Source organism: Maribacter flavus, from assembly GCF_008386635.1.
Classification (GTDB): Bacteria; Bacteroidota; Bacteroidia; order Flavobacteriales; family Flavobacteriaceae; genus Maribacter; species Maribacter flavus.
On sequence record NZ_VUOE01000001.1, the window covers coordinates 1151203 to 1266545 of the forward strand.

The 115343-nt window shown below is 42.3% G+C and carries 112 protein-coding genes and 1 tRNA gene (2 of these 113 only partly in view); 60 read left to right on the forward strand and 53 right to left on the reverse strand.

Going from position 1 to position 115343, the window contains the following annotated elements; all coding sequences use genetic code 11:
• The 4 genes in view from F0361_RS05050 to F0361_RS05065 are tightly spaced (at most 17 nt apart) and all read right to left on the reverse strand, a layout consistent with a single transcriptional unit that may run on beyond the window.
• Positions 1–493, reverse strand: the 5' portion of a protein-coding gene (locus F0361_RS05050; protein ID WP_154917487.1) for an SDR family NAD(P)-dependent oxidoreductase. It extends 272 nt beyond the left edge of the window; only the first 493 of its 765 coding nucleotides appear in the window; its start codon is at positions 491–493; its stop codon lies beyond the left edge, outside the window.
• Positions 494–510: 17 nt separating this feature from the next.
• Positions 511–1356: a fumarylacetoacetate hydrolase family protein gene (locus F0361_RS05055; RefSeq protein WP_154917488.1), complete on the reverse strand. Its 846-nt coding sequence runs from the start codon at positions 1354–1356 to the stop codon at positions 511–513.
• Positions 1357–1366: 10 nt separating this feature from the next.
• The gene (locus F0361_RS05060) at positions 1367–2257 is read right to left on the reverse strand and encodes an SMP-30/gluconolactonase/LRE family protein (protein WP_154917489.1); all 891 of its coding nucleotides are present in this window, start codon (positions 2255–2257) and stop codon (positions 1367–1369) included.
• A gap of 9 nt (positions 2258–2266) precedes the next feature.
• Complete coding sequence (locus F0361_RS05065) at positions 2267–2833, reverse strand: RidA family protein (RefSeq protein WP_154917490.1); 567 nt, start codon at positions 2831–2833, stop codon at positions 2267–2269.
• A 229-nt stretch (positions 2834–3062) separates the two neighbouring features.
• Between F0361_RS05065 and F0361_RS05070 the strand changes: the two genes are divergently transcribed.
• Positions 3063–4304 (forward strand): MFS transporter, encoded by a 1242-nt coding sequence (locus F0361_RS05070; RefSeq protein ID WP_154917491.1) that lies wholly within the window; start codon positions 3063–3065, stop codon positions 4302–4304.
• A gap of 68 nt (positions 4305–4372) precedes the next feature.
• Here F0361_RS05070 and scpA read toward each other — a convergent pair whose 3' ends face one another.
• The 18 genes from scpA to F0361_RS05160 all read right to left on the reverse strand — a co-directional run bounded on the left by scpA (position 4373) and on the right by F0361_RS05160 (position 25818).
• Entirely contained in the window at positions 4373–6520 is a 2148-nt protein-coding gene (gene scpA, locus F0361_RS05075; protein WP_154917492.1) for a methylmalonyl-CoA mutase, read from the reverse strand.
• Positions 6513–7898, reverse strand: a complete 1386-nt coding sequence (locus F0361_RS05080) for a methylmalonyl-CoA mutase subunit beta (protein ID WP_154917493.1) — start codon at positions 7896–7898, stop codon at positions 6513–6515. Before F0361_RS05080 ends, scpA begins: the two co-directional genes overlap by 8 nt.
• 91 nt (positions 7899–7989) lie before the next feature.
• Complete coding sequence (locus tag F0361_RS05085) at positions 7990–8751, reverse strand: LytR/AlgR family response regulator transcription factor (RefSeq protein WP_154917494.1); 762 nt, start codon at positions 8749–8751, stop codon at positions 7990–7992.
• Positions 8752–8844: 93 nt separating this feature from the next.
• Positions 8845–9867 (reverse strand): sensor histidine kinase, encoded by a 1023-nt coding sequence (locus tag F0361_RS05090; protein WP_161598204.1) that lies wholly within the window; start codon positions 9865–9867, stop codon positions 8845–8847.
• 132 nt (positions 9868–9999) lie between these two features.
• Positions 10000–10368: a hypothetical protein gene (locus F0361_RS05095; protein ID WP_154917495.1), complete on the reverse strand. Its 369-nt coding sequence runs from the start codon at positions 10366–10368 to the stop codon at positions 10000–10002.
• 260 nt (positions 10369–10628) lie between these two features.
• Positions 10629–12176, reverse strand: coding sequence for an aldehyde dehydrogenase (NADP(+)) (locus F0361_RS05100; RefSeq protein WP_154917496.1), 1548 nt, complete (start codon positions 12174–12176; stop codon positions 10629–10631).
• 93 nt (positions 12177–12269) lie between these two features.
• The gene (locus tag F0361_RS05105; RefSeq protein WP_154917497.1) at positions 12270–13883 is read right to left on the reverse strand and encodes a UxaA family hydrolase; all 1614 of its coding nucleotides are present in this window, start codon (positions 13881–13883) and stop codon (positions 12270–12272) included.
• Between the two features lie 5 nt (positions 13884–13888).
• Complete coding sequence (locus F0361_RS05110) at positions 13889–15334, reverse strand: tagaturonate reductase (RefSeq protein WP_154917498.1); 1446 nt, start codon at positions 15332–15334, stop codon at positions 13889–13891.
• A gap of 6 nt (positions 15335–15340) precedes the next feature.
• Positions 15341–16636: a TRAP transporter large permease gene (locus F0361_RS05115; RefSeq protein WP_154918498.1), complete on the reverse strand. Its 1296-nt coding sequence runs from the start codon at positions 16634–16636 to the stop codon at positions 15341–15343.
• Entirely contained in the window at positions 16636–17094 is a 459-nt protein-coding gene (locus F0361_RS05120; RefSeq protein ID WP_154917499.1) for a TRAP transporter small permease, read from the reverse strand. Before F0361_RS05120 ends, F0361_RS05115 begins: the two co-directional genes overlap by 1 nt.
• A 3-nt stretch (positions 17095–17097) precedes the next feature.
• The gene (locus tag F0361_RS05125; protein WP_154917500.1) at positions 17098–18075 is read right to left on the reverse strand and encodes a TRAP transporter substrate-binding protein; all 978 of its coding nucleotides are present in this window, start codon (positions 18073–18075) and stop codon (positions 17098–17100) included.
• A gap of 4 nt (positions 18076–18079) precedes the next feature.
• A complete protein-coding gene (locus F0361_RS05130; protein WP_154917501.1) occupies positions 18080–18748 on the reverse strand; it encodes a bifunctional 4-hydroxy-2-oxoglutarate aldolase/2-dehydro-3-deoxy-phosphogluconate aldolase in 669 nt (222 codons plus the stop codon).
• Positions 18749–18861: 113 nt separating this feature from the next.
• Positions 18862–19902 (reverse strand): sugar kinase, encoded by a 1041-nt coding sequence (locus F0361_RS05135; protein WP_154917502.1) that lies wholly within the window; start codon positions 19900–19902, stop codon positions 18862–18864.
• 16 nt (positions 19903–19918) lie between these two features.
• Complete coding sequence (uxaC, locus tag F0361_RS05140) at positions 19919–21322, reverse strand: glucuronate isomerase (RefSeq protein WP_154917503.1); 1404 nt, start codon at positions 21320–21322, stop codon at positions 19919–19921.
• Between the two features lie 426 nt (positions 21323–21748).
• Positions 21749–22753, reverse strand: coding sequence for a hypothetical protein (locus tag F0361_RS05145; RefSeq protein ID WP_154917504.1), 1005 nt, complete (start codon positions 22751–22753; stop codon positions 21749–21751).
• A gap of 100 nt (positions 22754–22853) precedes the next feature.
• On the reverse strand, positions 22854–23504 hold the full coding sequence (locus F0361_RS05150) for a response regulator transcription factor (protein WP_154917505.1): 651 nt from the start codon (positions 23502–23504) through the stop codon (positions 22854–22856).
• Positions 23501–25282 (reverse strand): tetratricopeptide repeat-containing sensor histidine kinase, encoded by a 1782-nt coding sequence (locus F0361_RS05155; protein ID WP_154917506.1) that lies wholly within the window; start codon positions 25280–25282, stop codon positions 23501–23503. The genes F0361_RS05150 and F0361_RS05155 overlap by 4 nt, the downstream gene beginning before the upstream one ends.
• Before the next feature lie 356 nt (positions 25283–25638).
• Positions 25639–25818 (reverse strand): hypothetical protein, encoded by a 180-nt coding sequence (locus tag F0361_RS05160; RefSeq protein ID WP_154917507.1) that lies wholly within the window; start codon positions 25816–25818, stop codon positions 25639–25641.
• A gap of 171 nt (positions 25819–25989) precedes the next feature.
• Between F0361_RS05160 and F0361_RS05165 the strand changes: the two genes are divergently transcribed.
• The 14 genes from F0361_RS05165 to F0361_RS05230 all read left to right on the forward strand — a co-directional run bounded on the left by F0361_RS05165 (position 25990) and on the right by F0361_RS05230 (position 39119).
• A complete protein-coding gene (locus F0361_RS05165; protein WP_154917508.1) occupies positions 25990–27201 on the forward strand; it encodes a site-specific integrase in 1212 nt (403 codons plus the stop codon).
• Positions 27202–27807: 606 nt separating this feature from the next.
• Positions 27808–28896, forward strand: a complete 1089-nt coding sequence (locus F0361_RS05170; RefSeq protein WP_154917509.1) for a sensor histidine kinase — start codon at positions 27808–27810, stop codon at positions 28894–28896.
• 3 nt (positions 28897–28899) lie between these two features.
• A complete protein-coding gene (locus tag F0361_RS05175; RefSeq protein ID WP_154917510.1) occupies positions 28900–30225 on the forward strand; it encodes a sigma-54-dependent transcriptional regulator in 1326 nt (441 codons plus the stop codon).
• A 279-nt stretch (positions 30226–30504) separates the two neighbouring features.
• Positions 30505–30981, forward strand: coding sequence for a GreA/GreB family elongation factor (locus tag F0361_RS05180; RefSeq protein ID WP_161598205.1), 477 nt, complete (start codon positions 30505–30507; stop codon positions 30979–30981).
• Positions 30982–31052: 71 nt separating this feature from the next.
• Positions 31053–31331 carry a hypothetical protein gene (locus tag F0361_RS05185; protein WP_246160810.1) on the forward strand — a complete coding sequence of 93 codons (279 nt, stop codon included), beginning with the start codon at positions 31053–31055 and terminating at the stop codon, positions 31329–31331.
• Between the two features lie 167 nt (positions 31332–31498).
• A complete protein-coding gene (locus F0361_RS05190; protein ID WP_154917512.1) occupies positions 31499–32131 on the forward strand; it encodes an MCP four helix bundle domain-containing protein in 633 nt (210 codons plus the stop codon).
• A 27-nt stretch (positions 32132–32158) separates the two neighbouring features.
• Entirely contained in the window at positions 32159–32362 is a 204-nt protein-coding gene (locus F0361_RS05195) for a hypothetical protein (RefSeq protein WP_154917513.1), read from the forward strand.
• Positions 32363–32368: 6 nt separating this feature from the next.
• Positions 32369–33661, forward strand: coding sequence for a Glu/Leu/Phe/Val family dehydrogenase (locus F0361_RS05200; RefSeq protein ID WP_154917514.1), 1293 nt, complete (start codon positions 32369–32371; stop codon positions 33659–33661).
• On the forward strand, positions 33636–34151 hold the full coding sequence (locus F0361_RS05205; RefSeq protein ID WP_317131724.1) for a GreA/GreB family elongation factor: 516 nt from the start codon (positions 33636–33638) through the stop codon (positions 34149–34151). Before F0361_RS05200 ends, F0361_RS05205 begins: the two co-directional genes overlap by 26 nt.
• The gene (locus F0361_RS05210; RefSeq protein ID WP_154917515.1) at positions 34148–34540 is read left to right on the forward strand and encodes a hypothetical protein; all 393 of its coding nucleotides are present in this window, start codon (positions 34148–34150) and stop codon (positions 34538–34540) included. The genes F0361_RS05205 and F0361_RS05210 overlap by 4 nt, the downstream gene beginning before the upstream one ends.
• A 217-nt stretch (positions 34541–34757) precedes the next feature.
• Positions 34758–34997, forward strand: coding sequence for a hypothetical protein (locus F0361_RS05215; protein ID WP_154917516.1), 240 nt, complete (start codon positions 34758–34760; stop codon positions 34995–34997).
• A gap of 688 nt (positions 34998–35685) precedes the next feature.
• Complete coding sequence (locus F0361_RS05220) at positions 35686–36063, forward strand: hypothetical protein (protein WP_154917517.1); 378 nt, start codon at positions 35686–35688, stop codon at positions 36061–36063.
• A 94-nt stretch (positions 36064–36157) separates the two neighbouring features.
• Complete coding sequence (locus tag F0361_RS05225) at positions 36158–38221, forward strand: TonB-dependent receptor plug domain-containing protein (RefSeq protein ID WP_246160811.1); 2064 nt, start codon at positions 36158–36160, stop codon at positions 38219–38221.
• A gap of 46 nt (positions 38222–38267) precedes the next feature.
• Entirely contained in the window at positions 38268–39119 is an 852-nt protein-coding gene (locus F0361_RS05230; RefSeq protein ID WP_138256397.1) for a hypothetical protein, read from the forward strand.
• Between the two features lie 172 nt (positions 39120–39291).
• On the opposite strand, the gene F0361_RS05235 is transcribed toward F0361_RS05230, so the two are convergent.
• A complete protein-coding gene (locus F0361_RS05235; protein ID WP_138256398.1) occupies positions 39292–39723 on the reverse strand; it encodes an RrF2 family transcriptional regulator in 432 nt (143 codons plus the stop codon).
• Positions 39724–39915: 192 nt separating this feature from the next.
• Between F0361_RS05235 and F0361_RS05240 the strand changes: the two genes are divergently transcribed.
• The 11 genes from F0361_RS05240 (at position 39916) to F0361_RS05290 (ending at position 49114) form a co-directional block, all read left to right on the forward strand.
• Positions 39916–40422, forward strand: a complete 507-nt coding sequence (locus F0361_RS05240) for a c-type cytochrome (protein WP_138256399.1) — start codon at positions 39916–39918, stop codon at positions 40420–40422.
• Between the two features lie 68 nt (positions 40423–40490).
• Positions 40491–41066 (forward strand): fasciclin domain-containing protein, encoded by a 576-nt coding sequence (locus tag F0361_RS05245; protein ID WP_138256400.1) that lies wholly within the window; start codon positions 40491–40493, stop codon positions 41064–41066.
• Positions 41067–41098: 32 nt separating this feature from the next.
• Positions 41099–43054, forward strand: a complete 1956-nt coding sequence (gene nosZ / locus F0361_RS05250; RefSeq protein WP_138256401.1) for a Sec-dependent nitrous-oxide reductase — start codon at positions 41099–41101, stop codon at positions 43052–43054.
• Positions 43055–43165: 111 nt separating this feature from the next.
• Positions 43166–43810 (forward strand): hypothetical protein, encoded by a 645-nt coding sequence (locus tag F0361_RS05255; RefSeq protein WP_138256402.1) that lies wholly within the window; start codon positions 43166–43168, stop codon positions 43808–43810.
• On the forward strand, positions 43807–44241 hold the full coding sequence (locus F0361_RS05260; protein ID WP_154917518.1) for a nitrous oxide reductase accessory protein NosL: 435 nt from the start codon (positions 43807–43809) through the stop codon (positions 44239–44241). Before F0361_RS05255 ends, F0361_RS05260 begins: the two co-directional genes overlap by 4 nt.
• Before the next feature lie 2 nt (positions 44242–44243).
• Positions 44244–44711, forward strand: a complete 468-nt coding sequence (locus F0361_RS05265) for a pyridoxamine 5'-phosphate oxidase family protein (protein ID WP_138256404.1) — start codon at positions 44244–44246, stop codon at positions 44709–44711.
• Positions 44712–44725: 14 nt separating this feature from the next.
• Entirely contained in the window at positions 44726–45034 is a 309-nt protein-coding gene (locus tag F0361_RS05270; RefSeq protein WP_138256405.1) for a cupin domain-containing protein, read from the forward strand.
• Between the two features lie 99 nt (positions 45035–45133).
• Positions 45134–46387 (forward strand): nitrous oxide reductase family maturation protein NosD, encoded by a 1254-nt coding sequence (locus tag F0361_RS05275; RefSeq protein ID WP_154917519.1) that lies wholly within the window; start codon positions 45134–45136, stop codon positions 46385–46387.
• Positions 46374–47084 carry an ABC transporter ATP-binding protein gene (locus F0361_RS05280; RefSeq protein WP_154917520.1) on the forward strand — a complete coding sequence of 237 codons (711 nt, stop codon included), beginning with the start codon at positions 46374–46376 and terminating at the stop codon, positions 47082–47084. Before F0361_RS05275 ends, F0361_RS05280 begins: the two co-directional genes overlap by 14 nt.
• Positions 47077–47859 carry an ABC transporter permease gene (locus F0361_RS05285; RefSeq protein ID WP_138256408.1) on the forward strand — a complete coding sequence of 261 codons (783 nt, stop codon included), beginning with the start codon at positions 47077–47079 and terminating at the stop codon, positions 47857–47859. Before F0361_RS05280 ends, F0361_RS05285 begins: the two co-directional genes overlap by 8 nt.
• Before the next feature lie 25 nt (positions 47860–47884).
• Positions 47885–49114 carry a hypothetical protein gene (locus F0361_RS05290; RefSeq protein WP_138256409.1) on the forward strand — a complete coding sequence of 410 codons (1230 nt, stop codon included), beginning with the start codon at positions 47885–47887 and terminating at the stop codon, positions 49112–49114.
• Between the two features lie 198 nt (positions 49115–49312).
• Here F0361_RS05290 and F0361_RS05295 read toward each other — a convergent pair whose 3' ends face one another.
• The 13 genes from F0361_RS05295 to rseP all read right to left on the reverse strand — a co-directional run bounded on the left by F0361_RS05295 (position 49313) and on the right by rseP (position 58911).
• On the reverse strand, positions 49313–49666 hold the full coding sequence (locus F0361_RS05295; protein WP_138256410.1) for a hypothetical protein: 354 nt from the start codon (positions 49664–49666) through the stop codon (positions 49313–49315).
• The gene (locus tag F0361_RS05300) at positions 49623–50084 is read right to left on the reverse strand and encodes a hemerythrin domain-containing protein (protein ID WP_138256411.1); all 462 of its coding nucleotides are present in this window, start codon (positions 50082–50084) and stop codon (positions 49623–49625) included. The genes F0361_RS05295 and F0361_RS05300 overlap by 44 nt, the downstream gene beginning before the upstream one ends.
• Before the next feature lie 6 nt (positions 50085–50090).
• On the reverse strand, positions 50091–50828 hold the full coding sequence (gene ric, locus F0361_RS05305) for an iron-sulfur cluster repair di-iron protein (protein WP_211361144.1): 738 nt from the start codon (positions 50826–50828) through the stop codon (positions 50091–50093).
• A gap of 8 nt (positions 50829–50836) precedes the next feature.
• Complete coding sequence (locus F0361_RS05310) at positions 50837–51130, reverse strand: cupin (protein ID WP_154917521.1); 294 nt, start codon at positions 51128–51130, stop codon at positions 50837–50839.
• Positions 51131–51239: 109 nt separating this feature from the next.
• A complete protein-coding gene (locus F0361_RS05315; protein WP_154917522.1) occupies positions 51240–51674 on the reverse strand; it encodes an RrF2 family transcriptional regulator in 435 nt (144 codons plus the stop codon).
• 260 nt (positions 51675–51934) lie between these two features.
• A complete protein-coding gene (locus F0361_RS05320; RefSeq protein WP_138256414.1) occupies positions 51935–53074 on the reverse strand; it encodes a Fic family protein in 1140 nt (379 codons plus the stop codon).
• 372 nt (positions 53075–53446) lie between these two features.
• The gene (locus F0361_RS05325; protein ID WP_138256415.1) at positions 53447–53914 is read right to left on the reverse strand and encodes a DUF6730 family protein; all 468 of its coding nucleotides are present in this window, start codon (positions 53912–53914) and stop codon (positions 53447–53449) included.
• Positions 53915–53918: 4 nt separating this feature from the next.
• Entirely contained in the window at positions 53919–54782 is an 864-nt protein-coding gene (locus F0361_RS05330) for a relaxase/mobilization nuclease domain-containing protein (protein ID WP_138256416.1), read from the reverse strand.
• Positions 54779–55075, reverse strand: coding sequence for a mobilization protein MbpA (mbpA, locus tag F0361_RS05335; protein ID WP_138256417.1), 297 nt, complete (start codon positions 55073–55075; stop codon positions 54779–54781). The genes F0361_RS05330 and mbpA overlap by 4 nt, the downstream gene beginning before the upstream one ends.
• 266 nt (positions 55076–55341) lie before the next feature.
• Positions 55342–55632 (reverse strand): helix-turn-helix transcriptional regulator, encoded by a 291-nt coding sequence (locus F0361_RS05340; RefSeq protein ID WP_138256418.1) that lies wholly within the window; start codon positions 55630–55632, stop codon positions 55342–55344.
• A 113-nt stretch (positions 55633–55745) separates the two neighbouring features.
• A complete protein-coding gene (locus F0361_RS05345; protein WP_138256419.1) occupies positions 55746–56417 on the reverse strand; it encodes a DUF6617 family protein in 672 nt (223 codons plus the stop codon).
• A 987-nt stretch (positions 56418–57404) separates the two neighbouring features.
• Positions 57405–57478: transfer RNA gene (locus F0361_RS05350), tRNA-Asn, on the reverse strand.
• 80 nt (positions 57479–57558) lie between these two features.
• On the reverse strand, positions 57559–58911 hold the full coding sequence (gene rseP, locus F0361_RS05355) for an RIP metalloprotease RseP (protein WP_154917523.1): 1353 nt from the start codon (positions 58909–58911) through the stop codon (positions 57559–57561).
• A gap of 159 nt (positions 58912–59070) precedes the next feature.
• Here rseP and F0361_RS05360 point away from each other — a divergent pair, with 159 nt between their 5' ends.
• The 5 genes from F0361_RS05360 to F0361_RS05375 all read left to right on the forward strand — a co-directional run bounded on the left by F0361_RS05360 (position 59071) and on the right by F0361_RS05375 (position 64259).
• Entirely contained in the window at positions 59071–59739 is a 669-nt protein-coding gene (locus F0361_RS05360; protein WP_138256421.1) for an SCO family protein, read from the forward strand.
• Between the two features lie 271 nt (positions 59740–60010).
• Entirely contained in the window at positions 60011–60256 is a 246-nt protein-coding gene (locus tag F0361_RS05365; RefSeq protein WP_138256422.1) for a FeoA family protein, read from the forward strand.
• Positions 60253–62472, forward strand: a complete 2220-nt coding sequence (gene feoB / locus F0361_RS05370) for a ferrous iron transport protein B (RefSeq protein ID WP_154917524.1) — start codon at positions 60253–60255, stop codon at positions 62470–62472. The genes F0361_RS05365 and feoB overlap by 4 nt, the downstream gene beginning before the upstream one ends.
• The gene (locus tag F0361_RS18775) at positions 62472–62621 is read left to right on the forward strand and encodes a hypothetical protein (RefSeq protein WP_162850203.1); all 150 of its coding nucleotides are present in this window, start codon (positions 62472–62474) and stop codon (positions 62619–62621) included. Before feoB ends, F0361_RS18775 begins: the two co-directional genes overlap by 1 nt.
• Before the next feature lie 120 nt (positions 62622–62741).
• Complete coding sequence (locus tag F0361_RS05375) at positions 62742–64259, forward strand: carboxypeptidase-like regulatory domain-containing protein (RefSeq protein ID WP_154917525.1); 1518 nt, start codon at positions 62742–62744, stop codon at positions 64257–64259.
• A 109-nt stretch (positions 64260–64368) separates the two neighbouring features.
• On the opposite strand, the gene F0361_RS05380 is transcribed toward F0361_RS05375, so the two are convergent.
• Complete coding sequence (locus tag F0361_RS05380; protein ID WP_154917526.1) at positions 64369–64755, reverse strand: DUF423 domain-containing protein; 387 nt, start codon at positions 64753–64755, stop codon at positions 64369–64371.
• Between the two features lie 93 nt (positions 64756–64848).
• Between F0361_RS05380 and F0361_RS05385 the strand changes: the two genes are divergently transcribed.
• Complete coding sequence (locus tag F0361_RS05385; protein ID WP_154917527.1) at positions 64849–65247, forward strand: SusC/RagA family TonB-linked outer membrane protein; 399 nt, start codon at positions 64849–64851, stop codon at positions 65245–65247.
• A gap of 4 nt (positions 65248–65251) precedes the next feature.
• Here the strand turns inward: F0361_RS05385 and F0361_RS05390 are convergent, their stop codons facing one another.
• The 3 genes from F0361_RS05390 to F0361_RS05400 all read right to left on the reverse strand — a co-directional run bounded on the left by F0361_RS05390 (position 65252) and on the right by F0361_RS05400 (position 67293).
• The gene (locus F0361_RS05390; RefSeq protein WP_154917528.1) at positions 65252–65689 is read right to left on the reverse strand and encodes a hypothetical protein; all 438 of its coding nucleotides are present in this window, start codon (positions 65687–65689) and stop codon (positions 65252–65254) included.
• Between the two features lie 109 nt (positions 65690–65798).
• Positions 65799–66620, reverse strand: coding sequence for a ZIP family metal transporter (locus F0361_RS05395; RefSeq protein WP_138256428.1), 822 nt, complete (start codon positions 66618–66620; stop codon positions 65799–65801).
• A gap of 10 nt (positions 66621–66630) precedes the next feature.
• Positions 66631–67293 (reverse strand): metal-dependent transcriptional regulator, encoded by a 663-nt coding sequence (locus tag F0361_RS05400; protein ID WP_138256429.1) that lies wholly within the window; start codon positions 67291–67293, stop codon positions 66631–66633.
• A gap of 102 nt (positions 67294–67395) precedes the next feature.
• On the opposite strand from F0361_RS05400, the gene F0361_RS05405 reads away from it, so the two are divergent.
• On the forward strand, positions 67396–69660 hold the full coding sequence (locus F0361_RS05405; RefSeq protein WP_154917529.1) for a TonB-dependent receptor: 2265 nt from the start codon (positions 67396–67398) through the stop codon (positions 69658–69660).
• A gap of 49 nt (positions 69661–69709) precedes the next feature.
• The gene (locus F0361_RS05410; RefSeq protein ID WP_154917530.1) at positions 69710–70858 is read left to right on the forward strand and encodes a lycopene cyclase family protein; all 1149 of its coding nucleotides are present in this window, start codon (positions 69710–69712) and stop codon (positions 70856–70858) included.
• Between the two features lie 29 nt (positions 70859–70887).
• Here the strand turns inward: F0361_RS05410 and F0361_RS05415 are convergent, their stop codons facing one another.
• A complete protein-coding gene (locus tag F0361_RS05415) occupies positions 70888–71862 on the reverse strand; it encodes a polyprenyl synthetase family protein (protein ID WP_154917531.1) in 975 nt (324 codons plus the stop codon).
• A gap of 294 nt (positions 71863–72156) precedes the next feature.
• Between F0361_RS05415 and F0361_RS05420 the strand changes: the two genes are divergently transcribed.
• The 5 genes from F0361_RS05420 to F0361_RS05440 all read left to right on the forward strand — a co-directional run bounded on the left by F0361_RS05420 (position 72157) and on the right by F0361_RS05440 (position 83648).
• Positions 72157–75309: a SusC/RagA family TonB-linked outer membrane protein gene (locus F0361_RS05420; RefSeq protein ID WP_154918502.1), complete on the forward strand. Its 3153-nt coding sequence runs from the start codon at positions 72157–72159 to the stop codon at positions 75307–75309.
• An 8-nt stretch (positions 75310–75317) separates the two neighbouring features.
• Positions 75318–77195 carry a RagB/SusD family nutrient uptake outer membrane protein gene (locus F0361_RS05425; protein WP_154917532.1) on the forward strand — a complete coding sequence of 626 codons (1878 nt, stop codon included), beginning with the start codon at positions 75318–75320 and terminating at the stop codon, positions 77193–77195.
• Positions 77196–77257: 62 nt separating this feature from the next.
• Positions 77258–80599: a VCBS repeat-containing protein gene (locus F0361_RS05430; protein ID WP_154917533.1), complete on the forward strand. Its 3342-nt coding sequence runs from the start codon at positions 77258–77260 to the stop codon at positions 80597–80599.
• Between the two features lie 2 nt (positions 80600–80601).
• Entirely contained in the window at positions 80602–81957 is a 1356-nt protein-coding gene (locus F0361_RS05435; RefSeq protein ID WP_154917534.1) for a vanadium-dependent haloperoxidase, read from the forward strand.
• Positions 81945–83648 carry a CRTAC1 family protein gene (locus F0361_RS05440; protein ID WP_154917535.1) on the forward strand — a complete coding sequence of 568 codons (1704 nt, stop codon included), beginning with the start codon at positions 81945–81947 and terminating at the stop codon, positions 83646–83648. The genes F0361_RS05435 and F0361_RS05440 overlap by 13 nt, the downstream gene beginning before the upstream one ends.
• Here F0361_RS05440 and F0361_RS05445 read toward each other — a convergent pair.
• Positions 83645–83899 (reverse strand): hypothetical protein, encoded by a 255-nt coding sequence (locus tag F0361_RS05445; RefSeq protein WP_154917536.1) that lies wholly within the window; start codon positions 83897–83899, stop codon positions 83645–83647. The two genes, F0361_RS05440 and F0361_RS05445, sit on opposite strands and share 4 nt — an antisense overlap.
• A 501-nt stretch (positions 83900–84400) precedes the next feature.
• Between F0361_RS05445 and F0361_RS05450 the strand changes: the two genes are divergently transcribed.
• The 7 genes from F0361_RS05450 (at position 84401) to F0361_RS05475 (ending at position 92219) form a co-directional block, all read left to right on the forward strand.
• A complete protein-coding gene (locus tag F0361_RS05450) occupies positions 84401–84940 on the forward strand; it encodes an RNA polymerase sigma factor (RefSeq protein ID WP_154917537.1) in 540 nt (179 codons plus the stop codon).
• Positions 84941–84943: 3 nt separating this feature from the next.
• Positions 84944–85378: a hypothetical protein gene (locus F0361_RS05455; protein ID WP_154917538.1), complete on the forward strand. Its 435-nt coding sequence runs from the start codon at positions 84944–84946 to the stop codon at positions 85376–85378.
• Positions 85356–85499: a hypothetical protein gene (locus F0361_RS18670; protein WP_161598206.1), complete on the forward strand. Its 144-nt coding sequence runs from the start codon at positions 85356–85358 to the stop codon at positions 85497–85499. Before F0361_RS05455 ends, F0361_RS18670 begins: the two co-directional genes overlap by 23 nt.
• A gap of 82 nt (positions 85500–85581) precedes the next feature.
• Positions 85582–86187 (forward strand): TetR/AcrR family transcriptional regulator, encoded by a 606-nt coding sequence (locus F0361_RS05460; protein WP_154917539.1) that lies wholly within the window; start codon positions 85582–85584, stop codon positions 86185–86187.
• Positions 86188–87528 (forward strand): TolC family protein, encoded by a 1341-nt coding sequence (locus tag F0361_RS05465; protein WP_154917540.1) that lies wholly within the window; start codon positions 86188–86190, stop codon positions 87526–87528.
• A gap of 26 nt (positions 87529–87554) precedes the next feature.
• A complete protein-coding gene (locus F0361_RS05470) occupies positions 87555–88718 on the forward strand; it encodes an efflux RND transporter periplasmic adaptor subunit (RefSeq protein ID WP_154917541.1) in 1164 nt (387 codons plus the stop codon).
• A gap of 6 nt (positions 88719–88724) precedes the next feature.
• The gene (locus tag F0361_RS05475) at positions 88725–92219 is read left to right on the forward strand and encodes an efflux RND transporter permease subunit (protein WP_154917542.1); all 3495 of its coding nucleotides are present in this window, start codon (positions 88725–88727) and stop codon (positions 92217–92219) included.
• 70 nt (positions 92220–92289) lie between these two features.
• Here the strand turns inward: F0361_RS05475 and F0361_RS05480 are convergent, their stop codons facing one another.
• The gene (locus tag F0361_RS05480; protein WP_154917543.1) at positions 92290–92637 is read right to left on the reverse strand and encodes a toxin-antitoxin system YwqK family antitoxin; all 348 of its coding nucleotides are present in this window, start codon (positions 92635–92637) and stop codon (positions 92290–92292) included.
• Positions 92638–92989: 352 nt separating this feature from the next.
• Between F0361_RS05480 and aspS the strand changes: the two genes are divergently transcribed.
• Positions 92990–94738 carry an aspartate--tRNA ligase gene (gene aspS, locus F0361_RS05485; RefSeq protein ID WP_154917544.1) on the forward strand — a complete coding sequence of 583 codons (1749 nt, stop codon included), beginning with the start codon at positions 92990–92992 and terminating at the stop codon, positions 94736–94738.
• 202 nt (positions 94739–94940) lie between these two features.
• Here the strand turns inward: aspS and F0361_RS05490 are convergent, their stop codons facing one another.
• A complete protein-coding gene (locus F0361_RS05490; protein WP_317131725.1) occupies positions 94941–95294 on the reverse strand; it encodes a GIY-YIG nuclease family protein in 354 nt (117 codons plus the stop codon).
• A gap of 217 nt (positions 95295–95511) precedes the next feature.
• Positions 95512–95823: a GIY-YIG nuclease family protein gene (locus tag F0361_RS05495; RefSeq protein WP_154917545.1), complete on the reverse strand. Its 312-nt coding sequence runs from the start codon at positions 95821–95823 to the stop codon at positions 95512–95514.
• 305 nt (positions 95824–96128) lie between these two features.
• Between F0361_RS05495 and F0361_RS05500 the strand changes: the two genes are divergently transcribed.
• The 7 genes from F0361_RS05500 to F0361_RS05530 all read left to right on the forward strand — a co-directional run bounded on the left by F0361_RS05500 (position 96129) and on the right by F0361_RS05530 (position 101649).
• Positions 96129–97916 carry a chloride channel protein gene (locus tag F0361_RS05500; RefSeq protein ID WP_154917546.1) on the forward strand — a complete coding sequence of 596 codons (1788 nt, stop codon included), beginning with the start codon at positions 96129–96131 and terminating at the stop codon, positions 97914–97916.
• Positions 97917–97972: 56 nt separating this feature from the next.
• Positions 97973–98359: a DUF2019 domain-containing protein gene (locus F0361_RS05505; RefSeq protein ID WP_154917547.1), complete on the forward strand. Its 387-nt coding sequence runs from the start codon at positions 97973–97975 to the stop codon at positions 98357–98359.
• Between the two features lie 67 nt (positions 98360–98426).
• The gene (locus F0361_RS05510; RefSeq protein WP_154917548.1) at positions 98427–98822 is read left to right on the forward strand and encodes a DUF1398 domain-containing protein; all 396 of its coding nucleotides are present in this window, start codon (positions 98427–98429) and stop codon (positions 98820–98822) included.
• A 196-nt stretch (positions 98823–99018) separates the two neighbouring features.
• Positions 99019–99396, forward strand: coding sequence for a nuclear transport factor 2 family protein (locus tag F0361_RS05515; RefSeq protein ID WP_154917549.1), 378 nt, complete (start codon positions 99019–99021; stop codon positions 99394–99396).
• A gap of 166 nt (positions 99397–99562) precedes the next feature.
• Positions 99563–100987: a M20 family peptidase gene (locus F0361_RS05520; RefSeq protein ID WP_154917550.1), complete on the forward strand. Its 1425-nt coding sequence runs from the start codon at positions 99563–99565 to the stop codon at positions 100985–100987.
• Positions 100988–101118: 131 nt separating this feature from the next.
• Complete coding sequence (locus F0361_RS05525; RefSeq protein ID WP_154917551.1) at positions 101119–101394, forward strand: hypothetical protein; 276 nt, start codon at positions 101119–101121, stop codon at positions 101392–101394.
• 63 nt (positions 101395–101457) lie between these two features.
• Positions 101458–101649: a cold-shock protein gene (locus F0361_RS05530; RefSeq protein WP_138256449.1), complete on the forward strand. Its 192-nt coding sequence runs from the start codon at positions 101458–101460 to the stop codon at positions 101647–101649.
• A gap of 68 nt (positions 101650–101717) precedes the next feature.
• Here F0361_RS05530 and F0361_RS05535 read toward each other — a convergent pair whose 3' ends face one another.
• Positions 101718–102161 (reverse strand): nucleoside deaminase, encoded by a 444-nt coding sequence (locus tag F0361_RS05535; protein WP_154917552.1) that lies wholly within the window; start codon positions 102159–102161, stop codon positions 101718–101720.
• Between the two features lie 76 nt (positions 102162–102237).
• Here F0361_RS05535 and F0361_RS05540 point away from each other — a divergent pair, with 76 nt between their 5' ends.
• Positions 102238–104025, forward strand: coding sequence for a 1-deoxy-D-xylulose-5-phosphate synthase (locus F0361_RS05540; protein ID WP_246160812.1), 1788 nt, complete (start codon positions 102238–102240; stop codon positions 104023–104025).
• The gene (locus F0361_RS05545; protein ID WP_154917553.1) at positions 104022–105149 is read left to right on the forward strand and encodes a DUF3078 domain-containing protein; all 1128 of its coding nucleotides are present in this window, start codon (positions 104022–104024) and stop codon (positions 105147–105149) included. Before F0361_RS05540 ends, F0361_RS05545 begins: the two co-directional genes overlap by 4 nt.
• On the opposite strand, the gene dgt is transcribed toward F0361_RS05545, so the two are convergent.
• On the reverse strand, positions 105146–106489 hold the full coding sequence (dgt, locus tag F0361_RS05550; protein WP_154917554.1) for a dGTP triphosphohydrolase: 1344 nt from the start codon (positions 106487–106489) through the stop codon (positions 105146–105148). The two genes, F0361_RS05545 and dgt, sit on opposite strands and share 4 nt — an antisense overlap.
• Positions 106490–106665: 176 nt before the next feature.
• Here dgt and F0361_RS05555 point away from each other — a divergent pair, with 176 nt between their 5' ends.
• From F0361_RS05555 to F0361_RS05565, 3 genes are all read left to right on the forward strand, one after another.
• The gene (locus tag F0361_RS05555; protein ID WP_154917555.1) at positions 106666–107049 is read left to right on the forward strand and encodes a carboxypeptidase-like regulatory domain-containing protein; all 384 of its coding nucleotides are present in this window, start codon (positions 106666–106668) and stop codon (positions 107047–107049) included.
• A gap of 180 nt (positions 107050–107229) precedes the next feature.
• A complete protein-coding gene (locus F0361_RS05560; protein ID WP_154917556.1) occupies positions 107230–109500 on the forward strand; it encodes an inorganic phosphate transporter in 2271 nt (756 codons plus the stop codon).
• Positions 109451–110188 (forward strand): DUF6503 family protein, encoded by a 738-nt coding sequence (locus F0361_RS05565; RefSeq protein WP_246160813.1) that lies wholly within the window; start codon positions 109451–109453, stop codon positions 110186–110188. Before F0361_RS05560 ends, F0361_RS05565 begins: the two co-directional genes overlap by 50 nt.
• 6 nt (positions 110189–110194) lie before the next feature.
• On the opposite strand, the gene nadD is transcribed toward F0361_RS05565, so the two are convergent.
• The 6 genes from nadD to F0361_RS05595 all read right to left on the reverse strand — a co-directional run bounded on the left by nadD (position 110195) and on the right by F0361_RS05595 (position 115017).
• Positions 110195–110779: a nicotinate (nicotinamide) nucleotide adenylyltransferase gene (gene nadD / locus F0361_RS05570; RefSeq protein ID WP_154917557.1), complete on the reverse strand. Its 585-nt coding sequence runs from the start codon at positions 110777–110779 to the stop codon at positions 110195–110197.
• A 51-nt stretch (positions 110780–110830) separates the two neighbouring features.
• Positions 110831–111415, reverse strand: coding sequence for a guanylate kinase (gene gmk, locus F0361_RS05575; protein ID WP_138256456.1), 585 nt, complete (start codon positions 111413–111415; stop codon positions 110831–110833).
• Entirely contained in the window at positions 111415–112272 is an 858-nt protein-coding gene (locus tag F0361_RS05580) for a YicC/YloC family endoribonuclease (RefSeq protein WP_154917558.1), read from the reverse strand. Before F0361_RS05580 ends, gmk begins: the two co-directional genes overlap by 1 nt.
• Before the next feature lie 86 nt (positions 112273–112358).
• On the reverse strand, positions 112359–113180 hold the full coding sequence (locus F0361_RS05585; RefSeq protein ID WP_154917559.1) for a 3-keto-disaccharide hydrolase: 822 nt from the start codon (positions 113178–113180) through the stop codon (positions 112359–112361).
• A 17-nt stretch (positions 113181–113197) separates the two neighbouring features.
• The gene (locus F0361_RS05590) at positions 113198–113947 is read right to left on the reverse strand and encodes a 3-keto-disaccharide hydrolase (protein ID WP_154917560.1); all 750 of its coding nucleotides are present in this window, start codon (positions 113945–113947) and stop codon (positions 113198–113200) included.
• Positions 113948–113964: 17 nt separating this feature from the next.
• On the reverse strand, positions 113965–115017 hold the full coding sequence (locus F0361_RS05595) for a sugar phosphate isomerase/epimerase family protein (protein WP_154917561.1): 1053 nt from the start codon (positions 115015–115017) through the stop codon (positions 113965–113967).
• A gap of 294 nt (positions 115018–115311) precedes the next feature.
• Here F0361_RS05595 and F0361_RS05600 point away from each other — a divergent pair, with 294 nt between their 5' ends.
• A protein-coding gene (locus F0361_RS05600) for a GMC oxidoreductase (protein WP_154917562.1) crosses the window boundary here: on the forward strand, positions 115312–115343 show its beginning. It continues 1672 nt past the right edge of the window; 32 of the gene's 1704 nt are visible here — the first part of the coding sequence; its start codon is at positions 115312–115314; its stop codon lies beyond the right edge, outside the window.

Genomic DNA, 115343 nt, shown 5'->3' on the forward strand with positions numbered 1-115343 from the left:
CGGTTAAGGTCATATTCAATACCGCAGCCTTGGACATGGAATAGGCAAACCTATCTGATATTCCTAGGGATGCAGCAATGCTTGCCATGTTCAAAATACGTCCGCCGCCATGTTTTTTCATTAAAGGAATACATGCATGAAGACAATTATATACGCCTTTTATATTGATTCGATAGATTCGGTCAAATTCAGCTTCCGAAGTACTTTCAGCCGTACCAATGTGGGCGACCCCGGCATTATTGATCAAGATATCAACTCTGTCAATTCTATTAAAGATTTCTACAACGGCTAATTGATTGCTAACATCACACCAATGGAAATAGCCCTTACCCCCATTTTCAATGACCGTTTTCAAGGTTTCGTTGGCCGCTTTTTCATCGACCTCCAAAATATGTACTACGGCACCTTGCTCCGCCAAGACAACGGCAATGGCCCTTCCAATTCCGCTGCCAGCTCCGGTGATGACGGCAATTTTTCCTTTTAAACTAAACATATTAAATATCGCTATATTTAGGCATTACTACATTTTTGTTCTTGCCGGCCCAAACCTTCGATTTCCAGGGCTACCTCATCCCCGGCCTTTAAGTATATGGGAGGTTTCATACCCAAACCTACGCCAGGTGGCGTTCCCGTAGAGATGACATCACCAGCTTCCAACGTCATAAATTGGGACAGATAATGCACCACATAATAGCAATCAAAAATCATCGTCTTGGTATTTCCATCCTGCATTTTAACCCCATTGACCCAAAGCTGCATTCGTAGGTTATGTACATCGTCTAATTCATCTGGGGTGGCCAAAAAAGGACCCAAGGGATTAAAGTTGTCACAGGACTTGCCCTTGGTCCACTGCCCTCCCTTTTCCAGTTGAAAGGCTCTCTCCGATATATCATGGGAAATACAATACCCCGCGATGTATTCCTTGGCCTCTTCCACGGAATCGAGATATCTTGCATCCTTCCCAATTACGATGCCCAGTTCCACCTCCCAATCGGTTTTTTGGCTGTTTCGTGGGATGAGGATGTCGTCGTTGGGGCCTACTACGGTGTTCGCTCCTTTTTGAAAGATGATGGGCTCTTCGGGAATGGCCATACCTGATTCGGCCGCATGATCCGAATAATTTAGACCGATGCAAATCACCTTCCCAGGACGCGAAACACAGGATCCCAAACGTTCCTTGGAATCCACTTCCGGTAACTTGGATATATCCAAAGTTCCCAATTTTTGAAGTCCCCCACTCTGAAAAAAGGCTCTGTTCCAATCCGTAAACTCATTGGAAAGGTCCCTTCTGATACCTTTTTCATCCAGCACTCCCGGTTTCTCAACTCCTTGTTTTCCAAATCTTATTAGTCTCATTATGAATAATTTAGTTCTTATATAAAAATCCGGGCACACCTTGGTACCCACCGTTTCGAATTACAAATAAGGAACCCGCCAAAGGTTGCTTTTTCAATTCTTCCTCGGTCAGATCCACTTTTGCGGAGGTCACATACAAATCTTTTAAGTCCTCACCTCCAAAGGTACACGAGGTGATTTTCGCCACGGGTAGTTTGATCCGGGTTAACAATTCACCATTTTGCGGGTTCCAACGGGTCACTTGCCATCCGCCCCAGTGGGCAATCCAGAGCATACCCTCGGAATCGATGGTCATCCCGTCTGGAAACCCCTCTTTTTCATCTATTGAAATAACCACCCTTTTATTAGATATCATGCCCATTTTAACCTCAAAATCATACGCTACGACACTCCCCGTAGGCGTATCTATAAAATAAAAAAGGGTATGATCCGCATTCCAAGCCATACCATTTGAGATAGTGCTGTTTTCAATCTTTTTACTACTAATCCCGTTCTCGAACATATAGACCGAACCGGCTCCCGTTTCCTCTGAAAGGGCCATACTGCCGACCCAAAATCTTCCGGCGGGGTCACAGGCACCATCGTTGAACCTATTTCCTTGTATATCTTTTTCAGGGTGGTCCACATAGGTTATCAATCCGGAATCCCTATTCAAAAATCCGATGCCTCCCGTAGAGGCCAAAATAAAATTTTGGTCCTTACAAACTGCGGCGCACCCTATCATTTTACCGATCTCATATCGCCTGTACGCATCCGCATGTACCACATATTCATGAAGATGCCCATTCAAAATATCCACCCAACAAATGGCCTTTTTATGGGCATCCCAAAAGGGACCTTCCCCCAATTCGCTTTTATGTGGATGTACCGTTGCTATTTCCATGGGTCTAATGGCATTCATTAAAATTCTTTATTCATAAACCTCTACGACCATTTCAACCTCTACGGCCATGTTTCCAGGCAAGGATCCCATACCCACGGCGGCCCGTGAATGCTTTCCCTTTTCACCGAAAACCGCGACCATCAAATCTGAATATCCATTGATGACCTTGGATTGGTCCGTGAACTCCGGGATGGCATTCACCATGCCTTTAACATTTACAATGCGTTTCACCTTGCGCAGATCGCCCAACTCCTCCTTTAGGACGGATAACTGGTTGATGCCCGCCTCCCTGGCCGCATTATATCCTTCTTCCACGGTTAAATCCAAGCCTAATTTTCCAACCACGTTCTCACCATTGGCTTGTCTAGGGCCTTTTCCAGCTAAAAAAAGTAAGTTGCCCGTTCGTACGGCGTGTACATAGTTCGCCACGGGTGAACCTATTGGCCTTAGTTCGATTCGCAAAGCCGACAGATTTGCTTCAGGGTCGTAATCCTCATCCATGGTCACCTTTTCTAGGGCCTCTTTGGGCGGTTCATTCTTGCAACTTAAAACGATGCATAATGCAATAAGTGGTAATGTCTTTCTAAGTATCATGATGTCACTGTATCATTTTTCCTCCAAGGTAGTCTTAAACAGGGTAGTTTACAAATAGGAAAACGGTCTGTTTTACAACTACTTAAAAATCATGCAAACATTTCCAAAACCTCATTATCGTGTATAAGCAAACACTTAAACTATGATTTTCTTAAAAAATAGGGGAAATTATCGCATTTTTCTTAGCTTAGCATGCTAACCAAAAAACAAATTAACAAAACCAACTAATATGAGTTCAACAGCAACTTCAAACGTAAATGCGAACAGATTGTTCTATGCAAGTTGTTTCGCTTTGATTACAACAGCCTTTTCCTTTAGTATCAGGGCTGGTATTTTACCGCAATTGGGAGAGGAACTGAGCCTTTCCGCAGAACAATTAGGATTTATTAACTCCATGTGGTTTTTAGGATTTCCAATATCTATGGTAATTGGAGGATTGATTTACCATAAGGTTGGAGGAAAGGCCATTATGAATTTTGCCTTTTTTGCCCACGCCTTAGGAATTATCCTAACCATCTATTCCGGTAGTTACACAGGTCTATTGATTTCTACCCTGCTTATTGGACTTGGCAATGGTTGTACCGAGGCCGCTTGTAATCCAATGATTGCAGATGCCTATCAGGGTACAAGAATGAGCACCATGATGAACAGGTTCCACATGTGGTTTCCCGGGGGCATTGTAATAGGTAGTTTGATTTCAAAATTTATGACGGATGCCGGATTGAGTTGGGAATCCCAAATTTGGGTTATCGTTATCCCAACACTTATTTACGGATATCTATTCTTAGGACAAACTTGGCCAAAAGCCAAGGTGGAGGAAGGTGCTACCTTGAGTGGTAACCTAAAAGCAATGATTTCTCCGCTTTTTATTTTCATGATCGCCTGTATGGCACTGACCGCCGCCTCAGAATTCATTCCACAACAGTGGTCCAGTATCATACTGGCAAAAAGTGGTGCCCAGCCTATGTTGATTCTAGCCTTGGTTACGGGTATTATGGCCGTTGCCCGATATTTTGGTGGTGATATGGTCAAAAAATTCGACCAAACCGGGGTATTGCTAGGGTCTGCTGTTTTAGCTACGATAGGTGTATATCTATTTAGTACCCAAACTGGAGCCATGGCTTATGTAGCCGCTATCTTTTTTGCCTTGGGCGTTGCCTATTTCTGGCCTAACATGATAGGTTTTGTAGCCGATAAAATCCCAAAAAGCGGCGCTTTGGGTATGTCCATTATAGGAGCCGTGGGAATGTTTTCCCAAACAATCTTTCAACCCATTACGGGAATGTGGATTGATTCCGATTTAGAAAAAGTAGCCGCCACCGGACTCACTGGTGATGAATTGGAATTGGTAGCAGGACAGGAAACCATGCGCACTATAACCATTTTTCCTGCATTGGCCGTTGTGATGTTCATTATCCTATATTTTTGGATGAAAAACAAAAAATCATCTGGTGAAGTAGCCACGGCTTAATATAGAAACAATACCATAAAAAAGGGATCCCGTACAAGGTCCCTTTTTTTATTGCCCCTGAACGGATTCTATTGCAATAGTATCTCTAATATCTCTAGGGCGGCATCACTTATTTTAGTTCCCGGCCCATAAATGGCAGTAACTCCTTTTTCCTTTAAGAATGCATAGTCCTGTTTGGGGATTACGCCCCCAACAATAACAAGAATATCGGCCCTGCCATAGGCTTTAAGTTCTTCGATAACGGCAGGGACCAAGGTTTTGTGTCCGGCCGTTAAGGAGGAAATCCCCAAAATATGTACATCGTTCTCTACGGCCTGTTTGGCGACCTCTCCCGGTGTTTGGAACAAAGGGCCAATATCCACGTCAAATCCCAAATCGGCATAGGCGGTGGCCACCACCTTGGCCCCACGATCGTGTCCGTCCTGACCCATTTTGGCAACCATAATTCGTGGCCTTCGGCCTTCCTTTTCCGCCAATTCGTCGGCTAGCTGAATCGCCCTTTTAAAACTTTCGTCCTGTTTGATTTCCTTGGAATACACGCCTGTAATCGTATTGGTTTTTGCCGTATGCCTACCATAGGCCCTTTCAAGCGACGTGCTGATTTCGCCCAAAGTCGCCCTGGCCCTAGCTGCTTCGACTGCTAAAGCTAATAAATTATCACGCTGTTTGTTTTCTTCAAGTGAATCCTTTGCCCCTTTTGTAAGTTGATCTAAAAGTCGCATTACTGCTGTTTCATCCCGATTTTTCTTGATGGTTGCGAGTCGGGATAGCTGTTGCTCCCGAACCTTCTCATTATCCACCTCCAAAATACTCAGGACATCTTCTTGTTTCAATTGGTATTTGTTAACCCCTACAAGTACATCGGTTCCACTGTCCAATCGGGCCTGTTTTTTGGCCGCTGCCTCCTCAATGCGCATTTTGGGGATTCCTGCCTCTATGGCCTTTGTCATTCCACCTAATTCCTCCACCTCTGTTATGAGGTCCCAGGCCCTTTGTGCCAATTCATGGGTTAGGGTTTCCAGATAATAGCTGCCGGCCCACGGATCCACCGTTTTCGTAATTTTAGTTTCCTCCTGAAGAAATAATTGGGTCTCACGTGCAATCCGTGCCGAAAAATCGGTGGGTAAGGCAATGGCCTCGTCCAGGCCATTGGTATGTAAACTTTGTGTCCCACCAAAGACCGCTGCCATTGCCTCGATGGTGGTTCGCGCCACGTTATTAAAGGGGTCCTGTTCCGTTAAGCTCCAACCGCTTGTCTGGCAGTGAGTGCGTAGCATGAGGGACTTCACCTGCTGCGGACCAAACTTTTGTACCAATTTTGCCCATAACATGCGACCCGCACGTAACTTGGCGATTTCCATAAAATGGTTCATCCCGATCCCCCAGAAAAAGGAAAGCCTTGGTGCGAAATCATCGATTTTGAGTCCGGCTTCAAGACCTGTTCGTATATATTCCAAGCCATCGGCCAAGGTATAGGCCAATTCCATTTGGGCCGGAGCACCGGCCTCGTGCATGTGGTACCCGGAAATACTGATGCTATTGAACTTGGGCATAAACTTACTTGTGTATTCAAAAATATCGGCGACCAAACGCATAGAAGGCCCGGGGGGATAGATATAGGTATTCCTCACCATGAATTCCTTAAGAATATCGTTTTGGATGGTTCCCGATAATTGCTCTTTGGATACGCCCTGTTCCTCAGCGGCAACAATGTAAAAGGCCATGATTGGGATTACCGCCCCGTTCATAGTCATAGAAACCGACATTTTATCCAGCGGAATGCCATCGAACAAAATCTTCATATCCTCCACGGAATCGATAGCAACCCCAGCCTTGCCAACATCGCCCACAACGCGTTCATGGTCGCTATCATAGCCCCGATGGGTGGGAAGGTCAAAGGCGACCGACAGACCCTTTTGTCCTGCCTCCAGATTTCTTCTGTAAAAGGCGTTACTTTCCTCGGCCGTAGAAAACCCGGCATACTGCCTGATTGTCCAAGGTTTCTGGACGTACATGGTAGGATACGGACCTCGTAAAAAAGGTGGCAAACCCGCTGCAAAATCCAGATGCTCCAATCCGCTCAAATCCCATTTCGTGTACACCTTTTTTAAGGCAATTCCTTCCGCTGTCACAAATTCCTCCTGGGAGCTATTGGTGGAATCATTCGTGGCATTCCCGGTTTTAAGTTTGATATGTTGTACGTTCCTTCTACTCATCGTTCAGCCTTTTTTGTTCCATGGCTTCGGCCAAGCGTGATTCTATTATGGGTACTGTCAAGGTTTTTCTGGACCGGGTTTTCACAAAAGGGTACAGCTCCAAATCGGCTTTCATCCTATCAGAACCGGTTATAAATTTATTCGTGCCTACCAGCACTTGCCTCCCGGTATCAAATTCAGCCTGTTGCTTATTGGCGGCTTCCTTAATCTTTTGTTGTACGGTGCCGTTTTTCAATTGCCGAAGGAAACCGCCCTCGCGTTCGACCGATTTAAAAAGTTCCAAGGCCTTTTCCGCCAATTGGGCGGTCAAGGATGCGATGTAATAGGCACCATCGGCAGGATTATGTACACTATTGAAATAGGCTTCCTCCTTGAGAATCAATAACTGGTTTAGGGCAATTCGGCTTGAAAACCCATTGTCCTTATGGTATATTTTATCGTAAGGGTGATTGAAAACTACCTCCGCCCCGCCTAAGATTGCGCTCATACATTCTGCCGAAGTCCGGACCATATTCATATTGTAGTCATACAACGTTTTGTTCCTCTTGGAAGGTTCCGCAACGATATGGCAGTCCGCCGTGAGACCGTAATCTTCCATCAACGTTTTCCAGAGTAGCCGCAAGGCCCTAAGCTTAGCTATCTCAAAAAAATAATTGCCCCCAACGGACACCTTAAATGTGACCCTTCCCAGTTTATTTAATAGGCCTTTGTCATACAAATGCTGTACATATTCATGGGCGTGGGCGAGTCCGTATCCCAATTGCTGCACCATATCCGCCCCGGCATTTTCATACAAGGTGGTGTCGATACTCAAAATGGTATCCGCCCCGGTTTGTAGCAGCACTTCCAGCTCTTCATGGTCTTTGTTCAGGTTGTGGAACCAATTTCCGGTACGGGCCAAATTCCCGATGATATCGATGTTCAATTGCAGATTGGATGTTCCTTTGCCTACGGATTTGAGCAGGGAGGTTATATAGGACCCTGATAGAAATTGAAATTGGAACGACACCGGAATTTTTTCCAAATCGACATCCCTTAAAAGCGCTTCAGGCTTTACTTCAATATCGGGAATGGTAAAATCTAGCACCTCGACCCCATTTTCCAATCCTTTTAATGCCCTTTTGTTCGCCGATTTCGCATTGCCGGCGTACATGGATTGCCCTATTTTCCATGAGGTGATTGTACCCGTGGCAGGTAAGGTTTCTTCAAGATCCTCCCTGTGATAAAAAGGTTTTACATGGATTCCTTCCCGGGAAGTCCATAGCAACTCAGTATTGTAATCGGCTCCCTTTAGGTCATACTGAATTTTCTGTTTCCAAGCTTTGGCGGAAACCGGGGGAAAATCGTTAAAAAGAGGCGTTGCCTGTTTTTTTGACATTACGGGATTATATCAATGGTACTTTCCCAAAGATACGATAAGAAATAAGGAAAAACGACTGCTTACAGCAACCTGTAAAATACTCTTTTAATTACGTATTCACCCAGTTTTTAAAGGCCGTGGCCTTGGCCTTGCTAACCACCACTTTTTCATCACAGGCGGGAGATAGGGTTATAATGAGCTTTCCGTTGAAGTAGTATTTGATGCTTTCCAAGGCATCTTTTTTTACAATGAACTGTCTATTGACACGGTAGAATTTTGCAGGGTCCAAGCCCTCCTCGATTTCTTCCAACTTGGTGTCCATTACATACGATTGATTATCTACCGTAACTCCTTTAACGATGCCCGTATCGATTCTAAAATAAGCGATACTATCCGCTTTTAAGGGAATTAGCTGATCCCGGTGACTTACCAAAAAGGTCTCCCGGTAATTTTGCCCTCGACCACCGATCAAATTTAGTAGACTGTCTATTTGTTGCTTGTCTATACCCTTGTCCGGTGTCCTACTTTTAAACTTTCTTATGGCTTCTAAAAGTTCAACCTCGTCTATGGGCTTTAAGAGATAGTCGATACTGTTCACCTTAAAAGCTTTTAGAGCATATTGGTCGTAGGCCGTGGTAAAAATGATGGGAGTACTAACCTTAACTTTTTCGAAAATTTCAAAGGAAAGTCCGTCCGCCAGATGGATGTCCATAAAAATGAGGGATGCCTTGTAGGGTACGGAAAAATATTCTACCGCATCGGTCACGGATTCCAGAACTTGTTCCACTTCAATGGTTTCATCAATGGATTTAAGTAAATAGGCCAAGTTTTCACTGGCCGCCAATTCGTCCTCTACGATGATTACTTGCACACGTTTAAAATTTGGTTATTATTTTGCTTTTTAAACATTCCCTTCTTAGAAGGTATATAGCTTACAATAAAACTCAATGTAACTACATGCTTCTCATGCCAAAGGTAACTCCACACTGAAAATATCGTTGTCCTGCCGAATACTTAAGTCCTGTTTTAATAGCAGAGCATAGCGTTTTTTCAAATTTATCAAACCGTTCTTTGTTCCATCCGCCAAATTGGTCCTTGGCCTGATAATGTTCTCTACAAAAATAGACCCGTTCCTTTGTAAAATGTCCACTTTAAGTGGGTGGGAAGCGGATATCTCATTGTGCTTTACGGCATTTTCAACCAGCAATTGTAAGGCCATAGGCGGTAGTTTTTTATCCAAAAAAGACTCGTCAATCTTTATATTCAACTGGAAACGATCTCTATACCTCGTTTCAATGAGATATGCATAACTTTCCAAATACTTCAACTCCTCCTTAACCGTCACCAAATTGGAGTCTCCGCTTTGGAGGATATATCGGTACATATATGAAAGTTTGTTCACAAATTGTGTTGCCGGTTTATTGTCCCTTATCAAAGAAGTTAGCGAGTTTAAGGAATTGAACAGAAAATGTGGGTCTATCTGATTCTTTAATGCGGCAAGTTCGTTTTGAAGGTTTTGCTGTTTTAACCGTTCGTTCTCCAATTTACTTTCCTGCTGATCTGTCTGCAAGCGCAATACCCTAGCTATAAAAAAAAGGACTACGGTAAGTACTACGTAATTGAATTTCACAAACCCCCAATCACGTTTATCTATATCAACGCCCATCACATGATAATACATAAAATGGTATAATGTCAATAACAACAGTAAAATAAGAAAATCAATCACCACTACTATGACCAATTGTACGGTATGCCTTGCCTTTATCTTTTGATATACCAAATTGGTATTTACTTGTAGAATCAAATAAGAGAATAAAGCAAAGAAGATATAACGATACAGAAAATCCATTACCAACTCACCGGAAAGGTCAATACTTCCACCGGAAAACATATTATATAGATAAATAGACCTGGGAAGCGAAATAAGAATGGCCAAAAGCAAGGAAACCTTGATTATCTGTCCGGCCTTTATTGGTTTTATCATAGTGGTTGGTCGCATGGATTCTTAGGCTTTAAAAGTACATTAATTTTGGTTGTTGGACCTTGTATGGAGAATAGGCCTCCAAGTTAATGAAGGCCTATTTAAAGGTGCTAACTAACAACAATCAACCACCTGTTACTTATATGCATTGAAATCTTTTGGGAGGTAAAGGGCTACATCAAAACCCAAATCCACTTCTTCATCTTCTTCAAGAACCACAATATCCTCAACAGCTAATTCCATTCCGTCGTAGGCATTAAAACCCAAAGGAAGGTATTCTGCTGTATCGAAGCCCAAATCCACTTCCTCCTCGATCTCGAACACGACGATTTCGCTGGCATCCAGGTTGGCTGACTCTATGGCAATTTGCAATCCTTCGGCAAATGGATTATATTTTGTCGTATGCGGATTGTGCTCCAAATTTTTAAGGTTGCAATCGCCTTTTGCCGAAATCAATAAACCCCCCAAAATTCCTATCCCTAGTAAAACACTTACTTTTTTCATTATATCTATTTTTAAATTATTTATCTGTTTACGAATTATTTACAGGGCAAATGTAGGATAGAAGTAGTGCCTCAAGGGATGTTTTAGTGTGAAGTGACTGAAAATTGACCTGAAACCGCTTCGTGTTAAAATGAAGCAACGGCACCTATTTAATTGCAAGCGGAAAAAGATATGTGTAAACCCGAAGGAATATAAAAAACTAAAAAAAGTACCCCTTTAAAACTTAATTCAAAGGGGCACCAAATAATTTAAAGAAAGAACTACACCGATTTTTGGGAAAACTCGCCATCTACCAAACGCCAAACGCCCAAGGGATTGTCGTTTTTAAGTTCCGGTGGAAGTAAACTTTGCGGATAATCCTGATAACAGACCGGCCGTACAAATCGCTTTATGGCATTGGTCCCCACAGACGTTGAACTTGGTGCCGTTGTAGCGGGGAACGGGCCTCCATGAACCATGGAATGACATACCTCCACCCCGGTGGGATAACCATTCACCAATACACGCCCAACTTTCTGCTCCAAAATTTCAAATAGTTCTGCATATTCCTCCAAATCTTCCTCGGTAGCGTGCACGGTGGCCGTTAAATGGCCTTCAAGATTTCTTGCGGCATTCAAAAGATCCTCCTTAGCTGATGCTTCAACCAATATGGAAGAAGGACCAAAATTTTCTTCAGAGAGTTTACTATTTTTCAAATAGGTGTCTATCGTAGTTTTGAAAACCTTTGAACAAACCCCGATACCCCCACCTGCGGATTTTCCTTCGCCCAGAACTTCCAAGTCCTTTGTTCCTGAGAGTTCTTCCAACCCTTTATTATAGGCCGATTGGATTCCAGCCGTAAGCATGGTTGCCGGCTCGGTAGCCTTTATTTGATCTGATAACACCTCAAGAAATTCATTGGATTTATCCCCTTTTGGATAAAAACTAAGACCGGGATTGGTGCAAAATTGGCCAACGCCCATATTAAGTGAATTGGAATAGCCTTGGGCCAATTGCGACGCACGCTCCTTAAGTGCTCCCGGTAAAATGAACATGGGGTTTGTACTTCCCATTTCAGAAAAAACGGGAATTGGAATGGGCCTTGAGTTTGCATAATTGAATATAGCCATACCCCCATTGTAAGATCCCGTAAAACCAACAGCTTTTATTGCTGAATGCTTCACCAGATTTTCACCGACTTCGATCGAGGTTCCCTGAACCAAGGAAAACACACCCTCTGGTAACCCTATTTTTTCGACGGCCTTTTGAATGGCACCTGCAATCATTTCCGTGGTTCCTGGATGCGCCGGATGCCCTTTGTATACCACAGGACATCCCGCTGCCAAGGCCGAAGCCGTATCACCACCAGCTGTTGAGAATGCCAATGGAAAATTACTTGCCCCAAAGACCGCAACCGGACCCAATGGAATCAACATATGTCGTATATCCGATTTGGGCAGGGGCTCCCTATTAGGTTGTGCCAAATCAATGCGGGCATCTACCCAAGAACCTTCCCTTACTACACTAGCAAACAATTTTAATTGATTCATGGTTCTTCCCCGTTCTCCGGTAAGCCGTCCCAATGGCAAAGCAGTTTCTAGATTACAACGTTCAAGCAGGGCATCACCCAATGCAAGAATTTCATCGGCAATTGTTTCCAAAAATTTAGCTTTGGTCTCGTTATCAAGCCTTCTGTAAGCCTGAAAGGCCTTGGCTGCATTTTGAGCGGCTTGGTCTACATCTTCCCAAGTGGAATTTTTGAATTCACCTTCTAGCTTTTCTCCTGTTGCAGGGTTTATTGCCTGATAATAGGTTGTTTCTTTACTCATTTGTTATTCTTTTTCCTTGGATTCATTAATTTACCCCTAAAATTAGCGAAACTGTTAGAGCTGACCTCAGCATTCCAGCATGATTTTAGGTTTTTATAAGGATACTCCCCGTTTCCATGGGATAAAATCATCCTGTCCTAAGATATCCGCCTTTGCCGTGATTTCACCGCTTGCCACTTTTATGACATATTCCAAAATTTCCTCGCCCATTTGTTGGATGGAAGTCTCTCCCCTGATTATCGGTCCTGTATCGATATCGATGATATCGGGCATTTTCTTGGCCAATTCCGTGTTGGAGGACACTTTGATTACGGGAGCGATCGGGTTTCCCGTGGGCGTTCCCAAACCGGTCGTGAAGACAACTACATTGGCACCAGATCCCACCATACCCGTAGTACTTTCCACATCGTTCCCGGGGGTGCAAAGTAGATTGAGACCGGCCCTGGTCACATATTGCCCATAATCCAAAACCGCCTGTATGGGTGAGGTACCTCCTTTTTTTGCGGCTCCGGCAGATTTCATCGCATCGGTAATCAAGCCGTCCTTGATATTTCCCGGTGAAGGGTTCATATCAAAACCAGAACCTACCCGTTCTGCCGATTGTTCATAGGCCTTCATCAAATCAATGAATCTTTCGGCATCCACATCCCTAACACATCGGTTTACCAATTCCTGCTCCACACCACATAGTTCAGGAAATTCGGAGAGCATGGGAGAACCTCCCAGTGCGGCCAAAATATCCGAAGCATATCCCAGGGCAGGATTGGCGGAAATTCCCGAAAAACCATCGGAACCGCCACATTCCAATCCCATATTTATTTTGGAAAGCGGTGCCGGTTTCCTTTCGATTGTATTCGCCTCCTTGATTCCTTCAAAAGATTCCAGGATAATTGTGTTCAGCATCTCCTCAACGGTCCCCATTTGTTGCTGTTCGTAGATCAATACAGGTTTTTGAAGGTCATTATCCAACGATTTCAAGGCATCTTTCAGGAGGCCTATCTGTAAATTTTGACATCCCAAACTTAGGACCGTAGCTCCCGCTACATTGGGATTTTTAATGTAACCCGCCAATAACCTGGCCAACATTTCCGAATCTTGGCGCGTTCCTCCACAACCTCCTTGGTGTGTGATAAACTTAACTTCGACATTTTCAAAAGTCCTCTCGCCCAGCACGGCATCCTCGTCAACATTGGGGCGCTTGCCCTGTATGAGTTGCCGTAGCAATTGCCGTTGCCTGCTTATTTTGCCAAGGCCCAGTTCCTTTTCAAAAGCATCCTTTAAAATCTGAATATTTCTGTTTTCACAAAAGACCAACGGAAAGAACAGCCATACATTCTGCGTGCCAACTTGCCCATCTGGTCTGTGGTAGCCCAAAAATGTCCTATCCTTCCATTTGGAAATATCTGGAGGGTTCCAACGATACTTTTCCGTTCGTCCTTGTAGGCTTTCGCTTTGATGCTTTACGTTCTCCGTGGTTAAGAGCCCGCCTTTTTTGATGGGCTTGGTTGTCTTGCCTACCAAAACCCCGTACATGGTTATTTTAGCGTCTTTTGATAATTCTTCCAGTGCAATTTTATGCTTTGCATTTGTAAGATTCTGAATTTGCAAATTGTCATTTTGAAAAGGGACAATTTCACCTTCGGAAAGATTTGTCAGGGCTATCCCAACATTATCATCCTCGTGTACTTTGATCAACCGTTGTTGCATAGTTCTTACTTGTAACCTTCCTCAAATTCTTGATATCCTTTTTCCACACCATGGGTCTCCAAAAACCGCAAGGCACCTTCCATGGCCAAAGGGAGTCCGTCTACCTGATTTAAATCGGTATCCCAGAACGTGGTATTTCCCAGTAGTTCATTTACCATTTTTTCTAAGGGAAGCTGCCAACGATTTTTAAACGTATTGATGATAGCTTCATCATCATTCAAAGGCATTTCATTTCCTTGCCAATGCCCTTGATAAAATCTGACCAAACAGGCAAAGGCAAATACCGTTCTCAACGGCAATTTTCCTTTCATTTCAACATATTCCAAAAGACTGGGCAGCACCCTAACCTTAAATTTTGAAATGGAGTTTAAAGCGATACTGGACAATTGATGCTTAATAAACGGATTTCTAAAGCGATCAAAAACTTCTTCGGCAAAAACTTCCAATTCCTGCTTGTCCATGGCCAAGGTTGGGACCACTTCCTCAAGAATTAGGGACCGAATAAATTCCCCTGTAAACACGTCGTCCACTGTTTCCTTTACGGTTTCGTTGCCATATAGCAATGCCATGGGGACCATAGCGGTATGGGCACCGTTCAATATTCGCACCTTTCTTGTCCTAAAAGGCTGCATATCCTCCACGATACGAACATCCAAAGGCGTCTTATGAAATGGAAGTCTTTTCTTCAGATTATCATCCCCTTCAATGACCCATAGAAAAAATGTTTCGGCAGTGACTATGAGTCGGTCATGATATTCCAATTGTCGATTATACTCCTCAATATCGTCCTTTGGATAGCCCGGTACAATCCTGTCTACCAAGGTATTGTGAAATGTGCAGGCATTCAAGACCCAGTTTTTAAATAGCCCCGAAAGCTTCCAAAGATCAATATATTGCAGGATAACTTTTTTCAAAGTGTCCGCGTTATAATTGATCAGTTCACACGGAATAATCGTCAGCCCAAAATCTTGATTTCCATCAAAGTAATGAAAGCGCTCATACAGTAAGCAGGTCAGTTTTCCAGGAAACGAACTGGGTGGGGTCATATCAAATAGGTCTTTCCCATCATAACGAATCCCAGCTTCGGTGGTATTGGATATCACAAACTCGAGGTCCTTCTCACGAGCCAATTCCAGAAATTCTTCAAAATTATCATAGGGATTGACACCCTTTACAATGGTATCTATAAGCATCTTCTCCTGAACCTCCTTACCTTTCTTAATACCTTTGGTGAATAAGGTGTACAACCCATCCTGTTCGTTCAACACAGAAACCATTCCGTTTTCAATGGGCTGTACCAAGGCCACCCCTGCATTGAAACCTACGGTATCGTTCAATATTTTAATGGCATAATCCACAAAGGCCCGTAAAAAATTACCCTCCCCAAATTGTACCACTTTTATGGGCAAGGCTCCGGAATTTGAAGATGATTCTCTATTAAGGTTTTCCATACTGGATTATAAATCGAACAAGCTTGGCAACCACAAACTCAATTCGGGAATGTAAGTTACAAGGAACAAGGCGATAATCATAGCTACAAATAATGGCAGCAGTGGCTTAAAAACCTTTTCAATGGTGGTTTTGGCCACACCGACACCCACAAACAAAACAGAACCCACAGGAGGTGTACAAAGCCCAATGCAGAGATTCAATACCATGATGATTCCAAAATGTACGGGGTCCAAGCCCAATTTCGTGACAATCGGTAAAAATATAGGCGTAAAAATTAATACGGCGGGCGTCATATCCATGAATATCCCTACAAAAAGTAGTATTAAGTTGATGATTAACAAGATGACGATTTTGTTATCGCTTAAACTTAACAGACCCGAACTAATATCCTGGGGTATATTTTCATAGGACAAGGCCCAGGACATGCACATGGACGCACCAATGAGCAGCATGACAATGGCCGTAGTGGCGGATGAATTCAATAGTATTTGTGGTAGTGATGAAAAACTTATTTCCTTGTAAATAAAACCAAGAATCAGACTGTACAACACCGCAATTGCAGATGCTTCCGTTGCCGTAAAGACACCTGTCACAATTCCTCCAATGACCACGACCAACATAAAGAGACTCGGCAATGCTTCAATAAAGGTTTTCATAACCTGTTTAAAACTACTTCTCCTTCCAACCTTATACTTCTTCTTCTTGGCCCATACCAAGGCGACAATCATGAGAAATAGACCTGTCAATATCCCTGGAATATAGCCTGCCAGGAATAGGGCGGCGATAGAGGCACCACCACTGGCCAAGGAATATACGATCAACACATTGCTTGGGGGTATGACCAAACCTGTAGTAGAGGAGGTAATGTTCACCGCAGCTCCAAATTCCCTTGAGTATCCTTCCTTTTCCATTTCTGGTCCTAAAATACTACCCATGGCCGAGGCCGAGGCCATTGCCGAACCCGCAATTGCCCCCATGAGCATGGCGGCAATCACATTTATCAAGGCGAGCCCCCCTGGGAGGGAACCAACCAGGGTTTTAGCAAACGCAATCAATCTATGGGCGATACCCCCCTTATTCATGAGCTCACCGGACAATATAAAAAAGGGAATGGCCAATAAGGCAAAGCTGTCTAGACCGGTTGCCATGCGCTGGGAAACCGTCGTCAATGCGGGAACTACCGGAATACTCACCAGCATAGTTAGGAGGGATGAAATAGCGATACTCCAAGCTACCGGCGTACCAATGGACAATAAACAAATAAAGCTGAGTACCAAGACCAGAATGGGGATATGTTCCATCATGACAATAGCTTTTTTAAATCCGAAGTCTTGTAGTACATTATTAAAAGACCGCTAATGGGGATGATCATATAAACTACCGCTAAGGGCAATTGGAGGGCGGGGGATTGTTGGCCAAGGACATACGAGATATAGACCAGCCTAGAGCCACCTATAACAAATGCAAACAGTACGAACAATATAATCAACGAATACACTATGGCCTTGAGTACTTTCTGTCTTCGCTTGGTTGAACGGGCAGGCAGAATATCAATGGCCACGTGAAGATTTCGCCCAGACACATAGGCCGCTCCCAAAACCCCGATCCATATCATTAAGTACCGCGCCAACTCATCCGTAAAGGAACTGGGATTACCGGTTACAAACCGGGTAAACACCTGCCACAATACGTTGATGACCATTACGGACATGATAAATACCAGTGTTCTGCCCAAAATCCTATCTATTGTCGCTCTCATGTGTTAATTGGTTTCCTGGATTTGCTTAATAAGTGGGTATATTTCATCATCATCCTTATAGCTTTCAAATATCTCGGATACCTTTTCGACGAAAGGGGCCTTGTCAGGCCTGATTATTTCAACGCCCGCTTTTTCAACTTCCCTAAGGGCTTCCGCCTCCGCTTCCGCCCAAAGTTTTCTCTGATATTTTATGGATTTTTCAACCGATGCATTCAACCATTCCCGCTCCTGTTCAGTGAGTTTTTCCCAGGCATATGTTCCGATCAAGAGTACATCGGGCAATACGGTATGCTCGTCCAAACTATAGTATTTACATACTTCATAATGTCTTGAAAGATAAAAACTTGGAGGATTGTTTTCGGCACCGTCCACCACCCCTTGTTGAAGGGAAGTATAAAGCTCACCCCAAGAAATGGGGGTGGGAGACCCGCCCAAAGCCTTGACCATGTTTACGGCCGTGGCACTTTCCATCACCCGAATTTTTTCCCCTTCCAAATCTGAAGGCTTTAAAATAGGCTTGTTCATCGTATAAAAACTACGACTCCCAGCATCATAGTACCCCAAACCTTTTAGCCAATATTTTTCCCCATCTTTCAACAACATTTCCCCTATAGGCCCATCCAAAACATCAAACGAATGCTGTCTGTCCCTAAAAAGAAAAGGCAAACCCAACACTTTCATTTTGGGAGCAAAGTTCTCAAGCACACCTACGGATACCTTGGTCATATCCAAACTTCCTATCTGCAACAGTTCCAGGCATTCCCTTTCAGTACCCAGTTGCTGACTTGGATAGATTTCTAGTTTTAGCCTACCTCCTGAACGCTTTGCCAAATCCTCACCCATGGACACCATGGCTTTGTGAACCGAATGGCTAACATCTAGACCATGGCCCAAACGTAAGGTCTTTACGGCATTTTCATCGGAACAGCTAAGCACTACTAGTGCCGTGACCAATCCATAATATAACCGATGAAACTTCATATGACTATTTTCTGAGGGATTTTATCAGGGCCAAGGTATCCCTTACGCTTTTGGTCAAACCTTCAAAATTCTTGTTCGTCAAAACCTCATTACTGATTAGCTGGGAGCCCATTCCCACACAGGTCACCCCGGCATCGAACCAGCCTTTTAGGTTGGCTTCGTCCGTACTTACGCCGCCCGTGGGCATGACACTGGTCCATGGTTGTGGGCCTTTGATGGCCTTTACAAATTCAGGTCCGTATGTGGATCCTGGAAACAGTTTAATGATCTCGCACCCAAGTTCCTCGGCACGGTTGATTTCCGTCAGGGAACCACAACCCGGGGACCAAAGCACTTTTCGTCTGTTACAAACGATCGCGATATCCTCCCTTAGTGATGGGGTTACTATAAAATTGGCCCCCATCTGCATGAAAAGCGAGGCCGCCGCCGCATCCGTAATGGAGCCAACCCCCATGATCATACCGGGAAGTTCCTTTACCGCATATTTGTTAAGTTCCAGGAAAACCTCAAATGCAAAGTCCCCTCGGGCGGTAAATTCCATCAATCTCGCCCCACCATCATAACAGGCCATTAAGACCTCTTTACCCAATTCGATATCTGGGTGGTAAAATAACGGAACCATGCCCGTTTCTTTCATGGTCAAAGCGACCTTTATTCTTGAAAATGTTGCCATAAGCCCTTCCTATATAAACCCTTCCAACGGTGAGGATTCCATTCTTTAAAATTTTAATTCTTAATTTTCATGATAAAGCTATTTTTCCCTCTACAACCCGGGGAAAGGTAGACTTATCTCGCAACCCTACCCGAAGCGTCTCCGCCCATTAGCTTTTCTACCTCATCGACCGTGACCAAGTTGGCATCGCCCTTAATAGTGTGTTTCAAACAGGAAGCCGCCACGGCAAAATCCAAGGCGGTCTGGTCATCGCCCTCATATTTCATCAATCCATAAATGAGTCCGCCCATAAAGGAATCGCCACCACCGACTCTATCCACGATATCCGTGATCTGATATTGTCTGGTCTCGTACATGGTTTTGCCATCCCAAAGTACACCGGCCCATGTATTGTGGGAGGCCGATATGGAACCCCTAAGGGTAGTGATTACTTTTTTTGCCTTGGGAAACTTTTCCATCATCTGTTTACAGACAGATAGAAAAGCTTCGGCCTTTACGTCCTGTCCGTGCTTATGGACATCCAGACCTTCAGGATGTATTCCAAAATGTTTTTCGGCATCTTCCTCATTGCCCAAAATGATGTCGCAATAGGAAGTCAGTTCCGTCATTATTTTTTCACGGTCGCCGCCAAATTGCCATAATTTGGCCCTATAGTTTAAATCCGTAGAAATTGTAATTCCCTTTCTGTCTGCCGCTTTTACAGCCTCTAGGCAAACATCGGCAGCACCCTGTGATATGGCGGGTGTTATCCCTGTCCAATGAAACCAGCCCACACCGTCAAAAACGGAATCCCAGTCGATCATACCGGGTTCAATTTCTGAAATGGCGGAATGGGATCTATCGTAGATTACCTTACTACCGCGACTGACCGCTCCGGTTTCCAAAAAATAGATTCCCAATCGCTCGCCCCCATAAATTATCTTGTCAGTTCCTACCCCCCGCTTTCGCATCTCCATAAGGGCACAATCCCCGATATCATTCTTGGGCAAGCGTGTGACAAAATCGACAGGGACGCCATAATTGGCCAGGGAGACCGCTACGTTGGACTCGCCTCCCCCGTATACAACATCAAAACAATCCGCTTGGGAGAATCTTAAAAACCCAGGAGGCGAAAGTCGAAGCATTATTTCCCCAAAAGTGACTACTCTTTTCATTATAATATTGTTTATTTTAAAATTTAAAATATTCCTTGGCGTTCCTGTAACAAATGTCCTGAACAATGCCACCTACCAAATCAAAATCCTGTGGAATTTCACCGTTTTTCATTTCCTCCCCGAACAAATTGCAAAGTACCCTTCTAAAATATTCATGCCTGGGATAGGAAAGAAAACTCCTAGAATCCGTCAACATACCTATAAAACAACTGATCAATCCCATATTGGAAAGGGCGTTCAGCTGTTTGGTCATACCATCCTTTTGATCCAAAAACCACCATCCAGAACCAAATTGCATTTTTCCTTTTATGCGGCCATCGTTAAAATTCCCTGTCATGGTAGCAATTACCTCGTTATCTGAAGGATTTAGGTTATATAATATGGTCTTGGCAAGTACATTCCTTTCGTCTAAGGCATTCAAAAACCTGGATAGCCCTTCGGCCTGTCTATAATCTCCAATGGAATCCCAACCCGTATCGGGACCCAATAAACGTGTCATCTTTGAATTATTGTTCCTAAGGGCCCCTAAATGAAATTGCTGTACCCAATCTCTATTACTGTATTGTTCACATAAAAAGAGCAGAACCGCCGTTTGGAATTTTTCACTTTCATCAGGAGCCAAGACCTTATTTTCCTTTCTCTTTTGAAAGATATTCTCCACTTCTTGATCGGTAAAGGTCTGATAGGGAATATAGCTTAGACCGTGGTCCGAAAGGCTACAGCCGTTTTCTCCAAAATAATCCAACCGTTGGGAAAGTGCATCACAAAGTGACTTAAAGGAGTTTATGGATACCCCGCTAACTTGTGATAGCTGTTGAAGATATTCCAGATAATTTGAATTGGTTATAACTATTGCCTTGTCCGGTCTAAAGGCGGTACTGACTTTCACTGAAAAGCCACTTTGTTCTAGTATCTTGTGATGTTCCAAACTGTCAGTAGGGTCCTCCGTTGTACATACCACCTCCACGTTCATTTGCTTGATCAAATTTTGGCAGCTATATTCAGGAGTGTTTAATTTGCTAGAGGCTTCATGGTAAATTTCCTGGGCAGTATCCCCGTTCAATAAGTTATCGATGCCAAAATATCGTTTCAGCTCTAAATGCGTCCAATGGTACAATGGATTTCTAAGGGTGTATGGAACAAACTTGGCCCATTGCAGAAACTTTTCCCTATCTGGTGCGCTTCCCGTAATATAGTTTTCATCGATACCAAAGGCCCGCATTGCCCTCCATTTGTAATGATCACCCTCAATCCAAATTTTTGTAAGGTTTTCAAAAATATGGTCCTTGGCAATTTCAGCAGGGGGAAGGTGGCAATGATAATCGATGATAGGCATGGAAGCCGCATAGCCGTGGTAAAGCTCTTCCGCAAATTGATTGTGTAACAAAAAATTATCGGTGATGAAATTTTTCACTTTAATTGGATTGTATTATTCGCACCAAGCTTTCTTTTTGGGCAAAAGTTAGTATCGATTCGTTCTTATATTTTAAAAAGACGTTAAGATACACGATCATTTTTATTCGACATAAAGGATTCAAAGCAAAATGGAACCGCACAAAAATTAAATGTAAAAATTACATTTATACGAATATGCATAGTTATGATATGTTTACTTAAAAAACAAGAACTGAAATGTTAGTACTTATTCTAAAGCTCAAGTCACTAATTACATTTTGTATACTTTAAGGAAACCCGGTACTACAATTTTTTGAGAAACCCTAACAATAAATGGAAAACTGAACCAAATTTAAGTATTAAACTTACGCCAACTACTAAGACTTATTTCAATAAAAAATCCCTTGTGCAAGTGCCCCAAGGGATTTTTCAATTTGGTAAATTAATAATGCTAGGACTTCTCCCTCAACTTTTGGACCGTGGCCTTTAAAAAGGCTTCAACTCCTAACTGGGTGCCCGTTGCATATTTATCCGGGTCACATTTTACTACACCTAATGTCATTTCCTCCCTATCATCCACGTCCCAAATACGTAAAACCCCAACATCGGTACCAAGCTTGTCCACATCCGCTGCCTGGGATGCATCAAACTTTTGCTTTTCCAATACATTGGTCACTTCTACCCCATCTTTAGCTATCATCTGACCAGAACCAAATTTATTAAAGCTCATATCACTTAGCCTAAAATCGGTTTCCGCTTTCACCTGAGCATAACCTGCCATGCGGTTCAAAGACCTTTCGGCTTCACTCATGGAATTTTCAAACGCTTGAATGTAAATCACAACTTTGTTAAAGATAAAATCGTTTTTTTGGCTAGCTATCTTAGATTCCACTTGAGTTTCAAAATCACTAAGTACCGTAAAGTTGTTCTTCTGCTTTCCATTGAACGATTTTTTCGCCACTATAAACTGTTGGCTACTTGGCCGCATGACAATATCCCCGAACACATTTCCTTTCTCCGCACCCTTACCTGCCTTTAACTCCCATCTTTTATCGCGGCTCTTGTCATAAGCATTGTTGGCCCAAAGTCCTTCTATAGGTACAACCTCAAAACCATTGGCATTGAGCTCGGCCTTGTACTGTTCAAAAAGTTGATCGGTAATCTCTTGTAGGGACGCTTCGTTCAACCCTTCCAAAGCAAGTGCCAAAGAGGCCGTCGCGTCTCCCTTTAAACCTCCTCGCCACATTTTACCCCCGGCCTTTTTGTCCTGCATTTCCAATGCGGTCTGGAAATTCAACTGAAAATCTGAAATGACCACTTTTTTGGGACTTTTTCTATAATTTAAATTGGCAGCCCCCAATAACTTTATTTTAAAGTCCTGAACATTTTGTGCACAAGTAAAATGAAAATAGCCCAATACTAAAACAAGTAGCAGGTTTAATTTAATAAGCTTCATAAAGTAAAAATTATAGTTTTTGCAAAACTATGCTTCCTACATTTTTGTTTCAATAGGGCATATGCCCTATTTTAGATTACCATTGCTACATCATATAGGTTTAAATTAGCCCATTTCTTTTGGCCTTTTCTATGGCCATCACCTTTGAATTTACCTGTAATTTCTTGTAGATGTTCTCAATATGCTTGCGCACGGTAAACGGGGAAATAAAGAGTTTTTCCGCAATGGCGGTATAGGGAATTCCGGTGGACAACTGTTCCAACACCTCCACTTCGCGGTTTGAAAGTTGGACGGACTCTTCCATATGGGCCACAGTTGGGGCCAAGGGCGAACGCAGGAGGTTCAGTGCCTTTAGCGCTATGGACGGTGTCATTATGGCACCGCCGTTCAGGGTCTGTACCATGGCGTTATGCAGTTCATGGGCCCCGGTCTCCTTTAGCAGATAGCCATCTGCGCCTGCCTGTATGGCATTGAATATATTTTCGTCATCATCAAAAACCGTAAGTATGATCACTTTTAAGTCAGGGCACCTTTGCTTGACCGCCGCCGTAGCCTCTATACCATTTTTCACGGGCATCTCCAGATCCATCAGCATAAGGTCTACCTGCGGATCTTGGTTCAGCTTGTCCATGCACTGTAGCCCGTCATTCGCCGTAAAAGAGATGGTAATATCAGGAAACAACGAGAGTTTTTCCTGTAGGCTCTTAATGAGAAAATGATTGTCGTCTATGATTGCCGTACGTATGCTCATTTACTGTCCTTTTTTTCTTCTAGTTGAAAAACGATACGGGTACCCTGGCCGGGCCGGGATTCCAAATGAAATTCACCGCCCAATTCTTTGGCCCTCTTGCGCATGTTATATAGCCCGTTTCCCGGTTCAACCTCGTTCTCCAAGAAACCCTTGCCATCATCCGATATTTCAAAAAGAACGGCATTTTCCTCCTTCTCTATTCTTACGAGCATTGCCTGCGCCCCGGCATGCTTCAGTGCATTGTTAAGGGCCTCCTGAAGGATCCGGAAAATATTAAGGCCCTCTAACGCCGTAAACCCGAGTGTGGACGGAACCGTGGCGGCCACTTGTATGGCGATATGCCTGCCGGGATAGGCATGCTTTGCTTTTTCCACAAAATTGGCCATACGCGCCTGTAGATCTTGTATGGTAATGTCCGATTTGTTCATAGCCCAAACCGTGTCCCTTAGCTCTTGCATGGTCTCCTTGGTAAAGGTTCCCAAGTTTGCCAAACCGGTAAGGACTTTATCATTGGTTCCTTGAACATGAAATGTTAGAGTATCTATGGTCGAAATAACGAAAGATAGTTGAGCGCCTATATTATCGTGGAGGTCACGGGAAATGGACAAACGCTGTTCCTGTAATTTGGTATGACTTTCTATCTTCTCCATTGCCAGTTTTAATTCACCGTCCCTTTTCTGTCTTTCATTGATAAAGACCTGTTGGCGGTAGAATAAAAAACCCAAAAGCCCCACGATGAGGGCCAAGCCCAACAGACCAAAGATCCACTGACTGCGCTTTTTTAAACGCAGTTCGCTCTCCGCAATTTTGGCCCGTTGCTGCAAAATCTCATTTTCCTTTTCGGCCGTTTCGTATTTTGCGGTTATCTCTTCAACATCTCTAATTTTTTGTGTATTGTAGAGGCTATCATTCAATATATTATAGGCATTTAGGTTTTCATATGCTGCTTTGTAATCACCTAAAACTTCGTAGTTCTCCATTAATTGGCGATGATTATAAGCCTGAATATCCAAAAAATTGATCTTGCGAGCCAAGGAATTGCTCTTCTCAAAGTATTCGTTCGAAGTTAAAGCTTTATTTATCTCTTTATAATATTCCCCTAAAGCTGTGTAATTAAGCATTATTGCAAATTCATCACCTACATTTTTGCGGACCTTTAGGGCTTGCATTAAATAGGATTCTGCCCGTTGGTAGTTTCTAATCTGTAATTGATTATACCCTAAAAATTCCAGTGAATAACCAATTCCAACCGAATCATTGCGCTGTATTTGAATTCGTAAGGATTTTTCAAAACGTTCATTTGCTATTTTATAATCGCCGTTATCGCTATACACGGCACCACTTTCGTTATTGATACGAGCAATCCCCTCTAAATCATTCTCTTTTTCATAGAGTTCAAGAGCCCGATCATAAAACTCCAAAGCTCTTTTGGGTTGTTCCAGTTTTCGATAGAGCCTGGCCATATCATCGTAAAGTAGACCCAACTTTTCACTGTCCTTGGTGGGTTCCAATAATTTTAGGGCCTTAAAAAAATATATGGAAACACTATCAATGAAACCCAACTTTTGGTAGGCGCCACCTATACTTCTTAAGAAATCCCCCTTATTTATGCTATCGTTTCTGCTGTTGGTCAAGGTATAACCATAACGCGCCAAGGCTAGGGTCTCCTCATATTGGGTTAGGTAAATAGTTTGAATTTCTTTTTGCAAAAGACCTATTCTTTCCTCATACGATTCTTTCTCTTGTACCGATTTAATAATACTATCTGCAATGGACATTCCTTTTTGTGAAAAAACCAATGACGAGAATAAGAACAGAAAAATCACCGACAGAATTTTTCGAGACTCCAAAATATGATTTTAAAAATGATTATGGTACCAATATAGGTTAAAGCAATCTGTCACCAATAAGGCAAATTCTAAAGTTTTAACTTGATTCGGATAACCCTCTTAATTGCAGTTAAATGAAGCTTACCTAAAAAAAACCGGCACCAATAGATTGGATTTCATTTTTTCCTTAAATCACCTCTAAAAAGTCCCCACTGAGCGTTGAGTAAATGGTTGGAACAGACTTCTCTCCCAAAAACTGTTGGATACAAAAAGTTCCATCTTTGTAGATAGGGTCGTTTCCATTTTTAATCCTCCTTACATCCCAAGCTCAGTAAAGCATGGGGGTTTCCGTTGATTTCGTTTATTTTGAGGTAGTCGAAATCTTGGGAACAGGCTTCTCGCCCAAATACTTTTAGGCATAAAAAAACCTTGCCGTTCTCGACAAGGTTTTCTCTTTTTTGCTCCTCCTCTTGGGCTCGAACCAAGGACCCTCTGATTAACAGTCAGCAAGAATTAGCTTTCATATAGTTTCATGTATTTTCTTATTAATTGATTTTCAGCATATTATAAATTTTTATTTTGTATCTATTTTCATAAAATGTACTTTTAAAAGACAAAATGTTGTACCTATGTTGTACCCGATCTAAACAAAGGCCATGATTAACGTCAAAACAATTCTACGAAAAAAGAAGCTTTCAAATGGTAAATATCCCATCTGTTTGAGAGTAACCAAGGACAGAAAATCAAAATATTTCAAGACCTTATTTGATGCTACCGAAGCGGAGTGGGATAGCAATGCCGGAAAATTTAATAAGCGTAACGAAAATTTCATACAAAACAACAGGCTGTTGCATAAATTCCAAGACCGGGCATTGAAGGTTGTAGGAGAATTGCAAATTGAGAAAGAAGATTTCGGTTTGGAAGAATTTGAAAAAAGATATCGCATTGAAACCAATCCAATAAAAACAAATGTCTTCGCTTTTTGGGAAGAAATAATTTGTGAAATGATAGAAGCCGGAAGAACGGGAAATGCAAGAGCAAATAGAGACACATACAACTCCCTAAAAATGTTCAACCGTTCAACCAACCTGACCTTTAAACAAATAACTCCTACATATTTGAATAAGTACGAAGTCTTTCTCAGGTCTAGAGGCGGGACCGATGGCGGTATTGGTGTTCGAATGAGGGCTATTAGAGCTTTATACAACTTTGGCATTAGCCGAAATATTGTAAAATCCGATTTCTATCCTTTCAAAGCATACAAGCTTTCTAGGTTAAAAGGAAAAGGAGCCAAAAGGGCTTTAAACTTTGATGAGGTACAGCGCATCGTGAAAATGGATATTTCAAATTATCCTACATTAAGAAATACCCGTAACTATTTTCTTTTTAGTTTCTATACACGTGGTATGAACTTTACTGACATGATGAAATTGGAATGGAATGACATCAAAGGGGACAGGATTTTTTACACACGTTCCAAAACCAAGGGCAATTTCATTTTAAAAGTGCTTCCTCCGGTACAAGAAATACTAAACTATTATAAAGAAAACTCAATAGGCACAAAATATGTCTTCCCATTGCTACTGAATGAGAATATGACCCCCATCCAAATAGAAAACAGGAAATCAAAAACCCTGAAGAAATTCAATAAGGATTTAAAGGAAATCGCCCGACTCTGTAAAATCGATAAAAATATAAGTAGTTATGTAGCCAGGCACAGTTTCGCAAACTGCTTAAAACAAAAAGGGGTTGCTACGGATGTCATAAGCGAGTCCATGGGACATCAAAATTTGGCAATAACCCAAGCATATTTAAAAGAATTGGATAGTTCTGTTTTGGATGAGGCTAGCGAATTGCTACTGGTATAAATTGTTTTTGCTTAAAGACCTACCTTAAACAAATCGAGATAATCCTTAAAAATACAGAGCCTGTACCTCATTAACCCAGTAATTTCATATAGTACTTCTAGTTCTCCAATGGATTTTATAAGCTGGTAGGCAGATATAATGGATTTTTCGTCTACAGAAATCAATTCTCAATTGATTAAAGCTAAGTACTTATTAACATATTGTAGAGGACCTGTTTGTACTCGAACCATGAGGTGTTCGAGGTTCGGGCGATGGCGGCAAATATTGCCATACGCGCTCGGTGAAATGTTTTATCTTTTCGAGCACCAGAAACTAGTTCAGGTAGTTCTGCAGGTATTTGGTCGCCACCCCGTTGAACCCTTAGATGAACTTCCTAAGCCTTTAATTCAGTGCATTGACGTTCTGTACATGTTTGAAAATAGCAGACTGAAAGACGACCTTGTTCGGGCGAGGGTCGTCCGATAGGTCAGACTTGGATTTTGGGGGTTTTCCAACTACCACTAGGATTGCGCAAAAACAGAACAGATTTACCTAACCTTTATTTCCTTACTGACCAATTATTTTAGAACTTCACTTTTTGAATTTAGCAGCAAGATTCTAAATGCCATGACATCAACTGAAGCAAAACTAAAGGAACGTGTAAAGGAACTTACCTGTCTCTACGAGGTCACTTCGATTATCGTTAATTCCGATTACGACCAACTTGAAACCTCATTGGAGGCTATATTATATTGCTTAAAGAGAGGTTGGCAGTTTGATGATGATGCAGAAGCACATTTGGTGGCTGATAACTATGAGGTCCAGACCGAAGACTTTGATTTGGATAGGGTCATATTGACTTCCGATATCAAGATATTTAATAAGGTGGATGGACGGATTACTGTCGGTTACCCAAAGAAAAAGTACGATCTCGAAGACTTTCTGATCGAGGAACAGACGTTACTTGACAACATCAGCCTGGCGGTGGGGAATCTCTTTGAGCGTAAACAAATTCGCGACAACGAGGTTGCTACGCGAAGACAGATGGAACGTACAGATCGCTTGCACATATTGGGTGAGATTACCGCGGGTATCGCCCATGAACTCAACACGCCATTGGCCAATATTCTTGGTTTTGCCGAACTGCTACAGGAAAAAGTAAAAAACGAGGAAAATGTGCGTGACCTCCAAAAAATAATGGACAATGCTATCTTCTGTCGCGAAATCGTCAAAAAATTGATGTTCTTCGCCTGTGAGATGCCCCAGGAGATGAGTGTTGTCGAATTGATCCCCTCTGTTGAAAACGTACTGAAACTTTTGAGGCCTCAGCTGCGGGCAAAGAACATCAAGCTTGTAAAAGATTTCGATGAAACAGAGTTTGAACTGAAGGCGGACACAGTACAATTGACGCAGGTACTGTTCAACTTGATTATGAACGCAGCCTACTATTCCCCCCAAGGTGGAAACATTAGGATTATTATTACCGAAAAAGGCCAGCATATAAGGTTACAAATTTCCGACGAGGGTGCGGGCATCGACCCTGAAATTGCCGAAAAAGTGTTCGAACCCTTTTTCACGACCAAACCTATAGGTAATGGTTCTGGATTGGGCCTTAGCGTGGTACACGGCATTATTAGCGGTCATCGCGGTACGATTACCCATGCACCTAATAACCCAAAGGGAACCGTTTTTACAATCGATTTTCCTAAATTGTGAGCAATGTCATTTAGAAAGGAAAATATTTTGATCGTCGATGATGATATAGACATCTTGGAACTATTGCAACGACACCTACGTTCGATGGAATACCATACCTTCAAGGCAGTATCGGTAAAAGAAGCACTCTTTATTCTCAAGGATACCTTTATCGACCTACTGATTACGGACATACAAATGCCCGAAGTCGACGGACTTCAATTGCTCAAATTCACGGCCGAACATTACCCCGAAATGCCCAAACTGGTAGTCACGGGCTACCCCTCGGTCGAGGGCGCTTTGGAGACTTTCAAATCCGGGGTGGTAGATTATTTGACTAAGCCCTTTACCAAAGAAGAACTTAGGATAGCGGTCGATAAAGCCTTTGCCCACGGTCAAAAAAGAACGGCGGCCAAAAGTATGGACACAAAACCTATCAACGGCAAGTACGGTGATATGGTCGGGGCATCCGAAGGGTTTCAGAAGGTCACCAACATCATAAATCGTGTTAACGACAATAAGGCCACCGTTCTAATAAAGGGCGAGAGTGGAACGGGAAAGGAATTGGTGGCACGGGCCATCCACTATTCGGGAAAGTTCTCGCGAGCACCCTTCATTGCAATCAATTGCGGGGCCATTCCCGAAAACTTGCAGGAGGCCGAACTTTTTGGCTACATGAAAGGAGCTTTCACCGGAGCCAACGAGAACCGTAACGGATTCTTTCAAGCTGCCCAAGGCGGTACACTTTTTCTTGACGAAATTGGAACTGCTTCTTTTGCGGTGCAGACCAAACTGTTGCGTGCGCTTCAAGAAAAGGAAATCACCAAAGTGGGATCTCAAAAAACCGAGAAGGTAGACATCCGTATCGTAGCAGCTACGAACGCCGATTTGAAAGAGGATATAAAGAAAAAGAATTTTCGTGAGGACCTTTACTATCGTTTGACCGTAGTTGAAATTGAAGTGCCACCACTTCGCGAACGCAAATCGGATATTCCGTTATTGGTTGAGAAGTTCTTGAGAAAATATGGGGTGGAATATAAAGATAGGCTCCTGAAAATGTCGCCTGATGCATTGGCAATCCTACAGCGATACCATTGGCCTGGCAATATCAGGGAATTGGAGAATGTTGTCCAGCGGGCCATTATCATGTCGGACGGACTCATCGATGTAAAAGACCTTCCAGATTTTCTCAAACATCTAATCGAGTTTCCTGATACTGGTTTTGTTCCGCTCAGGCAAATGGAAAGGGAATATGTAAAACGCGTGCTGCTCCACACCAAAGGCAATAAGACCAAGGCGGCCGAGATTTTACAAATAGACCGCAAGACCCTTCGTGATAAGCTGGACTGAATCTGGTCGATTTTTCCCCGAGCGGGGAATTTCTTCCCGCTTTCAAAAATTCCCATATTTAAATTTTCTCATTAAAATAACTGTTTTTCAATAAGTTACATTTCTTGGCATGCTTTGGCATTTTACAGGCATGCCATTTGCCCTTTATGGCATGAATAAAAAAGTGAACCATGCTGGTATTTATTCCATTGTTGATCAATACAGGAAAAACTTCCCGGAAGGATGAAGCAAAGGCCCTTTGTCAGAATAGCAAGAAGAATAATTCAAAAAAGAGAAATCATGAAACACAGTAACCTGATGTTTGGCAAGGACAATTTTGTGATGGTCAAGTACTATCTGGAGACCAACGAGACCATTGAGGACTATAGACATCATGACACCTTAAAGCTTTTGGATTATAACATGCTAAGAGCCTCTGTTGTCGAGACAGAGGTGGTTCCTGCCGATGTGGTTCAAATCTATTCGACCATTAGGGTCCGATCAAAATCCGGCTGGGCGAAAACTTTTGAACTGGTGCCGCCATACGAAGAGAACAATAAGAATAACAGAATCTCGGCCATCAGCTCTTTGGGTGCCAAAATTATCGGGCTTTCCCAAGGGCATACCATACAACACGGGCTTCCAGGCGATATAGTCAGTCTAACCATCGAAAAAGTGGTCCAGAACAAAAAACGGGTAAAACTGGATATACCCAAAGAGACCTTTGAAGAGATACTCTCAAATCGAAAGAAGAATTTATTGGCCCTAACTATATAATTATGATCAAATATGCAATTGCCCTATTATTCTTCCTAAGCGTATAGAACGCCCGGAACAATATAGACCCAATGGCGACCGAAGTAAAGATAGGTGATGTCTTCGAAATCGGCACCTCCGAATCGAACCAATATAATCACACCGACTTTCCCGGACTGAATTTTATTATAAAACGCGGTAGTATCGCAAATTACAAGCGTGAGGAAGGTGAAAAGGTTTTTGGCACTTCCGTAAAGGAGAAGAAGGATAGCTCAACAAAGATCAAGTTAAAATATACCGATGGTGGTCGGTTCTTTGGAAGCCATCCGGTGGTTTCGGCGGATTTTCAGGAGGCTGTAAAATCAGGTTAAATACAGGCAATAGAACAATTTTATTTGATTGGTTGGTTCATGTGATCCACCCGCAAGCCCAAGATTTTGGTTTGCTCAAAAAGAAGGTTGGCAATCTGGGTGGATTTACCCTTACAAAAGGTAGATACTTAAAAAAGAATAATTAAGAAACAGTAAATAGGGAAACCATGTTCACAAAGCTCACAATACCGCAACGCATACAGATCGGTCTGGTCTTGGCTATAGCTTTTCTGTTGGTGCTTGGATCCAATAGGTTGGACCAAAAACACTTTTCAAGAATACAGACAACCGTGAATTCTGTCTACCAGGATCGAGTGGTGGTACAGGATTTTATCTACCAGCTCAACAATATCTTCCATCAAAAAGAACTAGAGCTCCTGCAACAAGAAGAAGGTCCTACAAAGCCATTGATAAACGAAAAGGTCGACGAGTTATTGGTCAAGTTCGGAACGACGGAAATGACAGCCGAGGAATCCCAATTATTAAATGAACTGAACAAAAAGTACGAAAGACTGAAAGATCTTGAAACCCGATTTCAAGAAGCTCCTTTAGAATCATCCAACAAGTACCTCGGCCAACTGTCAAATACACTGAAAGGTATGCAAACGACCTTGGACGGACTCGCTCGCATACAACTCGACGAAAGTGGGCAGTTGACCAGTATATCCAACAGATCGTTTGGCATGAACATTCTCTTGTCCAAACTTGAGGTGGGGTTTTTAATCATCATAGGGTTAGCAATGTTTGCACTGGTTTTCTATCCAGTGTCTACCTTGCAAACCATTACAGAAAACGATTGAATATGTAGAATTTAAAAAAGAACTATCATGGGAAATTACAAAAGAAGCATCTGCTCTACCTGCAGGCACGCTCCCTACTGCTCGCTCACTACAGATATGGGCAACATCAGTTCTTGTAGTGACTATTGGCATTATTTCGACGATGATTCAGAACCTGAATACATGGTATCCGAAGAAATGATGGGTGAAACGGTACCCAGAATACCTAACAAAGAACCAATTTTAAGCTAAATAAAAATGACAACATTGACTAAAACATCAAGAATACCAAGCAAGCAGGGCATGCTCGAGAATGTAATGCGCCAGTTTGACCATGCCGCCGATATCATCGATTTGAACAAAAACATCAGAAAAATATTGGAGGTCACCAACAATGAGTTTGTAGTGCACTTTCCTGTCCGTATGGACAATGGTGAGGTCGAGATATTCACGGGGTATCGGGTACAGCACAACAACGCGCTCGGCCCATACAAAGGTGGGTTGCGCTACCATCCCACGGTGGACATCGATGCCGCCAGGGCACTGGCCATGTGGATGACCTGGAAGACCTCTTTGGCCGGACTGCCCTACGGTGGCGCCAAGGGAGGCATCCAACTAGATCCCACCAAGTATTCCCAAGAAGAACTGCAGCGCATCACAAGAAGGTTCACCTACGCGCTTGGCGACAATATTGGTCCCGAGCTGGATATTCCCGCACCTGACGTGAACACCAACCCGCAGACTATGGCGTGGATATTGGACACTTATATGAGTACCAAGCCACCTGCGGAACGTTCCACCAACATGCACGTCGTGACCGGTAAGCCCATTGGTGCAGGAGGTTCTGAAGGTAGGGACAGGGCCACGGGCTACGGTGTGTTCCTTACCATAAAGTTTTGGGCGGAACAAAAGAAAGTGGACCTAAAGGATAAAAAGTTTATCGTTCAGGGTTTCGGCAACGTGGGGTATTGGGCCGCCCACTTTTTGGAAAAAGAGGGTGCCATCATGACCGCGGTGCAAGATGCCAACGGCAGTATTGCCTGTGAAGAGGGTATTTCCGTGGAAAAGCTCCTGGATTATACGAAGGCCAATAAAGGAAGCGTACTTGGTTTCGCTCGCGCCAAAACCTTGGAAAACTCCGAGTTTTTTGGACTTGATTGCGATATCTGTGTACCGGCGGCCTTGGGGAACCAGATTACTGCACAAAATGCCAATAAGATAAAAGCCTATCTCATTGCAGAGGGTGCCAACGGCCCAACGGATGTTGGGGCAGAGGAAATCCTTTTAAAGAAAGGAATCGATATCATTCCAGATATCCTTTGCAATTCTGGGGGGGTTATAGGTAGTTATTTCGAATGGTTACAGAACAAGAACGGTGAGATCTGGCAATTGGACGAGGTGATGGCCAAACTGGAGAAAAAAATGCGTGACTCATTTACCAGAGTGTTCGAAACCGCCAAAGAAAGGAATGTTGACATGCGCACGGCCGCATTTATCCTTGCTATTGAACGTTTGGAAGAAGCCTATGTACAAAGGGGGATTTTTCCCTGAGACAAAGGCCGCATATTTGATGGCTCCCGCCAGTTTTACGGGAGCTTTTTACCACAAAAAAATAGAAAATATGAAATACGGTAGTTTGGTGATAGAGAAAAAAGAATACGTACTATTGAAGCGATTGATGAACCTTTCTGGTTTTTATAAGGACGAGGTGCTGAGAAAATCAGTCGTAAAATTATCCAGCGAATTGGCTACCGCCCGTATTTATAACGAAACAGAGATGCCTGAGGATGTGGTACGGATCAATACAGAGGTCACGGTAAAGTCCGAAGCTGGCTGGCAAAAGACCTTTCAATTGGTCATGCCCAATGAGAGTAATTTAAAGGATGGCAAGATATCCATCACCACTCCAATGGGTTCCGCTGTGATAGGTTATGCCGAAGGAGATTCCATGGAATGGGACTTCCCTGTTGGCAAGCAGCAACTGACTATTGAGAAAGTGGTACAAAAGAACGAATTCATTAATACAAACATGATACTATGAATACTGTAAAACCATTTTATACACATGAATCCGACAGTAACATCATGATAAAAAAAGACAGGCAAGAAGTTACCGACTGGACTGACGACCTGGAATATATCAACGAGGAACTCGAATACCTTCTGGATATCGAAGACCGGATGCTGAACAATGCACAACTTTATAAGCAATTACATAATATAAGACGTGAAAATCAATTAAGATTAGGCATACTTTACAGATATGAAGGTACAATGCGAAATGCCGATGAGTGCGATACTTTGGCGTGTGATGCTTTTTATCTCCACAAACACGAAAAAAACCGCAACGAGTATTTGGCCCTTGTGAAGAAATATAGAAAAATAAAATTGAATGTCCTATCAAAAATTCTGTCGAACTCAAAGCGATAAGCTGCTTAAAATCAATTTCATATTGAGGATAACCTTTGTGCCAGCAGACCAATTTAAAGGAATTTATGGACACTATTCCATGTATGGAGAGGCTTAATTTCAACTATATCAAAGCAGTACGTAGGGGACCGGAAAGTTTCGAAAAAGCCTGTTTCTCGGTATGAAACTGGGTAGAGGACAAACTTGAGGAATAGTAGAACTTAGTAATTCGGTCAAGATGATGAGGAAAAAGAAATTGAACAGAATGTCCATGCTGCTGAGACGTCAAAAACAGAATTCCCAAACGAGACCGAATTACAATAGAATATATGATTTCTCAGATGTAATGGTCTATAGTGCGAACAGAGCATTCGAAAGGGTCAAAAAATGGATAATTCAATATGCCGTGTACATCTTAGGGGCATTGATTGCCCTAACGGTATTTGCCCTGATAATGATGTTTTGGTGGATGGTTTGAATATTGAACTCGTCTCGAGTTCATTTAAAGGGTTCTTTACCTATTATTCCATGGACCATATCACGTACTGCAAATAAATCACAGGAAGTTTCTGTACTTACGACCAGAAGCCTTGAGGTATTCGATTGATAGAAAGTGCAGTCTTTTGCCCCCTTGGTATGTACTCATAATCCAATTCATATTTCCATAACAAATTTGTGTGTGAATTTAAAGTGGAATAAACATATAATTTCTATCTAAGTTACGTTAAATTTACGTTGAAAATATATGATTTATACCAGATTATCTTGGCTCTTAAAACAGTTATGAGCCACGCCTAGAGCTTAAAATTAGTATCCTGTTGTCTTTGTGTAAATAAGTTTTTGGTCAAAAATCAGGTTCCCTTTCTCTGGGCAACAACCTGTACAACTGTTTTATATAAATGAGTTATACCCTTATTTTAATGGAAGCATTTTACGTTTAGCGTAGGACATAAGACCAATGAACATTTGAGACCTTAAGGAACCGAGCAAATCGGCTTTAAAATTGTCTTATGTTTTTTCATACTAGGGATTGAAGATGGGTTTTACCATTAAATTCGTGGTAGAACCTATAAATGAGAAGTATTAAAAGTTAAAAAGATATTTTTATCTTTTAATATTGATATTTATCATGTTTTTGAACATGGGTGGCTTATAAATTTGTCGCCATGAAAAAAGTGGTAATTCTTTTTGTCGCGATGAACATGTTGGTCAAGCCTCTTTGGCCGGTGGCGGAATACATCATGAATTATAACTACATAGTGAACGTACTCTGTGAGAATAAAGAAAGGCCGGAACTGAAATGTGAAGGCAAATGTTATTTGGCAAAACAGTTCGCCAAAGAGTCCAAAGAGAACGAAAAGAATCCATTTGGGGAAAAGAGTCCAACACTAGATATACTGCATGCGGTTTTCTTTAAGAAAATCTCCAACATTTTTTTGGGATTGGAAAGCCTTCAAAATACTCAGGACAATTTCTCCAACGCACTAATATTGATTTCTTCACTTCATGTTCCTGACATTTCGGAACCGCCTGAATTGGTTTGATGCTCGTAATCATGGATGCCACTCTTATCTGCGACCGCATGGTAGGATTGGACACAAAGCATCCTTCTTTTAAGTCAACGTTAAATCAATTCCTATGAATAGTTTTAGTATTTGGCCTTTCAACCATGTGTTAAAGTACCCAAAAATTAGTAAAATGACCTTGGTGCTATCCTACTTTTTGACCTGTTGGAATTCAACGGGACAAGAAATTCCAGTGGCAATCGACCAAGATTCCATTTTGCCTATCAACCTAAGCGAGGTAATCGTAATTGCCTCGAACATTACACGTCTTGACCATCAAACACATCAAAAACCACTTTCTACGCTTGATGAATATTTGGAGTCCTCTAAGAAAGTGGCTATGGTCAAGCGAGGGGCTTATGCCTGGGAGCCTATCATCAACGACATGACTTCGGAGCGATTGGCGATTACCATCGATGGCATGCGCATTTTTGGTGCCTGCACAGACCGTATGGATCCTATTACTTCTTATGTAGATGTTTCAAACCTCTCCAATGTGCATATTACAAGCGGTCAAAAAGGAGCTGAAATAGGGAATACCATCGGGGGGGCATTGGACATGCGATTGGAAAAGAGCGGCTTTTTGCCACTTGATTGGACGGGGTCGGTAGAAACGGGTTTCGAGAGCAACAATAATGCACAAATTGTCGGGGGTGAATTGAACTATGCCAACGAGAATTTTTATTTGGATACGGATGTTATCTACAGGCATGCGGATAACTATATTGCAGGAGGGAGAGAAGAGGTACCCTTTTCACAATTCACCAAATATAACCTTTCCATCAATTCAGGCATAAAGGTGGCAGAAGGCGAAAAGTTACTGGTCAGTTTCATCTTTGATGAAGCCCGGGATGTTGGGTATCCTGCTTTGCCTATGGACGTATCATTGGCCAGGGCTTTTATTGGTTCCGTAAGTTGGGTTCAGGAAGATTTTTTTGGAAATCTTAACGATTGGGAAACCAAGGTCTACGCTAACTCCATTACCCATATCATGGACGATAGCCAACGCCCCGATGTGCCCATACGAATGGATATGCCCGGATGGAGCGATACCTATGGTTATTTTTCACAGGCAAAGCTGCATAGCGGAACACACAGTTTGATGTTTAAAGTGGATGGTTTTTACAACCGTTCTTTGGCTGAAATGACCATGTATCCCAACAATCCAAGTGAAGCCTCAATGTTCATGTTAACCTGGCCAGATGTACGCACACTGAACACGGGCATGTATGCTAGGGACATCATGAGCATTGAAAAAAGTACTTTGACACTTTCGGCGCGATTGGCCGTTCAAGGTTTTAATATCGCCGATGAATTCGGATTGAACAGTTTGCGCATTTTCTACCCGGAAATGGACCGAGGACAAACACGGTTTCTAAAAAGCTTTTCGGCACGGCATCAAAAAAATCTAGGAAAGTTGGAGCTTACTAACAGTCTTTCCTATGGTAACAGGGCGCCATCGGTCTCAGAAGGTTTTGGCTTCTACTTATTCAACAGTTTTGACAACCATGATTATATAGGTGACCCAAACCTAGAAAATGAGAGTGCCGTAGAGGCAACCACAAAGGTGTTATTTCCTTTCGAAAAACTTACTATTGGGATGGAGGGAAACTTCTTTCATACCAGAAACTTCATCATTGGTGAAATCGAACCAAGTCTCAGCACCATGACCATTGGTGCCGAAGGGGTGAAAATCTACAAAAATTTGAAGTACGCCAATCTGTACAACATTGCAGTGGACGGCACCTACGAAATCACCAAAGAGCTGCAATGGAATGGTCTGGTATCCTACCACCGTGGGGTCGATAAGAGCGGAAGAAACCTACCGTTCATTAGTCCTTTGACCTATAACACTGGCCTGCAATACACCAGCCCCAAATTTTCCATGTCACTAACCCTTAGGGGGTCTGCGGATCAAGTGAACTTCAATCCTGAATTTGGGGAAGACCGTACGGATGCGTTCAACGTGGTATCCCTTTCCCTAGGAAAAACCTTCAAGGTCAACAATGACAATGTATACCTAAAAGCCGGGGTAGATAATGTCTTTGACACGTTCTATTCTACCTATACGGATTGGAACAACATCCCAAGGATGGGCCGCAATATGTATATGACCCTATCCTATGATATCAATTAATGAAATTTTAAATAAATCGATTTCCAACAATAAAAAAAATATAATCATGAAAACTATAAAGTCAATTTTTACGTCTCTTCTTTTGATTTCAACACTTATTTCGTGTACCGAGGATAACGATGAGCCCATGGTTGAAACTAACCCACTCGAGTCCTACAATTTACTAACAGCCATTGATGCCAACGGCCATACCCTTGAAGTATACTCGGAACAAAACCAATACACCATAGGTTACAACGAACTTTACTTTAGGATTAAGGATAACGTCGAGGGTAGTTACATTGAAAATGCCAACCTATCCATGACCCCTATAATGAATATGGAGATGATGTCGCACTCATGTCCAAAATCGGCTATCACGAAAACAGAAGATTCTTCGGTATATAAAGGATATAGCATTTTTCAAATGCCAGGAAACGCTACCGAATATTGGGACTTGAACCTTGAATATACTATCGCTGGACAAACATACAACCTCTCGGAACGCATTGAGGTAATAGCTCCCGCCGATGGCAAAAAACGGGTCAATGTTTTCACAGGCACGGACGAAACCCGATACGTCTTGGCCATGATGCCCATGACTCCAGATGTTATGGTCAATGACTTCTCTGCCTTGCTTTTTAAGATGGAGACTATGATGAATTTTCCGGCAGTTGAAGAATACACCATTGAAATTGATCCTCGAATGCCAGGTATGGGCAACCATAGTTCGCCCAGCAATGAAGATTTAACCTTTGACACTGCTGCCAAAATGTACAAAGGAAAACTATCATTGACCATGACCGGGTATTGGAAAATCAACCTTAAAGTGAAAAATGCTTTGGGGGAAGTCTTAAAAGGTGAGGATGTTACAGAAGAAAACGAAGCTAGCTCACTTTATTTTGAGTTGGAGTTCTAAAAGATATACTAATCATTTGTTCACCGGGTGGAATAAATCAATTGCTTTGAATCCGCCCGGTTTGAATCTGTAAAGAGATACTGTACTTAGTACATAAATTGGAAATCAGATTTTCAGTAATAACAATGCCAATAGTTGATTTTCGCTCTCATAAAAATGGCCTCCGCTATGGTTAAATTCCAAGAAAACTTTTTCCTGATTTTATATCCGAAACCAAATCCTGTACAGTAGTTTTTTCTAGGTTTTCAACAAATCTAGTCTTGGTATCCCCTACCAAATGATGAACGGCACAAGGATGTTGGTGATCGCAAGCATGCAAACCCAACATACAGGATGTTAACCGGTTGTCCCCGTCAATAACATTGACGATTTGCAATAAGGACACTCCCCTATTTTCATCGGTCAAATAAAAACCCCCATTGGGACCCCTAACCGAGGATATTAAATTATGTCTGGTCAATTCCTGCATCAATTTGGACAAATAGGCCTGGGGTATTTGTGTTTCCCTGCTAATATCCTTCGCTAAAATTTTGTTTTCAATTGAAGAATTCACGGCCACGTATAGAACGGCATTTATGGCATATTTAGAAGAGTTGGAAAGCATATTTTCTCTGTTTTTTTCAAATATAAAGATTTAAAGACTTTTTTATCCTTTTTATGATTAAAATCATGTTTTCGGGGAAGTAGCTCCCTTAATTTTGAACTATAATATTATCGATGTGTCCTTAAAACGATACTTAAAAACGGAAAATTAGCAAAAGGAACTACGGAGATGACAACCTTAAATAAATGAACTATGAACACAAAGACTTTTTCAATCGGATTGGTATTTTCCCTTCTTCTTTTTGCCTGTGGAGGCAAGGAAGAAAAGAAAGAAGGTTTTAGCGTAGATCGTAAAAAAACCACTGAGAAAACCGTGGAATCTACGGAGCCCGCAAGCGAGGTTCCTGCCTCGCAACGAATTACCCTTGACAATAAAGGAGTTGGTCCTATCAAGGACCTTCCTTTAGACCCAAATATAGACCAGGCCATGGTAGATCGAGGAGCGGCTCTTTTCAAGACCAATTGCAATGCCTGCCATAAGGTGGACAAACGCTTCATTGGACCTTCGCCAAAAGGAATCATGGAACGTAGAAGCCCAGAATGGATTATGAACATGATTTTAGATCCACAGTTGATGGTCGAAGAAGATCGATGTGCAAAAGATCTTCTGGTAGAATTCAATGGTGCTGCCATGGCAAACCAAAATATGACAGAGGACCAGGCCAGGGATATTTTGGAATTTTTCAGAACATTGAATTAATGAACCAGGATCACGTTACAATTACTTTCACTTTATATACTATGAGACAACTTTAAATACTATAACCAATGAAAACATCCAATTTAAAATCAATGTTGGGTCCCTTTTTAATCGGCCTCCTTTTGTTAGGCTGCAATGAGGCACCTAAGGAAACGAACTCAGGGGACCCCAGTGGTTCAATAGCAACCAGTAAAGAGCAAGGACAGGCATTTATTGAAAACGATGAATCTACCCCAACAGTTCTGAGTATCGCCATCAATTCTCCGGACCATACCACCTTGGTTGCAGCGGTACAGGCGGCGGATTTGGAGAATGCTTTGGTCAATGCGGGTCCCTTAATGGTGTTTGCGCCTACGAATGAAGCTTTCGATGCCCTTCCGGCAGGTACCGTTGAAAACCTATTGAAACCAGAAAACAAGGATGCGCTTGCCAATATTCTGAAACACCATGTTACCCCTGGGAAATATGATAAAGCATTTTTGAAAAATTTCAAGAAACTTGGTCAAGCGAACGACCAAAATACTACGGTCGAGGTCAAAGGTGACGATGTGTATGTTGGTGGAGCCAAAATATTGGCCAGCGTACCCGCAGGGAATGGTATTGTACACGTAGTGGATAAGGTAATACTACCCCCCAATCAATAATATTTACAAATAACCCTTTATAATAACTACAAATGAAAAAGTATAATTTTATTTTAACCATTCTGGCCGCTACCGCATTGATTAGTAGCTGTGGCAACCAAGGGAACAATAACTCGACCGGTGCCTTGGCCTCAAGTGCCGCTGAAAAAGCCTACGTGGCTCCTGGCGAACATGACGAGTTTTATGCCTTCATGTCGGGCGGATATAGTGGAAATATTACTGTATATGGCCTTCCATCTGGCCGGCTATTTAAAGAGATACCTGTATTCTCTCAGTTCCCCACCTCAGGTTATGGGTATTCTGAAGAGACCAAGCCAATGCTCAATACTTCCTTCGGTTTTGTACCTTGGGACGATGCGCATCACCCTGATATTTCCCAAACCAATGGGGAGCTGGACGGAAGATGGATTTTTATTAACGGTAACAATACGCCAAGAATCGCCAGGGTAAGTCTTTCAACTTTCGAGACTGAGGAAATCATAGAACTACCAAACAGCGCTGGTAACCATAGTTCTTCCTTCATAACCGAAAACACCGAGTATGTTGTTGCAGGCACCCGTTTTTCTGTACCCATTCCCCAAAGGGATATGCCCATAAATGAATACAAAGGAAATTTCAAAGGGTCACTTTCGTTCATTAGCATAGCACCTGAAACTGGGAGGTTGAATCTGGATTTTCAAATGATAATGCCAGGTTTTAATTATGATCTCTCGCACCCTGGTAGGGGCAAATCACACGGATGGTTCTTTTTTACAACCTATAACACCGAGGAAGCCAATACACTCCAGGAAGTGAATGCTTCCCAAAACGATAAGGACTTCATCGCTGCGGTAAATTGGAAAATGGTGGCGGATTATGTAAAAAATGGAGGAGGAACCAAAATGGCGACAGAATATGCCCATAACGTATACGATGAACATACCCATACTGCAACTTCCACAATGAAAAAAGAGGTAATTACGGTAGACCCCACAGAGGTTCCTGGTGCGGTTTTCTTTCTACCCACTCCAAAGTCACCTCATGGTTGCGATGTTGACCCTTCCGGCCAATATATAATTGGTAACGGAAAATTGTCCGCAGACCTTACAATTCATTCCTTTGACAAGATGATTGCTGCCATTGAGGGTGAAAAATTCGATGGTGAAGCTTATGGGATACCGATTTTAAGATTTGAGGATGTGCTGGCTGGAACTGTAAAAAGTGGTGGTCTTGGACCTCTTCATACTGAATTTGACGACAAGGGAAATGCCTATACCACTTTCTTTATTTCATCCGAAGTAGTTAAATGGAAATTAGGCACATGGGAAGTCTTGGATAGGCAGCCTACATTCTATTCAGTTGGTCATTTAATGATTCCTGGCGGAAACTCAAGAAAGCCTTTTGGCAAATACGTAGTGGCTATGAACAAAATTACAAAGGACAGATACTTGCCTACAGGTCCGGAAATGGAGCATTCCGCACAAATTTATGATATATCCGGTGATAAGATGGAGCTCATATATGATTTTCCAACCCATGGGGAGCCGCACTATGCCGCAGGCTGTCCTGCAGATTTATTGGCACCTAAGTCCAAGAAAATCTATAGGTTGGATGACAACAAGCATCCGTATGCGGTGACCAGTCCGGATCAGGCAAAAGTGGTTCGCGAGGGAAATGAGGTACATGTGTATATGTCTACCATAAGAAGCCATTTTACCCCAGATAATATAGAGGGAATAAAAGTGGGTGACAAGGTATACTTCCATATTACCAACCACGAACAGGACTTCGATGTACCCCATGGCTTTGCAATGATAGGGCAAAATACATCGGAACTATTAATCATGCCAGGACAGACAAAAACATCTGTTTGGGAACCAAAAAAGGTGGGGGTCTGGCCGTTCTATTGTACGGACTTTTGTTCAGCGCTACACCAAGAAATGCAAGGTTATGTGAGGGTCTCTCCGGCAGATTCAAATGTTCCCTTAACTTATTCCTTAGGAGAATAGTCTATAAAATTTAGTTGGTTGATTGATATAGCGGACGTGAGTATTCCCGTACCCGTCCGCTATTCTTTATGCCAATTTTAAGGCACTGTTTTAACCAAAAAATTAAGTACGATGAAAAAAGCAAGCATACTGATGATTATTGGACCATTGTTCCTATTGGGCCTTTATTTTTTCCCCTTATGGAACATAATGTTGGGTGCCCCCCAATATCCAGAGCCTTTGGGTATGGACATCTATATTGACGGAATTAAAGGAACAAATGAATTTGACATTCAGAACATAGACGGTCTCAATCATTACATAGGCATGCGCAAACTTCCAAAACCAGAGGAAATGTGGGAGTTTAGTACGTTCCCCATTGTGATCGGGGTCATGGTAGCCTTAGGGGTACTCATTGGAGTTTTTGGTTTTTTCAATATACTTACCCACAAATGGTTTATAGGCTGGTTCCTGTTCATGAGCATTTTAGGTGTTCTGGGAATGTACGACTTTAACGCCTGGATGATAGATTATGGTACGAACCTAGACCCAAACGCCATCATGAAATTGGCCAATCCTGATGGTACACCCATGAGCTATAAACCGCCTCTTTTTGGCCACGCCAAAATGCTCAACTTCGATGTCACCTCTCTGCCAGCAACAGGGGCTTGGATGATGTTTATTGGTATGACACTCACTCTGGTGGCGTTTTACCTAGGCTGGAAGAAGGAACCAAAAAACAAAGAAAGCGAAATTAAAAACTATGCTACCACATGAAAAAGAATATTATAACCCTACTTACTTTGACATATCTAATCTGGGGATGCTCTGGTACTCCCAAAGTATTGGAATATAGAACCGAAGGTTGTCATTATTGTAAAATGACCATAGTGGACAAACAACATGCCGCCCAGTATGTGACCAAAAAAGGTAGAACCTATAGCTTTGATGCTGCCGAATGTATGCTGAACCAATTGAAGGAAATAAATGAGGAAACAGTGAACCTTTTCCTGGTGAACGATTATAATGACCCAGGTAGTATGCTAGATGCTAGCAAAGCCACCTATTTAATAAGTAAGAATATACCTAGTCCTATGGGGGAATATCTAAGTGCCTTTGGCACGATCGAGGCCGCACGGGAGATACAGACCGAACAGGGGGGAGAACTATTTACTTGGACAGAAATTAAAAACCGTTTTGATCTTTGATTATGGGAAGTCTTGTAAATTTAAAAGTAATTGATTGTAAGGGGGTTTTAGAAGACAATTATATTGGACGTATTGCCTACATTGCTGACAATGTACCACATGTAGTTCCTTCAACCTATTATTTTGACAGATATAAGGAACGTATCCTTTGTTTCGCAACTAACGGGCATAGAATCAATGCACTTAGAATGTACAACAAGGTATCCTTTCAAGTGGACCACATTGAATCTTTTAAAAATTGGAAATCAGTACAGGTACACGGTATTTTTGAGGAACTTACAGGTAACGAGGCAAAAGATAGCTTAAAACGTTTTGTTGACGGCGTGCAGGGAACCATAGAAAAGAAAAACGCCGAACGGCCGTCTTTTCTAAGCCATTTTTCAACCAAGTTGCAGGAAGCGGAAATGCCCGTAGTATATTCAATCGTCTTGAACGAGATAACTGGAAAATCCATAACGGACAATTCTTAAATAAAATCAGAAAAATGGAAGAATATTTTCTCATTGATAGAACCATTAAAAACCAACCTTTTTCGAAACTTCAAATACATCGGTTAGTAGCTACGGAAGCTATCGAAATTTTGAGTATTTCTTTAGAAAAGGGCGTTGTTTTCCCAGAACATGTTTCCCCTACCGATGCTCAATTGATTGTACTTGAAGGATGTATAGCCTTTCATATTAAAGGCAAGGAATTTATTATAGGTGAACAGGAGACTATAAGGTTCAAAAAAGAAGAAAAGCACTGGGTAAAGGCCACGAAAAATTCCAAATTTCTGATTATTAGACCTCATTGATTGGGTCTTAACACCAAAGATTGCGGCAAATATTCAACTGTTTATATCCTGAACCATTAAATAACCATAAAACGTCCTACAGCAGTAATAATACAAATTATGAGTGCATATACTAATATCCTATTCATAGTGTTCTGCCTCGTGCTTACCGTACAACGCTCCTTCGCAAATACGATTCCCATTTGCGTCGACTGCGAAATAACTACCATTACAGAAGGTGTCTCGGTAGCAATGGAGTATGATACGTTATTAATAAATAAGGGAGTTTACAAGGAATTCAATATTCTTATAGACAAACCATTGACATTATTGGGCCAAGACTATCCAATTATTGATGGAGAGGACAAGGGAGAGATAATCCGTATAATTTCCGATCATGTTACATTGGATGGTCTTTTCATTATCAATGTTGGAACAAGCTACACGTCAGATTATGCTGCCATACGAGTTGTAAAGAGTGAACATTTCTTGATTCAAAATGTTGTCTTGGAAAAATTGTTCTTCGGTATTTATTTGGAAAAGAGCAGTCAAGGCAGAATCTTCCATAACAAAATCATTGGTGATGCCATAGACGAGTATAATTCTGGAAATGGCATTCAACTTTGGCATTCACACAATGTGGAAGTGGACAGAAATATTGTACGGGGCGTTCGAGATGGTATTTATCTGGAATTCTCGGATAACATAACCATCAACAATAATACCAGTACGGACAATTTGAGATATGGTCTTCATTTTATGTTCTCAAACGATGATGTGTATACCAACAATACTTTTGAAAACAACGGTGCGGGCGTGGCCGTGATGTTCTCCAAACGCATAAAAATGTACAAAAACAACTTCCGAAAGAACTGGGGCACGGCATCCTATGGGATGCTATTGAAAGAGATAAACGATGCCGAAATCAAGGATAATATTTTTGAGGAAAATACCATTGGGATTAATATTGAAGGATCTAACCGTATTACTTATACAAAGAATGATTTCGTTTCCAACGGATGGGCCGTAAAAGTATTGGGTGCCTGTTATGCCAACACGTTTTCCCAAAACAATTTTCTGTACAACTCGTTCGACATCTCATACAACAGCAAATTGAACGACAACACCTTTGAACAAAATTATTGGAGCGATTATACGGGCTATGATCTGAATAAAGATGGTATTGGTGATGTGCCCTACCGCCCGGTAAAATTATTCTCCTATATCGTGAATAGAACGCCGGAGACCATTGTATTGCTCCGCAGCCTTTTCATGGACATTATCGATTTTTCTGAAAAGGTATCGCCTATATTCACCCCGGACAATCTTATGGATGCCAACCCATTAATGAAAAGACAATATGATAGAAATTAAGGATTTACATAAGAAATTTGGCAAAAACCAAGTACTTTCAGGTATTGACCTTGAAATCAAGGAAGGTGGCATCTTTGCAATACTGGGCCCAAACGGTTCTGGTAAGACGACCTTGATCAAAAGCATATTGGGTATGGTCATTCCAAATAAAGGAAACATTATAGTTGCTGGAAATTCGATTAAAAAGACCTGGAAATATCGAGAAGGCATCGACTACCTTCCCCAAATTGCCAATTTTCCGGGAAACCTTAGGGTTCGAGAGCTTATTCGAATGATCAAGGATTTAAGACGTCGGTCCGCAGACGAGGATAGACTGATAAAAATGTTCAAACTTGAACCCTTTTTGGATAAAAAACTCTCAACGCTTTCAGGGGGTACCAAACAAAAAGTGAACATTGTTTTGACCTTTATGTTCGATAGTCCGCTCATTATTTTGGACGAACCCACCACGGGGCTCGACCCGGCATCCTTGATACATCTCAAGAGACTGATACAAGAAGAAAAAATAAAGGGAAAGACCATTTTAATCACTTCACACATCATGCAGTTCGTTGCCGAAATAGCCGACACCATTGTGTATATTTTGGAAGGCAAAATTTACTTCAAAGGAAGTGTTGAAGAATTAAAGGCCAAGACCAAACAAACCGATTTAGAACACGCCATTGCGGCCATAACTACTACAACGGACCATGCTTAAAATATTGAAATATAGCTTTTTTGACCTAATTCGTAGTCGATGGAGCTACGTCTATTTTTTATTTTATCTTTTATTGGGATTTGTACTCTTGTTCCTTAACAACGATGTGTCAAAGGCGGTGATCACATTGATGAATATCATCATCGTTTTAGTACCCTTGATAGGCACTATTTTTGGGGTCATGTACTATTATAATTCCAAAGAGTTTACAGAGCTTTTACTGGCCCAACCTATAAAACGGTCCTCTATTTTTTTAGGGCAATATCTTGGTGTAGCGGGTTCTTTGGCCCTCAGCCTGATCATGGGTCTTGGAATACCCTTTATCCTATATGGACTCTTTCAAAGTGATGCCATTTTTGATTTTACGTTGCTATTGGTTACAGGCGGTTTCTTAACTTTTATCTTCACGGCACTGTCTTTCAATATTGCTCTCTCCAACGAAAACAGAATCAAGGGATTTGGTTACGCAGTGCTTTTATGGCTGTTTTTAGCGGTAATCTACGATGGCATTTTCTTGATGTCCCTTGTAGTTTTTAAGGAGTATCCCTTGGATACGTTTTCACTTGCCGCTACCATATTAAATCCCATAGACCTTTCCCGTATTTTGATTTTGCTGAAACTGGACATATCGGCATTGTTAGGCTATACGGGAGCAGTATTCAAGCAATTTTTTGGAAACAATATTGGACTTGTAATCTCTATCGCAATGTTGTCGTTGTGGACAATTTTACCAGTCTTGAGGCTATCACATAAGTCAAAACGTAAAGATTTTTAACATTTAAAATGTACATGTAATTGATTTGGAACCACTACGCAAACATATTGCAGGTGCTGGAGTCTATTTCCTTTTGGCCGCCCTTTTGGGCGGCGTACTGCGACTGTTCCCTGTTATTGAAATACCGGTCAACTATAAATACTTTGTCCACACGCATTCACATATCGCTCTTTTGGGCTGGGTATACCTCGCCCTTACGACCCTGATATACAAATTATTCATCCAAAGTCCATTGAACGAAAGGAAATACAGAAAGATTTTTTGGTTTACGCAATTTACTTTGGCAGGGATGCTATTTTCCTTCCCGTTTCAGGGTTATGCGCTGTTCTCCATCATTTTTTCGACCTTGTTCCTGTTTGCCTCTTATGCATTTTTATGGCTTTTCGAGAGCTCTAGCAAAAAGACTATCAAACAGAGGTATTCCTTTACTTGCTTGAGATGGGCATTATGGTACATGATTCTTTCAAGTATCGGCCCTTGGGCACTGGGAGCAATTATGAATACTATGGGCAATGGTTCAATATGGTATAGACTGGCCATCTATTTCTATTTACATTTTCAATATAATGGTTGGATGATTCTAGCACTGCTGGGACTATACATCTATTTGTTGGAAGAAAATAAAATTACCGTCCCCAAAAAAAAATTCAAGGACTTTTTCCGATATTTCAATATTGGAATTATACTATCCTTTTTTCTGTCCGCCCTTTGGACACATCCTCCAATAGCTTTCTATATCCTTGGAGGCATTGGTGCATTCCTTCAATTATTTGGATTTTTTGCCCTTCTTTCTTTCGGACGGATACACCAAATAGAAAAAGTGTTTTCCAAGCCCCAGTGGAATCTTATGAAAACCGTTCTATGCTTATTTCTAATAAAAATAGTATTACAATTGCTTACCTCCTTCCCCTACTTTGCCAATTTGGCGGCAACGATCTTAGATTTTACCATAGGATACCTACATTGGACGTTCTTGGGAGTGATAACGATTGCCATATTTCTATTCTTGGATTACTTTAAGTTGATGCAAATAGACAGGGCCATTTTCAAATTGTATTTCCTTGCCTTCCTTGCCACTGAAATTCTTATTATATATAAGGGTATCGCTGCCTGGCAGGGCATTTCCATTTTTAGGCATTATCTGTTGGTCTTGGCCGTTGCGAGTCTATTGTTCGCAGTTACCATCGCCTTACTGTTATTTAGAAATATAAAAAAACCTTTGACACATCGAAAGGCAGGCAAACCCTCAACCTGAAATCAATGGACTACTCATAATTGAAAATATGTAATCATTGTTATGCATGGAAGAATATTATACTTAAGTAGCGTAGAACTTGAATGGTGAAAACAAGTGACTTGGATAAAGTAGCTCAATAAAATACTAGGGCTATATTTATAATAATCATTTTTTCAAAAGACACTTTGAACCAAAGTATCAAGATTTTCAAAAACCTCAGATTAGGTTTGCCAAAATGACGGTAAAACTAAAAAAAACGCTCATTATCAAAAGGTTGAAAGAGGCCTTCGGTTTCAATTGTACCAAAACTGATGCATTGAAAAGCAAGCAGAACAATGTTACCAAAAATACAAGGCCCATCTTGATCAAAATGTGCATTTCATGCATCAATAAGAGCATAACGGCTGCAGAACCCAGACAGCTTTGCCCTATAATGGCAAGAGCGGAATAACCTGATTGGTTTTTCTTAAACTCAGCCAACAAGCTGTTGTAAAATATTGAGAGTACGCTTTTTCTTTTCGTAGTATCAGTTCCAGAATGGGTCACTTGTATTGTCAATGAATTTTTCATCGGTGTGTAATTTTAAAATGGTTTCCAATTGTTTTTCAGTCGCGATTTTTTGGATTTCGTTGAAAAGCACCCGTTCTTCAAAACGGATATGTTTTTCCAGCTCCTTCTCGATTAGGCTCAACGACTTTGAAATGTCTTCAGTTTGGCCAAAGAGTCGATGAAATCTTCTATGCTGTGTAATAGCTTTTTTGACCATTCTGTGATTATTATTGAGAATAGGGAAGACTAGTGCTTCTTCCAACTTAAAATGTGGAACCAGATGGGCGCTATGAAACCAGTCTGCATAGTTCTTTATCCGTTCTGGCTCCACACCTTTTAAAAAGCCCGTTCTGATTTTCCAACAGAGCAACAGGCCGTAGTGGTGGTCGCGGCTCAGCGGTTGCAGTTCCTTTCTTCGTTTTATGGGCCTAAGTTTCATTTGGTTCTAGGAAATGAGTGTTCGTTCCAAAAACTCCGCTTTGGGAAAAAGGATATTGTTCTCTAAATGGATGTGGCGATGCAAATCCTCCTCAAACTCCTTTAACAAAGAAAATGTGACACGGTAGGTGTTGCAGGCATCAGCAGGAGGTGAATAATCATTTGTAAGTTTGGCAATGGTACGGAAACGCTCGCCCTCGTTGTCGTGCTCCTGCATCATCGTGGCTATGGGGTTTTTGACCGTGCTAAAATGGGGTCTTTCAAGGGGCTCCTTTTGATGTTCGGCCTTTACCATCTTACGTACCCAAGGAAATAGCACCAGTTCCTCCTTTTTCATGTGCATGGCAAGTTCGCCAGCCGATGCATTGAAATGTTCATTGATTTCAAGCAATACGGGGTGGCGTTCACCGTGCACTTTGCAGAGTTTGGCCAGATATTGTTTCAAGACAGAAATGTTGGTTTCTACATAGCGGTGGTGCTTCTTTTCGATATAATCTACCAAAAGATCCAATGGCCACGATTTGAAATCGGTGGTATCCTCCGAGGTCTGTCGCTGAACCGCTTCCAGTTCGCCCATCAATTCGTTGACATTGATCTTGTGCTTTTCGGCCACTTCGACCACACTGCGGTTTCCCTTGCAGCAAAAATCGATTTTATGACTCTTAAAAACCTGTGCTGTGCGGTAATCGTCGGCAACGATTTGGCCTACAGTCATTTCCATAATATTGTCCAATGTATTTTCCATAGTATAATTTAAATAAAATTGATTTCGGCGTTTACGGCCATAAAGACTAACGCCCTAAAATTCTTCTTGATTTTCAATGCATGTTCCTTCTGGGCAGGAATAATGAAAGAATCTTCGGCTTTCAAAATTTTATCACCATCTGGCATTTGCAAAAGTGCTTCTCTCTGCTGTACTAGGATAATAGCCTCGTGCGAGCAGGTGTGAATGGGCATCCTTGAACCTGCTGAACCTTCTACTTTTAGTATTTTATTCCTTTTCCCTATATTCAAATGGGTCAATTTAGGTCTATCCAGTACTTCCATAATTTTAGTTTTTTGGCTTCCCTTTTTTATCGGCCTGTCGTTACCGGAAAGCTTGGTTGGCGACAATCCTTTATTCGGATGTTTTTATCCGATTTACTTTTAAATTTTTTTAGCGCTTCAAATAGGTCAATCCGGTTGCCAGACCCAATGTCATTTCATGGAGACTGGTGTTTTCAAGCATTTGTCGCAGATTGTCACGTATAAACACAAACTTGTCGTGCACGGGGCAGGGTTTCTCGGCATTGCATTCTTTTAAGCCCAACCCACAGCCAGCGTATATGTTGTCTCCGTCAATCGCGAATACGATTTGACTCAAGGTTGTTTTTTTGATGTCGGTACTTGACATTCCGTAGCCACCGTTTGCACCCTTAGTGGCGTCAATTATACCATTACGGCTCAGTTGTTGCAATATCTTTGCAGTAAAGGCCGTAGGTGAATCAATTTCACCGGAAATCTCGTTAAGACTTACCCTGCGTCCATCTATCGATTGCATAGCGATATATGTAGCTGCCCTAATACCATATTCACAAGCTTTTGAAAACACCTTGATTGTGGATTAACTGAACACAAAGATAAGGAAATTTTTAATTCGGACAAATGTATCCGATTAAATTTTTGTCACAGTTCTTTAAGGCTAAAAAATCTAAAGTTGGCGAATGAAATAAAGTTGTACATAGTGATTTTAACCCATGAACAAAACGAATCGTGACCCTTTACCATCTATGCCGAATAAAAAGGTTATCAGGAGAGTTGACGAATTTAGTTATGAATTCAAACACAGAACCTCCATTTTATTAAAGACTGTCACCTTGGTAATGGGTTTCCCTTGAACAAATCGATATAATCCTTAAAAATATAAAGCCTGTCCCTTTGCGACCCGGTTATTTCATGTAGAATTTCCAACTCTTCCATGGATTTTATGAGCTTGTAGGCAGAAACATTGGATTTTTCAATGATACTTTCCACCCTATGTACATCTATGACCGGACGGGTATAGAGGCTCTCAATCACCTTACGGGCATCTACACCTCTACCTCCTAAAGTTTTCAGTTTGATTTCAAGCGTTTTTTGCAATTGCATAATGCTATCGAAGGTCGTTACACCAGATTTGGCAGTTTCAATGACACCGGAAAGGAAAAATTTAAACCATTGGGAAAGGTCATTATGGGTTCTAACCCGCATTAAATTGTCGTAGTAAAGTGTCCTGTTTTTTTCAAAAAAATCGGAAAGGTAAAGAATGGGCTGTTTTAAAATTCCTTTACTTACTAGGTACAGGGTAATCAATAACCTACCTACCCTACCGTTACCATCCAAAAAGGGGTGAATAGTCTCAAACTGATAGTGAATAAGAGCAATTTTTAAGAGGTCGGGAAGATGGTTCAGTTCATCATTTGCAAATTTCTCTATATCGGAAATCAATTCATTGATAGATGTATGAACGGGTGGAATGAATACGGCATCGTTTATTGTAGCTCCCCCGATCCAATTTTGGCTGGTCCTATATTCGCCTGGTAATTTATTTTGTCCCCGTACACCTTGCAAAAGAATCTTGTGGGTTTGTTTTATAAGCCTTGATGAAAAAGGCAATCTGTGAAGCATTTTCACCGCCTCGTTCATTGCAGCAATGTAGTTTTGCACCTCTTCCCAATCATCCCGCTTTTCGACCGAAATTTCGTCTTCATTCAAAAAGGCTTCTTCCATATTCGTTTGTGTGCCCTCTATTTTTGAGGACTGGGTAGCTTCTTTGGCAATGTGCATGCTAATGAATAACTCAATATTGACATATTCCGAATACATATCCAGTCGGCCTAAATGACGATCTGCCTTACTTAAAAGCGAAAGCACTTCCATATCATCCACTAGCCACTCCTTATTGATTGGATTGGGCTGGAAGCTTTTATAATATCCTTGACTTATTGATTTGCCCGCTTTGAATGTTTTCATGTATACTCCCTTCAATTACAAAGTTACTATTTAACAAAAATAGCTTTTTTCTTAATCAATCTAATTGTTATTTAATTTTTAAACTGTTTTTCTTAAATAGTGGATTTGCTGTTAAAGTATTTTCACCGGAAAAATCGTTACATTTTGAATGTTTTTACTTTCTCATCTTAGCCATGAAAATGTACGTTAGGGTATAAATTCCTACTGAACGAATAAACTCAAGAATTCTACATTCGATAATATATTCTTTTAGGGGAAGTCCGTCCCAAATCCTACCTCAAACTTTGTTCAGCCCCAATAAGTATGGGAGTAAGGGATTTCTTTGGCGTGCGCAAAGATAAATACGCAAGAGAAATTCAAAATGGTGCACCCCTACTCTCGATTAGGGATGCTATCCCTTTTTTTTGACCATTTTTCAAAATCTTTAAGAATTATAGGATGTTCCCTGAAATAATCTCTTGCATTGCCATGCCCCTCTTCTCGGGCCATTTTAATAGAATCACGCACCTTTAACTCGTAATTGATAAAATAATATCCCAAGTAAGCAAAAGCCATAGCATTGAAACTAATCGCAATATAAAGCAGGGCATTTTCCCATTTAGGAGCCCATCTCGATTTCTCTATCGTTTTCAATACTTCTTCCATTCGATTTTCATAGGACTCGACCGAACTCCTCTGCCATCTTAAAAAATCGTTTATCCTTGATTCCAACCTAGAGGTATCCGTTTCTAATTTCAGGTTTTTAAGCTTTTCTGAAAGTTCCTCAAGTTTGGCAATGGAATTAGTGAACCCGGATATTTCTTGGGTAAGCACTTCCATGATTTCGTCCAACTTTGTCATAGTATTACATTCCTAGTCCAATTGATTTTTTCACGGTCAATTTGATGACCTTCTTTGCGAGGGCCATAGCCAAATTTGACGATACCCTTACGGTCTTTCCGAGTAGGTACATCGAATTGTCATTCACAATCTGTTGCACCTCCCTTTGGTCGAAACCGATCTGCTCGGCTATTTTCCTAATGGACATGGAGCGGTGTACATGGCTGCCTTTTAGGTTTTCTCTTTTATGCTCGAAACGAAATCCTTGAAGTTGGTTATGTTTGTTGATGCTCGGAACCACTTCCACATCCCGCTGTTTCATATATATGATATACTGGTCAAAATCCCTTGGTCCCATTTCCGACATTACTTGTTCATGGATCTGTTTTATTTCCGCCCGTACATCCTTAACCATGTTCAGTTCTTGTTGTTGAACCTCCCTGACGGTTGTCATTCCCAGTTGCCTGGCCACTTTTTCGGCAGCGAGTTGGCTCCGTTTTCCAATGTAGTTGTCCTTATAAGCATTTCCCTCAAAATTTATACGGTTCACATATAAATGAATATGGATGTGGCTCCTATTTCGGTGCACAAATGCAATTGCTTGTTGTTCGTGTAATCCCATTTCTTGAACGAACCGTTCGGTTATTTTCTTTAATTCTGTTGATTTTAATTCCCTACCATCTTCTATGGTGGGACTCAATACAAAACTCAAAGTATTCCTTTTGCATTTCTGGTTTTGGGATTGTATGATTTTGAACTCCTGGGTAATCTCCATGGGGGTCTCTCCGGAAAGATGTTGCCTGTAGACCACTACGGCTTCCTTTTCCTGATTCCATCCATAACTTATGGAAACTTTAGTATGTGATATGGATTTTCCCAAGCCTATCATTTTCTAAAACTCAAAAGGTGGGTACGTATCTCGTTTGACAACTTTATCACTTCTTCAGACAATCTTGGGTTGCGTTTCCGGTACATATTGCCAATGCGTTTAAAGTTGGTTTCATAACGGGTGAGCATTTTATACAACGCTATTTGTTCCTGTGTCAATCGCTCAATGATACGATCATCAAAAGCGGCACGTCTGCAATATTCACTTATTGAAAGTCCGCTCCTGTCCGCCTTGACCCTAAGCAGTTTCTTCTCATAAATGGAACATCTAAATTGTACGAATTCCTTTTTCACCTTTGGTGTTTCTACGTATTGATGCTTTGTATTTTTAAAATGATCCCAATGAATACGCTACTTTAAAAAATATATCCAAAACCTGATTGCCAGTTCCTTTTCTTTTGCGACCGGCGGGAGCAAAAGCAAGATTTGTCATGACAATGACACATCTTGAATTCTCACTCAGACGAATCATTGAAGGAATCTTCCCACTTCTCTTTTTTCTCCCTATCCACAAACCTTTCAATAGTTAGATGCAGTAATAAATTCGCATTTTTCAATAATCACTTCCTATTTTTTAATAGCTGTCTGTCAAACTCCATTTCCAAAAAATCATCAGAAATGTTGGGTGCTCCCATGAGCCATGCGTCAATGGTATCCTTATCAAAGAATTTTTGTCGTATATGCTTATTCCCTCCCGTGGGAATCAAGCGCTGTTGGGTAAGTTTGTAGATTTTACTTTTGGACAATCCAGTATATCTGGAAAGGTCATCCACAGTCATTATCTTTTTCTGTTGGGACAACAACCCTTTGATATCCCTTAAGAGTTCCACCATGTTTTCATCCTTTTCCATGTTCTCGGTTTTAAGGCCTACCAAGGCCGGTTCGTATTACAAATCATCGAGACAAAGAAAACAGGTGAAAGCCGATGCAAAGGGAAAAAGAGGATATACCCCCCAAAAATTATTTAATTATCCCCCAAAAAGCCAAAAAACGAATCTATAAGATCTTCCGTTTCTCGAGTTACCGGGTTTTTATTATAACTTTTAGATAGTTTTTTAGCCGAAATCAATTCGCCTTTATTGTAGATTTTCCCAGAGCGTTCAAAAGTGGAGAGATGTAGTCCTCGCTTGAAGACCTTAAATTTTTCAAGAATGAATTTCAACTCGGCTTGCGTGCAATTGAAATGTAGTACGGATTCATGTTCATCAAAATCGAATATCATTACATTATAGAAGTCTTCAAACCGATTCAGGTTTTCGTCCAAAAATTCATACCGAATCAAGGAACTATATATTTGGGCAAGAATAGGTTGATTGAAATCCATATTAAAACCAACAAGTCGTATAGAAGAATTCCTTTGGCGGTTTTTCAGTTTGTCCCTATAGGCATTTTTAATTAAAGCAACGAATACAGCAATACCAAATAAAATTATAGGAAAGGATGCCAACCAGATTTTCCCATAATCCCTGTATAGGTCGAATGCCATATACAGAAAATATATCCCAAAAAGAACCAGCCCAAATATAATAAGGTTATTACCCCTTTTCATATAGGAATTAAAGTCCTCACGGACCTTCATTTTCTTATCATTAAAGGCCATGAGCCAATTGGCGATATGGTTTATTATCCGATTCACTATGCTATAGATTGATTTCAAGATAGTTAAAAGAACTTATGTCGTTTTTCATTTTCGATAACCTGAGTTATAAATTGGACAGAAGTACCCTTTTTTTTGTGGCAAGGGAAAGGAAAGGTCAAGGGGCGTTCTAAGCCGCTTGTTCTTTCGAGCCGACCGAGGAGGTCAGGCAACCTGCAGCGGAAAGACGACCGTTGCGGACCGGCTCAGCGTGTCCGCATGGAATAATTGGATTGTATGGTCTGGCCGACTTCCGGAGATTGACAAGGCCTCAATATTTTTTTAGAAATTAAACTTTTCAATAAGGAATTTTTATCCAAACATAGCATCTTAGGAATTCTCTTATGAGAAACCTTTCCCCAAATAAAAGTAAATGAAAAAAGCGGCCCGCAAAGGACGCTTTAAATGTTTTAGCTCGGCGATTTCTATTGGTTTAGACTCGCTGAAACAATGAAGCAAAAAAAATGCCCCGCATTGGAAGACGAGGCGGCTTAAATGTTTCCACAACGGAATAATCCTTAAAATTAAAGAACCTGACCGAGCGTAGCGACCGATGAATTTCTTAGAAAACAATACACTTGGCATGAATAAAGGAATTTTTAATCTGACTTTGAGTCTATGCTTCCGGTCTTTGGGAATGGCCACGAGGGGCAACTATTACTTTTCAGCATGATGAAAAAAATCCTAGCAAAAGAGCCACGGAGCCGCACAGGGCAACAGGATATCGATAGGATTTGCTTAAACTTATGAAAAAAGTAGCAATTAATATTTTTCGTCCCTCAACCCTACCCATAGGAAATTAGAAAAGTTTTTATGGGAAAAGGTTAAGTATAGAATTATAAGTTAATACGAAAGAGATTAATAATTATCGCGTTAATAAGTACATAAACATTCCGTAATCCATTACATCAAAAATGTTGTACCTATGTTGTACCCGCTAAAAACAAGAAAACCATTCAATCTCTTGAATGGCTTGCTATTGTTAAGCTCCTCCTCTTGGGCTCGAACCAAGGACCCTCTGATTAACAGTCAGATGCTCTAACCAACTGAGCTAAGGAGGAAAATACCGTACTTTATCCTTTAAAGCGGGTGCAAATATAAATGTTTTTTAAACTTTGCCAAACAAAAAAAAGTTGTTTTTCTATTTAAACAACCATTTGTACAAATCGTTCCCATTGGCGAACAACAATAGTGCAATCAGCAGAAAGAATCCGGTCATTTGGGCATATTCCAAAAACTTGTCGCTCGGCTTTCTGCCTGTAATCATTTCGTACAATAAAAATATGACGTGTCCTCCATCCAATGCGGGAATGGGCAGTATATTCATAAAGGCCAGAATGATGGAAATAAAGGCCGTGGCGCTCCAAAAAGCGGGCCAGTCCCAACCATCGGGGAAGAGGCCTCCAATGGCCGCAAAACCACCAACTCCCTTGTAGGCTCCCGTAGAAGGGTTGAATATTTTCTTCATCTGCTTTACATAACCGCTAAGGGTACTCACTCCTTTTTCAATACCCGCGGGAATGGATTCTAGAAAGGAATACTTTATTCTTTCAATTTTAAAATACCCCATGTTGGCATAGTCCTCATAGGTATCTAGGCCCAACATAACCCCCAGTTTTCCATCTTCCGTAACCTTTGCCTCCACTGGGAAAGTTCTATCCCCACGCTTAACAGTGAGCTGTATCGTGCCGCCTTTGTTTTCTTCCAAATAGGGCGCCACTTCATCTTGGTAGGCCACTTCGTTTCCATTGATGGCCACAATGGCATCATTCTTTTGAAGACCGATGTCGGTGTTGGGAGAATCCTCTGACACATCGCGAATCACAAATGGCGTTCGTAAACTTAAAAACCTGGCCTTGTCCTCGTCTTCCAATAAGGTAGCGATAAAGTCAACCGGAATTTCCTGGTCAAAGGTCCTTCCATCCCTTTGTATGGTAATGGTATTGCCATTGATGATTTCCAAAGGAAGGGAACTGAACTTCTCCACTTTTTCCCCATCCACAGCGGTAATCAAATCCCCAGTCTGAATCCCTAATTCATCGCCAATATGCTTTTCGGTCACCAAAAAACCGTCCTTTAAACTATCGGCAGGAATGTACTCCTCGCCATAGGAATAGGCCATGCCTATGTAAATAATAACCGCTAGAATAAAATTCACGGTTACCCCGCCCAACATAATGATCAAACGTTGCCAGGCCGGTTTGCTACGAAATTCCCAAGGTTTGGGTTCTTCCTTCATCGCATCGGTATCCATACTTTCGTCAATCATACCGGCGATTTTTACATAGCCTCCCAACGGAAGCCACCCAATGCCATAAACGGTCTCCCCTATTTTCTTTTTGAAAAGGGAAAACTTAACATCAAAAAAGAGGTAAAATTTCTCTACCCGTGTCTTGAACAATTTGGCGGGTATAAAATGTCCAAGTTCATGAAGTACGATCAACAAGGAAAGGCTTAAAAAAAATTGGATAGTCTTTATAGCGATGGGGCTCATTTACGTCTTCTAAAAATTAAATCGGACAAAAGTACAGTTTTACGAGGTCTAAAAAAAAGAAACTCGGTATACACCCTCCATTTTAAGAATATTTTGGCTTCAATAGGGGCTAAAAATTTGAACGGAATCCCGTGCTGGCGTACCTTTGCACAAAAAAATATGGGCTCCTTTTTTAGTAAGTTCAAGATTTTTGGCGTGGTGATGCTTTTCGTTTCGGGGGTCATCATTTACCTATTTTATAACGCCTTACAGCCCAAAAAAATCCTCCCTGTCTACACCCCTGCCATGGTGAACAGTGAATTGGTGGCAGCCGAAATACAGCATGTTAGAAAATACCATACCATTGCAGACTTCGCCCTGGTAAACCAAAACGGGGACACCATCACCCAAGAGGATTACAAGGATAAGATTTATATAGCCGATTTTTTCTTTACCACCTGCCCTACCATTTGCCCGATCATGACCAAGAACATGGCGTCCATCCAGGACAAAATCGGTGATGATGTCCTGTTGCTTTCGCACTCCGTTACTCCTCAGATAGATTCCGTGGCACAGCTAAAAAAGTACGCCCTTGAAAAAGGCGTGGACGATTCCAAATGGAATTTGGTAACGGGCGATAAAAAGCAAATCTATGAACTGGCACGCAAATCCTATTTGGCCGTTAAGACGGATGGAGACGGCGGCCCTTTTGACATGATCCATACGGAAAATTTTATCCTGGTGGACAAGAAAAAGCGTATACGCGGGTTTTATGACGGTACCAAGGTCGAAGAAGTAGAAAGGTTATTGGAAGACCTGCAAGTGCTAAAATCCAGTTACAAGGAGTAGACTTAAAACCTTGTTCGATAATTCCCTTAAAGATATATCGCCCTTAGAGCCTTTTAAAATTTGTATGATTGATTTTTTGTACAGCCCATTTTTGGGGCAGAATAAGGCAAAATCGAAGATAATAGCAGCGCTACTTGATGAGATTTTAACCAAATTATTCGCAAAAAGGTGCATAGAAAAAAAATGGATGGAAATTTAAACAGGCTCTTAATACTTGCTTATCCTAAAATTTACCTTATTTTTGCTTAATTATACTGAATCTAAATAAGAATTGGAGACAACGGTTGCACGCTTAAAGCGAGGTCAAAAAGGGATTATCAAGGAGTTCACGGAGGATTTGTTGCCCATTAAGTTACTGGAATTAGGTTGCTTGCCCGGTAACGAAGTGGAACTGGTACAGGTAGCTCCCCTAAAAGACCCCATCTATATCAATGTCAACGGCTCCCATATTGCCATTAGGCGCATAATTGCGGAACAGATCGCTTTGGAGATCATTGAGGAAGATAGGCAGCCATGAGCAAACAGATCAACGTAGCGCTCATTGGAAATCCCAATACAGGAAAGACCTCCGTTTTCAATCAATTGACCGGACTCAACCAAAAGGTAGGGAACTACCCTGGTATCACGGTCGAAAAAAAGGAAGGCATCTGCAAACTGCCCAGGGGCGTACGTGCACACATCATTGACTTACCGGGCACCTACAGTTTGAACACTACTTCCTTGGACGAGAGCGTTGCCGTTGAACTGCTTCTCAACAAGAACGATAAGGACCATCCGGATGTGGCCCTTGTTATATCCGATGTAGAAAACCTCAAACGGAACCTGCTGCTTTTTACCCAGATCAAGGACCTGAAGATTCCCGCTATTTTGGTCATCAACATGGCCGATCGTATGGCCCGAAAAGGTATCAGTATAGACATTCCCCTTTTAGAGGAAAAACTCAATGCAAGGATAGCCCTTGTGAGTACCCGAAAAGGTTTGGGCATAGAACAGTTAAAGGAACTTATTGCGGATTATAAAAGTCTTTCCAAGACACCCAATGTGGACACAACCGTAATTGACCCGGAGTATTTTGACAAGCTTAAAAAAACCTTCCCCAAGGAGGACATCTATAAATTGTGGCTGGTCATTACCCAGGACGTCAATTTCATGCCCATAGAGAAAAAGCTTATAAAGGACGCATCTTCCTTTAGCACAAAGACGAAATCCGAATTAAAAAGGTTGCAGCAAAAGGAAACCATCCTAAGGTATCAGTTCATCAATGGCATTTTAAAGGAGACCTACAAGGTAGATAGGAACGCCGCCAAAGGTTTTAGGGCTACCTTGGACAAAATCCTGACCCATAAGGTTTTTGGATATCTCATCTTCTTCATTATTCTTCTCACCATCTTCCAAGCCATCTATGGTTGGAGCGAATACCCCATGGATATGATAGATGGTTTTTTTGCCTCGGCTACGGAATGGGTAAAGGATACTTTACCACCAGGAGTGTTTACCAACCTTATTGCAGAAGGCGTCCTCGCCGGCATTGGCGGTATCGTCATTTTTATCCCCCAGATCGCTTTTTTGTTCCTGTTCATCTCCCTTTTGGAAGAAACAGGATATATGAGCAGGGTGGTGTTCCTTATGGACCGTATTATGAGACCCTTTGGCCTTAGTGGAAAAAGTGTTGTGCCCTTAATTTCTGGGACTGCCTGCGCCATTCCCGCGGTCATGGCCACCAGGACGATCGAAAACTGGAAGGAACGGTTGATTACCATTTTGGTGACGCCCTTTACTACCTGTTCCGCGCGATTGCCAGTGTACTTGATCATCATCGCCTTGGTAATCCCGGAGGGAAATTTTCTTGGGCTAAGCTTTAAGGCACTAACCTTAATGCTCTTGTATATTCTTGGCTTTGTGGCCGCGATTGTATCGGCCATGGCTCTTAACAAAATTCTAAAGATCAAGAGTAGATCGTTTTTTGTGATTGAACTGCCTAATTATAAGCTGCCACTATTGAAAAATGTGGGCTATACCGTTTTGGAAAAGACCAAGAGCTTTGTCTTTGGAGCGGGTAAAATCATCCTTGCCATTTCCATCATTCTTTGGTTCTTGGGCTCCAATGGGTTTTCCGATGATTTCAATAATGCCGAATCGATTATAGAAAAACGAGTTTCTCAAGAAGGCTATTCTACCTACAGTGAAACCTACATCAAGAACAACCTGGAACAGTACCGCGCATCCTTGGTAGATAGCGGGATGTATCCCAACGTAATACAGGACTCTATCCAAACTATGGAATCCACCTTGGAAGGTAGGGCCCTAAATCAAGAAATAGCCAGTTACAAATTGGAACATTCATACATGGGCTATATGGGCAAGGCCATTGAGCCTGTGGTGGAACCCTTGGGGTATGATTGGAAAATAGGAATCGCCGTTCTGACCTCCTTTGCCGCCAGGGAAGTTTTCGTTGGTACCTTGGCCACCATCTACAGTGTAGGCAATGACGAGGAGGAAACCATAAAGAACCGCATGGCGGCAGAAGTGAATCCGGTAACCAAAGAACCTTTGTTCAATTTGGCATCGGGGATATCTCTATTGCTGTTCTACGCCTTCGCCATGCAATGCATGAGTACCCTAGCCATTGTGAAAAGGGAAACCAATTCTTGGAAATGGCCTACCTTTCAGCTGGTATTTATGAGTCTTTTTGCCTATATTATAGCGCTGATCGCCTATCAAATCTTAAAGTAATGGAAATAGTACAACACATATTGGTCTATATAACCCTACTCATTTCGGTTGGATACCTCGCCTATAAATTTGTGTTGCCCAAACGACTGTTTTCCGTTGGTAAAAAATCCAGTAAAGCCTGTGGACAGGACGATTGTGGCTGTCATTGAAACGGAGCGCCCTCTATATGCTTCATTGTTAAAAAATCAATAAACCTTTCACAATACTATCCAAAAGGACATGGTTTTGTTCATTTCGATTAGTTAGTTTGTACTCCATTCCATCATCCAATGTACAGAACACGGACCTTTGCCATTTCTAGTCTTACCCTACTCTTTAGCACCTTACTGTTCTCACAGAACATAAGCTCCACGGTACTGGACAGTACCACCTTACAACCTGTGCCCTATGCTACCATCATCCTGAACAAAAATGGGGTCATTACCAATGAAGAAGGGAAATTCAGTTTTTTGATGACCGAAAGCATCAAAGAAACGGACTCACTTTTCATTTCATGCATTGGTTATGAATCCATAGGGAAGCCTTTGAACCAATTTACGGGCAAGGCTATCCTTTTGAGCCCAAAAGCCATAGAACTCAAGGAAGTGATCGTTTCAAACAAGGACTACACGCCGGAGGAAATTCTGGAATTGGTCGAAGAAAACATCGGCAAAAATTATAAAAACAACTTTACCAAAAAGCGCCTGTTCCTCAGGGAATCGTACAGAAATTACATTGAAAAATCTAACTATACCATCAAGGAATCCACTATTCCGGCCTTGAACAAACAGTTTTTGGACAGTGTTCTAAATTCCATCCCATCAAACGATACCTATTATACCGAGGTGCTGGGCGACCTATATGGTAACGACGATACCGATGCCCAAAAATTGAACCTGATAAAGGCCTCTGAACTCTATGATAAGAGAAGCCGACTAGACCTGGAAAACCTGGAGGAACGTTTCAATGATATCATCAAAAAGAACGTAAAGACCGATAGCTATTTCAAGGTAAAATCAGGCCTGTTCGGAACCAAAGTCGATGCCGAGGAACTCTTTGACCAGGAGGTGGATTCCAGTGAAGTGGAATCGCTCAACAAGGAACTTGAAAAAACAACGGAGCGCAAAAAGTTCTTCGCCAACTACAAACGCAGCACCTTGGCCAACCTATACACCAACCTGCCCATTTTTAAGGATACGGACTATAACGTACTGTGGAAGTCCAACCGATACGACCTAATCCTGGAGGACTTCACTTACATTGGGGACAAACCATTATATGTCATTGATTTTAAACCGAAGCGATCAGAAGAATTTAAAGGGAAACTCTATATAGACGCCAATGACTTTGCGCTTATAAAGATGGATTTTGAAAATGTGGAGCCGCTGAGAAAATTCAACCTCTTGGGCATTTCCCTAAATGAGTACCTGGCAAAGGGCAGTATACTTTTTGATAAGGATGACGATGGAACCTACAGTCTCCGCTACTACGAGATCACAAAAGGAAACCGGGTTGGATTTAAACGACCGGTGAAGATCATTGAGAAGAACAAAAATGTCAAAGGCCGTAGGAAGCAGAACGAACTCCATTTGAAAATAGATGCCGCTTTTAATGGTAGGAACAAATACGAAGTGGTGGTGTTCGATACTGAATCTATCTCGGAGGCCCAGTTCAAAGCATTTACCGAAAAGAACGACGTGCTGCCCCAATACATGCCCAATTATGACCCTGAATTTTGGAAAGGCTATACCATTATGGAGCCCAATATGGCAATCAAGGAGTTTACCTCACAGGTTGAAAACGAATGATTGTCGACCGCCTGAACTACTACGAAGAAAGTTATAGGGGTATGAAAATCAAGACCGCTGCGCCCGCCTGAACGGCACAGGAGGAAAAACCGTCAGGAAATTCCAATAATCAAATCAACGTATCTATAAAGGAATAAAACAGCAATGCCCACCCCAAGACAAGCAACAGGCCGCCAAGCGGGGTTATAGATCCCAGAAATCTAAGTCTCTTGCCTTTGGATGCGCTCACGCACAAGCCATAAATACTGAAGGAAAATAGGATGGTTCCCAAAATAAAACTGAGCACCATGTACTGCTCTGCCTTGGTTTCCAGATTGTAATTAAACCCGATCATCAAGAGGACAAAGGCATGGTACATTTGATATTTGACCCCAGTCTCAAAACTCACTAATTGCTCTTGAGAAAAGGATTTCTTTAACTTATGGGCCCCAAAAGCCCCCAATATAATTCCCAATAATCCAAGAAGCGCACCTATAATTTGAGAAAGTAATACCATAACTTTATTTCAAAGATATCGGTATTTTGCCAGTAAGTATATTGGTACTTAAGTCTTTTTTAATAATGGCTATCTTTAAAGAAATAATCTTGCATGAAACATACAGTCATCCTTCTTTTCTGTAGCATTTTAATTGTAATTATAAGCTGCGGTACCTCCAAAAACAGCTCCAGCACTAATTATTCAAATGAAACCATATCAAGTGAACGCACGGATATTCCTTTATTGGACAGAATTCGTAAAAAAAGTGGCATCATAATTAGAAATGGCGTACCTCTTCTGAATAAAGCTGCAAATTCATTCAATTCTGAAGGAAGTCCGGAACCTCTTTACATTGTAAATTCACAAATTTTGGGCAATTCCTTTTACTCGGTGAACGACCTCGTGGATAGTTTTAACGTTAAGTCTATTAGAATACTTTCCGGTCCGGATACTTCCAGCTATGGAACCCAAGGAGCTAATGGTGTTATTATTATAACTATCTTTCAATAAGGCGTTAATTAGGCCTGCCAATATTTAATTTCTCTTGCAAACCATTAAACAACTCAATCGTTTCAGTTGAATCCTTAAGGTTGAAATAGAGTTTTAGGGAATCCTTGTAGACCAATTTAATTTTGGGCTGGGAAATATTATCCACAAAGACATGGATTTTTTTATCCGTCAAGGAATCCTTGAATTCCTGAAAGATGCCCTTTTCCTTCTCAAGGGCGGAAAATCCGTTCAAACGGATCATGGGCGGAATTCGCTCCACGAAAACCACACTGTCCAAGTCGGAGAAAGCTACGTTCTCCACATAAAACCCGGAAAGCAGCCGAATATGGTCCGGTGCGGTCTTGACCCAGTTTTTATAGTGAACCGTTAAGGCGGAGACGCACAGAACGATGGTGATGACCAAAATCAAGTTCCAAAACCAATGTCTTTTTTGCGATACCATACTCTATGTTGATTGAATCACGAACGTTCTGCTCCTCACAACGAAAGTTCACTAACTATAACTGCGTATTTCCTGAAAAATTATTTTGCACCCTTATTGAAAGATCGGTTTATCCCAACCCGACATCCAGCGTCATCATGATGATAAAGCCACCTATAAAGCCCATGGTTGCGATATCCGTGTATTTATCCTGTTGCGTTTCCGGGATAACCTCTTCCACGACCACGAATATCATGGCCCCTGCCGCAAAGGAAAGGGCGTAGGGCAGAATGGGTTGAAACGTAAGTACCGCCCAGGCACCCAAAACCCCCGCAATGGGTTCTACAATGGCGGACGCCTGTCCGAATAGAAAACTCTTTGTCCGACTAAGTCCGTGCCTACGCAAGGGCATGGCCACTGCAAAACCTTCCGGGAAATTTTGAAGCCCTATTCCCAAGGCAAGGGCGACGGCCCCACCAATGGAAGCGCCCTCAAAACCCGCGGCAACCCCCCCAAACAATACCCCCACGGCCAATCCTTCTGGAATGTTGTGCAAGGTAATGGCCAAGGTGAGCAAGGTTGTCCTATGCCAAGGGGTATTTACACCTTCGGCCTCGCTTTCCTTAAAATTGATATGCAAATGGGGTAGAATTTTATCCAAACCAAAAATAAATGCAGCCCCCAATAAAAAGCCCACTGCGGCGGGTATTACTTTTACAAAGCCCTCGCCCGGACTCATTTCGATACCCGGGGCCAACAAGCTCCAAAAGCTGGCGGCGACCATAACGCCCCCAGTAAAGCCAAGCATACCGTCCAGCACGGCCCTGTTCATGGTCTTGAAAAGAAAGACAAAGGAGGCTCCTGCCGCCGTAAGAATCCATGTGAACAAGGTGGCATACAAGGCAGCCAACACAGGGTTTATCGATTCAAAATAGGTGATAACAGCATCCATATACGTTCGTTTAGTTCTTTTCCAATACTTCCAAATAGAGGTTAGAGGCTATTTGGTCCGATATCCTCATTTCCCTTTTGTTAATCAGGATACTCATGGAACCATCAAAATCCTCCCGCTCCACAATTTTTAAGGTATCTCCCAAGGATATTTGGTTCTTGTCCAAAAATTTCAAAAAAGCGACGGAGGAATCATTGACCCCCACACAAACACCTTCGGAACCAACGGGAAGTTCACTGACCAATTTTTTGACCGACTTTTTAAACTCCCCATCTTTGGATGGAATAGGGTCGCCGTGCGGATCTACCCTAGGGTTTCCTAAATAGGTATCCAATTTATCAATGAGCTTGTCACTTTTTATATGCTCCAACTGCTCCGCTACTTCATGGACCTCGTCCCATGCGAAATCCAGTTTATCCACCAAAAAGACCTCCCACAACCGGTGCTTTCTAACAATGGAAAGCGCCGTAAGCCTACCCTTTTCCGTTAAGGAAACCCCTTTGTACTTCCTGTAGTTCACCATGTTCTTCTCGGATAGTTTTTTGATCATATCCGTTACGGAAGATGGTTTGGTATCCATTTGGTCCGCAATGGCGTTCGTGGAAATGGAAGCTTCCTGCCCTCCGCTCAAATGATAAATGGTCTTTATATAATCTTCTTCTGAAAGGGTCATTATTTTTTTATATCCTGCTAAATTACATTTTTATATCCAAAAACAAATATTTAGTTTTGTCTAAATTTATTTTTAGTAATTGTTAAAATAATATTTTGACTTATGTGTATTAGATATGTTTGCTGTATTCTTCTAATGTTGTTTTGTCTTAGGACATGGACACAGGAAGCTACTGTATCGGGCCATGTTTCATCTGAGGGGCAGGCGATTCCTTTTGCAAACATCAATTTAAAAAACACCAAAATCGGAAGTGCTACCGATGAATCTGGGAATTATTCCCTTAACAATGTGGATGCCGGAACGTATACCCTTATCGCCTCCATTATGGGATATGCCCCTTTTGAACAACGAATTTCAATTGTAAAAAACCAGCAACTGGTATTCGATATAGAAATGGCCCCAGTGGCGGAAAATCTAGATGAAATGGTGGTTACAGGTACCCTTAAAGCCGTGAGCCGTTCCGAAAGCCCGGTTCCTGTGGAGGTCTATAGTCCTACTTTTTTGAAACAAAACCCAACGGCAAACATTTTCGAGGCCTTGCAGAACGTCAATGGGGTTCGGCCGCAAATAAACTGTAATGTCTGCAATACGGGTGATATCCACATCAACGGATTGGAAGGTCCGTATACCCTGGTGTTGATCGATGGCATGCCCATTGTAAGCGGCCTTGGAACGGTTTATGGCCTTATGGGAATCCCTAACTCCCTGATCGAACAGATCGAAATCGTCAAAGGGCCTGCCTCCAGTTTATATGGTAGCGAGGCCGTTGGGGGATTAATCAATATCATCACCAAAAACAATTTGGAAGCCCCGGATTTCGCCGCAGATACCTTTTTGACCGGATGGGGCGAATACAATCTGGATGTGGGTGCCAAAATAGACGTAGGGAAAAAAGCGAACGTGCTACTAGGCCTCAACTATTTCAATTTTGATCAGCTGGTGGATAACAACGGGGATAATTTTACCGATTTAACGATTCAGGACCGTATCTCCGTATTCCAAAAGTGGGGTTTTCAACGAAAGGATAACCGAATATTTTCACTGGCCGGCCGCTATTTTTATGAAGACCGATGGGGCGGGGAGCTGCAATGGACCCCGGAGTTTCGTGGAGGAGATGAAATATATGGTGAGAGTATCTACACCAGCCGATGGGAAGTTTTGGGGAAATATCAGCTACCCCTGGAGGAAAAAGTGTTGTTCTCCTTTTCGTACAATGACCACAGTCAGAATTCGGTGTACGGGGATACCCCGTATTTGGCTGATCAGCGCATTGGCTTTGCCCAAATGACCTGGGACAAAAAAGTGGGCAGGCACGATCTTTTGCTGGGCACGTCCCTCCGATACAATTTTTACAACGACAATACTCCGGCAACACCCCTTGCGGACGAGGTTTGGATTCCCAGCCTATTCCTACAGGACGAAGTGGCCTTGGCCAACAAACATTCCCTTTTAGTGGGACTCCGATACGATTATGACAATCGGCACGGGGCGATTTACACGCCTAGGACCGCTTATCGGTTTAAGATAACGGATAACGATATCCTACGCCTGAACGCGGGCACGGGGTTCCGGGTAGTGAATCTATTTACGGAAGACCATGCCGCATTGACCGGCGCCCGGGACGTTATCGTAACGGAAGCCTTGGAACCGGAACGTTCCGTCAACATGAACCTGAACTATCTTAAAAAGATATATGGTTCCAATGGTACGTTCGCAAGCTTGGACGCATCGGCCTTCTATACCCGATTCAGCAATGCCATCCTACCTGATTACGATACCAATCCCAACCAGATCATCTATGACAATCTGGACGGTTTTTCGGAATCTAAAGGTATAAGTGCCAATTTGGATGTGGTCTTTCCCAGTGGTTTCAAGTTTTTGCTCGGTGCAACGTTTCAGGATGTCAGCCAAACGGAAAATAGTATAAAAACCAGGCAGATACTTACGGAAAGCTACACCGGCACTTGGAACTTGGGCTATACGTTTCAAAATTTAAAACTAACGGTGGACTATACCGGAAATCTGTATGGCCCTATGCGACTTCCCACCTTGGGCGAAACGGACCCACGAAGCGATTATTCCCCACTTTGGAGCATACAGAACGTTCAATTTACATACAAGGGACTTAAGGATATGGAAATCTATGGCGGAATTAAAAATTTGTTGGACTGGACACCAAACCGAGGCAATCCCTTTATCATCGCCCGTGCCAACGACCCCTTCGACCGCGAGGTGGTGTTCGATTCCAACGGCATTCCCGTTGCCACACCCAACAATCCCAATGCCCTTACCTTTGACCCTTCGTATGTCTATGGTCCCAATCAGGGCATACGGGGATTTCTGGGTCTGAGGTACCGGATAAATTAATACCCAGTAGAATTTTGAAAGTTGGATACGGAAATCCCTATTTTTGGGTATGGCCAAATTGGACTACGACTACATCATCATTGGAGCAGGTGCTTCTGGACTACTTTTGGCCGATGCCTTGGGCAAGGATTCGTTTTTTGCCCAAAAGTCCATCCTCCTTTTGGATAGGGACGCCAAAAAGAGCAACGATCGTACCTGGTGTTTTTGGGAAAAGGGCGATGGAGCATTTGATGACATCTTGTATAAAAAATGGAAGCAGATTATTTTCAAGGGGCAGGATTTTTCCAATAGCTATGACATTGCCCCCTACTCCTATAAAATGGTACGGGGCATCGATTTCTACGCGCATTATTTTGAAAAACTTGAGGGGTATCCCAATATCCGTTTTCAACAAGAATCGGTAATCGAAGTAAAGGAATTGGAAAGTTCGGTTTCGGTCCATACCCAAGAAAACCAATATACGTGCCAGCAGGTTTTTGATAGTCGGTTTCATTATGAAATGCTGGAGGCCGATAAAAAATACCCCCTGCTTCAACAACACTTTGTGGGATGGATCGTTAAAACCCAAAAGCCGGTATTTGAGGTGGAAAAGGCGACGTACATGGATTTTTCCGTTCCACAAAAAGGAAATACACGGTTTATGTACGTACTACCTTTTAAGGAAGACGAGGCCCTCGTAGAGTACACGCTCTTTTCCAAAGAGGTGCTGCCAAAATCCGACTATGAAGCGGCCCTTAGGGACTACATCCGTACCGATCTACAATGCGATACTTTCGAAATCCTGGAGCAGGAACAGGGAAGTATCCCCATGACCTGCCATGATTTTACCCAACGCAATTCTGGTAGGATTACACGTATTGGAACCGCGGGCGGATGGGCCAAACCCAGTACAGGCTACACTTTTATGGGGTCTTCCAAGAAAATTCCGTTGTTGGTGTCCAATTTGAAGTCGGACAACACTATACACGCCCTAGGGCAAAAAAAACGATTTTGGTTCTACGATCTGTTGCTTCTGGACGTGCTTTATAACAATAACGCGATAGGGCATGAAATTTTCACCAGCCTGTTCAAAAAAAGAAAACCAGAACTGATCTTCAAGTTTCTGGACGAAGAGACGAGTTTTGGGGAAGAGCTCCAATTTATCTCTGGATGCCCCAACATACCCTTCATCAAGGCAATCTTTAAACGACTTTTTTAAACCCGGAAAATGCAATAGAAAAATTTGGATTAAACCGTACGGCGCATCAGGTTCTCTCCAAACCGTTTGAGAATGGCCTTTTTGGAATCGGTTATATCCAAATCGTTCAAAATAAGAAAGGCTTTTTGAGTGAAGGATTCAATGGCATTTTGGGTGGATTCCGCAGCTCCGCTCTCCCTGAATATGGTCTTTACGGCCTCGATTTTATCCGTTGGGTCCCCGGGCTGAATGGAATACAGGTCCAAAAGTTCCTTTTTAATCGATCCTGAACCGGATTCCAAGGCCTTAATGAAGAGAATTGTCTTTTTATTCTCGATGATATCGCCTCCTACCTGTTTTCCAAAGGTCTCAGGATCCCCAAATACGTCCAAAAAATCGTCCTGAAGCTGAAAGGCGATGCCCAGGTTCAACCCAAAATTGTAAATATGTTCCTGGTTCCGTAGGCTGGTATTCGCCACGATACCGCCCATTTTCATGGCGGCGGCGACCAGAACGGCCGTTTTGTATTCGATCATTCTTAAATACTCCGGAAGCCTTACATCTTCCCTGGACTCAAAATCAACATCGTACTGCTGCCCCTCGCAGACCTGCAGGGCCGTTGTACTGAAGAGTTTTGCCAAATCCCGAAACGTATCCGGCGCATAATTTTCAAAAAGTTGGTAGGCACAGATAAGCATGGCATCGCCCGATAATATCCCGGTATTGGTATCCCATTTTTCATGTACGGTCGCCTGGCCCCTTCGCACCGGTGCGGCATCCATGATATCGTCGTGTACCAAGGAAAAATTATGGAAGACTTCTATGGCCAGGGCGGCATCGAGGGCATTTTTATAGGACCCGTCAAAAATTTCGGCCGATAGTAATGCCAAAACTGGGCGAAGGCGTTTCCCCCCTAATTTTAAAATATAATTGATGGGTTCGTAAAGATTTACAGGTTTCTTTAACACAAATTTGGACTCCATATAAGAAATGAATTCCGACCTATAAAAATCGATGGATTGCATGCAGTTTTTTTTTTCAAAAATAGCTAAACTTATAAACATGTATTAATTGATAAAAACATCCTCGGTTTGTTTATACAATACACTTTCTAAACCAGTGTAAAACATAGAGATATTATGAATTCGATAATGCAACCGCAGTAAGTTTTAGTGTCAAACAAAATTGTTGTAGTTTTTTTACCACAATCATAATTTTTTTATATTTTCGTTAACCAACCTAATTTTGTCTGTATGAAAATTTTTCCAAACTACGTAGCCTTTTGGACTAGTAAGTCAATTGATTGCCTTGCTTTTGTTATGATTGTATGTTTTTCATCATTTACGGTACTAACGGCCCAGACCACGGTTTCTGGAACCGTTAAATCATCTGTGGATGGCTTGCCCTTGCCCGGGGTTTCTATTATTGACACAAGTAACCCTACAAGAGGTGTTCAAGCGGATTTTGACGGTAACTACTCCATTAATTTGGATGATTCTAATACAAGTTTACGATTCAGCTATATAGGTTTCAAAACATTAACAGTGCCCGTAAATGGTCAATCTACTATAAACGTATCCTTGGAGGAAGATGTTGCCAGTCTTGAGGAAGTAGTTGTCGTTGGATATGGAACACAGAAAAAAACGACGGTGACAGGTGCCGTAACAGGTGTACAAGGGCCCGTTTTGGAAGCATCGCCGGCGATAAGCGTTTCCAACTCCTTGGCAGGAAGGCTACCTGGTGTGGTCATAATACAAACCAGTGGAGAGCCAGGAAATGACGAATCTTCAATAAATATTCGTGGTACCAACACTCTGGGAAACAATCAACCTCTTGTAGTTATTGATGGAATACCCGACAGAGATGGAGGAATTGGACGAATAAACCCTGAGGACATTGAGAATATTTCCGTTTTAAAAGATGCGTCAGCAGCCATTTATGGGGCAAGGGCAGCGAATGGAGCTATCATTGTTACAACAAAAAGAGGAAGACAAGGTAAAATGCAGCTAAACTATAAGGCAGACTTTGGACTTACCCGGCCTACAAGAGTACCTGAAATGTCAAATGCAGTAGAATACCTTACCATTATGAACGAATTGACCATTTTTAATAGTAATATCCCAGTAAATGAGTGGTCCGCTGCAAATACGGCCTTACAAACAAACGGAAGCTATACAATTCCTGGCACCGGCGAAACGGTGAACGCGGCATTTAGTCCTGAAACCGTCAATGGTCATAGAACAAATGCCGACCCTTGGTTATACCCAGATACCGATTGGTTTGGTGATACTTTCCAAGATTGGGCGGAGCAACAGCGACATAACCTAACGATCAGCGGAGGTGGGGATGCACTTACATATTTCGCCTCATTAGGGTATGCAGACCAAGGAGCCATATATAAAAATTCAGCAAACCGCTATCAACAATACAATTTCAGGATAAATACGGAGGCCAAAATCAACGATTACATCACTACAAAACTGGACATGGGCTATCGAAAAGAAGATAGAACCTTTCCTACGGAGGGAGCGGGAGCCATATTTAGAATGCTAATGCGTGGTAGACCTAATGAACCCGCTATTTGGCCCAACGGTTTGCCTGGACCCGATATTGAAAACGGTCAACAACCGGTCGTAGTTACGACCAATGCTACAGGATATGACAAGCAGCCTACGGATTACCTTCAGTTTACAGGGTCAGTAGATATAAAAAATCCTTGGATAGATGGCTTAAAGTTAACGTTATTGGCAGGAGTAGATCAAAGCCAACAAAGAAGAAAACTCTGGCAAACACCCTGGGAACTCTTCTCTTTGGACAGGGCCAGATACATAGAAACTGGTGAACCCGTCTTGAGCGGTACCATACGATCTAACTTTACGGACCCTAGACTTACCCAATCCTCTTTAAACGTATTAAATACGAACCTCACGGCAATCTTCAACTATGATAGGACATTTGGCGACGACCACACCATAAACGTCTTGGCAGGTGTAACCAGGGAAAATTTTCAAGGAGAATTCCTCTCGGCGTTCAGAAGAAATTTCCTTTCAGATGCCGTAGATCAAATAGGCGTTGGTGGTGAAGTGGGCCAAGAAACCGATGGCTTTGGATATAACAGGACTCGACTTGGTTACTATGGAAGGGCTCAATACAACTTTAAGGAAAAATATTTGGCTGAGTTCATATGGAGATACGACGGATCTTACATCTTTCCTGGTGAGGACAGGTTTGGTTTCTTTCCAGGGTTTTTGGCCGGTTGGAACATTAGCAACGAAGAATGGTTTAATGTAAAGGGAATCGATTATTTAAAACTAAGAGGTTCTTATGGACAAATGGGTAATGACCAAGTCTTTTTTAACAATGATTTACAAGAATATGCGTATTTATCCATTTATGATTTTGGCCAATATCCTATTGATGGAATTGTACAGACTACGCTTACGGAACCTTTATTGGCGAATCCAAGCTTTACTTGGGAACGGGCGAACAATTTCAACCTTGGTTTGGACGGTATAGTTCTTGATGGAAAATTAAGTTTTACCTTGGAATACTTTTTAAACAAACGAGATCAAATCTTAATTCAGGAAACGGGTTCAACACCTGGCTCATCGGGTATTGCAGACCTTTTACCGCCAGTAAATGCTGGTGAGGTAGACAATGAAGGTTTTGAGTTTGCCCTGAATTATTATGGTGGCAACCCCGATGGCTTCAAATGGGACGTAGGTTTCAATGGAGGCTATGCCCAGAATACCGTGGTATTCTTGGATGAAATTCCCGGCGCACCGGAGTATCAATTACAGGAGGGAAAACCCATAGGCTCCTATCTCGTATACGAATCAGACGGAGTATTCCGAGATGAAGCGGAAATAGCAGCCAACACCTTGGATTATAGCGCGGTAAAACCTCAATTGGAACCTGGTGACATGAAATTTAGAGACGTAAATGGGGACGGTGTAATTAATGACCTTGACCAAGTACGATTAAATAATAGTATCAATCCATTGTTCAACTTTGGTATAACTTTCAACGCCTCCTACAAAAACTTTGATCTTGCCGTATTGTTTCAAGGTGCAACGGGAGCCAAGCTACCCATTCAAACGGAATCAGGAGACATTGGAAATTTCCTAAAATATAGTTTCGATAATCGTTGGAGCCCAGAGAACCCTAGTAGCGAGCATCCTAGACTGGCAAGTAGAGGAGATACATACTACACCGGAGGTGATTTTGGAAATAACACTTATTTTTTATTCAGCAAGGACTACATACGATTGAAAAACGTGCAATTGGCCTATAATTTTCCTAGTAAACTTATAGATACTTTCGGTATATCAGGCTTCAGAGTATATGTAAGCGGCCTAAATCTAGCCACTTGGGCGGCCCAAGATATATACGATCCGGAGTCTACTACGACCAATGGCCAGTTTTACCCGCAACAATCGATAATAAATACAGGATTCAGTTTAACCTTTTAAAAATCGTTATGAAAAAAAGAAAAATTGTTTTATTGGGCCTTGTAATGGCAGCAATGATTCCGCTGTCGTGTAACGAGGACTTTTTGGAGACACAACCGCTTGATTCAATTTCTGCGGATGCTACTTGGGCCGATGGGGCTTTGTCCCAAGCCTTCGTATTCAATGTATATTCATTTTTGGGATATGGTGGCTTTGAAGAAGAAGCGCTCGCCTCTATAACGGATGAGGCCATGTTCACCCACTCGGGAAGAAACATCAACGTTATAACCGAAGGGTCTCTCTCACCGGCGGCTGCTGGAAATAACAGGATTGTTCCGCAATGGGACGAATTATATCTCGCTATTCGACAGGCAAATATAGCCATCCAAGAACTTCCAGAGTCAACTTTTGAAGATGAAACCTTGAGGGATAGGCTCTTGGGCGAATCTTTATTTCTTAGGGCCTATTATTACCATCAACTAATGCGCTACTATGGTGGAGCCCCCTTGATAGATCGCCCGTATGGTCTTAATGAAGACTATTCCGTGGCCAGAAATACATATGCGGAAAACGTAGATTTCGTTGTAGCGGACTTGGATAGGGCCATAAACCTTCTGGACGGTAAGGAATTTACCCCCGGCAGGGCCTCAAAATTAAGTGCTATGGGTTTAAAATCAAGAGTCTTGCTGTATGCAGCTAGTGATTTAAGAGATGGGCCCACGGCAACTGCCAGGTCCCAAGCACATGCTGGATACTCCAATATTGAGTTGGTTGCTTATCCTTCTGGAGATAGAATGCAACGTTGGAATGCCGCGAAGAATGCTGCCAAGGCACTGTTGGATGAAACAAGTGGTTATAAACTGAACCTATCGAGCCCTGTTACCCCAGAGGAAGGAACTCAAAATTATATTTCCATGGCCATGGGTGGTGGTAGTGCAGTAGGTGATCCAGCGGCTAGATCGGAGCTTTTGTTCGAGCGTACACATACACCTTTATTCACGGTAGAAAGTAATTGGCCCTTGGGAGGAATCCACCAGGGCATAAATAATGGGCCCAATGGATATTATAACTGGGCCGGTAACACACCTATACAACAACTAGTGGACGACTACCAAATGATGGATGGAAGCGACTTTGATTGGAACGATCCAGAACATGCTTCGGCACCTTTCGAAAATCGTGATCCCAGAATGTATGGAACAATCTTGTATGATGGTGCTGGCTGGAAACCTAGACCTGCGGCAGTAGCAATAATCGATCCTTTTGACGAAATTCAAACTGGTAGCTACGATGATGGATCGGGTGGAATCATTCCAGGTGTAGATACGAGAAATTCGCCAATTGAAAATTGGAATGGTAGCAGAACAGGCTATTACGTACGAAAATTCATTGATCCAGACCCGGCGGTGGTGGATAATCAATCCAGTGCGCAGGTAGTCCCTTGGCCATTTATAAGATATACCGAAATTGTATTAAATTACGTAGAATCATGTATCGCCACGGGTGATGACGGAGAAGCCCTGAACTGGTTGAACAAAATAAGATTTAGGGCCGGGATGCCCGCACTGAGTTCCTCTGGAACAGAACTGCTGGAAGACTATATCAACGAAAGAAGAGTGGAACTAGCTTATGAAGAACATAGATATCATGACGCAAGAAGATGGATGATTGCAGAAGAGACCTTGGGCAGAGGTATAAAAGTAATGAGGGTTAATGCAACACTGAAGCCTGGTGCTACTCCCCTTTCACCTTATAGGAAGGACACTACCGTCTATGATTACGAATACAATGTAATCGATAATACGGATAATGAAACAAGGACATGGGACGATAAAATGTATTTCATGCCTCTAAGTAGGAACGAAATAAACCGTAATGAATTGCTGATACAAAACCCGGGTTATTGATCAATTGGTAATTCTTTAGAAAATCTATCCCTTCGCGGGGATAGATTTTTTATTTTAGGGATATGCTTCAAAATAAAAAAATACCGCTAATTTTTCTCATAATTTCCTTAATTGGGTGCGAGCAACCAAAGGAAAAAGATGTTTTGAATACCCCAAATTCCCAAAAAACGGAGCTAACCCTGTTTGATCTACTTTCACCGGAAAGTACCAATATTCATTTTCAAAATACTCTTAAGGAAGGACTTAACGCCAACGTACTTGTATATGAATACCTTTATAATGGAGGTGGAGTTGCCGTGGGAGATTTCAACGGTGATAACCTTGAAGACATCTATTTGACCTCGAATATGGGGGAAAACAAGTTCTATATCAACTTAGGTGATTTAAAGTTTAAGGAAGTTTCCCAAGTATCAAAAGTGCTAGGAAGAGAAGGGCCGTGGAAAACGGGGGTCAGCGTAGCCGATGTTAATGGTGACGGCAAGCTCGATTTATATCTTTGCTATTCTGGTGCACTACCAGAGGAAAAAAGAAGGAATCAGCTTTTTATAAATCAGGGAAATAACGTGGAAAACATCCCTGTTTTTAAGGAAGAAGCTCAAAAATACGGACTTGATAGTCCAGCGTACAGCAATCAGGGCTATTTCTTTGATTACGATAAAGATGGGGATTTGGACATGCTGTTGTTAAACCATAGTCCCAAATCCCTACCTGTATTAAATGAAGTTCTCACAAAGGATATTTTAAAGAAGGACGACCCGTTACAGGGACTGAGGTTATATAGACAGGATAATGGTAGTTTTAAGGATGTTACCAAAACAAGCGGTTTAAATGGATCAGGGCTGAGTTACGGCCTAGGGATAGGTATAAGCGACATAAATAACGACGGCTTATTGGATTTCTATGTTTCCAACGATTATGCCATACCAGACTACCTATACATTAATAATGGTGACGGCACCTTTAAAGATCAACTTAAATCCCAATTAGGCCACACCAGCCATTTCTCTATGGGCAATTCTATTGCCGATATTAACAACGATGGTCTTCAGGACATCTATACACTGGATATGTTACCAGAGGACAACAAAAGACAAAAGCTTTTGCTCTCTCCCGATAACTACGAAAAATTCGACCTTAATATCCGTAGCGGTTTCCATTATCAATATATGCGTAATATGCTGCATCTAAATAACGGAAATAACAGCTTTAGTGAAATAGGACAGTTATCAGGAATATCCAACACAGATTGGAGCTGGGCCCCTTTATTGGCCGATTTTGATAATGATGGGTTCAAAGATCTTTTTGTTACAAACGGTTACTACAGAGACTATACCAATTTGGATTTTATAAATTATATGGAAGATTTTGTACAATCCAAAGGGCGTTTAAAAAGACAGGATGTTTTGGAGCTAATTGAGCAAATGCCTTCATCAGACCTTACCAATTATTATTTTTCCAATAATAACGGAATTTCCTTTACCAATAATACCAAGAACGCGGGTATTCTTCATCCTTCGAATAGTAATGGGGCATCCTATGCCGATTTGGACAATGATGGTGATTTAGAATTGATCGTCAACAATATCAATAAAACCGCCTTTGTTTATGAAAATATTTCCGAAAAAACAGAAAACACCTTTCTGAGAGTAAAGTTGAAAGGGGAAGATAAAAATACACAAGGTATCGGTTCAAAAGTTAGCGTTTATTCTAATGGCCTTGTTCAGGTTCTTGAACAAATACCTAACCGTGGTTATCTTTCAACAGTATCCCAAGTACTGCATTTTGGGGTTGGCGATTCGACTACTATCGACTCCTTAACTGTACGTTGGAATTCAGGTAAAGTTGAAACCCAATATGATGTAAAGGGCAATTCAACAATCCTTTTAAATGAGGCGGATGCCAGAAATACAAAAAACATCCAGAAGAAAAACAATCAATTTTTTCAGATAACCTCAAGCCTGGTTGATTACACCAACAAAGCCTCAAACATAAACGACTTTAAAAGACAATCGTTGCTTCCCAAGCAAATATCACATAGAAGTCCGGCCATGGAGATGAGAGATTTTAACAATGATGGTTTGGAAGACCTTATAATAGGTGGTGGGGTGGGACAGCAAACTTCGTTATTCCTACAGCAAAAAAATGGGAAAATGATAGGGAAAAATATTCCCGATTTTTCATTGGACACTCAAAGTCTAGATACCGATATTTCCGTCTCAGATTTTGATAAGGACGGCAATTTGGATATTTACATTGCCAGCGGCGGATATCACAACTTCAATCCAAATGACATACATTTTCAAGATAGAATTTATCTTGGTGATGGAATGGGAGGATTTAAAAAGAATAATAAGGCTCTCCCCCAACTATTAGAAAATACTAGTACCATTGCTATAGGTGATATCAATAATGATTCCCATCCGGATATTTTTGTTGGAGGAGGAATTCTACCGGGGAGATACCCCGAGACTTCGCCAAATTATATATTAGTAAATGATGGAAATGGAAAATTCCAAATTGGGGATGACGCTAACAATGAGATTTTAAAAATTCCAGGCTTGGTAACAGATGCTAAGTTCGCGGATATTAATGGAGATGGTGCCCTTGATCTCTTTGTTGTTGGAGAATGGACGCCCATAAGTATTTTCATAAACCATAACGGAAACTTTAAGAACGAAACCTCATCTTACTTCAATAAAGAATATAAGGGTTTATGGACTACCATTGAAATTCAAGATATTAATAATGATGGTCGTTTAGATATTGTCGCTGGTAATTTAGGAACCAATATCCAATTCAAAATAGATGAGGAACATCCTGCGACCCTTGTATATGATGATTTTGACAAAAACGGCGCCATTGATCCTATTCTAAATTTTTATGTAGGTGAAACCAGTTACCCATATCTTACAAGGGATGAGCTTTTAGGGCAACTTGCATACTTAAAACAAAAATATACCAGCTACGAAGACTATTCAGGGGCTAAGCTCACAGATATATTTTCAGAAGAAGTACTATCAAGTGCACATAAATTAAACGTAAATTTTACGGAAAATTCGCTCTTTATAAATAATAGAACTGGGCAATTCGAGAAGTCACAGTTACCCATTCAGGCCCAGTTTTCACCTATCTCAAAAATCTTGATCCATGATTTTGACAATAATGGCTTGAAAGATCTACTATTACTAGGAAATGATGATTATTATAAGTTAAGAATTGGAAAATTTGATGCTAATTACGGAACCTTACTTCTTCAAGATACTCAGGGCGGGTTTAAGTATATCCCTCAAAACCAGTCCGGCCTGGATATCAGGGGTAGTCAGGTAAATGGTGTACTTATGAATGACAATCTTTTGATCCAAGCCTATGGAAAACCATTGGAGACCTATAAACTAGTGAATTAACCATGTTTCGAAAAAGATACTACAGGCATCTCATAATCTTACTGGTGGGAATTACTTTTTTTGCCATTATAGGGTGCGAAAATCAACCGAAACCGGCACCTCTTAAACCTAATGAAGTAGCGATAGCCTGGGCAAAATTAACTTTGTTCATAACCCAACATACACCATCCAATTCACCAACTTTTGCCTCACGAGCCTTTGGTTACATTGGTCTAACTATGTATGAAAGTGTTGTTCACGGATACGAGGATTACCATAGTCTAGAGGGACAACTAAACGAATTGGAGAGTTTACCCAAACCAGATACCGAAAAGCAATACGATTGGGTACTTTCCCTAAATGCTGCTCAAGCATCCATATTAAGGGATATTTATATACAAACTTCGGAGGAAAATGTCCTAAAAATTGATTCTCTGGAGCGCCGAATTTATGAACAATATTCCAAAAACCTAAAGGAGGATATGGTTACCAATTCCATTTCTTTTGGAAAGGAGGTGGCCCAAGCCATCTTTGAATGGTCCAAGACAGATGGTGGACACAGAGGTTATCTGCATAATTTCGATAAAGAAATTATACATCCGGATTTTCCCGGTTCATGGAAGCCTCCTCTTTTTGCACAATCATTCAGTCATCATCCCTTACATCCACATTGGGGGGAAAATAGAACTTTTGTATCGGCAAATGCAGAAGTTGAGGACCCTGAATTTTTACCATATGACACAGTCCCTGGCTCTCCTTATTACAAGCAGTTTGAGGCCGTTTATAAAAAGGAACGTGAACTTACCAGAGCGGAAAAAGAATCAGCCATCTGGTGGGGAGATGATCCGGATGTTTCTTTTACCCCTCCAGGCCATTCCTATTACATTGCTACACTAGCTGCGGAATCCAGCGGGGCCGATTTAATCACAGTGGCAAAAGCCTATGCACAAACAGGTATTTCGGTGGCGGATGCGTTTATTGAGTGTTGGAAGTGGAAATATGCCTTCTTTACCGAAAGACCCAATACGTTCGTCCCTAAATATATTGATGAGGAGTGGGAGTCCTTTTGGCCAGACCCTCCCTTTCCTGCATTCCCCTCGGGGCATGCCATACAGGCGGCGGCTGCCGCCACGGCCCTAGAAGACAATTATGGGACAAATTTCAAATTTACGGATAGGGCCCATGAAGGAAGGGAAAGAGATAAGGTGAGGGATACTGATTTTACCATTCGGAGCTTTGACTCCTTCTGGGAAGCTGCCCAAGAAACTGCGGATTCGCGTTTTTATGGGGGCATACACACTCCTATTGACAATGAAGTTGGACTTGCCAAAGGTGTAGAAATTGCAACCAATGTGAACAATCTAAAATGGAAAAATTGAGAATACATCTTGTATTGACACTTCGAATTCTCATACTATGCATCTTTGTCTTTCCTTATGCCAACACAAAGGGGCAAAACGTTTTTAAGGATGTGACCGATTCCGCCGGTATTGACCACAAATATAAAGTGTACGAAGGTACCTTTGGTGGGGGCGCTACCGTGTTTGACTTGAACAACGATGGTTACGAAGACGTCTTTATTACAGGTGGCATGAATTCAGATGCATTGTACCTTAACCTAGGAAATGGAAAATTTAAGGATATATACGCATCATCTGGTTTGGGAAAATCCAATCTATATGTTACACAAGGGGCTGCCAGTGCGGATGTGAATCGGGACGGGTTTAGAGACCTTTTTATAACCACTATTACCACCACTGATGGTTCCAATAAAATCCCAAGAGCGGAAAATCTTCTTTTTCTGAATAATGGGGATTCAACTTTTAGGGATGCTACCAAAGACTATGGTTTGGATGACCTCAATTCCTTTAGCACCGGTATTAGTTTTGGGGATATCAATGCGGATGGCTTTCCAGATGTTTTCATCGGCAACTATTTTCAAGAATTCAAGGGAAAACTAGGAATTATAAAAGATGCAACCATTGTAAGTGCCAATCAAACGGCTAAAAGTTACCTTTTGCTAAACAAAAATGGAGAAAAATTTGAGGATGTTTACGAGTCTTATGGCCTAGGTCATAAAGGATTTGGATTTGGTGGTGTATTTACTGATTTTGATAATGATCAAGACCAAGACCTATTGGTAAATCAAGATTTTGGATATAAGGCAGTACCCAATTTTCTATATGAAAATGAGTATCCTTGGCCATCCTTCCGTGATGCCAGTGCCGAAACCGGAATGGATTTAACCATAAACGCCATGGGATCAGCTGTTGGGGATTATAATGGGGATGGTTGGATGGACTATTATGTCACCAATATCAAATTCAATTGGTTAATGGAAAACCAAGGGAAGGGAAAGCCCTTTGTAGATAGGGCAAAGGAATTGGGGACCTATAATCTGGCAATAAGCTGGGGTGCCAATTTCGCGGATTTTGATCACGATATGGATTTGGACCTTTTCGTATCCAATGGTGACTTGAACCCTAATTGTACACCCATGGGAAACTTCTACTTTGAGAACCAAGAAAATAAGTTCGTTGAACGTGGAAGGGAACTTGAGGTGAATGATTATGGCATTGGAAGGGGCTCTGTACTTTTTGATATGGACAATGATGGAGATCAAGATTTATTGGTAGTGAACCAAATCCCCATTTTAGATTATCCCATAGAATCAGCTACAAAATTGTTCAGAAATGATATTTCAAATGGCAATTGGCTGAAGGTTGCCTTAAAAGGGATGTCCTCCGAAACTTCAGGTATAGGTTCTAGAGTAACTGTAATTGCAAATAGCAAAAAATTGATTAGGGAAATAGACGGAGGAGGATCTAGTCATCTATCCCAGAATTCCGTTATAAGTCATTTCGGATTGGGAAATAGCACAAAAGTAGATTCCATTATCGTGGATTGGACAGGGGGTAATCGACAAATACTCCTAAATCAAAATGTGAATCAATCCCTAACCATAACTGAAACGGAGCAAAGTAGTTTCAAATGGTATGTTGCAATTTTTATATCTATTGTAGCTTTAATGGCTCGGTACATCCTAGTTAAAAGGAAAAAACCGCTTTAATCCAACTTTTTATAAAAATACCCTAATCCATCAGTTGGGGTTCCATCTGAGACCAACCAGCCATCACAAATTATGGCTGATTCAGTTAAACTTGAAAAATATACATAGGATTCTCCTTCAATCTCAATAATTGTCCAATCATTAGTTTCTTTTATTCGCCATAAACCTCGGTCGACTTCAACTCCATCTTCGACAACCGAAAAAGTGCCCTCTTTTGCAAATGATGCAACGATGATTTTTCTTTCACCCAATCAAAGCTCGTATTAGGAGCGCAGTTTCCGCAAGCGGCATCGGTCAATCTCCAATTACCGGTCAATAATTCATAACTCTTTAGATTCCCGTACTAAGTTGGACTCATCGCATCCCTGATAGGCCAGTTGGTTTTCACGCTCACTATCTTTATCACATGAAATCACCAAAAACAATAGTATTGAAAGGTGGGTTATTAGGTTTTTCACTGTATTTTTTTGCAAATAGATACAAAATAGTCCCTAGGTTGCGCAAAACCAATCCATTATTTCAGTCAATCCCTCTCACCGTCACATAAAGATAAATAATGTGCTTTTGCTCCAGTTACTGACTACAATTGTTGGTATAGATTTCATAAACATTACCTCCTACCTCTAAATTTCCACTGGCTCTATTGTTACAAAACCGGATCTTTCACGTCCATTTAAAAAGAAAGTTGAAAAAAACGCAATACTTTCTAAAACCGTCGTCTCTAGTAGTGAGGACCTAAAGAAAAACCATCAGTGGTTTCAAGAAAACAACAGAATAACAACCTAACCGAGTTCTTTGAGGAAGAATACAGTTCGCTGAAGGGCTATGTGCGTTCCAAAATAAGGCACACGGCAGAAAGTGATGCAGAGGATATTATTCAGGATGTTGCGCTACGGATTTTCTCCAGGCCTTTGGACGCCTTGCCCATTCACAATATAGGCGGTTTTGTTTACAAAGCGATCAGGAATAGGATCATTGATATCATGCGCACGAAAAAAGAACGGGTAGATGATGGGGAAACCTTGGAAATTCTATGGACGGAATTCACGAGTCTGTTTCAGGATGACTTTCAGGAGACCTATCCAGAGGAATTGAAAGAGAAGCTGCAAGAAGCCATAGCAGCGCTCAAACCGGTCTACAGGGACATCATCATCGCAGTGGACTTTGAAGGATACACCTACAAGGAAATAGCGAACCAGACCGGTATAACACTTGGAACACTGATGTCAAGAAGACATAGGGCCCTGTCCATTTTGTTGAAAAAATTAAAATCGGAAAAAATAAACACATGAGTTATGGAAACAAGCAAAAACATTGAAAAACAGGTGGAAAACACTGTAAAAGAATCGGTAAAAAAAGTAGTGAAAATCTTCTTTTTTGTACTGCTGGGTATAGGAATTGCATTTTTGGTGGGTTACGTAGTTATGTACTTGTGGAACTGGTTGATGCCATATTTATTCGGATTACCTACGGTGGGCTACTGGCAGGCCTTGGGTATTCTGTTATTGTCCAAAATAATTTTTGGATTTGGAGGTGGCGGGGGCAGCCATGACAAAAGGAAAAAATCCAGGAAAAAAGAATTTTTCAAAAACCGATGCAGACCCATGCGAAGGGATTTTTCAGAATGGGAGCATTACGATGCCTTTTGGAAGGAAGAGGGAGAACTTGCCTATAAAAACTTCGTAAATCGACTAAAAAAGGAACAAAATGAAGAAGGAAGCCAGCCCTAGAAAAAAATATCACTTTTTGAACAAAGCCTTTTTTTGGAGCTTGAATGTGGATACGCCCAGGATGGAGGAACAAGAAGCGAATCTCACTGAACTCCGCTTCCTACCAGCCACGAACCATTGAATCCACCGTTTGTTAATAAATTGTAAAACTTTGGAAACTTTTTCGGTTTTTAAAGTTTCCTGCCCTACATTTGTCCCCTATCATGAAAGAGAAAATAAAGGAAACGGCAACGGATATGTTCCTGAACTATGGGTTCAAGAGTGTCACCATGGACGATATAGCAAATACCATGGGCATCTCCAAAAAGACCATTTATTCAGAGTACAGCAACAAAACTGCCTTGGTCGAAGATTGTGTCATGGGCAAATTCTGTTCCATGAGTGATGGAATCAACGAAATAACCGAGTTGGAAAAAGACCCTATCGAAGAACTCTTTGAAATAAAAAAGTATGTCCTTGGCCATCTTAAAGACGAGAAGACATCCCCCCAATACCAGTTAATGAAGTACTATCCTAAAATCTACATGAAACTCAAGGATATGCAATTTGAAATGATGCAGCACTGTGTCACTTCAAATATTCAAAGGGGTATGGAAATGGGGCTCTATAGACCCAACTTGGATGTTGAGTTCATTGCCCGCATCTACTTTGCCGGTATGAACAGTATAAAAGACCAAGTTATGTTCCCCTTAGATCGTTTTTCCCCCATATTCTTGATGGAAACCTATTTGGAATATCACTTAAGAGGTATCGTTTCCCCGGAAGGCCGACAAAAATTAAACGAAATCATCAATTCAAATCAACAATAAATGCGCAATCAACTAATCATTTTAATTACGCTCATGGCCTTCATATTGGGCCATGGGCAGGAAGAAACCTATAGCTTTACCTTGGAGGAGGCCATTGCCTTTGCACTCGAAAACAACTATAGTGCCATCAATGCCGATAGGGACCTCATCGATGCCCAAAAACAAAAATGGGAAACCATTGCGGACGGGTTGCCGCAAATATCAGGTGCGGTCAATTACCAAAACCAATTGATACAACAAGTAGTGCAGTTGCCGGGCGAAATTGCCGGTGGTGAACCTGGAACCTTTGTGGAGGTGGTCTTTGGGCAACCCCAGCAGGTAAATGCCTCCGCTACACTACGCCAGAAAATCTTTGACGGCTCCTATATTGTAGGCGTGCAGGCGACCAAGGCCTTTTTACGTTACAGTGCCAATAACAATGAAAAAACGGCCCAAGAAGTTCGTAAAGCGGTGGTAGAATCCTATGGAAATGTCCTTTTGGCGAAAGAGAGCGTCGCAATTCTACAGCGAAACAAGGAAACCTTGGACAAAAATCTCTATGAGACCACCAAACTGTTTGAGAACGGACTTAGTGATGAAGAAAGCGTGGACCAGCTAAAAATCACATTGTCATCCATTGAAAACCAGTTGAAGAACGCGGTACGATTGGAAGATATTACCCTGCAGATGCTGAACGTGGTCATGGGACTGGATCTGGATGCCCCAACCCAACTAAAGGAGGATTTGGAAAACCTCACCCAAGAACAAATCGACTTGGGAATCATGGAAACCGATCTGAACCTTGAAGAAAACGTGGACTATAAAATTGCCCTCAACCTCAACGAACAGCGGTATTTTGAATGGAAATTGGCCAGAAGCCGGGCCCTGCCCACCCTAAATGGTTTTGTAAGCTACGGTGCGCTTTCCTTTGGGGATCAATTTACTTTTTTTGATAGGGGCCAGGACTATTTCGAGTTTTCTTCCTTTGGCATTGATCTAAGCATCCCCATTTTTAGTTCCTTAAAGCGAAGTGCAAGCACCCAGCGAGCTAAAATCGCTATGGAAAAGGCAAAGACCCAGTTAACGGAGGCTGAACAACAAATACGTCTACAATTAGAAAATGCCAAAAGCAACTACGTATTGGCCATTGAACAATACCAGACCTCCAAGGAAAACCTGGCACTTGCCGAGCGTATAGAAAACAAGAACCAAATCAAATATACAGAAGGTCTCGCCAGTAGTTTTGAGCTAAGGCAGGCGCAGACGCAATTGTATACGGCCCAACAGGAATACCTACAATTCATGGTGGACGTCATCAATAAGAAAACGGAACTGGAAATCATTCTAAACAAACAATCTTAAGCAATCAATCAATTAAACATAGTATTATGAAAAAACTACTTTTTCTGGCCATTTCACTAGGACTAGCATCCTGCGGGGGCGAAAACCAATCCGTAACGGGTGTTATAGAAAAGGGTGATCTGGAAGCGATACGGGCCAAAAAGAACGAGCTGGTAACCCAACAAAAAGAACTGGAAAGCCAATTGGCACAGTTGGATTCCGCCATATTGACATTTGGTACGGAAGAAAAACTACCCTTGGTCAATACGATCGAAGCAAACCCCCAAGTATTCAATCACTACTTGGAACTTCAGGGCGATGTAAGCACCAAACAGAACGTGCTTATCTATCCAGAAATGGCGGGTACCTTGCAAAAGGTATACGTGAAGGAAGGGCAGCGCGTAAACAAGGGGCAGTTATTGGCGACCATAGACGATGGCGGCATGGGAAGCCAGCTTTCCCAGTTAAAGACGCAGGCAGAACTGGCCAAGACCACATTTGAAAGAAGGAAAAGGCTGTGGGACCAACAGATAGGTTCTGAAATCGAATACCTATCGGCGAAGGCCGAATTCGAGGCCAGACAGGATGCCGTAAAACAAGCGGAAAGCCAATTGGGGAAATCGTCCATCAGGGCTCCTTTTTCCGGTATCATTGACGATGTTATCAAAGATCAGGGAACCGTGGTTGCACCCGGTCCGGGTTCGGAAGTATTTCGCATTGTAAACCTTTCCGATATGTTCATAGAGGTCGATGTCCCAGAAACGTATCTGGGCGCTATATCAAAAGGCAAGGAGGCCTTGGTATATTTCCCGGTTTTGGGTGACAGCATCCAAACGGAAATCAGGGAAACAGGAAACTTTATCAATCCCGCCAACCGATCTTTCAGCGTTGAAATTCCGGTTCCCAACAAGGACGGACAGATCAAACCAAACCTCACCGCCAAGGTGAACCTCAACGATTACACAAGCGACAATGCCATCTTGATACCTTCAAGTATTATTTCTGAAAACGCGGAAGGTGATCAATATGTTTTTGTAGCAGGTAATCCCGATTCTGAAAATGAAGCGGTCGTGAAAAGAACCATAATTACCATTGGCAAAACCCAAAAGGGACAAGCAGAGGTATTATCCGGTCTGGAAGCGGGGGATCAAGTGATCAAGGAAGGTGCCAGAAGTGTAAAGGACGGCCAAAAAGTAAAAATTCAAAAGTAAGTTTCCATGAGCGATAAAGTAAAGAAAAACGCCGACAAGGAGTTTAAGCTGTCCTCGTGGGCCATTGACAACCCATCGGTCATCTATGTGATGATCGCCATTTTCCTGTGGCTGGGCTTTTCGGCCTATATGGCGATGCCAAGGGAGGATTTCCCGGAAATCGTGGAGACCAAGGTCTACATCAGCACCCCCTACCCCGGGAATACCGCGGAGGATATTGAACGATTGATAACGGACCCGTTGGAGGACCGACTCAAAAACGTGAGCAACGTAGTAGAAATTGTTTCCACTTCCCAAGAGGACTATGCCATCATTACGGTGGAATTCGATGAGGAAATTACCGTGGAACAGGCCAAACAGAACGTAAAGGACGAAGTGGATTCTGAGAAAGCCAGTGAGGACTGGCCCACGTTCAACGGTGCCAAAGTAGAACCAAATGTGTTCGACCTAAACTTCTCTGAGGAAGTACCCATCATGAACATCAATTTTACCGGGGACTATCCGGTGGAGCGTTTGAAGGAATTTGCCGAATATCTTCAGGATGAGATTGAGGACCTTCCGGAAATCAAAAAGGCCGATATCCGAGGGGCTCAGGAAAAAGAGGTGGAGGTAGCCGTGGATATCTACAAAATGATGGCCGCCAAGATCAGCTTTCAGGATGTATTGAATGCCATAGGTAACGGAAACATGACCATATCCGCCGGAAATTTAAAGGCCAGTGGACAACGAAGAACGATCCGGGTTTTGGGGGAAATCGAAAATCCCAATGACCTGAACAACTTTGTCGTAAAATCAGAAAACGGTGCGGTTTATTTAAAGGACATAGCACAGGTTACCTTTGAGGAAAAGGACAAAACTACGTATGCCCGGGAATTTGGGGATAATGTGGTGATGTTGGACGTGAAGAAACGTGCCGGTAGGAACGCCATTTCAGCCGCGGACAAAATCAGGGAAATCGTAAAACACGAGCAGCAAAACTACTTTCCGGCAGATCTGCACATATCCATCGCCAACGACTCTTCCACTAGAACGCTGAATCAGGTGGACGACTTGGTGAACAATATCATTTTCGGAATCATTCTGGTGGTCACCGTATTGATGTTCTTCCTTGGGTTCAGAAACGCCCTTTTCGTTGGATTCGCCATCCCAATGTCCATGTTCATGTCCTTTATGATTCTTTCATCCTTGGGATACACCCTCAACACCATGATCCTTTTTGGGATGATCATGGGACTGGGTATGTTGGTGGACAATGGTATTGTGGTGGTGGAAAACGTATACCGACTCATGGACGAGGGTATGCCCAAAATAGAGGCTGCCAAAAAGGGTATTGGGGAAATCGCCTATCCCATTATTATTTCCACGGCAACCACGGTAGCGGCCTTCGTTCCGCTAGGTCTTTGGCCCGGAATCTTTGGTCAGTTCATGAAGTATTTTCCTATAACGCTATCCGTAGTATTGGGGTCATCCTTGGTAGTGGCCATCTTTATGAACTCCATGTTGGTGTCCCAGTTCATGAATACCAGTGAAAAGGAACTTACCAAAAAACAATTGATCCGTTTGAGCATCATCTTAGGCGGGTTTGGTGCCCTAATATTAATTTTTGGTGGAGCCATGCGCGGATTGGGTTCAGTATTGATCTTAACCGGCATCATGTTTTGGGTCTACAAATATGTAATTAAGGGAGCTGCGCAGAGATTTCAAAAGAACACTATGTCCCGTTTTGAGGATTGGTACGAGAGACGTCTAGAGCATGCTTTGCGGGGCAAAAACGTGTACTGGTATTTTGGCCTCACCTTTCTTTTATTGATTGCCGTATTCATGCTCTTTGGCGTGTCTTTGGGCACCGGCAGGACCAAGGTGGAATTTTTCCCGGACAACATTCCCAATGAAATCTATGTCTACATAGAATACCCAGAAGGCACCGCAATCGAAAAAACCAACGAGATCACCAAGGAAGTCGAAAAACAGGTATACGGACTCATGGACGACCCCGCATACAAAAAGAATGGGGAGAACTTCATCGTAACCTCGGCGGTATCCGTAGTAGGCGAAGGGGCCGGAAACCCACTGACAGATGGTGGTTCATCTGCAGAAATGCCTCATAAGGGAAAAGTGACCGTAAACTTTGCGGAATTCAAATACCGTGATGGTGTGAATACGGAGGATATCCGTGCCAAGGTACAGGAGGCCGTAGCGGGAATTTATCCCGGGGTGGCCATATCCGTTGAAAAAGAAGCCAACGGTCCGCCAGCGGGCCCTCCCATCAACATTGAATTGGAAGGCAGGGATTACGATCAGTTGATAAGCACTGCAGAGGACATCCGTAATTTCTTGAACACCAAGAACATTGAAGGTATCGAGGAACTGAAAATCGATGTCAACAAGAGCAAGCCCGCCATGCGCGTGAACGTGGACCGTGAAAAGGCCGGGGAACTGGGCGTGGCCGTGGGCCAGGTAGGGAACCAATTGCGCCGATCGCTTTTTGGCGAAAAGGCCGGGGTCTATAAGGAAGACGGGGAGGATTACGACATCAACGTTCGTTTCAACGAAGATCTAAGGTATAATAAAAGTGCCCTGTTCAACCAGAACATCATTTTTAGGGATCCCGCAAGCGGACAGATAAAGGAAGTTCCCATCTCCGCCGTTGCCAAGGAAACCAATACTTCCGGCTTCAGTGCGATCAAACACCGTGATGGTAACCGGGTGGTTACTGTGTATTCGGGGTTAAAAGCCGGGGGGAACGCCGCGGCCATCGTTGCCCAAATCCAGGAGGAAATGAAGCAGTTTGAGGGAATGCCGGAAAATATAAAAGTGGATTATACCGGGGAGATCGAGGAACAGAACAAGCAGCAGATGTTCTTGATCGGTGCCTTTTTCTCCGGACTAGGACTCATCATGTTGATATTGATATTCCAATTTGGGGGGATTTCAAAACCCTTGATTATTATGATTGCCATTTTCCTAAGCTTTATTGGAGTGTTTGGTGGATTGATGATTACCGGTTGGTCCTTTGTGATCATGATGACCATGATGGGAATTATATCCTTGGCAGGTATTGTGGTGAACAACGGCGTGGTACTGCTGGATTATACCCAGATTTTGGTAGACCGAAAAAAGGTAAAATTGGGCATGGACGACAAGGACCTTTTGACCTTGCCCGAAGCTACCGAAGCCATCGTTAAGGGAGGTAAGGCACGTTTGCGCCCCGTAATCTTGACCGCTATTACCACCGTGTTGGGATTGATCCCTTTGGCCATTGGTTTGAATATCGATTTCTTTGCCCTCTTTTCCGAGTTTAACCCGCATATTTACATTGGTGGGGATAACGTGGTGTTCTGGGGACCCTTGGCATGGACGGTTATTTTCGGCCTATTGGTAGCCACCTTCTTGACCTTGATCATTGTACCGGTATTGTTCAATATCGTTTACCGAATTAAAATCAAGATAAGGGGTCTTCGTTCAACAGAATATAAAAAAGAGACAATGATTTCTGAATAGTGTTATAAATGGCACGCAACAAAAAAGCCCGATACTTTTGTATCGGGCTTTTTATTTTTAAAAGGAGACACTAGTTGGTCACGACGGACTCCTTCACATTCATTTGTTCTACACTGGCGATTTTGTTGTTGTCAAAACTAACTTCTTTAACAATTTCACCTTCCCAAAACAACCACTTACCGGTCTTAACACCTTTATCGTAGTTACCCATGGCAATTTTTTCGCCTTTGGTATCGTACATAATCCATTCTCCCTGTAATTTTTCGTTCAGGAAAAAACCTTGTTGGGAAATTTCCCCATTGGCATGGAAATAGGTGGCTTTTACCTTTTCCCCTATTTTTTCAAACTTGGGAGCTATCTGTTGCGCATTTACACCGAAAGAAAGTGTTAAAATGGCGATTATCAGTAAACGTTTCATCTGTTTATATTTTTATTGTTTTTCAATTGTCAGATGCAATGCCAGAAACTTTTATGATGTTCTTACAAACATTAATATCAGGCATTTCATAATATATATTTTTTAATTAAGTACCTTCGACATAACATTAACGTTACAAATGTAGCATTATTTTACTATAAATCAATATTTAGGTAACATTTACTTAACATTAAATTTACATTAAAAAGATAGGTATCTGTTTTTTAGAAACTTACAATGTTAACTTTAACAATTATACCCTTCCTTACAATATAAAAAAGGGATGGAATAAATAAATTTCTAATCAACAAAGACTTCTTAAATTTGCCCTTTCTTTTATAAACCGATACTTATGTACAGAAGCCATACCTGTGGGGAATTAAGGGATTCACATATAAATACCGATGTTGTTTTGTCCGGTTGGGTGCACAAGACCCGTGACAAGGGATTTGTGGTTTGGGTGGACCTACGCGACCGATATGGGATTACCCAATTGGTATTTGATCAGGACCGCACTTCTGCAGAACTCTTGGAAAACGCCCGAAACCTAGGTAGGGAATTCGTTATCCAAGTAAAGGGATCGGTCATTGAAAGGGCTTCCAAAAACGATAAGATCCCCACAGGAAATATTGAGGTACTGGTAAAGGAACTAACTGTACTTAACACCTCCAAAACTCCACCTTTTACCATCGAGAACGATACGGATGGCGGTGAGGATCTTCGCATGAAATACAGATATCTGGACATTCGCCGAAATCCGGTAAAAAACAACCTCATCTTTCGAAGCAAGGTTACCATGGAGGTGCGAAAGTACCTTTCGCAACAAGGATTTATAGAGGTAGAGACTCCCTATTTGATAAAATCCACCCCAGAGGGCGCACGTGATTTCGTAGTGCCCAGCCGTATGAACGAAGGTCAGTTCTATGCCCTTCCGCAGTCCCCACAGACCTTTAAGCAATTGTTAATGGTGGGCGGCATGGACAAATATTTCCAGATCGTAAAGTGTTTTAGGGACGAAGACCTCAGGGCGGATAGACAACCGGAGTTTACTCAGATAGATTGTGAAATGGCCTTTGTGGAGCAGGAAGATATTTTGAACGTCTTTGAGGGACTGACCCGTTACCTTTTAAAGGAAATCAACGGGGTGGAAGTAGATACCTTCCCCCGAATTACCTATGACGAGGCCATGGAAAAATATGGGAACGATAAACCGGACATCCGTTTTGGGATGGAATTCGGGGAATTGAACGAGGTGGCCCAACATAAAGACTTTAATGTATTCAACAATGCCGAACTGGTCGTTGGTATCGCCGTGCCCGGTGGAAACGCCTATACCAGAAAGGAAATAGACCAGCTGATTGACTGGGTCAAAAGACCACAAGTTGGGGCATTGGGAATGGTCTACTGCCGTTGCAACGAAGATGGTAGCTACAAATCCTCTGTAGACAAGTTTTACGACCAAGAGGACCTTGCCAAATGGGCTAAAGTCACGGGCGCCAAACCTGGAGATTTGATTTGTATACTATCTGGGGAAACACATAAAACACGTACCCAATTGAGCGCCCTCCGTATGGAATTAGCACAACAATTAGGCTTGCGGAAATCCAATGAGTTTGCACCTTTATGGGTCGTTGATTTCCCGTTGTTGGAACTGGATGAGGAAACCGGACATTACCATGCCATGCACCATCCATTCACCTCCCCAAAACCGGGGCAATTGGAGTTGTTGGATTCAGACCCGGCGGCGGTCCGCGCCAATGCCTACGATTTGGTGTTGAACGGGAACGAAATTGGAGGAGGTTCCATTCGTATCCATGACAAGGAGACCCAATCTATTATGTTCAAGCATTTAGGATTTACCCCAGAGGAGGCCAAGGCACAGTTCGGGTTTTTGATGGATGCCTTCCAGTATGGTGCACCGCCCCATGGGGGAATCGCCTTTGGCTTGGACCGATTGGTAGCCATTTTAGGCGGACAGGAAACCATCCGTGATTTTATTGCTTTCCCTAAAAACAACAGCGGTAGGGACGTTATGATCGATGCTCCTGCCCCCATTGACAATGCGCAGTTGGAGGAATTGCATTTGAAGTTGTATCTTTAACAGACACGATTGTCATCCTGAACGCAGTGAAGTATCTATTGTTGGAACAAATTCCCAAAGAAATTCAGGTCATTGTTGGGAGTACTAGACACCCAGCAGATTCTTCGTTCCGCTGCGCTCTTCTCAGAATGACAAAAAAGGGTGGTACACTCAGAATGACAAAAGACACCCGTTTGTCATACTGAACGAAGTGAAGTATCTATTATAGGAACGAATCCTCCAAGAAATCGAGATTTGGATTTTTGGTCTTGATTAAGTTTAACTTTTTGATGCGTAACCAACCCTTTATTTCCTTTTCCCTTGCAATGGCTTCCTGAATCCAAGTGAATTCTTCGTAATACACCAAATGGTGACACTTGTATCTTGACACAAATGTTTTTTTGTTAATTAAGATGTCATTTTGATGTTGACGCAATCGATTTTGAAGACTATTGGTCACACCTGTGTAAAGCACCGTCTTGTTCCTATTTGTTAGGATATAAACATAATATGTGCGCCAACCTTCTTTAAATATGCCAGGAAAATACGAAAGATTCTTCGTTCCGCTGTGCTCCACTCAGAATGACATAATTCACCCTTTTGTCATACTGAACGTAGTGAAGTATCTATCATAGAAACGAATTTCCCAAAGAAATTCAGGCCATTGTTGAGAGTACTAGACACACATCAGATTCTTCGTTCCGCTGCGCTCTTCTCAGAATGACAAAAAAGGGTGGTACACTCAGAATGACAAAAGACACCCGTTTGTCATACTGAACGAAGTGAAGTATCTATTATAGGAACGAATCCTCCAAGAAATCGAGATTTGGATTTTTGGTCTTGATTAAGTTTAACTTTTTGATGCGTAACCAACCCTTTATTTCCTTTTCCCTTGCAATGGCTTCCTGAATCCAAGTGAATTCTTCATAATACACCAAATGGTGACACTTGTATCTTGACACAAAGGTTTTTTTGTTAAGTGAGATGTCATTTTGATGTTGTCGCAACCGATTTTGTAGACTGTTGGTCACACCTGTGTAGAGCACCGTCTTGTTCCTATTTGTTAGGATATAAACATAGTATGTGCGCCAACCTTCTTTATACATGCCAGGAAAATACGAAAGATTCTTCGTTCCAATTCGCTTCACTCAGAATGACATAATTCACCCTTTTGTCATACTGAACGTAGTTAAGTATCTATTGTAGTGAAGAATTCCCAAAGAAATTAAGGTTATTGTTGGGAGTACTAGACACACAACAGATTCTTCGTTTCACTCAGAATGACATAACAAGGGACTGACTTAGAATTACAAAAAGTGGACGTGTTCCACTCAGAATGACAAAAAAAGAACCATCGGAATTAAACACTATTTAAATACCTTTGAACGTTCCTTCAATTCAAGGTATTACTATGCCAACCCAAAACAAATCATTCTTAAAGCGTTTGCTCATTTGGAGGTACAAGCATATTTCCGAAAAGACCTTCATCTACATCCTCAGCGTTGTAGTAGGGTTGTTGGCGGGCCTGGCATCGGTCACCCTAAAAAACATTACCTATTTTATTGAAGCCTCCCTGGAACGAGGCATCATCTTCTCCAGTAACCAATTATACTTTATACTGCCCATCATAGGGTTGACCTTGGTATATCTCTACGTTAAGTTTGTGCACAAGGAACGCTTGAAACACGCCGTGTCCTCCATCCTTTTCTCCCTTTCCAAAAAGAAAGGCATCATTGACCGAAAACAGATTCTGACCCAACTGGTCGCCGCCCCGTTGACCGTTGGTTTTGGAGGGTCGGTTGGACTTTTGGGGCCCGCGGTAGCTTCGGGAGCGGCCATTAGCTCCAATTTGGGCCGATTATTCCACATCAGTGCCAAAACACGCTCGTTATTGATCGCCTGTGCATCGGCAGGTGCCATCGCCTCCATATTTCAATCGCCCATCGCGGCAATTATTTTCGCGGTAGAAGTCTTTAGCATGGACCTTACCATGATCTCCATGCTGCCCCTGCTATTGGCATCCATATCGGGGGTGCTTACCTCCTACTTCTTTTTGGGCAACGAGGTATTGTTCACCTTCAATATTTCACGTGCCTTTGCGGTGAAGGATACCCTTTTTTACATCGTTCTGGGGATAGGGACGGGAGTAGCCTCCATCTATTTTACCAAAATGTACTTTGGCATCCTGCACTTGTTCAAACCGCTAAAAAGTCCCAAATATAGGCTCCTGGTGGGCGGACTCGCCATAGGCATCATGCTGTACATGATACCACCGCTCTACGGGGAAGGTTTCAGCTTTATCAACAACCTATTGCTCGGCGACCATATACAGGCCCTTGGAAAGACACCTTTTGACGCCTTCCTGGACAATATTTGGGTGGTCATCGCCCTGTTGTTCGGTATTACCATTTTCAAGGCCGTGGCCATGACCACTACCTTGGCGGCCGGCGGGGCGGGTGGAATCTTCATACCCACCATGGTGATGGGAAGTGCCTTGGGCAACGTGGTGGCAAAGGTCATTAACAATCTGGGATTGGGCTTCTCGGTTTCGGAGAGTAATTTTACGCTCATTGGAATGGCCGGACTCATTGCCGGGGTGTTGCACGCACCGCTAACAGCTATTTTCCTCATTGCGGAGATCACAGGAGGCTACGGTCTTTTCGTTCCACTGATGATTACGGCATCCATCTCCTACCTGATCACAAAAAACACCATAGACTATACGATCTATACCCGTGAACTTGCCGAACGCGGCGACCTCCTCACCCATAACAAGGACAAGGCCGTGCTGACACTGATGCAGTTGGACGACCTTATTGAGATGAATTTTAAAAAGGTAGACCAACACATGACCTTGGGCGAAATGCTCCACGAATCCGTGGCCAAGTCTACCCGAAATATCTTTCCCGTAGTGGATAGCCAAGAAGCCTTGGTGGGCATAATCCTGCTGGACGATATACGGGAGTTTATGTTCGATACCACCCTGTACAAAAGCACCAAGGCCATCACCTTTATGCAAAAGCCCCCGGAAATCATCTTTTACGGGCAGGACAAGATGCAGGCGATCATGCAAAAGTTCCAGGATAGCGGGGCATGGAACCTGCCCGTGGTCAAGGATGGAAAATATCTGGGCTTTGTCTCCAAATCCAAATTGTTGACGGCCTACCGTAGGGAGCTGATCAACTTTACGGGGAATTAGTTTATATTACAGATATAAAAGAAATATGTGTAATTGTACATATATACAATTGTTATGTGCAAGCTAAGGAACAGCAACTCTATATGAATAAACTTATCTCGGAATATATAGATTTAGCAACAGAACACGGAATTTCAATTGAAAACGGAGATAGCTCAAAAAGCAATAAAATCCATTCAAGAATTGAGAAAATTACCAAACGGATTTCGCAATCTGAACCTATAATTAAAAATGAATTTTATGGACTTTTAAAGCATTCCAATTTATCTGTAAGATTATGGGCTGCCGTTGAACTTATTGGAACCGACGAAAAAAAATCTATGGAAATATTGCAGAACATTTCGGCAGACAAGGGAATAATTGGACTGACCTCCCAAACGCTTATCGATATGTGGAAAAAAGGATTAATTATAAAAAACGACTGGAATAAAGCCAGCACATAACAAAGAACTGAGTTAAAATCCATTCCTTTATACTTTACCTAGAAAATTCATCAAACATTTGCCCACTTTGTTCACCCTAGCACAAATAGAACTAGCCCACGCGAACGTCAAAACAGGAGCCGACTTCCCAAAGTATATTCAGGAAATTAAGCAACTTGGGGTTGTTTCCTTCGAAACTTGGGTAACGGATAGCCACACCCAATATTTTGGCGAAAATGGGTTTCAAACCCGCTCGGAACCAGAATACGACCCTTTGGCTATTGTGGAGGCTTGCCAAAAAGAACAATTTGCCCAATACCTTTCATCGCACCAAAAAGGGGAAACGGATTATGTTGCCTTTTGCAACCATTGTGCGGAAACAGGTGTTGAAAAATGGATTGTGGACCTTCAAAAATTGACCTGCACCTATTATGATAAAGCCGGAAATGCAGTTCTATTGGAAGCCATACCCATTGCCCAATAAGAATCAGTGGCTGTACGTGCCAAAAAAATGATTCCCCCGGGCTGGCGCGAGCATCTTGCTCCTGCCTAAATCTAATATACAACTAACCCCAACACAAGCGTGACGCTTGCGCTAGCAGGGGATTTGTATAATAAGCGAAATACCGCTTGCAAAAGGAAGTTTTTGAGAATCAAGCTATTGACCTAATTTAAAAGGTATGGATATATACTGTAAACCCGATTGCGGAAATTCACCAAAAAGGGAATTGGTAAAACAACTCACCCAATACTTTGCGGCCTATGATCTTGAGAACGCCATGCAGTTTATGGCTACGGATGTCGTTTGGACCTTGGTGGGCGATACCCCAATACAAGGAAAGGAAGCATTTAAATCGGCTTTGGAGGAAATGGGCACCAATAAAACGAAGGAGCTTACCATTCAAGGGATCGTCACGCATGGAAAGGAAGCCGCCGTACATGGCGAAATGCTGATGGAGGATGGCAATAGGTTCGGTTTCTCGGATTTTTATGAGTTCACCAGTGCCAAGGCTTCCACGGTAAAATCCATTCGGTCTTACGTCGTTCCCATACACTAGATTTAATCGGTTTACCCTGCACTTGATAGTTGTCACGAAGCGTTCTCTTTGCTTCGGATGCATTTGTATGGAAAAGCTGGCATCAAAAAACAACGGTATATTTTGAACCGATAGAAATGCTTACATTTAATCGGGCCGAACAATCCCCCTAAACAACCACCACCTTATGAAAAAAATACTGCTGTTTTTACTGCTGATACTGATCGTCGTTGCGGGCATTTTGGTCTTCAACACCCTAAAAATGGGCTCCAAACAAGTGGCCCCGGGCACTGCCGAAACTATAGCGCTCCCAGACGATATCTTTCAAAACCTATCCAAGGGACTGCAATACGAGACCATTTCCTTTAGCGAGGACGCCATTCCGGACTCGACCGCCTTTTTTGGCTTTCACAGGTATTTGGAAGAAACCTTTCCCCTAGTGCATAAAAATCTGTCCCTTGAGAAAATAAATACCTATAGCCTGCTATACACCTGGAAAGGCTCCGATGCTTCCAAGAAGCCGGTTATTTTAATGTCGCACCAAGATGTGGTTCCCGTGGACCAGCCCACACTCGCGGACTGGGAGGCAGGGCCTTTTGCCGGTACGATTACCGATACCCACGTCATTGGCCGTGGCACCTTGGACGACAAGGGAACCTTGATCGGACTTATGGAGGCCGTGGAAAAACTGTTGGAGGAGTCCTTTGTACCCTGCCAGACGATATATTTGGCCTTTGGACACGATGAGGAAGTTGGGGGCAGCAAAGGTGCCGCCGAAATCGCAAAGCATTTAAAGTCAAAAGGCGTTACCGCGGCCATGGCCTTGGACGAAGGCGGATTTTTGGCGGAGAACCTAGTTCCCGGTATTGAGACCGTAGCCATGGTCAACCTGGCCGAAAAAGGATTTGCCTCTTTTAGGCTTATTGTAGAAACCAAAGGGGGCCACAGTTCCCAACCGCCCAAGGAAAATACCATTGGAATGTTGGCAAAGGCCATTGTGGACCTGGAAAACAACCAACTGCCCTACAAACTGGTGAAACCCATCAATTACCAACTGGAATATATGGGCGCGGAACTCCCGTTCTTTAAAAGAATGACCTTCGCTAACCCTTGGCTGTTCAAGGACCCCATACTGGAAGCATTGAACGCCCACACCACTACGGCCCCTACCATTGTAAGCGGCGGCGTTAAGAACAACGTAATCCCCACGGTAGCCGAGGCGACCATCAACTTTAGGATATTGCCCGGCGAGACGATAGCATCGGTGCAGGAACATATTGAAAACACCATTTCCGATAAGATCAAGGTAGAACCTGTAGGGTTTTTGACCAATCCTTCAGAAGTATCGAGTATCGATTCAGATGCCTATAAGATCCTGGAACAGACCATACGTACCCAATTCTCGAACAGCGTAGTGGTTCCGGGATTGGTAGGCGGTGGTACGGATGCACGATATTTTTACGAAATCGCGGAGGATGTGTACCGTTTTTATCCCATTAGGTTGGGACCGGATAGCATGTCTCGTTTTCACGGAATAGACGAGAAAATCAGCAAGGATAACTACAAGGAAATCATTTCATTTTCCTACCAGCTTATCAAGAATTTCAAGTAAGGTTTTTTTTACCCGACGATTTTTATCCTAACGAACCTTAGCATGCCAATAGGGATTTTGGACCGATTTGCTGCAAACCTGTGTTTTGGTAAACCCGATGGATTCCATTCCATATTTCCTAACTTTGTGCCATGAGGTACCTGATTTTACTTATCGTATTGGCTTCCTTTGGATGTATCGTTTACGGATTTAATCTGGAGGATTCGCAAGAGGCAACGGCGCACAAGTTTATTGGCGGTGGCACGGTAGGGCTTTTTTTGGTGGCCATGCCGCTGTTCTTGATCAAGGAAAGTAGGGGCAAAAAAATGAACGACTATATGCTGACCGAGGAAAACATTCGGAAAATGCAGGGGAAATCGGCAAAAAACACTGAAAATCAAATATTTCCAAAGGATAAAAAAGACTAATTATCTCCTATGTGACCTAAAATTTGCTATTTTTAGGATATTAATTACCTAATTTTTATTGTAATGACTGGCAAAGTAAAATTTTTCAATGAATCCAAAGGTTATGGGTTCATTACCAACGACGACACGGGAAAGGACATTTTTGTCCACGCGACCGCTCTTAACGGAAAAGAGATCAGGGAAGGAGACAAAGTAGAATACGTTGAACAAGAAGGCAGAAAAGGCATAGTAGCGGGACAGGTGACCGTTCTCTAATCATAAGTATTACATTTTGCAGGAACTGGAACCACGCATTGCGTGGTTTTTTTATACATACTTATGGACTACCTCCTTTTTTTTTCGAAAAACCGATGTAAAAGTTCAGATGCCTCGTGCTCCAAAACACCGCCCACTACTTGCGTTTTCGGGTGTAAATGCGTACCCATGGCCCTAAATCCCCGTTTTGGGTCCGATGCCGCATAAACAATTTTTGAGATTTGGCTCCAAAAAAGTGCGCCGCCGCACATTTGGCAGGGTTCCAAGGTAACGTACAGGGTACAATCCCTAAGGTACTTTCCCCCCAGAAAATTGGCAGCGGCGGTTATGGCCTGCATTTCCGCATGGGCCGTAACATCGTGCAGTTTTTCCGTAAGGTTATGGGCCCGGGCAATGATCCGGTCCTGGATCACGACAACGGCTCCCACGGGAATCTCGTCCTGTTCAAAGGCATGCTCGGCCTCCTGCAGGGCCTTTTTCATGAAATAGGAATCATCAAAAGGTGCGATCATATTTCAAAAATACAATAAGATATACAGGGCCACTACTATTTAAAAACAATTGTTTTGGCGTTTAAAAGAAGTATTTTTGCCACGAATTAAATCCCAATTGGACACACTCTTATCAAATATCAACGCCCCAAAGGACCTTAAAAAACTGTCCAAGGACCAATTGGCCCAAGTGGTCCGGGAACTTAGGGAATTCATTATCGACATCGTGGCGACCAAGGAAGGGCATCTGGGCGCCAGTTTGGGCGTGGTGGAACTCACCGTGGCACTGCATTATGTTTTCAATACCCCAACGGATAAATTGATCTGGGACGTGGGACATCAGGCATACGGACATAAAATCCTTACGGGCAGAAAAGAGATATTCGGGACCAACAGACAACTCAACGGCATTAGTGGTTTTCCAAAAATGGGCGAAAGTGAATATGATGCCTTTGGAACGGGACATAGCTCCACTTCCATATCCGCCATATTGGGAATGGCCTTGGCATCCAAATTAAAGGAAGAACACCAGAGACAGCACATTGCCGTAATTGGTGATGCTTCCATTGCCAGTGGTATGGCCTTTGAAGGGCTGAACCATGCCGGGGTTACGGATACCAATATCCTTATCGTCCTCAATGACAACGCCATAGGCATAGACCCCAGCGTAGGTGCATTAAAAAAATACCTGACCAATGTAAAAAAGGGAACGGCTAAGGACGAGAACATTTTTGAATGTCTCAATTTCAATTACTCGGGTCCCATGGACGGACATGACCTAAACGCATTGATACAGGAACTGGAGCGCTTAAAAAGCCTTCCTGGCCCTAAATTGCTCCACGTTATCACAACAAAAGGAAAGGGACTGCAAAAAGCCGAAGAAAATCAGGTAACCTATCATGCTCCTGGCAAATTCGATAAAAAGACGGGGGAGCTGCTCAAAAAGAGTGATAGACCGGAGCCTTTAAAATATCAGGACGTATTTGGGCATACCTTGGTAGCACTTGCCAAAGCCAACGAAAGAATCGTGGGAATCACTCCGGCCATGCCTACGGGAAGTTCGTTAAAATATATGATGGAAGCCATCCCGGATCGGGCCTTTGATGTTGGCATTGCGGAACAACACGCCGTTACCATGGCAGCGGGAATGGCCGCAGCTGGACTCATCCCCTTTTGCAATGTATATTCCACGTTCCTTCAACGCGCCTATGATCAGGTCATCCACGATGTGGCCCTCCAAAATATACCGGTCATTTTCTGTTTGGACAGGGCAGGTTTGGTAGGCCAGGATGGTCCTACGCACCACGGGGCCTTTGATATTGCCTATTTGCGATGTATTCCCAACATGGTCCTATGCGCCCCCTTGAACGAAGTGGAGCTGCGCAACATCATGTTTACGGCACAATTGGGATTGGAAAACCCCATTGCCATAAGGTATCCGCGTGGGAGAGGCGTACTCTTGGATTGGGAGCGGCCCTTTGAAAAAATGGAAATCGGTACGGCCCTTGAATTGAAAAAAGGCACGAAAATTGCAATCCTCAGTACGGGCACTATCGGCAACAGCATTACACAGGTGCTAAAAGAAATCACGAACGACCAAAGCGTAGGTCATTACCACTTTCCGTTTATCAAACCTTTGGACACGAAACGCATCCATCAAATACTAGAAAATTATACGCATATCATAACGGTAGAGGATGGATCGGCCAAAGGTGGTTTTGGAAGTGGTATCCTTGAAGTGGCGAACGATTTGGGCAGTCCAAAAGAGATAAAAGTCTTTGGCATCCCCGATGTATTCATACCACATGGCACCCAAGAAGAATTATACCAATTGGCACAAATCGATATTCAATCAATACGAACCCATATTGAGAGACTTTTATGAAAGATGTTTTTTTCCATAAATTCAAAGTATTATACTATCTAGTATTTTTCATTTCTGTTACCGCCTATTCCCAGGATACGATACCATCGCCCATAGTTGCAGATACCGTTGTAATCGATACAACGGTGGTGGACACTATTGTCATCCGCAAGACACAGGAGAAAATAAGACATGTACCTAGGGGGGTGAATTTGATGAACCCGGTTATCTCCTTTAAACGCACAAAGGCATTAAAGGACAAGTACGACCCTTTTCGCGTACCTTCTTTTTGGACGAAGGAAAACCTGTTGGGCATCAACTTGAGCGAGGTGGCTTTTGTCAATTGGAATGCGGGTGGTGACAATGCCATAAGTGGGCTGAGTTTTTTAAAGCTCGTACGGGACTATAAGTTCCGGTATTTTAAGTGGGACAATATCGTTGAACTTCGGTATGGCCTCAACGCCCAGGAAGGACGTCAAATACGAAAGACCGAGGATGTGATCCGACTAAGCTCCAACGTAGGCTACAGGAGGGATACCATCAGCAATTGGTATTATTCCGTGCAGCTTAATTTCAATACCCAATTTTCGAACGGTTATAAATATCCGGATAGGGACAATCCCATATCACGTTTTATGGCTCCCGGATATTTCTTTTTCGGTGCCGGTACTTCCTATATCAGCAAAAACCAGAAGTTCAATCTTTACATGTCGCCCATCACCCAAAAATCCACCTTTGTCCTTGATCAGGATTTGGCAGACAGAGGTTCCTTTGGTGTGGAAAAGGCCATTTTGGATGCAAATGGCAATGTAATTACACCCGGGGAAAACCACCGGTTGGAGCTTGGAATTCTGATTACGCACAAATGGGACTTCAATATTGCCACAAACATCGACGCCAATAGTCGGTTAAACCTCTATACCGATTATCTAAAGAGTTTTGGTAATGTGGACGTGGATTGGGAACTGAACATAAAAATGAGGGTGAACAAATACATTCTTACCACCTTGGGCACACATATCATCTATGACGATGACATCCTGTTTGACGAAATCCAAAACGATGCAGGCATCGTTGTGGATTCCGGCATACCCAAAATACAGTTCAAACAAGTGCTGGGTGTGGGAGTGGCCGTTGACTTCTAAAGCTGTTTTCCCGTTATTTTGTTATGGATATGCACGGCAGAACTGTCCGATAGACTAGCAACATAGCAACAGGTATTCAGCAGTATTTCATAAAGGGAAAGGTCCGTCTTTCTGTAAAATTCCGGCAAGGTCTCCAGCAACAAGTGATGGTAATTGGATGCCGTAAGGTCCCTTTTTTTAACCAGGGCATCGGTATATACCTCTAGGATATCGGCAATGATCTTATATCCGGCAATCTCTTTTTCAATGACCTCCTGGTCCTTGTAGACCTTCTCCACGCTCAGGCTTATGATGTCCCGTATCTGGGCATCGTATTTACTTTTATCCATGAGGGAGGTATCCATAGTACCATTGAGTATATTCTCTTCGTTGTCCATATAAATGGATACCGCATCCTGAATGAGCGTGTTTATGGCCAAGGCCCTTAAGTAACTGATGCGGTCTTCCTTATACTCAAGGGTATTATACTTTTTGGTATTTATGGAATCCTTGACCAATTTTATCAGATATTCCAAGGCAAAATCCTCCGAAATCAATCCCAAATTGATACCGTCCTCAAAATCGATAATCGTATAACAAATATCGTCTGCCGCTTCCACCAAATACGTCAAGGGATGTCTGGCAAAAGAAACATCCGATCCATTTCTAGTCTGGATCAGTCCCAGATCTTGGGCAACGTCCATAAAGGCTTCTTTTTCCGTCTGGAAAAACCCAAACTTTTTATCGGAAATATGTTTTGTAGGTTTTTTGGGCAAGGATTCTTTAGGATATTTCATAAAGGCCCCTAAGGTCGCGTAGCTCAAACGAAGGCCGCCAGAAACACCTTCCCTATCCTGGGTCAATAATTTAAAGCCATTGGCATTCCCTTCAAAATCAATGATGTCCTGGTATTCCTTTGGACGTAGGTGCTCCTTGAAAAAACGCCCATTACCGTTCTTGAAATACTCTCCAATGGCCTTTTCCCCGCTATGTCCAAAAGGAGGGTTTCCTATATCATGGGCCAAAGCGGCCGCGGCGACAATCGCCCCAAAATCGTTGAACTTATAGCCATGGATTTCGCTTAAGTGCGGGTGTTTCTCCAAAATTTTTTGACCGGCCAACCTACCAAGGCTCCTGCCCACAACTGAAACTTCCAAGCTATGCGTCAATCGGGTATGTACAAAGTCGGTTTTGGACAACGGAATCACCTGGGTTTTGTCCTGCAAGCTTCTAAAAGCTGCGGAGAAAATGATTCGGTCATAATCTACATCAAAGCCCAATCGGGTCTCGTTCTGTTCGTTCCTGATTCGTTTATTTACATCGCCCTTTCTACGCAAGGACAGTAATTGCTCCCAATTCATGATGCTTGTTTAATCCTCGCAAGATACATTTTTTGTGATGTAGAGCGATGAAAAGAGACTAAAACGGGACGGAAATCAACCAATATCTTAACCTTAATAAAATAAATAGATAACCAGCACATAACCTTAAGTTAACCTTGCATGTTTTTATTTGCAGGCAAATAAACTATTGATAAATGAGAGTATTATTTTTTGCGATTGCCGGACTTTTCACGACCCTAATGTATGCACAGGTGACCGGATCCGTTCGCGGAAAAATTCTGGACAGCGAAATGTTCAACGAGCCCTTGCTTATGGCATCGGTCTCCTTGAAAAATACCGATTGGTCTGATCAGACAAATTTCAATGGAAATTTCGAGATTACAGATGTGGCCCCTGGCGAATACATAATGGAAATCAACTTTTTAGGGTATGAATCCTTGGAAGTTCCCATTAAAATAAAAGAAGACGAGCAACTGGAAATTCTGGAGTCGCTAAAAGCCAAGACATTGACCATACCTGTAATGGCCGAAACTTCCGAAAAAATGACATCGGACCAGTCTATCGAACCCAATTATTGATACCGAAGGACTTCAAAATACTATTTGGTCAATTTTCCGACTATTACGGATTTATTTCCTATTTTCATCTTCAATAACAAAAAGACGGGCATTTACGGTTTGATTCCCACCTGCTTCATAACCTTATATTAACCTTATTGACGATTTATAATATCATTTTTGCATTTATTTAATTTTTAGATGGGAGAAAACATATACCTCTTCATGATCATTGCTTTGGCCGTTTTGGCAATAACAGATCTGGTGGTTGGAGTAAGTAATGATGCGGTCAACTTTTTGAATTCGGCCATCGGAAGTAAGGCCATTTCCTTCAGGACAATCATGATCGTAGCCAGTGTAGGGATAGCTTTTGGCGCCATTTCCTCGAGCGGTATGATGGAAGTCGCCAGAAAAGGCATTTTTAATCCCGGCGAGTTCGTATTTGCGGAAATAATGATCGTTTTCATGGCTGTAATGATTACGGACATCCTGCTTTTGGATTTCTTCAATACCTTGGGCATGCCCACGTCCACTACGGTTTCCATTGTATTTGAATTGTTGGGTGCCGCCGTTGCCATCTCCTTGGTAAAAATATATGCCGATGAAGGAAGTTTTTCAGATTTGGCGAATTACATAAATACAGATAAGGCCACGGAAATCATCTTGGGGATACTGCTATCCGTTGTTGTGGCTTTTACCATTGGCGCTATCGTTCAGTTTTTCAGCCGTATCCTTATTTCCTTTAAATTCCATGAAAAACCCAAATGGTACGGGGCTATATTTGGTGGTTTGGCTATTACGGGAATCATTTATTTTATTCTGGTCAAAGGTCTTAGTGGAACTTCCATCCTTCCTGAAGCTATAAGCCAGTTCATCGCTACCCAAGCGTCTTTATTTATTGCAATCAATATTGCGTTTTGGACCTTGGTTTCCTATGTGGTTTCCGCCTTTTTGAAATGGAACATTTACACGATTATTATCATTTTGGGCACCTTTGCATTGGCAATGGCTTTTGCCGGTAATGATTTGGTCAATTTTATTGGCGTGCCCTTGGCGGCATTGGAATCGTTCACTAGCTGGAAAAGCTCCGGAATCCTTCCTACCGAGTTCAACATGAAAGGACTCTCTGCGGCCGTACAGACCCCAACCTACCTCCTGCTTTTGTCAGGGGTTGTCATGATTATTACCCTTTGGTTTTCATCCAAAGCCAAAAGTGTGGTAAAAACCAGTGTTGACCTATCCAGACAGGATGAAGGAGACGAACGATTTGAACCCAATTTCCTTTCCAGGAATATCGTAAAATACACGATTGTCGCTTCCGAAAATCTAAGTGGAATTATACCGAAAAGTATCCAAGAAAGAATCGACAAGCAATTCCAAAAACCGTACGTATACATTCCAAAGAGCAAGGTAAAGGACCAACCTGCTTTTGATTTGGTACGGGCTTCGGTCAACTTAATGGTGGCCAGTGTTTTGATTTCCTTGGCAACCTCCATGAAATTGCCCTTGTCCACCACCTATGTGACTTTCATGGTGGCTATGGGGTCTTCCTTGGCCGACAGGGCTTGGGGGCCGGAGAGCGCCGTCTACAGGGTCGCAGGTGTGCTCAATGTTATTGGCGGATGGTTCTTTACCGCGTTTAGCGCCTTCACGGCCGCGGCCATAATTGCTTACATAATACACCTTGGTGGCCTTATTGCCATTGGTGCCCTATTGATTTTGGCTTTCCTGCTCATAGGTAAAAACTACCTCTCCCATTCCAAAAAAATAAAGGAAACCAAATTGGAGGAAAAACTACAGCGTGCAGAAAGCAATACGATTATTGGATTGATAGAGGAAAGTTCCTCAAACATTGCCCTTTCGATGAAAAGGGGCAATAAAATCTATACCCAAAGTATCGACGGACTGGCAAAACACGACATAGACACCCTTAAAAAAGGAAAAAAAGGCATCAATAAACTGGACAAGGAGGTTGAGGACCTACGAAATAACATTTTCTATTTTATCAAGAATTTGGACGAATCCAGTGTGGGAACAAGTAACTTTTACATCACCGCTCTGAGTTATTTACAGGATATGACACAATCCTTGGAGTATATTTCCAAAGCGGGATACAAGCATGTCCATAACAACCATAAAAGACTTCGGTTTAACCAAATAAAGGACCTAAAGGAAACCGAGTCGTACGTGGAAGACCTATTCAAAAGCATTCAGGATATTTTTGAGAACAAAAGGTTTGAAAAATTGACACCGCTTCTCATGAATAAACAGGAGCTGCTCAACAAACTCGATGCTAAAATTGCCAAGCAGGTAGAACGCACCCGATCGGACGAATCCAGCCCTAAAAACACCGCCCTCTACTTTAGCCTTTTGCTGGAGACCAAGGATTTATTGACCGCCATTATGAACTTAATAGAGACCTATGAAAAGTATTCAAATTCTAAAGTGGTTTCTTCCAGTACTTTTCTTTAACATTCTTCAAAGCAGTGCCCAAGAAGAACTGACCGGACCCAAATTGTTGGAAAAGGCCATTGCCTACCACGATCCCAATGGAAATTGGAAAAGTTTTAAGGGAAAAATGGCCATTCTCATGTCAACCCCAGATGCGGAAACGCGTAGGACACAGTTGGAATTGAACCTACCCGGCCAATATTTTAAATCGTCCGTAAGAAAAGGAAATTATACGGTTGATTATATCATTGACAAGGGCGAATGTGAACTATTGCTGAACAACAGTCCCGTTATTGCCGACACGTACCGGGATAGTCTTCAGATTACGTGTGAGCGGGCTCTTAAAATGAAGGATTACTACACCTATCTCTATGGCCTGCCCATGAAATTAAAAGATCCTGGGACCCTTATAGACCCCAAAGTGGGCAAAAAATCATTTAAGGGAAAAGAGTATCTGGTTTTAAAAGTAAAATACGACGAAGAAGTAGGGAGCGATACTTGGTACTTTTATTTTGACCCAACCAATTACAAGATGGAGGTCTATCAATTCTTCCACGATGAATCCAAAAACGACGGTGAGTACATCCTATTATCGGAAGAAATTACCGTCAACGACATAAAAATGCCCAAAATAAGGGCATGGTACTATAATACGAATGATAAATATTTAGGAACGGACGACCTTGTAAAAGCATACGCTTTGGATTAACCGCTGCTATCTATAAAAATTCATCTCATCCATATACTTCCAAACGGCAGCCGGTAACATAGGTTTGATGTTCTTTCCTTTCTTGTGTTCCCTGCGAATGAAGGTTGAAGAAATTTCCATAATTGGAGCATTTACCCTATGTATTTTGGGATGCTCCTTGAATTTGGAGCCCATCTCTCCCTCCGAAATCCTTGGATATACATATAAATCATATCCCTCCAAAATGGCATCGTAGTTCTTCCACTTATGGAAACCTTTTAGGTTATCCTCCCCCATTATCAGGCAAAATTGATGTCCATCCGGGTATTTTTCTGATAAATGGACCAAGGTATTGATAGTATAATTGGGTTGGGGAAGTTCAAACTCTATTTTGGAAGGTTTTAACTTTGGATAGTCCTCCGTAGCCTCCAATACCATTTGGTATCTGTGGTGGTTGTCCAGAAGCGATTTCTTCATTTTAAAAGGACTTTGTGGAGTTACCACGAACCAAACCTCATCAAGATCGGAAAACTCCACCATGTGGTTCGCAATGACCAAATGACCGATGTGTATCGGGTTGAAAGTACCAAAATACAGTCCTATCCTTTTCATCGGCATTTCTAGCTAATCATATTAAGAAGGAAAAAAAGCTGTGAGAACGCACTACTCCTTATTCTTAACCCCTACAAAATCCGCGACCAATTCCTCCGCTTCCTTTAGGGCCACTTTTAAATCGTAGTTTTTAATGATCTTATCGAATTGAGGTGCGGTAGCCAATTCTACCGATGCTTTGGCGATGCGCATATTGATTTTATCATCGCTCTCCGTACTTCTTTTTTTCAAGCGTATCTTAAGCTCGTCCACACTGGGCGGCTTTACGAATACGGCCAGGGTACGGTCCGGAAATTTCTTTTTGATTCGAAGCCCCCCAACCACGTCGATGTCAAAAATAACGTTCTTGCCCTGGGCCCATAACCGTTCCACCTCGCTTTTCAAGGTGCCGTAAAAATTGTCGCGATACACTTCCTCCCACTCCAAAAAATCATCGTTCTTGATATGGTTCTTAAACTCCGAAACCGTCATGAAATAGTAGTGCTCCTTATTTTTTTCCTTTCCCCTTCTGGGCCTGGACGTAGCCGATACGGAAAACGCCAAATTCAGTTCTGGGATTCCCAAAAGATGACGTACGATGGTCGTTTTTCCACTTCCGGACGGCGCCGAAAAAATAATGAGCTTTCCTCCTTCCATTATAAAACGTTTAGCATCTGTTCCTTGATTTTTTCCAATTCGTCCTTCATTTGGACCACCAATTGTTGCATGGGGGCGTAATTGGCCTTGGAACCAATGGTATTGATCTCACGTCCTATCTCTTGGGAGATAAAACCCAGCTTTTTACCATTACTGTCACTGGACATCAAGGTTTTTTCAAAATAATCCAAATGGTTGGCCAAGCGTACCTTTTCCTCCGTTATATCGTACTTCTCCAAGTAATAGATGAGTTCCTGTTCAAAACGATTCGCATCTACCTCCACCTTGATATCCTGTACGGCCTTTTCCAATCGCTCCCGCACATTGGCCTGCCTTTCAGGGTCCATGGCCACGACTTTTTCCAACAACCCTTGTAATGCCGCTATTCGCTCCAGAAAGTCCTTTTCAAGAACACTCCCTTCCTCAGACCTGAAGGTGTTGATTTCAGCCAAGGCCCCATCCAAGGCTCCTAAAATTGCCTGGTATTCCTCATCATCAATATCGTCCCTATCCGTTCGCATGGCATCGGGCAACTTTAGGGCCATTTCCAACAACTGAATATCTTGCCCGTCAGCAATGGACTTCAGTTGCTTCATGTACTGCCTAACAACGTTCTCGTTGACCTGGCCTGAAGCCTCATCGCCCGTGATCTCCACATAGAGGTTAAAATCGACTTTACCACGTTGCAGGGAGTTCGCGATCAGCTTTCTAAGCTCCAACTCCTTTTCCCTATAGGCAGACGGCATCCGAGCATTTAAATCGATACTCTTGCTGTTCAAGGATTTAATTTCTACTGTAATTTTCTTAGTTGGAAGCTGTACAACATGCTTCCCGAATCCAGTCATGGATTGAATCATAAATCGAATTTAGTTGGGGCAAAGATACCTTTTTTGAACGGGTATTGAGATGCCCTTCACGAGCGTTGCAAAGCCGAGCTCAAATACTAAAGTTCCCTGACCCAAATATTGCGATAACTTACGCGGCTATCGTCCCCATGATCCTGTAAAATTATAGGACCTTTACCGTGGGCAGGGTTCTTGGGCCACCCAATATAAGGTGTAGTTCCTTTGATCTCAATATGGTCCTGAACCAGAACACCATTATGGATAACGGTCATGGTACCGGACTTAATTTTACCACCTTCTTCATTGAACTCAGGGGCATGGTAAATGATATCATAGGTATTCCATTCACCCGTAGGCACGGAAGCCATGGCCAAAGGCACATGCTGTTTGTAGATAGATGCTACCTGTCCGTTCACATAGGTTGGATTATCGTTATTATCCAATACCTGAACCTCGTACAGACCGTTTAGGAAAATACCACTATTACCCCTGTTTTGCCCTTCCCGTTGAACAGGTAGCGGCGATTTCCATTCAATATGGAGTTGAATGTCCCCAAAATTTTGTTTGGTTTGGATGTCACCTGTTTTATCGTTAACGGTCATACTACCATCGTCATTCAAATGCCATTTTGCTGCAGTGCTGTCCTTAGCGGAAATCCAATTGTCAAAACCGCTGCCATCAAACAAAATTATGGCATCACTGGGCGCACCATTTTGGGAAGAGGGGTTTACCACTGGAACCTTAGGTTCGTAGAACTCCGTTTCCTCAGGAGTGGTAGGCTCGGTACCACTGTATTCCTCATGTACGATAACTTCATCTTTTATTTCCGTTGCGGTATCCTTGGCAACTTCTTGTACCTTTTCCTGGCAGGCGGTGAATACTAGCGAAAATAACAATCCGGCACAATAGATTCTCTTCATAATAATTGTTCTGGGTTTTAAAGCTCTTTTATTTTGATGTTTTTATAGGCTACTCCATCACCATGATCTTGTAGCGCTATTTTACCGGTAGGGTATTTTGCGAAATGTTCCCAATCCGCAAATTTGGAATTGGCCACCATTTCGCCCCATTCCGGGTCGTTCACTGGAAATTCCACCACGGTTTCCCCGTTCAATTCAACCCTTCCCTCATTGGTTTTATGGTTTATGGTAATGACCATGGTATTCCACTCGCCGACGGGCTTTGTCATATCTTTCATAGGCGATACCATATCGTACAATGCCCCGGATTGATGGCTGGTTCCGTTCTTACCATCGGGGTGTCCTTCATTGTCCAATACCTGGATCTCTGGGCCTGTAAGATAGGGTTGCCCCAGACTATCTATTTCCTTCACGCCCCACATTACGCCGCTATTCCCATTTTGGGCGATTTTCCAATCCATGTACAGGACAAAATCAGTATAACTACCGTCTGAAACTAAGTTGAACTGATTTCCATTTTCCCTGGTTTCCGGCGGATAAAAGACCATAGCGCCGTCCTCAATCTTCCAGTTATCGGATACATCCTCCTTTAGGTATTCATGCCAACCGTTGAAGGATTCCCCATCGAATAGCGTTGTCCATTCGTCGGCCTTTGAAGACATTGTAGTTTCCTCCACCACTTCCTTGGTTTCCTCGGCCTCCTTTTTTGCCTCCTTGCAACCTAGTACAAGCATTACAAGAAAAGCTGTTTTAAATATATTTTTCATAAGTTCAGTTTTTATGATTAAAGTCCTAAAATGTTTTTTAACATTTGTTCATCGGTTTCGGCACCGGCAAAATCGTCAAATGTTTTTTGTGTTGCCTCAATGATGTGGTCCTTAATGAAAACGGCACCTTCCCGCGCTCCCTGTTCCGGACTTTTAATGCAGCATTCCCATTCCATTACGGCCCATACATCACAGCCATACTGTGTCAACTTGGAAAATATGGTCTTGAAGTCGATTTGGCCATCGCCTAATGAACGGTATCTTCCCGCGCGGTTGCCCCAATCGTTATAACCGCCGAAGGCTCCTTTCTTTCCCGTTGGGTTAAACTCGGAATCCTTTACATGAAAGGATTTTATGAATTCATGGTAAAAATCGATGTACTGAATATAATCCAATTGCTGGAGCACGAAGTGACTCGGATCGTAAAGAATATTTACGCGTTTGTGATTATTCGTCGCTTCCAAAAAGCGTTCAAAGGTGTCGCCATCATGAAGGTCTTCACCTGGGTGTATCTCATAACAGACATCCACACCTTCCTTGTCAAAGTGGTTCAATATGGGCATCCACCTTTTGGCCAACTCTTCAAAGCCCATCTCTACAAGTCCTGCCGGCCTTTGTGGCCATGGGTGCATGGTATGCCATAGCAGCGAGCCTGAAAACGTGGCATGGGACGTTAGGCCCAGCCTTCTACTGGCGGTAGCGGCTTTTTTTACCGTTTCAATGGCCCATTCCGTTCTGGCCTTGGGATTGTTATGTAGATTTTTTGGCGCAAAGGAGTCGAACATCAAATCATATGCGGGATGCACTGCCACTAACTGTCCTTGTAGGTGCGTGGAAAGTTCCGTGATTTCCAAACCATAGGAATTTATCTTGCCCTTGAGCTCGTCACAATAGTCCTGGCTCTCTGCCGCCTTGTCCAAATCAATGAGAAAACTTTCCCACGTGGGTATTTGAATGCCTTTGTAACCTAAATCCGCAGCCCATTTACATAATCCATCCAAGGAATTGAACGGTGCTTTGCTATCTACAAATTGTGCTAAAAATACTCCTGGTCCTTTAATTGTTTTCATCTCTTATCTTTAATTGTTTTTAAGCGGTTAGATGTAATTATTCAATACCTTGATTACTGTTTTTTCTATATTTTTAATAAATTCTCACTTTACCCATCTCGATGAAATTTATCGTAGATAATGGCCAATTCCCTTACTTAACCTAAGATTTCGTTGTTAACCTGTTGTTTATCTTGTTACTAGACGTAAATGAATTAATCTTATATTTAGAGAATCAATTCACTATTTCCATTTTTGCCAATAGTCAAGTCATAAATATAGCAAATACCGATAAAATAAGATAAAAATATCAGAATGAATCAAAACGAAACATACGATGCTATTGT

Excerpts from the sequence above, each read along its gene's own strand:
- F0361_RS05055 (WP_154917488.1), bottom strand. The coding sequence starts at position 1,356 with ATGAGACTAATAAGATTTGGAAAACAAGGAGTTGAGAAACCGGGAGTG.
- F0361_RS05060 (WP_154917489.1), bottom strand. The coding sequence starts at position 2,257 with ATGAATGCCATTAGACCCATGGAAATAGCAACGGTACATCCACATAAA.
- F0361_RS05065 (WP_154917490.1), bottom strand. The coding sequence starts at position 2,833 with ATGATACTTAGAAAGACATTACCACTTATTGCATTATGCATCGTTTTA.
- F0361_RS05070 (WP_154917491.1), top strand. The coding sequence starts at position 3,063 with ATGAGTTCAACAGCAACTTCAAACGTAAATGCGAACAGATTGTTCTAT.
- scpA (WP_154917492.1), bottom strand. The coding sequence starts at position 6,520 with ATGAGTAGAAGGAACGTACAACATATCAAACTTAAAACCGGGAATGCC.
- F0361_RS05080 (WP_154917493.1), bottom strand. The coding sequence starts at position 7,898 with ATGTCAAAAAAACAGGCAACGCCTCTTTTTAACGATTTTCCCCCGGTT.
- F0361_RS05090 (WP_161598204.1), bottom strand. The coding sequence starts at position 9,867 with ATGATAAAACCAATAAAGGCCGGACAGATAATCAAGGTTTCCTTGCTT.
- F0361_RS05095 (WP_154917495.1), bottom strand. The coding sequence starts at position 10,368 with ATGAAAAAAGTAAGTGTTTTACTAGGGATAGGAATTTTGGGGGGTTTA.
- F0361_RS05100 (WP_154917496.1), bottom strand. The coding sequence starts at position 12,176 with ATGAGTAAAGAAACAACCTATTATCAGGCAATAAACCCTGCAACAGGA.
- F0361_RS05105 (WP_154917497.1), bottom strand. The coding sequence starts at position 13,883 with ATGCAACAACGGTTGATCAAAGTACACGAGGATGATAATGTTGGGATA.
- F0361_RS05110 (WP_154917498.1), bottom strand. The coding sequence starts at position 15,334 with ATGGAAAACCTTAATAGAGAATCATCTTCAAATTCCGGAGCCTTGCCC.
- F0361_RS05115 (WP_154918498.1), bottom strand. The coding sequence starts at position 16,636 with ATGGAACATATCCCCATTCTGGTCTTGGTACTCAGCTTTATTTGTTTA.
- F0361_RS05120 (WP_154917499.1), bottom strand. The coding sequence starts at position 17,094 with ATGAGAGCGACAATAGATAGGATTTTGGGCAGAACACTGGTATTTATC.
- F0361_RS05125 (WP_154917500.1), bottom strand. The coding sequence starts at position 18,075 with ATGAAGTTTCATCGGTTATATTATGGATTGGTCACGGCACTAGTAGTG.
- F0361_RS05130 (WP_154917501.1), bottom strand. The coding sequence starts at position 18,748 with ATGGCAACATTTTCAAGAATAAAGGTCGCTTTGACCATGAAAGAAACG.
- F0361_RS05135 (WP_154917502.1), bottom strand. The coding sequence starts at position 19,902 with ATGAAAAGAGTAGTCACTTTTGGGGAAATAATGCTTCGACTTTCGCCT.
- F0361_RS05145 (WP_154917504.1), bottom strand. The coding sequence starts at position 22,753 with ATGAAGCTTATTAAATTAAACCTGCTACTTGTTTTAGTATTGGGCTAT.
- F0361_RS05150 (WP_154917505.1), bottom strand. The coding sequence starts at position 23,504 with ATGAGCATACGTACGGCAATCATAGACGACAATCATTTTCTCATTAAG.
- F0361_RS05155 (WP_154917506.1), bottom strand. The coding sequence starts at position 25,282 with ATGTCCATTGCAGATAGTATTATTAAATCGGTACAAGAGAAAGAATCG.
- F0361_RS05165 (WP_154917508.1), top strand. The coding sequence starts at position 25,990 with ATGATTAACGTCAAAACAATTCTACGAAAAAAGAAGCTTTCAAATGGT.
- F0361_RS05170 (WP_154917509.1), top strand. The coding sequence starts at position 27,808 with ATGACATCAACTGAAGCAAAACTAAAGGAACGTGTAAAGGAACTTACC.
- F0361_RS05175 (WP_154917510.1), top strand. The coding sequence starts at position 28,900 with ATGTCATTTAGAAAGGAAAATATTTTGATCGTCGATGATGATATAGAC.
- F0361_RS05180 (WP_161598205.1), top strand. The coding sequence starts at position 30,505 with ATGAAACACAGTAACCTGATGTTTGGCAAGGACAATTTTGTGATGGTC.
- F0361_RS05185 (WP_246160810.1), top strand. The coding sequence starts at position 31,053 with ATGGCGACCGAAGTAAAGATAGGTGATGTCTTCGAAATCGGCACCTCC.
- F0361_RS05190 (WP_154917512.1), top strand. The coding sequence starts at position 31,499 with ATGTTCACAAAGCTCACAATACCGCAACGCATACAGATCGGTCTGGTC.
- F0361_RS05195 (WP_154917513.1), top strand. The coding sequence starts at position 32,159 with ATGGGAAATTACAAAAGAAGCATCTGCTCTACCTGCAGGCACGCTCCC.
- F0361_RS05200 (WP_154917514.1), top strand. The coding sequence starts at position 32,369 with ATGACAACATTGACTAAAACATCAAGAATACCAAGCAAGCAGGGCATG.
- F0361_RS05205 (WP_317131724.1), top strand. The coding sequence starts at position 33,636 with ATGTACAAAGGGGGATTTTTCCCTGAGACAAAGGCCGCATATTTGATG.
- F0361_RS05210 (WP_154917515.1), top strand. The coding sequence starts at position 34,148 with ATGAATACTGTAAAACCATTTTATACACATGAATCCGACAGTAACATC.
- F0361_RS05215 (WP_154917516.1), top strand. The coding sequence starts at position 34,758 with ATGATGAGGAAAAAGAAATTGAACAGAATGTCCATGCTGCTGAGACGT.
- F0361_RS05220 (WP_154917517.1), top strand. The coding sequence starts at position 35,686 with ATGAAAAAAGTGGTAATTCTTTTTGTCGCGATGAACATGTTGGTCAAG.
- F0361_RS05225 (WP_246160811.1), top strand. The coding sequence starts at position 36,158 with ATGAATAGTTTTAGTATTTGGCCTTTCAACCATGTGTTAAAGTACCCA.
- F0361_RS05230 (WP_138256397.1), top strand. The coding sequence starts at position 38,268 with ATGAAAACTATAAAGTCAATTTTTACGTCTCTTCTTTTGATTTCAACA.
- F0361_RS05235 (WP_138256398.1), bottom strand. The coding sequence starts at position 39,723 with ATGCTTTCCAACTCTTCTAAATATGCCATAAATGCCGTTCTATACGTG.
- F0361_RS05240 (WP_138256399.1), top strand. The coding sequence starts at position 39,916 with ATGAACACAAAGACTTTTTCAATCGGATTGGTATTTTCCCTTCTTCTT.
- F0361_RS05245 (WP_138256400.1), top strand. The coding sequence starts at position 40,491 with ATGAAAACATCCAATTTAAAATCAATGTTGGGTCCCTTTTTAATCGGC.
- nosZ (WP_138256401.1), top strand. The coding sequence starts at position 41,099 with ATGAAAAAGTATAATTTTATTTTAACCATTCTGGCCGCTACCGCATTG.
- F0361_RS05255 (WP_138256402.1), top strand. The coding sequence starts at position 43,166 with ATGAAAAAAGCAAGCATACTGATGATTATTGGACCATTGTTCCTATTG.
- F0361_RS05260 (WP_154917518.1), top strand. The coding sequence starts at position 43,807 with ATGAAAAAGAATATTATAACCCTACTTACTTTGACATATCTAATCTGG.
- F0361_RS05265 (WP_138256404.1), top strand. The coding sequence starts at position 44,244 with ATGGGAAGTCTTGTAAATTTAAAAGTAATTGATTGTAAGGGGGTTTTA.
- F0361_RS05270 (WP_138256405.1), top strand. The coding sequence starts at position 44,726 with ATGGAAGAATATTTTCTCATTGATAGAACCATTAAAAACCAACCTTTT.
- F0361_RS05275 (WP_154917519.1), top strand. The coding sequence starts at position 45,134 with ATGAGTGCATATACTAATATCCTATTCATAGTGTTCTGCCTCGTGCTT.
- F0361_RS05280 (WP_154917520.1), top strand. The coding sequence starts at position 46,374 with ATGATAGAAATTAAGGATTTACATAAGAAATTTGGCAAAAACCAAGTA.
- F0361_RS05285 (WP_138256408.1), top strand. The coding sequence starts at position 47,077 with ATGCTTAAAATATTGAAATATAGCTTTTTTGACCTAATTCGTAGTCGA.
- F0361_RS05295 (WP_138256410.1), bottom strand. The coding sequence starts at position 49,666 with ATGAAAAATTCATTGACAATACAAGTGACCCATTCTGGAACTGATACT.
- F0361_RS05300 (WP_138256411.1), bottom strand. The coding sequence starts at position 50,084 with ATGAAACTTAGGCCCATAAAACGAAGAAAGGAACTGCAACCGCTGAGC.
- ric (WP_211361144.1), bottom strand. The coding sequence starts at position 50,828 with ATGGAAAATACATTGGACAATATTATGGAAATGACTGTAGGCCAAATC.
- F0361_RS05310 (WP_154917521.1), bottom strand. The coding sequence starts at position 51,130 with ATGGAAGTACTGGATAGACCTAAATTGACCCATTTGAATATAGGGAAA.
- F0361_RS05320 (WP_138256414.1), bottom strand. The coding sequence starts at position 53,074 with ATGAAAACATTCAAAGCGGGCAAATCAATAAGTCAAGGATATTATAAA.
- F0361_RS05325 (WP_138256415.1), bottom strand. The coding sequence starts at position 53,914 with ATGACAAAGTTGGACGAAATCATGGAAGTGCTTACCCAAGAAATATCC.
- F0361_RS05330 (WP_138256416.1), bottom strand. The coding sequence starts at position 54,782 with ATGATAGGCTTGGGAAAATCCATATCACATACTAAAGTTTCCATAAGT.
- F0361_RS05340 (WP_138256418.1), bottom strand. The coding sequence starts at position 55,632 with ATGGAAAAGGATGAAAACATGGTGGAACTCTTAAGGGATATCAAAGGG.
- rseP (WP_154917523.1), bottom strand. The coding sequence starts at position 58,911 with ATGAGCCCCATCGCTATAAAGACTATCCAATTTTTTTTAAGCCTTTCC.
- F0361_RS05360 (WP_138256421.1), top strand. The coding sequence starts at position 59,071 with ATGGGCTCCTTTTTTAGTAAGTTCAAGATTTTTGGCGTGGTGATGCTT.
- feoB (WP_154917524.1), top strand. The coding sequence starts at position 60,253 with ATGAGCAAACAGATCAACGTAGCGCTCATTGGAAATCCCAATACAGGA.
- F0361_RS18775 (WP_162850203.1), top strand. The coding sequence starts at position 62,472 with ATGGAAATAGTACAACACATATTGGTCTATATAACCCTACTCATTTCG.
- F0361_RS05375 (WP_154917525.1), top strand. The coding sequence starts at position 62,742 with ATGTACAGAACACGGACCTTTGCCATTTCTAGTCTTACCCTACTCTTT.
- F0361_RS05380 (WP_154917526.1), bottom strand. The coding sequence starts at position 64,755 with ATGGTATTACTTTCTCAAATTATAGGTGCGCTTCTTGGATTATTGGGA.
- F0361_RS05385 (WP_154917527.1), top strand. The coding sequence starts at position 64,849 with ATGAAACATACAGTCATCCTTCTTTTCTGTAGCATTTTAATTGTAATT.
- F0361_RS05390 (WP_154917528.1), bottom strand. The coding sequence starts at position 65,689 with ATGGTATCGCAAAAAAGACATTGGTTTTGGAACTTGATTTTGGTCATC.
- F0361_RS05395 (WP_138256428.1), bottom strand. The coding sequence starts at position 66,620 with ATGGATGCTGTTATCACCTATTTTGAATCGATAAACCCTGTGTTGGCT.
- F0361_RS05400 (WP_138256429.1), bottom strand. The coding sequence starts at position 67,293 with ATGACCCTTTCAGAAGAAGATTATATAAAGACCATTTATCATTTGAGC.
- F0361_RS05405 (WP_154917529.1), top strand. The coding sequence starts at position 67,396 with ATGTGTATTAGATATGTTTGCTGTATTCTTCTAATGTTGTTTTGTCTT.
- F0361_RS05410 (WP_154917530.1), top strand. The coding sequence starts at position 69,710 with ATGGCCAAATTGGACTACGACTACATCATCATTGGAGCAGGTGCTTCT.
- F0361_RS05415 (WP_154917531.1), bottom strand. The coding sequence starts at position 71,862 with ATGCAATCCATCGATTTTTATAGGTCGGAATTCATTTCTTATATGGAG.
- F0361_RS05420 (WP_154918502.1), top strand. The coding sequence starts at position 72,157 with ATGATTGTATGTTTTTCATCATTTACGGTACTAACGGCCCAGACCACG.
- F0361_RS05425 (WP_154917532.1), top strand. The coding sequence starts at position 75,318 with ATGAAAAAAAGAAAAATTGTTTTATTGGGCCTTGTAATGGCAGCAATG.
- F0361_RS05430 (WP_154917533.1), top strand. The coding sequence starts at position 77,258 with ATGCTTCAAAATAAAAAAATACCGCTAATTTTTCTCATAATTTCCTTA.
- F0361_RS05435 (WP_154917534.1), top strand. The coding sequence starts at position 80,602 with ATGTTTCGAAAAAGATACTACAGGCATCTCATAATCTTACTGGTGGGA.
- F0361_RS05440 (WP_154917535.1), top strand. The coding sequence starts at position 81,945 with ATGGAAAAATTGAGAATACATCTTGTATTGACACTTCGAATTCTCATA.
- F0361_RS05455 (WP_154917538.1), top strand. The coding sequence starts at position 84,944 with ATGGAAACAAGCAAAAACATTGAAAAACAGGTGGAAAACACTGTAAAA.
- F0361_RS18670 (WP_161598206.1), top strand. The coding sequence starts at position 85,356 with ATGAAGAAGGAAGCCAGCCCTAGAAAAAAATATCACTTTTTGAACAAA.
- F0361_RS05460 (WP_154917539.1), top strand. The coding sequence starts at position 85,582 with ATGAAAGAGAAAATAAAGGAAACGGCAACGGATATGTTCCTGAACTAT.
- F0361_RS05465 (WP_154917540.1), top strand. The coding sequence starts at position 86,188 with ATGCGCAATCAACTAATCATTTTAATTACGCTCATGGCCTTCATATTG.
- F0361_RS05470 (WP_154917541.1), top strand. The coding sequence starts at position 87,555 with ATGAAAAAACTACTTTTTCTGGCCATTTCACTAGGACTAGCATCCTGC.
- F0361_RS05475 (WP_154917542.1), top strand. The coding sequence starts at position 88,725 with ATGAGCGATAAAGTAAAGAAAAACGCCGACAAGGAGTTTAAGCTGTCC.
- F0361_RS05480 (WP_154917543.1), bottom strand. The coding sequence starts at position 92,637 with ATGAAACGTTTACTGATAATCGCCATTTTAACACTTTCTTTCGGTGTA.
- aspS (WP_154917544.1), top strand. The coding sequence starts at position 92,990 with ATGTACAGAAGCCATACCTGTGGGGAATTAAGGGATTCACATATAAAT.
- F0361_RS05495 (WP_154917545.1), bottom strand. The coding sequence starts at position 95,823 with ATGTATAAAGAAGGTTGGCGCACATACTATGTTTATATCCTAACAAAT.
- F0361_RS05500 (WP_154917546.1), top strand. The coding sequence starts at position 96,129 with ATGCCAACCCAAAACAAATCATTCTTAAAGCGTTTGCTCATTTGGAGG.
- F0361_RS05515 (WP_154917549.1), top strand. The coding sequence starts at position 99,019 with ATGGATATATACTGTAAACCCGATTGCGGAAATTCACCAAAAAGGGAA.
- F0361_RS05520 (WP_154917550.1), top strand. The coding sequence starts at position 99,563 with ATGAAAAAAATACTGCTGTTTTTACTGCTGATACTGATCGTCGTTGCG.
- F0361_RS05525 (WP_154917551.1), top strand. The coding sequence starts at position 101,119 with ATGAGGTACCTGATTTTACTTATCGTATTGGCTTCCTTTGGATGTATC.
- F0361_RS05530 (WP_138256449.1), top strand. The coding sequence starts at position 101,458 with ATGACTGGCAAAGTAAAATTTTTCAATGAATCCAAAGGTTATGGGTTC.
- F0361_RS05535 (WP_154917552.1), bottom strand. The coding sequence starts at position 102,161 with ATGATCGCACCTTTTGATGATTCCTATTTCATGAAAAAGGCCCTGCAG.
- F0361_RS05545 (WP_154917553.1), top strand. The coding sequence starts at position 104,022 with ATGAAAGATGTTTTTTTCCATAAATTCAAAGTATTATACTATCTAGTA.
- dgt (WP_154917554.1), bottom strand. The coding sequence starts at position 106,489 with ATGAATTGGGAGCAATTACTGTCCTTGCGTAGAAAGGGCGATGTAAAT.
- F0361_RS05555 (WP_154917555.1), top strand. The coding sequence starts at position 106,666 with ATGAGAGTATTATTTTTTGCGATTGCCGGACTTTTCACGACCCTAATG.
- F0361_RS05560 (WP_154917556.1), top strand. The coding sequence starts at position 107,230 with ATGGGAGAAAACATATACCTCTTCATGATCATTGCTTTGGCCGTTTTG.
- F0361_RS05565 (WP_246160813.1), top strand. The coding sequence starts at position 109,451 with ATGAAAAGTATTCAAATTCTAAAGTGGTTTCTTCCAGTACTTTTCTTT.
- nadD (WP_154917557.1), bottom strand. The coding sequence starts at position 110,779 with ATGAAAAGGATAGGACTGTATTTTGGTACTTTCAACCCGATACACATC.
- gmk (WP_138256456.1), bottom strand. The coding sequence starts at position 111,415 with ATGGAAGGAGGAAAGCTCATTATTTTTTCGGCGCCGTCCGGAAGTGGA.
- F0361_RS05580 (WP_154917558.1), bottom strand. The coding sequence starts at position 112,272 with ATGATTCAATCCATGACTGGATTCGGGAAGCATGTTGTACAGCTTCCA.
- F0361_RS05585 (WP_154917559.1), bottom strand. The coding sequence starts at position 113,180 with ATGAAGAGAATCTATTGTGCCGGATTGTTATTTTCGCTAGTATTCACC.
- F0361_RS05590 (WP_154917560.1), bottom strand. The coding sequence starts at position 113,947 with ATGAAAAATATATTTAAAACAGCTTTTCTTGTAATGCTTGTACTAGGT.
- F0361_RS05595 (WP_154917561.1), bottom strand. The coding sequence starts at position 115,017 with ATGAAAACAATTAAAGGACCAGGAGTATTTTTAGCACAATTTGTAGAT.